Annotated in this window: 111 protein-coding genes and 1 pseudogene (2 of these 112 cut by a window edge); 48 read left to right on the forward strand and 64 right to left on the reverse strand. The window is 66.7% G+C overall.

The window, feature by feature from the left end:
- The 3 genes from ACQPXH_RS19440 to hemE form a co-directional block, all read right to left on the reverse strand.
- Positions 1-1134, reverse strand: partial view of a protoporphyrinogen oxidase gene (locus tag ACQPXH_RS19440; RefSeq protein WP_433597963.1) — the 5' portion only. 225 nt of this gene lie to the left of the window's left edge; 1134 of the gene's 1359 nt are visible here — the first part of the coding sequence; its start codon is at positions 1132-1134; its stop codon lies off the left edge, out of view.
- A gap of 467 nt (positions 1135-1601) precedes the next feature.
- Complete coding sequence (locus ACQPXH_RS19445) at positions 1602-2156, reverse strand: uridine kinase family protein (protein ID WP_433597964.1); 555 nt, start codon at positions 2154-2156, stop codon at positions 1602-1604.
- Positions 2157-2187: 31 nt separating this feature from the next.
- A complete protein-coding gene (hemE, locus tag ACQPXH_RS19450) occupies positions 2188-3243 on the reverse strand; it encodes a uroporphyrinogen decarboxylase (RefSeq protein ID WP_433597965.1) in 1056 nt (351 codons plus the stop codon).
- Between the two features lie 171 nt (positions 3244-3414).
- Between hemE and ACQPXH_RS19455 the strand changes: the two genes are divergently transcribed.
- Together ACQPXH_RS19455 and ACQPXH_RS19460 are read left to right on the forward strand one after the other, a co-directional pair.
- The gene (locus ACQPXH_RS19455) at positions 3415-3966 is read left to right on the forward strand and encodes a DUF3000 domain-containing protein (RefSeq protein ID WP_433603509.1); all 552 of its coding nucleotides are present in this window, start codon (positions 3415-3417) and stop codon (positions 3964-3966) included.
- A gap of 22 nt (positions 3967-3988) precedes the next feature.
- Positions 3989-5263, forward strand: a complete 1275-nt coding sequence (locus tag ACQPXH_RS19460; protein WP_433597966.1) for an HRDC domain-containing protein — start codon at positions 3989-3991, stop codon at positions 5261-5263.
- 14 nt (positions 5264-5277) lie between these two features.
- On the opposite strand, the gene ACQPXH_RS19465 is transcribed toward ACQPXH_RS19460, so the two are convergent.
- A complete protein-coding gene (locus ACQPXH_RS19465) occupies positions 5278-5418 on the reverse strand; it encodes a hypothetical protein (protein ID WP_433597967.1) in 141 nt (46 codons plus the stop codon).
- Between ACQPXH_RS19465 and ACQPXH_RS19470 the strand changes: the two genes are divergently transcribed.
- The gene (locus ACQPXH_RS19470; protein ID WP_433597968.1) at positions 5417-5545 is read left to right on the forward strand and encodes a CGNR zinc finger domain-containing protein; all 129 of its coding nucleotides are present in this window, start codon (positions 5417-5419) and stop codon (positions 5543-5545) included. The genes ACQPXH_RS19465 and ACQPXH_RS19470 overlap by 2 nt on opposite strands.
- Before the next feature lie 61 nt (positions 5546-5606).
- On the opposite strand, the gene dxs is transcribed toward ACQPXH_RS19470, so the two are convergent.
- The gene (gene dxs / locus ACQPXH_RS19475) at positions 5607-7505 is read right to left on the reverse strand and encodes a 1-deoxy-D-xylulose-5-phosphate synthase (protein WP_433597969.1); all 1899 of its coding nucleotides are present in this window, start codon (positions 7503-7505) and stop codon (positions 5607-5609) included.
- A gap of 407 nt (positions 7506-7912) precedes the next feature.
- Here dxs and ACQPXH_RS19480 point away from each other — a divergent pair, with 407 nt between their 5' ends.
- Positions 7913-8446: a hypothetical protein gene (locus tag ACQPXH_RS19480; RefSeq protein WP_433597970.1), complete on the forward strand. Its 534-nt coding sequence runs from the start codon at positions 7913-7915 to the stop codon at positions 8444-8446.
- Between the two features lie 24 nt (positions 8447-8470).
- A complete protein-coding gene (locus ACQPXH_RS19485) occupies positions 8471-9154 on the forward strand; it encodes an SIMPL domain-containing protein (RefSeq protein ID WP_433597971.1) in 684 nt (227 codons plus the stop codon).
- 357 nt (positions 9155-9511) lie between these two features.
- Here ACQPXH_RS19485 and ACQPXH_RS19490 read toward each other — a convergent pair whose 3' ends face one another.
- Together ACQPXH_RS19490 and ACQPXH_RS19495 are read right to left on the reverse strand one after the other, a co-directional pair.
- Positions 9512-11131, reverse strand: coding sequence for a class I SAM-dependent RNA methyltransferase (locus ACQPXH_RS19490; protein WP_433597972.1), 1620 nt, complete (start codon positions 11129-11131; stop codon positions 9512-9514).
- Positions 11128-13116 (reverse strand): APC family permease, encoded by a 1989-nt coding sequence (locus ACQPXH_RS19495; protein WP_433597973.1) that lies wholly within the window; start codon positions 13114-13116, stop codon positions 11128-11130. The genes ACQPXH_RS19490 and ACQPXH_RS19495 overlap by 4 nt, the downstream gene beginning before the upstream one ends.
- Positions 13117-13358: 242 nt before the next feature.
- Here ACQPXH_RS19495 and ACQPXH_RS19500 point away from each other — a divergent pair, with 242 nt between their 5' ends.
- The gene (locus ACQPXH_RS19500; protein WP_433597974.1) at positions 13359-14024 is read left to right on the forward strand and encodes a potassium channel family protein; all 666 of its coding nucleotides are present in this window, start codon (positions 13359-13361) and stop codon (positions 14022-14024) included.
- A 2-nt stretch (positions 14025-14026) separates the two neighbouring features.
- Positions 14027-14698: a potassium channel family protein gene (locus tag ACQPXH_RS19505; RefSeq protein WP_433597975.1), complete on the forward strand. Its 672-nt coding sequence runs from the start codon at positions 14027-14029 to the stop codon at positions 14696-14698.
- A gap of 40 nt (positions 14699-14738) precedes the next feature.
- Here the strand turns inward: ACQPXH_RS19505 and ACQPXH_RS19510 are convergent, their stop codons facing one another.
- The 3 genes from ACQPXH_RS19510 to ACQPXH_RS19520 all read right to left on the reverse strand — a co-directional run bounded on the left by ACQPXH_RS19510 (position 14739) and on the right by ACQPXH_RS19520 (position 16633).
- A complete protein-coding gene (locus ACQPXH_RS19510; RefSeq protein ID WP_084508808.1) occupies positions 14739-15374 on the reverse strand; it encodes a sigma-70 family RNA polymerase sigma factor in 636 nt (211 codons plus the stop codon).
- Between the two features lie 149 nt (positions 15375-15523).
- Complete coding sequence (locus ACQPXH_RS19515; protein ID WP_433597976.1) at positions 15524-16252, reverse strand: DUF3159 domain-containing protein; 729 nt, start codon at positions 16250-16252, stop codon at positions 15524-15526.
- 3 nt (positions 16253-16255) lie between these two features.
- Complete coding sequence (locus tag ACQPXH_RS19520) at positions 16256-16633, reverse strand: OB-fold nucleic acid binding domain-containing protein (RefSeq protein ID WP_433597977.1); 378 nt, start codon at positions 16631-16633, stop codon at positions 16256-16258.
- Positions 16634-16763: 130 nt separating this feature from the next.
- Here ACQPXH_RS19520 and ACQPXH_RS19525 point away from each other — a divergent pair, with 130 nt between their 5' ends.
- Positions 16764-17480, forward strand: coding sequence for an alpha/beta hydrolase (locus ACQPXH_RS19525; RefSeq protein WP_433597978.1), 717 nt, complete (start codon positions 16764-16766; stop codon positions 17478-17480).
- Here the strand turns inward: ACQPXH_RS19525 and ACQPXH_RS19530 are convergent.
- Together ACQPXH_RS19530 and dut are read right to left on the reverse strand one after the other, a co-directional pair.
- The gene (locus ACQPXH_RS19530; protein WP_433603510.1) at positions 17477-18280 is read right to left on the reverse strand and encodes a DUF3710 domain-containing protein; all 804 of its coding nucleotides are present in this window, start codon (positions 18278-18280) and stop codon (positions 17477-17479) included. The two genes, ACQPXH_RS19525 and ACQPXH_RS19530, sit on opposite strands and share 4 nt — an antisense overlap.
- Positions 18281-18549: 269 nt before the next feature.
- Positions 18550-19047 (reverse strand): dUTP diphosphatase, encoded by a 498-nt coding sequence (dut, locus tag ACQPXH_RS19535; RefSeq protein ID WP_433597979.1) that lies wholly within the window; start codon positions 19045-19047, stop codon positions 18550-18552.
- A gap of 79 nt (positions 19048-19126) precedes the next feature.
- Between dut and ACQPXH_RS19540 the strand changes: the two genes are divergently transcribed.
- On the forward strand, positions 19127-19606 hold the full coding sequence (locus ACQPXH_RS19540; protein ID WP_433597980.1) for a DUF3093 domain-containing protein: 480 nt from the start codon (positions 19127-19129) through the stop codon (positions 19604-19606).
- 66 nt (positions 19607-19672) lie between these two features.
- Here the strand turns inward: ACQPXH_RS19540 and ACQPXH_RS19545 are convergent, their stop codons facing one another.
- Positions 19673-19975 (reverse strand): DUF4193 domain-containing protein, encoded by a 303-nt coding sequence (locus ACQPXH_RS19545; RefSeq protein ID WP_040692543.1) that lies wholly within the window; start codon positions 19973-19975, stop codon positions 19673-19675.
- A 371-nt stretch (positions 19976-20346) separates the two neighbouring features.
- Here ACQPXH_RS19545 and cei point away from each other — a divergent pair, with 371 nt between their 5' ends.
- Positions 20347-21027, forward strand: a complete 681-nt coding sequence (cei, locus tag ACQPXH_RS19550; RefSeq protein ID WP_040692557.1) for an envelope integrity protein Cei — start codon at positions 20347-20349, stop codon at positions 21025-21027.
- Positions 21028-21089: 62 nt separating this feature from the next.
- On the opposite strand, the gene ACQPXH_RS19555 is transcribed toward cei, so the two are convergent.
- A complete protein-coding gene (locus tag ACQPXH_RS19555) occupies positions 21090-21995 on the reverse strand; it encodes an inositol monophosphatase family protein (RefSeq protein WP_433597981.1) in 906 nt (301 codons plus the stop codon).
- Positions 21996-22174: 179 nt separating this feature from the next.
- On the opposite strand from ACQPXH_RS19555, the gene ppgK reads away from it, so the two are divergent.
- The 5 genes from ppgK to ACQPXH_RS19580 all read left to right on the forward strand — a co-directional run bounded on the left by ppgK (position 22175) and on the right by ACQPXH_RS19580 (position 27108).
- Positions 22175-22933: a polyphosphate--glucose phosphotransferase gene (ppgK, locus tag ACQPXH_RS19560; protein WP_433597982.1), complete on the forward strand. Its 759-nt coding sequence runs from the start codon at positions 22175-22177 to the stop codon at positions 22931-22933.
- A 196-nt stretch (positions 22934-23129) separates the two neighbouring features.
- Positions 23130-24503, forward strand: a complete 1374-nt coding sequence (locus tag ACQPXH_RS19565) for an RNA polymerase sigma factor (protein WP_433597983.1) — start codon at positions 23130-23132, stop codon at positions 24501-24503.
- Between the two features lie 403 nt (positions 24504-24906).
- Positions 24907-25752 (forward strand): MHYT domain-containing protein, encoded by an 846-nt coding sequence (locus ACQPXH_RS19570; protein WP_433597984.1) that lies wholly within the window; start codon positions 24907-24909, stop codon positions 25750-25752.
- A gap of 48 nt (positions 25753-25800) precedes the next feature.
- The gene (locus ACQPXH_RS19575; RefSeq protein ID WP_433597985.1) at positions 25801-26100 is read left to right on the forward strand and encodes a hypothetical protein; all 300 of its coding nucleotides are present in this window, start codon (positions 25801-25803) and stop codon (positions 26098-26100) included.
- Positions 26101-26163: 63 nt separating this feature from the next.
- Positions 26164-27108 carry a rhomboid-like protein gene (locus ACQPXH_RS19580; RefSeq protein WP_433597986.1) on the forward strand — a complete coding sequence of 315 codons (945 nt, stop codon included), beginning with the start codon at positions 26164-26166 and terminating at the stop codon, positions 27106-27108.
- Here ACQPXH_RS19580 and ACQPXH_RS19585 read toward each other — a convergent pair.
- The gene (locus tag ACQPXH_RS19585) at positions 27010-28194 is read right to left on the reverse strand and encodes a cation:proton antiporter (RefSeq protein ID WP_433597987.1); all 1185 of its coding nucleotides are present in this window, start codon (positions 28192-28194) and stop codon (positions 27010-27012) included. The genes ACQPXH_RS19580 and ACQPXH_RS19585 overlap by 99 nt on opposite strands.
- Before the next feature lie 4 nt (positions 28195-28198).
- Positions 28199-28681, reverse strand: coding sequence for a cation:proton antiporter regulatory subunit (locus ACQPXH_RS19590; protein ID WP_387284840.1), 483 nt, complete (start codon positions 28679-28681; stop codon positions 28199-28201).
- Positions 28682-28837: 156 nt separating this feature from the next.
- On the opposite strand from ACQPXH_RS19590, the gene ACQPXH_RS19595 reads away from it, so the two are divergent.
- Both ACQPXH_RS19595 and ACQPXH_RS19600 read left to right on the forward strand, forming a co-directional pair.
- Entirely contained in the window at positions 28838-30034 is a 1197-nt protein-coding gene (locus tag ACQPXH_RS19595; RefSeq protein WP_433597988.1) for a sensor histidine kinase, read from the forward strand.
- The gene (locus ACQPXH_RS19600) at positions 30031-30675 is read left to right on the forward strand and encodes a response regulator (protein WP_433597989.1); all 645 of its coding nucleotides are present in this window, start codon (positions 30031-30033) and stop codon (positions 30673-30675) included. The genes ACQPXH_RS19595 and ACQPXH_RS19600 overlap by 4 nt, the downstream gene beginning before the upstream one ends.
- 16 nt (positions 30676-30691) lie before the next feature.
- Here ACQPXH_RS19600 and ACQPXH_RS19605 read toward each other — a convergent pair whose 3' ends face one another.
- Positions 30692-31066, reverse strand: a complete 375-nt coding sequence (locus tag ACQPXH_RS19605; RefSeq protein WP_433597990.1) for a DUF952 domain-containing protein — start codon at positions 31064-31066, stop codon at positions 30692-30694.
- A 273-nt stretch (positions 31067-31339) separates the two neighbouring features.
- Here ACQPXH_RS19605 and ACQPXH_RS19610 point away from each other — a divergent pair, with 273 nt between their 5' ends.
- A complete protein-coding gene (locus tag ACQPXH_RS19610) occupies positions 31340-31534 on the forward strand; it encodes a DUF7455 domain-containing protein (RefSeq protein ID WP_433597991.1) in 195 nt (64 codons plus the stop codon).
- A gap of 68 nt (positions 31535-31602) precedes the next feature.
- Here ACQPXH_RS19610 and ACQPXH_RS19615 read toward each other — a convergent pair whose 3' ends face one another.
- Positions 31603-32343: a TetR/AcrR family transcriptional regulator gene (locus ACQPXH_RS19615; RefSeq protein WP_433603511.1), complete on the reverse strand. Its 741-nt coding sequence runs from the start codon at positions 32341-32343 to the stop codon at positions 31603-31605.
- 143 nt (positions 32344-32486) lie between these two features.
- Between ACQPXH_RS19615 and ACQPXH_RS19620 the strand changes: the two genes are divergently transcribed.
- Complete coding sequence (locus ACQPXH_RS19620) at positions 32487-34232, forward strand: DEAD/DEAH box helicase (RefSeq protein ID WP_433597992.1); 1746 nt, start codon at positions 32487-32489, stop codon at positions 34230-34232.
- Positions 34232-34792, forward strand: coding sequence for a hypothetical protein (locus ACQPXH_RS19625; protein WP_433597993.1), 561 nt, complete (start codon positions 34232-34234; stop codon positions 34790-34792). The genes ACQPXH_RS19620 and ACQPXH_RS19625 overlap by 1 nt, the downstream gene beginning before the upstream one ends.
- A gap of 427 nt (positions 34793-35219) precedes the next feature.
- Here the strand turns inward: ACQPXH_RS19625 and ACQPXH_RS19630 are convergent, their stop codons facing one another.
- Positions 35220-36878 carry a DEAD/DEAH box helicase gene (locus ACQPXH_RS19630; RefSeq protein WP_433603512.1) on the reverse strand — a complete coding sequence of 553 codons (1659 nt, stop codon included), beginning with the start codon at positions 36876-36878 and terminating at the stop codon, positions 35220-35222.
- A gap of 288 nt (positions 36879-37166) precedes the next feature.
- On the opposite strand from ACQPXH_RS19630, the gene ACQPXH_RS19635 reads away from it, so the two are divergent.
- On the forward strand, positions 37167-38375 hold the full coding sequence (locus tag ACQPXH_RS19635; RefSeq protein WP_433597994.1) for a YihY/virulence factor BrkB family protein: 1209 nt from the start codon (positions 37167-37169) through the stop codon (positions 38373-38375).
- On the opposite strand, the gene ACQPXH_RS19640 is transcribed toward ACQPXH_RS19635, so the two are convergent.
- Complete coding sequence (locus ACQPXH_RS19640; RefSeq protein ID WP_433597995.1) at positions 38348-38584, reverse strand: DUF3039 domain-containing protein; 237 nt, start codon at positions 38582-38584, stop codon at positions 38348-38350. The genes ACQPXH_RS19635 and ACQPXH_RS19640 overlap by 28 nt on opposite strands.
- A gap of 106 nt (positions 38585-38690) precedes the next feature.
- Here ACQPXH_RS19640 and ACQPXH_RS19645 point away from each other — a divergent pair, with 106 nt between their 5' ends.
- Positions 38691-39110, forward strand: a complete 420-nt coding sequence (locus ACQPXH_RS19645) for a DUF3099 domain-containing protein (protein ID WP_433597996.1) — start codon at positions 38691-38693, stop codon at positions 39108-39110.
- Positions 39111-39360: 250 nt separating this feature from the next.
- Here the strand turns inward: ACQPXH_RS19645 and ACQPXH_RS19650 are convergent, their stop codons facing one another.
- Positions 39361-40638 (reverse strand): MFS transporter, encoded by a 1278-nt coding sequence (locus ACQPXH_RS19650; RefSeq protein ID WP_433597997.1) that lies wholly within the window; start codon positions 40636-40638, stop codon positions 39361-39363.
- Positions 40639-40912: 274 nt separating this feature from the next.
- Between ACQPXH_RS19650 and ACQPXH_RS19655 the strand changes: the two genes are divergently transcribed.
- From ACQPXH_RS19655 to ACQPXH_RS19665, 3 genes are all read left to right on the forward strand, one after another.
- Positions 40913-41653 carry a VOC family protein gene (locus ACQPXH_RS19655; protein ID WP_433597998.1) on the forward strand — a complete coding sequence of 247 codons (741 nt, stop codon included), beginning with the start codon at positions 40913-40915 and terminating at the stop codon, positions 41651-41653.
- 73 nt (positions 41654-41726) lie between these two features.
- Entirely contained in the window at positions 41727-43244 is a 1518-nt protein-coding gene (locus ACQPXH_RS19660) for a DUF7059 domain-containing protein (protein WP_433597999.1), read from the forward strand.
- A gap of 193 nt (positions 43245-43437) precedes the next feature.
- A complete protein-coding gene (locus ACQPXH_RS19665; protein WP_433598000.1) occupies positions 43438-44406 on the forward strand; it encodes a sigma-70 family RNA polymerase sigma factor in 969 nt (322 codons plus the stop codon).
- 171 nt (positions 44407-44577) lie between these two features.
- Here ACQPXH_RS19665 and ACQPXH_RS19670 read toward each other — a convergent pair whose 3' ends face one another.
- From ACQPXH_RS19670 to ACQPXH_RS19690, 5 genes and pseudogenes are all read right to left on the reverse strand, one after another.
- Positions 44578-44739, reverse strand: a complete 162-nt coding sequence (locus tag ACQPXH_RS19670; RefSeq protein ID WP_433598001.1) for a hypothetical protein — start codon at positions 44737-44739, stop codon at positions 44578-44580.
- Between the two features lie 12 nt (positions 44740-44751).
- Positions 44752-45027 (reverse strand): NAD-binding protein, encoded by a 276-nt coding sequence (locus ACQPXH_RS19675; RefSeq protein WP_433603513.1) that lies wholly within the window; start codon positions 45025-45027, stop codon positions 44752-44754.
- Positions 45021-45332: pseudogene (locus ACQPXH_RS19680) on the reverse strand (NAD(P)-binding domain-containing protein); the annotation flags it as partial. The gene ACQPXH_RS19675 and the pseudogene ACQPXH_RS19680, both read right to left, overlap by 7 nt.
- A gap of 33 nt (positions 45333-45365) precedes the next feature.
- Positions 45366-48134, reverse strand: coding sequence for a GNAT family N-acetyltransferase (locus ACQPXH_RS19685; protein WP_433598002.1), 2769 nt, complete (start codon positions 48132-48134; stop codon positions 45366-45368).
- Positions 48127-49404 carry an acetoin utilization protein AcuC gene (locus tag ACQPXH_RS19690; protein WP_433598003.1) on the reverse strand — a complete coding sequence of 426 codons (1278 nt, stop codon included), beginning with the start codon at positions 49402-49404 and terminating at the stop codon, positions 48127-48129. Before ACQPXH_RS19690 ends, ACQPXH_RS19685 begins: the two co-directional genes overlap by 8 nt.
- 195 nt (positions 49405-49599) lie before the next feature.
- On the opposite strand from ACQPXH_RS19690, the gene ACQPXH_RS19695 reads away from it, so the two are divergent.
- Complete coding sequence (locus tag ACQPXH_RS19695) at positions 49600-50286, forward strand: iron dependent repressor, metal binding and dimerization domain protein (RefSeq protein ID WP_433598004.1); 687 nt, start codon at positions 49600-49602, stop codon at positions 50284-50286.
- A 3-nt stretch (positions 50287-50289) separates the two neighbouring features.
- Complete coding sequence (gene galE, locus ACQPXH_RS19700) at positions 50290-51270, forward strand: UDP-glucose 4-epimerase GalE (RefSeq protein WP_433598005.1); 981 nt, start codon at positions 50290-50292, stop codon at positions 51268-51270.
- Between the two features lie 103 nt (positions 51271-51373).
- Here the strand turns inward: galE and ACQPXH_RS19705 are convergent, their stop codons facing one another.
- Positions 51374-52828, reverse strand: a complete 1455-nt coding sequence (locus ACQPXH_RS19705; protein ID WP_433598006.1) for a DUF4192 domain-containing protein — start codon at positions 52826-52828, stop codon at positions 51374-51376.
- 368 nt (positions 52829-53196) lie between these two features.
- On the reverse strand, positions 53197-53919 hold the full coding sequence (locus tag ACQPXH_RS19710; protein WP_433598007.1) for a sensor domain-containing protein: 723 nt from the start codon (positions 53917-53919) through the stop codon (positions 53197-53199).
- Between the two features lie 233 nt (positions 53920-54152).
- Between ACQPXH_RS19710 and ACQPXH_RS19715 the strand changes: the two genes are divergently transcribed.
- The 4 genes from ACQPXH_RS19715 to speD all read left to right on the forward strand — a co-directional run bounded on the left by ACQPXH_RS19715 (position 54153) and on the right by speD (position 60083).
- A complete protein-coding gene (locus ACQPXH_RS19715) occupies positions 54153-55097 on the forward strand; it encodes a PAC2 family protein (protein ID WP_433598008.1) in 945 nt (314 codons plus the stop codon).
- Positions 55098-55146: 49 nt separating this feature from the next.
- Positions 55147-57645 (forward strand): DEAD/DEAH box helicase, encoded by a 2499-nt coding sequence (locus tag ACQPXH_RS19720; RefSeq protein WP_433598009.1) that lies wholly within the window; start codon positions 55147-55149, stop codon positions 57643-57645.
- Between the two features lie 126 nt (positions 57646-57771).
- Positions 57772-58872, forward strand: a complete 1101-nt coding sequence (locus tag ACQPXH_RS19725) for a type III PLP-dependent enzyme (RefSeq protein ID WP_433603514.1) — start codon at positions 57772-57774, stop codon at positions 58870-58872.
- 8 nt (positions 58873-58880) lie between these two features.
- Positions 58881-60083, forward strand: coding sequence for an adenosylmethionine decarboxylase (gene speD / locus ACQPXH_RS19730; RefSeq protein WP_433598010.1), 1203 nt, complete (start codon positions 58881-58883; stop codon positions 60081-60083).
- On the opposite strand, the gene ACQPXH_RS19735 is transcribed toward speD, so the two are convergent.
- The 4 genes from ACQPXH_RS19735 to ACQPXH_RS19750 all read right to left on the reverse strand — a co-directional run bounded on the left by ACQPXH_RS19735 (position 60080) and on the right by ACQPXH_RS19750 (position 62833).
- Positions 60080-60463 carry an SDR family NAD(P)-dependent oxidoreductase gene (locus ACQPXH_RS19735; RefSeq protein ID WP_433598011.1) on the reverse strand — a complete coding sequence of 128 codons (384 nt, stop codon included), beginning with the start codon at positions 60461-60463 and terminating at the stop codon, positions 60080-60082. The genes speD and ACQPXH_RS19735 overlap by 4 nt on opposite strands.
- Positions 60464-60532: 69 nt before the next feature.
- Positions 60533-60991: a gamma-glutamylcyclotransferase family protein gene (locus ACQPXH_RS19740; RefSeq protein ID WP_433598012.1), complete on the reverse strand. Its 459-nt coding sequence runs from the start codon at positions 60989-60991 to the stop codon at positions 60533-60535.
- 453 nt (positions 60992-61444) lie between these two features.
- The gene (locus tag ACQPXH_RS19745; RefSeq protein ID WP_433598013.1) at positions 61445-61702 is read right to left on the reverse strand and encodes an SDR family oxidoreductase; all 258 of its coding nucleotides are present in this window, start codon (positions 61700-61702) and stop codon (positions 61445-61447) included.
- Between the two features lie 216 nt (positions 61703-61918).
- Positions 61919-62833: a hydrogen peroxide-inducible genes activator gene (locus ACQPXH_RS19750; RefSeq protein WP_433598014.1), complete on the reverse strand. Its 915-nt coding sequence runs from the start codon at positions 62831-62833 to the stop codon at positions 61919-61921.
- A gap of 114 nt (positions 62834-62947) precedes the next feature.
- Between ACQPXH_RS19750 and ACQPXH_RS19755 the strand changes: the two genes are divergently transcribed.
- From ACQPXH_RS19755 to ACQPXH_RS19775, 5 genes are all read left to right on the forward strand, one after another.
- Positions 62948-63535 carry a peroxiredoxin gene (locus ACQPXH_RS19755; protein WP_433598015.1) on the forward strand — a complete coding sequence of 196 codons (588 nt, stop codon included), beginning with the start codon at positions 62948-62950 and terminating at the stop codon, positions 63533-63535.
- 50 nt (positions 63536-63585) lie between these two features.
- Positions 63586-64125, forward strand: coding sequence for a carboxymuconolactone decarboxylase family protein (locus ACQPXH_RS19760; RefSeq protein WP_040692625.1), 540 nt, complete (start codon positions 63586-63588; stop codon positions 64123-64125).
- Positions 64126-64371: 246 nt separating this feature from the next.
- On the forward strand, positions 64372-64530 hold the full coding sequence (locus ACQPXH_RS19765; RefSeq protein WP_433598016.1) for a hypothetical protein: 159 nt from the start codon (positions 64372-64374) through the stop codon (positions 64528-64530).
- A 41-nt stretch (positions 64531-64571) separates the two neighbouring features.
- Positions 64572-65273 (forward strand): PhzF family phenazine biosynthesis protein, encoded by a 702-nt coding sequence (locus ACQPXH_RS19770; RefSeq protein WP_433598017.1) that lies wholly within the window; start codon positions 64572-64574, stop codon positions 65271-65273.
- A 93-nt stretch (positions 65274-65366) separates the two neighbouring features.
- Positions 65367-65798 carry a hypothetical protein gene (locus ACQPXH_RS19775; RefSeq protein ID WP_433598018.1) on the forward strand — a complete coding sequence of 144 codons (432 nt, stop codon included), beginning with the start codon at positions 65367-65369 and terminating at the stop codon, positions 65796-65798.
- Positions 65799-65816: 18 nt separating this feature from the next.
- Here the strand turns inward: ACQPXH_RS19775 and ACQPXH_RS19780 are convergent, their stop codons facing one another.
- Positions 65817-66524: a DUF5134 domain-containing protein gene (locus ACQPXH_RS19780; RefSeq protein WP_433598019.1), complete on the reverse strand. Its 708-nt coding sequence runs from the start codon at positions 66522-66524 to the stop codon at positions 65817-65819.
- A gap of 176 nt (positions 66525-66700) precedes the next feature.
- A complete protein-coding gene (locus ACQPXH_RS19785) occupies positions 66701-67738 on the reverse strand; it encodes an AraC family transcriptional regulator ligand-binding domain-containing protein (protein ID WP_433598020.1) in 1038 nt (345 codons plus the stop codon).
- A 188-nt stretch (positions 67739-67926) separates the two neighbouring features.
- On the opposite strand from ACQPXH_RS19785, the gene ACQPXH_RS19790 reads away from it, so the two are divergent.
- Positions 67927-68655 carry an SDR family NAD(P)-dependent oxidoreductase gene (locus ACQPXH_RS19790; protein WP_433598021.1) on the forward strand — a complete coding sequence of 243 codons (729 nt, stop codon included), beginning with the start codon at positions 67927-67929 and terminating at the stop codon, positions 68653-68655.
- A gap of 101 nt (positions 68656-68756) precedes the next feature.
- On the opposite strand, the gene ACQPXH_RS19795 is transcribed toward ACQPXH_RS19790, so the two are convergent.
- The 3 genes from ACQPXH_RS19795 to ACQPXH_RS19805 are packed head-to-tail and all read right to left on the reverse strand — an operon-like array spanning position 68757 to position 71339.
- Positions 68757-69743, reverse strand: coding sequence for a hypothetical protein (locus ACQPXH_RS19795; protein ID WP_433598022.1), 987 nt, complete (start codon positions 69741-69743; stop codon positions 68757-68759).
- Positions 69730-71019, reverse strand: coding sequence for a hypothetical protein (locus ACQPXH_RS19800; protein WP_433598023.1), 1290 nt, complete (start codon positions 71017-71019; stop codon positions 69730-69732). Before ACQPXH_RS19800 ends, ACQPXH_RS19795 begins: the two co-directional genes overlap by 14 nt.
- Complete coding sequence (locus ACQPXH_RS19805; RefSeq protein ID WP_433598024.1) at positions 71016-71339, reverse strand: hypothetical protein; 324 nt, start codon at positions 71337-71339, stop codon at positions 71016-71018. The genes ACQPXH_RS19800 and ACQPXH_RS19805 overlap by 4 nt, the downstream gene beginning before the upstream one ends.
- Positions 71340-71705: 366 nt before the next feature.
- Between ACQPXH_RS19805 and ACQPXH_RS19810 the strand changes: the two genes are divergently transcribed.
- The gene (locus tag ACQPXH_RS19810; protein WP_387284936.1) at positions 71706-72137 is read left to right on the forward strand and encodes a L,D-transpeptidase; all 432 of its coding nucleotides are present in this window, start codon (positions 71706-71708) and stop codon (positions 72135-72137) included.
- Positions 72138-72209: 72 nt separating this feature from the next.
- Here ACQPXH_RS19810 and ACQPXH_RS19815 read toward each other — a convergent pair whose 3' ends face one another.
- The 4 genes from ACQPXH_RS19815 to ACQPXH_RS19830 form a co-directional block, all read right to left on the reverse strand.
- Positions 72210-73805, reverse strand: coding sequence for an MDR family MFS transporter (locus ACQPXH_RS19815; protein ID WP_433598025.1), 1596 nt, complete (start codon positions 73803-73805; stop codon positions 72210-72212).
- The gene (locus ACQPXH_RS19820; protein ID WP_433598026.1) at positions 73802-74434 is read right to left on the reverse strand and encodes a TetR/AcrR family transcriptional regulator; all 633 of its coding nucleotides are present in this window, start codon (positions 74432-74434) and stop codon (positions 73802-73804) included. The genes ACQPXH_RS19815 and ACQPXH_RS19820 overlap by 4 nt, the downstream gene beginning before the upstream one ends.
- Before the next feature lie 312 nt (positions 74435-74746).
- Positions 74747-75970, reverse strand: a complete 1224-nt coding sequence (locus ACQPXH_RS19825; RefSeq protein WP_433598027.1) for an aspartate aminotransferase family protein — start codon at positions 75968-75970, stop codon at positions 74747-74749.
- 196 nt (positions 75971-76166) lie between these two features.
- Positions 76167-76457: a hypothetical protein gene (locus ACQPXH_RS19830; RefSeq protein ID WP_433598028.1), complete on the reverse strand. Its 291-nt coding sequence runs from the start codon at positions 76455-76457 to the stop codon at positions 76167-76169.
- Positions 76458-76606: 149 nt separating this feature from the next.
- Here ACQPXH_RS19830 and hrpA point away from each other — a divergent pair, with 149 nt between their 5' ends.
- The gene (gene hrpA / locus ACQPXH_RS19835) at positions 76607-80770 is read left to right on the forward strand and encodes an ATP-dependent RNA helicase HrpA (RefSeq protein WP_433598029.1); all 4164 of its coding nucleotides are present in this window, start codon (positions 76607-76609) and stop codon (positions 80768-80770) included.
- A 434-nt stretch (positions 80771-81204) separates the two neighbouring features.
- Here the strand turns inward: hrpA and nrdR are convergent, their stop codons facing one another.
- From nrdR to ACQPXH_RS19850, 3 genes are all read right to left on the reverse strand, one after another.
- Positions 81205-81681, reverse strand: a complete 477-nt coding sequence (nrdR, locus tag ACQPXH_RS19840; protein ID WP_433598030.1) for a transcriptional regulator NrdR — start codon at positions 81679-81681, stop codon at positions 81205-81207.
- A 175-nt stretch (positions 81682-81856) separates the two neighbouring features.
- Positions 81857-82096 carry a hypothetical protein gene (locus tag ACQPXH_RS19845; RefSeq protein ID WP_433598031.1) on the reverse strand — a complete coding sequence of 80 codons (240 nt, stop codon included), beginning with the start codon at positions 82094-82096 and terminating at the stop codon, positions 81857-81859.
- Positions 82097-82119: 23 nt separating this feature from the next.
- A complete protein-coding gene (locus ACQPXH_RS19850) occupies positions 82120-82560 on the reverse strand; it encodes a hypothetical protein (RefSeq protein WP_433598032.1) in 441 nt (146 codons plus the stop codon).
- A gap of 315 nt (positions 82561-82875) precedes the next feature.
- On the opposite strand from ACQPXH_RS19850, the gene lexA reads away from it, so the two are divergent.
- Entirely contained in the window at positions 82876-83586 is a 711-nt protein-coding gene (lexA, locus tag ACQPXH_RS19855) for a transcriptional repressor LexA (RefSeq protein WP_433598033.1), read from the forward strand.
- Between the two features lie 27 nt (positions 83587-83613).
- Here lexA and ACQPXH_RS19860 read toward each other — a convergent pair whose 3' ends face one another.
- Complete coding sequence (locus ACQPXH_RS19860) at positions 83614-85173, reverse strand: carboxylesterase/lipase family protein (protein ID WP_433598034.1); 1560 nt, start codon at positions 85171-85173, stop codon at positions 83614-83616.
- A 194-nt stretch (positions 85174-85367) separates the two neighbouring features.
- Here ACQPXH_RS19860 and ACQPXH_RS19865 point away from each other — a divergent pair, with 194 nt between their 5' ends.
- Together ACQPXH_RS19865 and ACQPXH_RS19870 are read left to right on the forward strand one after the other, a co-directional pair.
- Positions 85368-85889, forward strand: a complete 522-nt coding sequence (locus tag ACQPXH_RS19865) for a cytochrome P450 (protein WP_433598035.1) — start codon at positions 85368-85370, stop codon at positions 85887-85889.
- A gap of 10 nt (positions 85890-85899) precedes the next feature.
- Positions 85900-86529 (forward strand): TetR/AcrR family transcriptional regulator, encoded by a 630-nt coding sequence (locus tag ACQPXH_RS19870; RefSeq protein WP_433598036.1) that lies wholly within the window; start codon positions 85900-85902, stop codon positions 86527-86529.
- On the opposite strand, the gene ACQPXH_RS19875 is transcribed toward ACQPXH_RS19870, so the two are convergent.
- Positions 86526-87191: a class I SAM-dependent methyltransferase gene (locus ACQPXH_RS19875; protein ID WP_433598037.1), complete on the reverse strand. Its 666-nt coding sequence runs from the start codon at positions 87189-87191 to the stop codon at positions 86526-86528. The two genes, ACQPXH_RS19870 and ACQPXH_RS19875, sit on opposite strands and share 4 nt — an antisense overlap.
- Before the next feature lie 150 nt (positions 87192-87341).
- On the opposite strand from ACQPXH_RS19875, the gene ACQPXH_RS19880 reads away from it, so the two are divergent.
- Positions 87342-87986 (forward strand): formylglycine-generating enzyme family protein, encoded by a 645-nt coding sequence (locus ACQPXH_RS19880; protein ID WP_433603515.1) that lies wholly within the window; start codon positions 87342-87344, stop codon positions 87984-87986.
- Between the two features lie 385 nt (positions 87987-88371).
- On the opposite strand, the gene ACQPXH_RS19885 is transcribed toward ACQPXH_RS19880, so the two are convergent.
- The 4 genes from ACQPXH_RS19885 to ACQPXH_RS19900 form a co-directional block, all read right to left on the reverse strand.
- Complete coding sequence (locus ACQPXH_RS19885) at positions 88372-89151, reverse strand: MerR family transcriptional regulator (protein WP_433598038.1); 780 nt, start codon at positions 89149-89151, stop codon at positions 88372-88374.
- A 23-nt stretch (positions 89152-89174) separates the two neighbouring features.
- Positions 89175-89681, reverse strand: coding sequence for a VOC family protein (locus ACQPXH_RS19890; protein WP_433598039.1), 507 nt, complete (start codon positions 89679-89681; stop codon positions 89175-89177).
- Positions 89682-89768: 87 nt separating this feature from the next.
- Positions 89769-90425 carry a TetR/AcrR family transcriptional regulator gene (locus ACQPXH_RS19895; protein ID WP_433598040.1) on the reverse strand — a complete coding sequence of 219 codons (657 nt, stop codon included), beginning with the start codon at positions 90423-90425 and terminating at the stop codon, positions 89769-89771.
- A gap of 2 nt (positions 90426-90427) precedes the next feature.
- Positions 90428-91033, reverse strand: a complete 606-nt coding sequence (locus tag ACQPXH_RS19900) for a TetR/AcrR family transcriptional regulator (protein WP_433598041.1) — start codon at positions 91031-91033, stop codon at positions 90428-90430.
- A gap of 339 nt (positions 91034-91372) precedes the next feature.
- On the opposite strand from ACQPXH_RS19900, the gene ACQPXH_RS19905 reads away from it, so the two are divergent.
- The 3 genes from ACQPXH_RS19905 (at position 91373) to ACQPXH_RS19915 (ending at position 93937) form a co-directional block, all read left to right on the forward strand.
- Entirely contained in the window at positions 91373-92017 is a 645-nt protein-coding gene (locus ACQPXH_RS19905) for a class I SAM-dependent methyltransferase (protein ID WP_433598042.1), read from the forward strand.
- Between the two features lie 75 nt (positions 92018-92092).
- Positions 92093-92755 (forward strand): histone deacetylase, encoded by a 663-nt coding sequence (locus ACQPXH_RS19910; protein WP_433598043.1) that lies wholly within the window; start codon positions 92093-92095, stop codon positions 92753-92755.
- Between the two features lie 378 nt (positions 92756-93133).
- A complete protein-coding gene (locus tag ACQPXH_RS19915) occupies positions 93134-93937 on the forward strand; it encodes a response regulator (RefSeq protein WP_433598044.1) in 804 nt (267 codons plus the stop codon).
- Here ACQPXH_RS19915 and ACQPXH_RS19920 read toward each other — a convergent pair.
- The 12 genes from ACQPXH_RS19920 to ACQPXH_RS19975 all read right to left on the reverse strand — a co-directional run bounded on the left by ACQPXH_RS19920 (position 93877) and on the right by ACQPXH_RS19975 (position 110073).
- Positions 93877-94959 carry a ThiF family adenylyltransferase gene (locus ACQPXH_RS19920; protein ID WP_433598045.1) on the reverse strand — a complete coding sequence of 361 codons (1083 nt, stop codon included), beginning with the start codon at positions 94957-94959 and terminating at the stop codon, positions 93877-93879. The two genes, ACQPXH_RS19915 and ACQPXH_RS19920, sit on opposite strands and share 61 nt — an antisense overlap.
- Positions 94956-96389 (reverse strand): phenylacetate--CoA ligase family protein, encoded by a 1434-nt coding sequence (locus tag ACQPXH_RS19925; RefSeq protein WP_433598046.1) that lies wholly within the window; start codon positions 96387-96389, stop codon positions 94956-94958. Before ACQPXH_RS19925 ends, ACQPXH_RS19920 begins: the two co-directional genes overlap by 4 nt.
- 103 nt (positions 96390-96492) lie before the next feature.
- Entirely contained in the window at positions 96493-100287 is a 3795-nt protein-coding gene (locus ACQPXH_RS19930; RefSeq protein WP_433598047.1) for a WD40 repeat domain-containing protein, read from the reverse strand.
- A gap of 138 nt (positions 100288-100425) precedes the next feature.
- On the reverse strand, positions 100426-101295 hold the full coding sequence (locus ACQPXH_RS19935) for an alpha/beta fold hydrolase (RefSeq protein WP_433598048.1): 870 nt from the start codon (positions 101293-101295) through the stop codon (positions 100426-100428).
- 140 nt (positions 101296-101435) lie between these two features.
- Positions 101436-102581 (reverse strand): acyl-CoA dehydrogenase family protein, encoded by a 1146-nt coding sequence (locus ACQPXH_RS19940; RefSeq protein WP_433598049.1) that lies wholly within the window; start codon positions 102579-102581, stop codon positions 101436-101438.
- 203 nt (positions 102582-102784) lie between these two features.
- Entirely contained in the window at positions 102785-103831 is a 1047-nt protein-coding gene (locus ACQPXH_RS19945) for an alpha/beta hydrolase (protein ID WP_433598050.1), read from the reverse strand.
- A 66-nt stretch (positions 103832-103897) separates the two neighbouring features.
- Positions 103898-104797, reverse strand: a complete 900-nt coding sequence (locus ACQPXH_RS19950; RefSeq protein WP_433598051.1) for a lysophospholipid acyltransferase family protein — start codon at positions 104795-104797, stop codon at positions 103898-103900.
- A 133-nt stretch (positions 104798-104930) separates the two neighbouring features.
- The gene (gene hflX, locus ACQPXH_RS19955) at positions 104931-106397 is read right to left on the reverse strand and encodes a GTPase HflX (RefSeq protein ID WP_433603516.1); all 1467 of its coding nucleotides are present in this window, start codon (positions 106395-106397) and stop codon (positions 104931-104933) included.
- 222 nt (positions 106398-106619) lie between these two features.
- Positions 106620-107507: a diaminopimelate epimerase gene (dapF, locus tag ACQPXH_RS19960; RefSeq protein WP_433603517.1), complete on the reverse strand. Its 888-nt coding sequence runs from the start codon at positions 107505-107507 to the stop codon at positions 106620-106622.
- A gap of 27 nt (positions 107508-107534) precedes the next feature.
- Positions 107535-108380 (reverse strand): TrmH family RNA methyltransferase, encoded by an 846-nt coding sequence (locus ACQPXH_RS19965; RefSeq protein WP_433598052.1) that lies wholly within the window; start codon positions 108378-108380, stop codon positions 107535-107537.
- Positions 108377-109294: a tRNA (adenosine(37)-N6)-dimethylallyltransferase MiaA gene (gene miaA / locus ACQPXH_RS19970; RefSeq protein WP_433598053.1), complete on the reverse strand. Its 918-nt coding sequence runs from the start codon at positions 109292-109294 to the stop codon at positions 108377-108379. Before miaA ends, ACQPXH_RS19965 begins: the two co-directional genes overlap by 4 nt.
- The gene (locus ACQPXH_RS19975; protein ID WP_433598054.1) at positions 109291-110073 is read right to left on the reverse strand and encodes a hypothetical protein; all 783 of its coding nucleotides are present in this window, start codon (positions 110071-110073) and stop codon (positions 109291-109293) included. Before ACQPXH_RS19975 ends, miaA begins: the two co-directional genes overlap by 4 nt.
- A 263-nt stretch (positions 110074-110336) precedes the next feature.
- Between ACQPXH_RS19975 and ACQPXH_RS19980 the strand changes: the two genes are divergently transcribed.
- Positions 110337-111767 carry a DUF349 domain-containing protein gene (locus tag ACQPXH_RS19980; protein ID WP_433598055.1) on the forward strand — a complete coding sequence of 477 codons (1431 nt, stop codon included), beginning with the start codon at positions 110337-110339 and terminating at the stop codon, positions 111765-111767.
- Positions 111768-112024: 257 nt separating this feature from the next.
- On the opposite strand, the gene ACQPXH_RS19985 is transcribed toward ACQPXH_RS19980, so the two are convergent.
- Both ACQPXH_RS19985 and miaB read right to left on the reverse strand, forming a co-directional pair.
- Positions 112025-112606, reverse strand: coding sequence for an Rv2732c family membrane protein (locus tag ACQPXH_RS19985; RefSeq protein WP_433598056.1), 582 nt, complete (start codon positions 112604-112606; stop codon positions 112025-112027).
- A 908-nt stretch (positions 112607-113514) separates the two neighbouring features.
- Entirely contained in the window at positions 113515-115071 is a 1557-nt protein-coding gene (gene miaB, locus ACQPXH_RS19990; protein WP_433598057.1) for a tRNA (N6-isopentenyl adenosine(37)-C2)-methylthiotransferase MiaB, read from the reverse strand.
- A gap of 264 nt (positions 115072-115335) precedes the next feature.
- Between miaB and ACQPXH_RS19995 the strand changes: the two genes are divergently transcribed.
- Positions 115336-115343, forward strand: partial view of an amino acid ABC transporter ATP-binding protein gene (locus ACQPXH_RS19995; protein ID WP_433603518.1) — the beginning only. The gene runs 721 nt beyond the window's last position; 8 of the gene's 729 nt are visible here — the first part of the coding sequence; the start codon lies at positions 115336-115338; its stop codon lies beyond the right edge, outside the window.

The raw sequence follows: 115343 nt of genomic DNA on the forward strand, positions 1-115343 counted from the left end.
GCTGGCACCGGTGACGGTGGCGAGGTCTTCGGTGGCGGCATTGATGAGTTCGGCGTCGGACCAAGTCTGGGTGGAGTCGTCGCCGAATTTGCCGAATGAGGCTCGGACGGCGGCGGTTTCGCGTTGGGCGAGGTGCGTCCACTTGCGACTGGACAGGGTGAAGGCCTTGGCGCGCAAGGGTTCTCCGGTGGCGACCAGGATGCCGGAGTTGTGTGGCAGCGCGGTATCACGCGGAAGAGCCAGGGCCACAACGACAGACGAGGACAATTCGATGCCGCCGGCGGCCGATGCGGCGGCGGGTGCGAAGGGGCGCAGCAGGTTCGCGGTCACCGGCGCTGGGGTGGCAAGCACCACCGCGTCCACCGCGCCGATCGGCTCGAGTACCCAGCCGTGGGTCGCGCGGCTCAGGTGGGTGGCCGAGGTCGCGGTGACGAATTCCGCCTCGGAGTTGGCGGCCAATGCGTCGAGCAGCACCCGGTAACCGTCGCGAAGGCCGCCGAAAACCGGCGTGTTCGAGGGCGGCGGCATCGCGGCGGCGACCGCTTGGGTGAGGCTCGACGCGCCGTTGTCGAGTGCGGCGGCCAGCGTCGGCAGTGCGGCGCGCACCCCGATGGAGCGCGAACTGCCCGCATAGACGCCACCGAGCAGCGGGTCGACGCTGCGCTCGGCGACCTGTGCGCCGAACCGGTCGGCGACGAGGTTGTAGACGTCGAGGTCGGCGTCCGGATACCAGGCCAGCGGCCGTCGCGTCTCCGCATCGATCCGCTCGAGCGTCTCGGCATCGACCAACCCCCGCATCGACTCGGCATCCGACGGAATGCCCATCAACGTGCGTTCCGGTAGCGGATGCGCGCTGCCCTGCGCCCAGACCAGCGGCCGCAATCCGGCGGGCACCACCAACTCCGATTCCAGCCCGAGCTCACGCAGCAGCGCGGGTACCTCCGGCCGCCGCCCGACGAACGCCTCCGCCCCGAGATCCAAGGGCTCCCCGGCCAATTCGCCGGTATAGAGAATCCCGCCCAGCCGCGCGCCGCGATCGACGACCACGATCTCCGCCCGCGTCCCCAGCAGCCCCCGTAACCGGTACGCCGCGACAAGCCCGCTGATCCCGCCACCGACCACCGCGATTCTCATGTCGCGACCGTAGCCCGCCGACGGATCCGCACCGACCACACCCCTGACCTTCGTGACCGAGCACACGGTCGGCGCCCCGAGTCCGCGGACCGGGCGGGTGTTTCCACCGGTCGCCGCGCAGCCGCACACCCTCGCCGAGCTCGGCTGCGCCCGGACCAACTTGCGGGAGATCGCGAGGAGATGATCCGTAACGTCGTCGACCGCTTCGCCGAGTTCTCGGGTCGACTGTTCCTGGTCCCCTCCGCTATTCGACGGGCTATCCCGACAGGCGCTGCCGCGCGAACTCGCCGGACGCGGCGATGCCGTCGATACGCTAGCCATCGAAGCCGCCGCCCTGCTCGACGTGGTGACCGGACCGCGCAAGCCCTGGCCGACCTCCGAATTGCACTGTTGCACGGCCGTTTACGGCCGCGCATAAGGCGTGATCTGCGCGACGCGTCCGTCACGTCATCCGTTTATGGCGGGAGTCAAGGCGTACCGGGGATTATCAGGTCCACATGGTCGCGCGTGTTGTCGGTGGCGAAGTGCTCGTCTTCAGCGGCCATCCACTGCTCCCATAAGGGCAGGGTGTGAACACCGTCGCGTTCGAGCCCGCGTGCCAGACGCACCGTGCGCGGAGTGTCGATCCAGACCGCCAGCGACAGCCGATCGCGGACGGCGGCGCGGGCCGAGGAGACGCCTTCGAGGATGAGCACTCCGTCGGGCGCGACATCATGCCATTCGACCAAAGTCCGCTTATCCCAGTCGTATCGCTGATACCGACCGGGACGGCCCCGGGCGATCGGTTCGAGCACCTGCTCCTCGAGCCGTGGCCACCACGGAAGTTCGTTGTTTCCGTCCGCGAAGTCGTCGGTGTGCACTACCTGCGCAGCGCACAGCCCCGCCAAAGACGCCGCGAATGTCGACTTTCCGGCCCCGCCCGGTCCGTCCACCGCCACCAGGCGGGTCGAACCGAGTCGCGGCGAGCTGGTGGCGATCCGACCTGCGATCTCGTCGGTGGCCGGACTCCGCCCTGGCGACACAGGTCGAGTATCCGCACTCACGCCTACTCGGTCACAGTTCGTGGACGAGTTGCACCAGGGCGGTCAGCACACCCGGATCGGTATCGGGCAGCACCCCGTGCCCGAGGTTGAAGATATGACCGGCCGCACCCATGGTGATCGCCTCATCGGCCTCGTGTGCGATACGCCGCGCCTCGGCCTCGACGGCAGCGGATCCGGCGAACAGCACGGCCGGATCCAGGTTGCCCTGCAACGCTTTTCCGGGTCCGACCCGACGCACCGCCTCGGTCAGTGGCACCCGCCAATCGACGCCCACGACATCGGCGCCGACTTCCCCCATCACACCGAGCAACTCACCGGTACCGACCCCGAAGTGGATCCGCGGCACGCCGGCCGCGGCGACCTCCGCGAATACCCGCTCCGAATGCGGCAGCACGAATTCGCGATAGTCGGCCAGCGAGAGCGCACCGGCCCACGAATCGAACAACTGGACGGCGTCGACACCGGCGGCCAACTGTGCCTGCAGGAAGGCGATGGTGATATCGGTCAGGACACCGAGCAGCTCGTGCCAGGTCGTCGGGTCGGCGTGCATCATCGCCTTGGTGCGCTCGTGGTTCTTGCTCGGCCCACCCTCGACCAGATACGACGCGAGCGTGAACGGCGCACCGGCGAATCCGATCAGCGGCGTATCGCCGAGTGCGTCGGTCAGCAGCTTCACCCCGTCGGTCACCGCGCCCACCTCTTCGGGCCGCAGCCGCGGCAGTGCGCGCACGTCCGCGATGGTGCGCACCGGCGAAGCGATCACCGGCCCGACGCCGGCCACGATATCGAGATCGATACCGGCGGCCTTCAGCGGAACGACGATGTCGGAGAACAAGATCGCCGCATCGACACCGTGGCGCCGGATCGGCTGCATGGTGATCTCACACACCAGCTCCGGGTCGAAGCACGACTCCAGCATGCCGATGCCCTTGCGCAGTTCGCGGTATTCGGGCAGCGACCGTCCGGCCTGCCGCATGAACCACACCGGACGACGGCTCGGTGCGGCGCCGGTGGCGGCGGCCAGGAACGGGGCATCGGTCAACCGGCGACGGGTTTGAGTGCTCATCACCGCCTATCGTATGCGGCCCGCAAGGCCCTCTAGCGGCGCGCCTCCGACTGCGCCGGGCACGCAAGGTCTACCGTCGCTTCCGTGACACCGCTCGACTTCCGCGACGGAGCCGCACCGACCGAAGGACCCAACGGCGAGCCAGCTCAGTTTCGCGCCGCGGTCGATGCGATGGGCACCGCAACCGTGCACCCTCGAATCGAGCTGGCACCGATCCGGCCCCCTCAACGCCTGGCACCCTTTTCGTACGCACTAGGCGCGGAAGTCGAACACCCCGAAACCAATGTGGTGCCGGTCGATTCCGAGGGTGATGCCTTCGGCAGGCTGATCCTGCTGCACGATCCCGAGGGCGGCGAGGCCTGGCACGGTGTCTTTCGCTTGGTTGCCTACATCCAGGCAGATATCGATGCGGCACTGGCCACCGACGCGCTGCTTCCCGAGGTCGCCTGGAGCTGGCTGGTCGACGCGCTCGAAACCCGCGGCGAAGCGTTTACCGCGCTCGGCGGCACGGTTACCTCCACCAGTTCGGTGCGCTACGGCGATATCGCCGGACCGCCGCGCGCACACCAATTGGAGCTGCGCGCCTCCTGGACCGCGATGACCACCGATATGCGCCCGCACGTGGAAGGCTTCTGCGAAGTGCTGGCCTACGCGGCCGGTTTGCCGCCCGCCGGAATCACCCATCTGCGACCGGAGTCGTATACCAGCAACGACCACACCTGATCGCCACGTAAAGTTCAAGTTTATGTCGGTAGCAGACGAGTCCGAGCAAAGCAACACGCCACCAGAAAGCACGGCGGAGCCGCTGCTCGTCCCTGCCGACGGTGTGCCCCCCGTGCTCGTTACCGCAGCAGAGGTCGCCGACGCCGCTGCTCGGCTCGCGGCGGGCACCGGTCCACTGGCCGTCGATGCCGAGCGCGCCTCCGGTTTCCGGTATTCGGCGCGCGCCTACCTGATCCAGTTGCGGCGCGCGGGTTCGGGCAGTTTCCTGATCGATCCGATTCCGGTCGCCGAAGCGCTCGAACCGCTGGCCGCCTCGATCAACGATCTCGAGTGGGTGCTGCATTCGGCGGATCAGGATCTACCCGGACTCGCCGAACTCGGCCTGCGCCCCGCGCGACTGTTCGACACCGAATTGGGCGGCAGGCTGGCCGGTTTCGAGCGCGTCGGATTGGCAGCCATGGTCGAGCGGCTGCTCGGCCGTGCGCTGCGCAAGGGTCACGGTGCTGCCGACTGGTCGACCCGGCCGCTGCCCGACGATTGGCTGAACTACGCGGCACTCGATGTCGAATTACTGCTCGAACTGCGCGACGAGGTGGCCGTCTCGCTCGACGCCCAGCACAAGACCGATTGGGCCGCACAGGAATTCGAGCATGTCCGGATCACCGAACCCGGCACGCCGAAGGCCGACCGCTGGCGGCGTACCTCCGGCATCCACACCCTGCGCCGCACCCGCCAGCTGGCCATCGTGCGCGAACTGTGGACCACCAGGGATACCCTGGCGCGCACCCGCGATGTCGCCCCGGCCCGCATCCTCCCGGATGCCGCGATCATCGCCGCCGCGAATGCCGAACCGCGCACCATCGCCCAACTGCGCACCCTGCCGGTGTTCGGCGGGCCACGCCAGCGCCGCTACTCCCGCGACTGGCTCGCCGCCGTCGACCGCGGCCGCGCCCTCCCCGACACCGACCTACCACCCCTGACCCAACCGTTCGAGGGACCGCCCCCGGTGAACCGCTGGGAGCGCCGCGACCCGGCTGCCGCCGCCCGACTGGTTCGAGCGCGCGCGGCGATGGGTGAACTGTCCGTCGAGTACACGATTCCGGTGGAGAATCTGCTCTCCCCCGACCTGGTGCGCCGCTTGTGCTGGGACGGACTCCCCGATTACGACCGAGTAGGCGGGCTCGACGACCTATCCGCCGCGATCGACGGATTCCTCAAGTCGGGCGGCGCTCGACCTTGGCAGCGCGAACTCGCGGTCCCCCGACTCGCCGCCGCCCTGACCCCAACCCCCGAGTAGACCGAACGCGGCGTTCAGGACGAGGTCGCGACGGACTGCTCGAAGACCTGCAGGCCGTGCTCCATGGCGGCACCGAACGCGTCCGCGAGGTCGTACGGCAGGGCGTCGTGGATCCAGACGAAGCGGCTGCCGTCGGCATGCGGGAAAACCTGCATGGACGAGCTGTCGTGCTCCGGGGTGACGCATCATTCCCGCAACCGCGGCCGCACCTGGTGCTCGATGGACGTCTGCGGCAATCGCGTGAAAGTCCGTGCCTCCCACCGGCGTAACGCAACACGGTAGGCGAGAGCACCAATGATGGTGCCGCCCAGCGCCAGTCGGCACCGGAGCGACAACCCCTTACTCAGCGTGCGTCGAGCCAGCCCGAGACGCGGCGGGCGATATCGGTAGCGGTCAATCCGAGCTCTTCGTGCATTTCGTTGCGAGACGCATGGTCCAGGAAGTGTTGCGGCACACCGAGATCGCGGGTCGGCACATCCAAGCCCGCACCGCGCAAGCGCGCGGATACGGTGGATCCGATGCCGCCGTGCAGACCGCCGTCTTCCAAAGTCACTACGAGACGGTAGTTTTCGGCGAGTTTGACGACAGTATCGGAAACCGGCAGCACCCACCGCGGATCGATCACGGTGACCGAAATACCTTCCGGCTCCAGCAGATCCGCGACCGCGACCGCGGTCGATGCGAATGGTCCGACCGTGACCAGCAGTACATCACCGCGCTGGGCTCGCGCAGAGCCGCCTTCACGCTCGGGCAGCCGCAGCACATCGACCCCATCGAGCCGCTCGACGGCCGAAATATCCTCGGCCACACTGCCCTTCGGGAAGCGGATGGCGGTCGGTCCGTCACTCACCGCGAGCGCCTCGGCCAACTCCTCACGCAATGTCGCCGCATCGCGCGGGGCCGCAACGCGCATGCCCGGAATGATGCCGAGTACCGACAGATCCCACATGCCATTGTGCGAGGCGCCGTCCGGACCGGTGATCCCGGCGCGATCCAGCACCACCGTCACCGGCTGCTTCAGCAGCGCGACATCCATCAGCAACTGGTCGAAGGCGCGGTTGAGGAATGTGGAGTAGATCGCCACCACCGGATGCATGCCGCCGAGAGCGAGTCCGGCCGCCGAGGCCATCGCGTGCTGTTCGGCGATGCCGACGTCGAACATCCGCTCCGGGAATCGCTCCCCGAACGCCGCCAGCCCGGTCGGTCCTGGCATGGCCGCGGTGATCGCGACGATGTCGTCGCGCTGCTCCGCATGCGCGATCAGCTCCTGGGAGAACACCGAGGTCCAGCCGAGCGCCTTGGGGCCGCCGAGCGGGCGGCCGGTGAGCGGGTCGATCGGATCACAGGCGTGCATCTGGTCGGCGACGTGGTTCTCGGCGTGCGAGTAGCCGCGGCCCTTCTGCGTCACCACGTGCACGACCACCGGCCCGCCGAAATCCTTCGCGCGACGCAGCGCCGCTTCCAACGCGACGGTGTCGTGGCCGTCCACCGGCCCGACATACTTCAACCCGAGATCGCTGAAGAGCTCCTGCGGACTGACCGCATCCTTGATTCCGGCCTTCACCGCGTGCACCATCGAGTACGCGGATTCACCGACGCGCGGAATGCTCTTGAGGATCCGCTTCCCCGCATCCAGCGCATGCTCGTAGGCGGGCTGAGTGCGCAGTGCGGTCAACCGGTCGGCGAGGCCGCCGATGGTCGGTGCATACGAGCGGCCGTTGTCGTTGACCACCACGACGACGGGCCGGTCCGGCGCGGCGGCGATATTGTTCAGCGCCTCCCAGCACATGCCACCGGTGAGCGCGCCGTCGCCGACCACCGCGACCACATGCCGGTTCCGCCCGGTCAGTGCGAAGGCCTTCGCCAGACCGTCGGCATAGGACAGCGAGGCCGAGGCGTGCGAGGACTCGACCCAGTCGTGGGCGCTCTCGGATCGGCTCGGGTAGCCGGACAATCCACCCTGCTTGCGCAGCGTGTCGAACTGATCCTTGCGACCGGTGAGGATCTTGTGCACGTAGGCCTGATGCCCCGTGTCGAAGATCAACGGATCGGCCGGCGAGTCGAAGATCCGGTGAAGTGCGATGGTCAGCTCGACCACGCCGAGATTGGGGCCGAGGTGCCCGCCGGTGACGGCGACCTTCTGCACCAGGAACTCGCGAATCTCCTCCGCCAGTTCACCCAATTCGGCAACGGTCAGCCGTCGCAGGTCTTCGGGCGTATCGACCCGGGAAAGCACTCCCACCTGAACTCGCTCCCTCCGGATAGCGCATCTGATCCGATCAGTCTACGGAGCCGCGCCAGCGGCTCCGCACGACAATGCCCCGCTACCAGCCGACTTCGCGTGGAAGTGTGAGCCTCCACACGAATCGCCGCCCATCCGAAAACACGCTCGTGCGGACGAGTTCGCAGGTCCACCTAACGTTACCCAGCTTAGAGTGGACCGGTGGCCCTGCCCGAGCAGAAGGTTCCGCAAACGGTCGACCCCGGCGTCGTGGCACGCATCGTCACCGATGGTGTGTACGAACTGTGCCGCGCCGACGATTTCTGGGAACTCGCCGACGAGTTGGACGTCCTCGCCGAATTCAGGCACCGCGCCCGCGTCTACGAACTGCACGGCGACCTGCTGTTCACCGGTGCGGAGCGGGCGGTGTGCGCGCGATCGAGGAGCAGGCCCGCGAGTTGGCGGCATCGGCGGTGGACCTGCGGCGGGGCGGTGAGGTCAGCGGGCTCGCGGTTCCGATGCTCGATGCCTTGCAGATCGAACTCGCCGCCACGGGCTGCCACGTCGCCATTGTCGACCCGGACAGCGAACTGGGGCATCTGGTCTCCAGCCTGGATCCGGTCGACCCGCGCGGGCGAGTATTCATCGATCGCGATACCGCGACCCAATGGTTCGAGGACATCGTCCTCGATCACTATCGGCCCGCGGATGAACCGGCGTGCACGTCCCTGGCGATCGAGGACCATCCCGCACTCGCGGCGCTCGCTCCGGATGATCGCAGCCGGCTGGCCAAGGATTTGAGGTGCCCACCATTGCCCGCAGCAAGGTCATCGCCGAGCGCGGCAGGACCCGCTCCGGGCTATATCTGCGGCGGTGCGCGCGATCGCCGTGCGCGGCGCCGACTATTGACCGGTTTTGCCCGGGTCGAGGGACATTTCCGAAGCATCGACCGTTGCGTCTGAAACCGATGAAGTCAGGAGAGCGCCGTGAGCAAGAAGAAGTCCCACGACACCGTCGGCACGGTCACCACTCTCGGGTCCGGCAGCGCCCGCGCCACCCCGGATCTGATGCGCGTCACCATTTCCATCGAAACCCGGGCCGGCAAGGTCGCGATCGCCTACGGCCAGGCCGGTGAGCGCGTCGCCGCTGTGACCGAATCACTGCGCTCCGATGGCGTTCCCGGCACCGATATCGCCACCAGCGGACTGTCGGTGCGCACCGAAACCGTCTGGCTCGAAGGCGGTGGCTCCAAGATCACCGGTTACGTCGCGACCACCGACCTCACCGTCGTGCTGCGCGATATCGGCGAAACTGCGGATCCGGGCCCCGCCACGATCATCGCCAACTGTGTCGACGCCGGTGGTGACGATGTCCGCCTCGGCGGCCTCGATCTCGGTTTCGCCGATCAGGAGAGCCTGCTGATCCGCGCCCGCGATGCCGCTTGGGACAACGCGCTCGCAAAGGCTGAGCAGTATGCGGACCGTGCTCGGCGGACCCTCGGCCCGGTTCTCGAAATCACCGAGAACACCACCTCCACTCCGACCGCCACGCCCCGGCTCATGGCCATGTCGGCCCCGATGAACGAGTCCTACGGTGGCGCTCCAGTTCCGGTCGAACTCGGCGAATCCGAAATCTCGGCGGCCATCCGCGCGACCTGGCAGCTCGACTGATTCCATCTGACCTAACGCTTGCTTGGGTATAGTAGGGGCCTCATGGCGTCTGACGGGGTCGGCCCTCGAAACGGTCAGTGCCGATACCGAAGTGCGGGTCGGGGTGCTCACGGGCGCGGGCGACGACATACACGGTCATGGTTCGTCTGTAAGCCGCTCTGCCACAACAGCGATCGAGGCACCGGACAGTTCACCGGGCCGGCCTGGGTGACCGGTTCAGCACCGTGGATCGATGGACAGGGGCTGAAGTCCGGCCGGTAGCTGCATACCGAGGCGCCGCTGATGATGCCGACTCCGACACCCGGGGGGGGCTGGCGGGATCGCGGCCGTCCTGCTCTGCGCCAGGCGTTACAGGTCTCAACGCTCCAGTAGAGCGAGGCATTCGACGTGGTGGGTGGCTGGGAAGGCGTCGAAGGCGCGTAGCTCAGCGAGGTGGTAGCCCACCGATCGGTAGAGGCCGAGGTCGCGGGCGAATGAGGCCGGATCGCAACCGATATGGATGATGCGGGACGGGCCGCTGGTGGTCACGGCGGTGACCACCTCCTTGCCCGCGCCCGCGCGGGGTGGATCCAGGACGACCACATCCGGGGCGGCGCTGCTGGCGTGTTCGGCCAGCCAGTGTTCGACACGCTGGGCGCGCAGGTCCAGCCAGGGCAGATCGCGCAGCGCGGCACTCCCGTCGGCGACCGCGGACCGCATCGATTCCACCGCGAGCACCGAACCGGTCTGGCCGACCTGTCCGGCCAGTCGGGCCGCGAAAACCCCTACGCCGCTGTACAGGTCCCATGCCCGCTCCCCGTGACCGAGCCCAGCCCACCCCGCGACCACATCCGAATAACATTGCGCCGCACCATGATGCGCCTGCCAGAACCCGGTTGCCGCGAGCTCCCACCGCCGTCCGGCAACATACTCGACCGTCCGACCACTACCGCCCATCACCCACTCGTCCCGAGCCGCGTGCGTCGCAGCCCGCCGCGCCGCCGCCCGCCGCCGAACTCCCTCTCTCCCAACCGATCCGGACCGATCGCTGCCTCGCGAGCCTGCGCCACCGATCTCGTCACGACGAGACCGATCCCGACGCCTGGCCCGGTCCCACTCGCCATCGTGCCCCGGTTCGGCATGACGGCCGCGACCATCCGCATCGCCGGGCAGGGCCTCAGGCCCGTCACCTTCATCGGTACGCCGCCATTCCGATCCGCCCGGACGGCCTTCGTCGCCGGGTCCACGTGCACCGGTCCGTGGCGACTCGCTGCCGGGCCCCCGCTCAGCGGCGCGACGCTTTCCGGAACGCCGGTCTGTGTCCCGCCTGCCACGCCGATCCGCACCTCGCCTCGAAGGCCGTTCGGACTCAGCACGTCCCGCAACCGCCGACGGAGCCAACTCGACGATGTGCCGCATCCCATCGCCGTCGACCGCGACTACCAGATCCGCGCCGGGAGTCCATATGCGGTCCGCGATGCCCGCCATCGCACCTGGAACCGGTTGGGGGCAGCGCAGATCGGTGATCACCTCGGTGCTGCGGTACCCGTGCACTCCGGCTCGGCCCTCGGCGTCAACGGCCAAGCGGACACGAGTACGCCAGCCGCCGGTGGCGTCGGCCGGATATCCGGCGATCGGCTCCACGGTGATATCTCGTTCGATTCCGGCGATGCGATGCAGTTGCTCCGCCACAATCGCGGCCTTCAGCGCCCGCTGCGCGGCGGGGGTGGCGAAGGAGAAATCGCAGCAGCCTGCGCCACCGGGACCGGAGACGGGACAGGTGGCGGGAACGCGATCCCGGGATGCTTCCAGGATTTCGATCGCATCGGCACGGCAGAACGAACCCCCGCGATCCTCGGTGACCCGCACTCGAACCAGTTCATCGGGCAGCCCATGCCGCACGAAGACGACCCGGCCCTCGTGCCGTGCGACACAGAACCCCCCGTGCCCGGGCGGCCCGAGCCGCACCTGGAAGGTGTTCGCGCGCCAGTCGGTCACCCTCGGTCCTCGTACCCGCGCCGCACCGCACCGGGCGCATTCACCACACCGGCCTGCCTGGCCTTCGCGGACGACGTCAACTGCCACGGCACACTCGTCACCATGACACCCGGTTCGAACAGCAACCTGCCCTTGAGCCGCAACGCGCTCTGGTTGTGCAGAATCTGCTCCCACCAGTGTCCGACAACGTATTCCGGAATGAATACGGTCACCACATCGCGCGGCGAATCGCGCCGCACCCGCTTGACGTAATCCAGTACCGGCTTGGTGATTTCGCGATAGGGCGATTCGATCACCTTGAGCGGCACCGTGATATCGCTGCGCTCCCACTCCCGCACCAGCGCCCTGGTGTCGGCCTCGTCGACGTTCACCGTCACCGCCTCCAAAGTATCGGGGCGGGTCGCGCGCGCGTAGGCCAGCGCCCGGCGCGTCGGCAGATGCAGTTTGGACACCAGCACGATCGAATGCGACCGACTCGGCAACACACCGTCCCATTCGTGCTCATCGAGTTCGCGGGAAACCGAATCGTAGTGCCGCCGAATGAGTTTCATCACAACGAAGATCGACACCATGGTGCAGATCGCGATCCAGGCACCGGCGAAGAACTTGGTGATCAACACGATGACCAGCACCGTCCCGGTGGCACTGAGCCCGATCGCGTTGATCACCCGCGAACGCTTCATCCGCGCCCGCTGCGACGGATCGGTTTCGGTGCGCAACAACCGGGTCCAGTGCCGCAGCATGCCGGTCTGGCTGAGCACGAACGAGACGAACACCCCGACGATGTACAGCTGGATGAGTTTGGTCACCTCGGCGCCGAACACCACGACGAATGCGACGGCCGCACCCGAGAGGAACAGAATGCCGTTGCTGAACGCCAGTCGGTCGCCACGGGTGTGCAACTGCCGTGGCAGGTAACGGTCCTGCGCCAGAATCGAACCCAGCACCGGGAAGCCGTTGAACGCGGTATTCGCGGCGAGCACCAGGATCAGCGCGGTCACTGTGGTAATGAAAAAGAAGCCGATCGGGAAGCCGTGGAAGACGGTCTCGGCCAGCTGGGCGATGAGCGTCTTCTGGTGGTAGTCCGCGGGTGCGCCGATCAACTCGGATTCATTGTGCGCGTAGACGATCCCGATCTTCTGGGCCAGGATGATGATGCCCATCAGCAGTGCGATCGCGATGCTGCCGAGCATCAACAACGTGGTCGCGGCATTGCGCGACTTGGGTTTCCGGAAGGCGGGCACACCATTGCTGATCGCCTCGACACCGGTGAGCGCGGCACAGCCGGACGAGAACGCCCGCGCGATCAGGAAGGTGAACGCGAGTCCGTATAGGTGCTCCTCCTCGGCATTGAGCTGGAAGCCCGCCGATTCGGCGCGCAGGTCGTCGCCGAGTATGAAGATGCGGAACAGCCCCCACCCCAGCATCGCGAACATGCCGAAAATGAAGGCGTAGGTCGGAATCGCGAAGGCGACACCCGATTCCCGGATGCCGCGCAGATTGATCGATGTCAGCACAACGATGGCGACGACCGCGAACAACACCTTGTGCGTGGCCACGAACGGAATCGCGGACCCGATATTCGACGCCGCCGAAGAGATGGATACCGCCACCGTGAGCACATAGTCGACGAGCAGCGCACTGCCGACGGTGAGCCCGGCGTTGGGCCCGAGATTCGTGGTGGCGACCTCGTAGTCACCGCCTCCAGAGGGGTAGGCGTGCACATTCTGCCGATAGCTGGCGACCACCACGGCCATCACGAATGAGACGGCCAGACCAACCCAGGGCGCATAGACGTAGGCAGAAATGCCTGCCACCGAAAGAACGAGGAAGATTTCCTCCGGGGCGTAGGCCACCGAGGACATGGCATCGGAGGCGAACACCGGAAGCGCGATTCGCTTCGGCAGCAGGGTGTGGCCCAGCGCATCGCTACGGAAAGGCCTGCCCAGCAGCAAACGTTTGGCTGCCGTCGTCAACTTGGACACTGGAGCGAGCATAGATCCCCGCAGGATGCAGCGCTCCTTCGGCCGGTTCACGTCGTATGTTTGGTTGACCGGCGGAGGGGAAATTGGGCCATGGAAACATCTGGCGGGTACGGTTCGATGCCGAGGTGAGCAAACCGAACGCCCCGCGGCGCGAGTTCACGGCCCGGAGGCGGTAGCTTGCGTAACCACATAGGGCCTGCGAGTGCCGCCAATTGAACACAGTTTCCAGGAACGAGGTTGCGGTGTACGTAGTGATCATGGGTTGCGGACGGGTCGGCTCATCGCTGGCACGCGCCCTGGTCCGGGTCGGCCATGAGGTCACCGTGATCGACCGGGACCACACCGCCTTCCTGCGCCTCGGCGAGGACTTTCCGGGCGAGCGGGTGGTCGGTGTCGGCTTCGACCGGGATGTGCTGACCCGCGCGGGAATCGAGCGGGCCGACGCCTTCGCCGCAGTCTCCTCCGGCGACAACTCCAACATCATCTCCGCGCGGGTGGCCCGGGAAATGTTCGGTGTGCAGCGCGTGGTCGCGCGCATCTACGACGCCAAACGCGCCGCCGTCTACGAGCGCCTCGGCATTCCGACCATCGCCACCGTGCCGTGGACCACCGACCGCTTCCTCACCACGCTGATCGGGGACGGCGGCACCACCACCTGGCGGGATCCGACGGGCACCGTTGCGGTAGCCCAGTTGACACTGCACGAGGAGTGGTACGGACGCACCGTGCGCGATCTGGAGCGCAGCGTGGGCGCAAGGGTCGCCTTCATCATCCGGTTCGGTCAGGGCCTGCTCCCCGAGAGCAAGACCGTGGTCCAGGCCGACGACGTCGTCTATGTCGCAGCCACCTCCGGCTCCGTCGGCGAGGCCGTCGCCTTGGCCGGTAAGCCCCCAGCAAGCGAGGACTGAACATGAAAGTGGCGATCGCCGGAGCCGGCGCCGTCGGCCGATCGATAGCCAGGGAGCTATTGCGCGGCGGCCATCGGGTGATGCTGCTCGAGCGCCAGCTCGACCACATCGACCCCGCCGCCATCCCGGATGCCATCTGGGTCCATGCCGACGCGTGCGAACTCGCACTGCTGGAGAACGCGGGCCTGCAGACCTACGAGGTCGTCATCGCCGCCACCGGTGACGATAAGACAAATCTGGTGCACAGCCTGCTCGCCAAGACCGAATTCGGCGTGCGCCGGGTGGTGGCGCGGGTCAACGACCCACGCAATGAATGGCTCTTCGACGGGTCCTGGGGCGTCGATGTCGCGGTGTCGACGCCACGGCTGCTGGCCTCGCTGGTGGAAGAGGCGGTCTCGGTCGGCGATCTGGTCCGGTTGATGACGCTGCGGCAGGGTCAGGCCAATCTGGTGGAGATCACCCTGCCCAGCGATACCGCCTTGGCGGGCAAGCCGGTCCGCACGCTCACCCTGCCGCGCGATGCCGCCCTTGTGACGATTCTGCGCGGCGGCCGCGTGATCGTGCCACAGCCCGACGACCCCTTCGAGGGCGATGACGAGCTGTTGTTCGTGACCTCCGTGGAGGCCGAGGAAGACCTGCGGGTGGCGCTGGCCACGCACGGTATCAAACCCTGACTCCCCGACAAGGCTGATCTGGATCAGCGCCTGTCCGACCTCAGGATGCGGCCGCGAGCTGCGCGCGCAGCTTGTTCAGCGCGCGATGCTGCATGACCCGAACCACGCCGGGACTGGTGCCGATGGCCTCGGCGGTCTGCGCTGCGGTCCAGCCGAGCACGATCCGCATCACCAGCACCTCGCGGTGTGCGGGGGCCAGGATCTTCATCAATTCCCGGGTGGCCTCGCGCCGTTCGGACGCGATCGCCCACTCCTCCGGGCCCGCGGCGGTCGATGCCGTATCGGGCACCTCGTCGACCGGGTACATCGGGTGCAGCTGCGAACGCCGGAACGCGTCGGCAACCTTATTGGCCGCGATGCCGTAGACGAACGCCAGGAACGACTTGCCCTGATCGCGGTAGCGCGGAATGGCGTTGACGGTGGCCAGCAGGATCTCCTGCACCACATCGTCGGCCGTCACGTGCAGATGTGCGGTATTGCCAAGGCGCGCACCGCAATACCGGCGCACGAGCGGGTGGACCAGCCGGATGATCTCGGTGACCGCCGCACGGTCGCCCGCTGCCGCCGGACCGATCAACTTATCCAGTTCGGCAGATACCCGGCGGCTCTCCGACAATGCCGGGTTGTGGTGGGCCTGGTTTTTCGACAGTGTCGCAATGTTGTGCTCGGTAGCCAACTTCCGAGTCCTTCCTCGCCGATCGTGCTTTTTTGCTTGCACTGATCGTCTGATGAACTCGGTCGCCCAACCAGGCACCCCAGGGTGGGTACTCCCCCACCTCCGGCGGCGATTCGTTAACACCCCAGCGGAATTCGGGGTGGGAATTCCTAGGCCGTTTCGGCGGCCGTATCCCGGCGCACCGGCAGATGTCCGGCCCGGCGCACCGCCCACACGGTGACTGCCAGCGCGACGCCGGTCAGCGGCCAGCCCATCGCGATGCGCGCGAAGGCCAGCCAGCCGGTGCGATCGGTGTCGTAGAGCTGCGACTGCACCAGATAACGCGCGCCGAAAACGATCACCCAGGTGGTAGTCGCCAGGTCGTAGAGGCGCACGACGCGGCGGTCGGACCGCCATTCGGTGCCGTGGCCGTTGAGCACACCCCAGATCACGCCGACCAGCGGCCAGCGCACCAGCATCGACACCAGGAAAACCCCGGCGTAGACCAGGCTGGTGTAGATGCCGAACAGGAAGAAGCCTTTCGCCTCACCCATGCGGTAGGCGATGAACGCGCAGATGCCCACCCCGACGAAGCCCGAGATCGCGGGCTGGATGGGGCTGCGCCGCACCAGCCGCCACACCAGAATCGCGGCAGCCACGCCGAGTGCCGACCAGATCGCCGCGGTGAGCCCGGCAAAGGTGTTCACGGGCACGAAGACCAGCACCGGCAGCGTCGAGTAGATCAGGCCGCTGAAGCCGCCCAACTGCTCCAGGAGGGTTTGTTCGGCCTCTTCGGTTTCGGCGTCTACAGAGCGATCTACGACGTCGGACGGGCCCGCGTCGATCGGCTCACGACCTCGGGTGTGGATCTCCGCGGCGTTCTCGTTGCTCGATGGCATACGTCAGCTGTTCTCACGCAATTCGTAGTAGGGGTTGTAGATCACCTTACGACCATCCCGGTCACCCACACGACCGCGGACAAGGATCTTGCGTCCCGGTTCGATACCGGGAATACGGCGGCGACCGATCCACACCAGACTGATGGCGTCGGTGCCGTCGAAGAATTCTGCCTGAACACTGGCGCCGACGGACTTCGGACACGCCTCGACACTGCGTAGTCGGCCGAGCATGGTCGCCTCCTCACCGCGCTGACAGTCCGAAGCCCGACAGGCACCCGACGCATCGGCCGATTCGGCGAGTTCCTCGGCGTCCAACTGATCGAGATCCTCGGTCAGCCTGCGGCTCAGTCGGCGAAAATAACCTGAGGCGGCGGATGACATTTGACGCTCTCCTGCGTGGAGCAAGACGACGTGGGTCCCACGCCATCATGGTTGTTCCGGTAACGACCGGCTTAAGGCCGTATACCCGCCACTGTAGATGGGCAACCCTCACCCCGCTACGCTCGGACCGGTGTTCGACTCCCCACATTTCGCGCCGGACCGCAGCGGCCGCGCCCCGATCGCTGTGGCGTTGCCGGGAACCGGTTCGGATGCCGACTTCGCCCGCCGCGCCTTCGGAGCGGCTTGTGCGGCACGCGGAATCGAATTCATCGCCGTCGAACCAGACCCGCGCGGAGTGGTTGCCGGGTACCGGGCGGCGCTCGATGGGGCCGCGAGGCGCGGGCCGGTCCTGGCCACCGGGATCTCCCTCGGCGCGGCGGTCGCACTCGAATGGGCGGCTGAACATCCTGGGGCAGCAACCGGCGTAGTGGCGGCGCTACCGGCCTGGACCGGTCCCGATACCGCCGCGTGCCCGGCCGCGCTCAGCGCTGCCGCCACCGCTGCCCAGTTACGTGCGGACGGGCTCGACGCGGTGGTCGAACGCATGCGCGCGAGCAGCCCGCGCTGGCTCGCCGATGCGCTCACCCAGTCCTGGCATTCGCAGTGGCCGCGGCTGCCCGAGGCGCTACAGGAGGCCGCCGACTACAAGTGGCCCGATGCGGAACGACTCGGCACCGTCGAGGTGCCCGTCACCATCGTCACCGCCGTCGACGATCCGGTTCACCCGCTGTCGGTCGCCGAGGAATGGGCCGAGCTGATCCCGCGCGCCGAGCTGATCCGGATCACCCTCGATGAGCTCGGCGCGGATCCCGCGATTCTCGGAAACGCGGGACTCGCGGCGTTCTAGTTGAGCCCGAGCTGCTGCATGGCGGAGCCGTCGGCACCGCGGCGCGGTTCATTCGGCATGCGCCGCGGGACCAGCGGCTGGGGTGTGGGCTGGACCGCGGCCTGCTGTGCGGCCATTGCCTGCTGCTGTGCGTCCACCTGCGCCTGATGCGCGGCGGCCAGCTGCTCGGCCAGCTCCGGTGGCAGCACGACGGCCAGCGGCTCGCGCACCGGCATCGGATCGTCGCCGCGTCGAATCACGGTCTCGGTCAAGATCGCTCGCGCGGCCCGCACCAGCGGCCCACCGTCATCGGCGGCGCCCTCCGGACCCGCGGCCACCAGCCGCACCATCCATCGCGGACCATCCACCCCGATGAAGCGCAGGTCCGCGCCCTCGGTGATGGCGAGCAGTTCCCGGCCCCACGGTCCGGTCTCCACCGCGACCCTGGCGCCGTCCTTGCGTAGCGATTCGGCCAGATCCGCTGCCACCGAACGCCATTGGCCCGCCGACTTGGGCGCGGCATAGGCCGCGACCGTGATCCGACCGTGTTCGGTAGCCAGGTGCACCGCCTGCGGCGTGCCGTCCGGGGTCATCTCGACCTGCAATTGGCCGCCCGGCGGCACCGGCAGGATCACCGAACCCAGATCGAGGCGCTGATCGGACACATTGTCCAGCAGTTCGGCCACCTCGTCGTAGTCGTACGGGCCGGATTTCGGCACATCCACGTCATCGTCATCGTCGTACTCGTGCTCGTCGTACTCGGGTTCGTCGAACTCGGGTTCGTCGTCGTAGTGCGCGGCGACGTAAGCGGCTGGGACGATCGGATTCTCGTCGGTGATCGGATCGATGATGGGGTTCTCGTCGGTGATCGGATCGATGATGGGACTCTCGTCCGTGATCGGCTCATCGTCGTAACCCGCGTCGTCGTAACCCGCGTCGTCGTAACCCGCGTCGTCGTAACCCGCGTCGCCGTAACCCGCGTCGCCGTAACCCGCGTCGCCGTAAGCGGCGTACTCGCCGTATTCGTCGTACCGATCCTCGGCGTATTCCTCACGTCCGCTGGACTTGCGTCTCTTCCCGAACATGCCGGTCATGCCTCCTTGCCGAGAGTGGCCACCTCGGCGGTCGACGCGGCCAGACTGGCGTGGCCACCGCTCGACCCGTAACCGCCCGCTCCCCGCGTGGTGTCGTCGAGTACGTCGACCTCCACGAAATCGACCAGTTCCACCCGCTGCACCAGCAGCTGCGCGATCCGATCGCCGCGACGCAATTCGATCGGGGTGCGCGGATCGTGATTGATCAGGCACACCTTGATTTCGCCCCGATAGCCCGCATCGACGGTGCCCGGCGTATTCACCACGGACAGACCGGTTTTCGCGGCGAGTCCAGACCTGGGATGGATCAGGCCGACCGTGCCGACCGGCAGTGCGACCGCGACACCGGTGCCGACCAGCACGCGCTCCCCCGGTTCGATGATGACGTCCTCTGTGGTGCACAAGTCCACGCCCGCGTCTCCGTGGTGGGCACGCGTTGGCACGGGGATGCCGGGATCAAGCCTCAGCAAAGGTATGGGTGAAAGGGCGCTCACATTGTCCGAGCCTACGCGTACGCCCTCGACCTCGGTGAATTAGTGTTGAGTCGTGTCGGACCAGCCCAACCCAGTGACTATGGACGATCAACAGCGAAGCTTCGAGCCTTACCGCGAGCGCCTGTGGGTGCCGCTGTGGTGGTGGCCGATCGCGTTCGCCGTCGCCGGCTTGCTGGCCGCCGAAATACATATGGGCGCACCTGGTCTGCGCGCCTGGTTGCCCTACGCGTTGCTGTTTCCGGTACCGGTGTGGGTGCTGTTGTGGCTGAGCCGTCATCGGGTGGAGGTCGCCCAGGACGGTTCCGGCGTCCGCGAACTCCGCGCCGATCGCGCGCATTTGCCGGTGAACTTCGTTGCCAGATCGGCCACGGTGGCCCCCACCGCCAAGAGTGCGGCGCTGGGCCGCCAGCTCGACCCCGCCGCCTATGTCCAACATCGGCCATGGGTGGGGCCGATGGTGCTACTTGTACTCGACGACCCGGACGATCCGACGCCGTACTGGTTGATCAGTACGCGACGGCCGGGCCGGGTCTTGGCCGCGCTTGGCATACCTGGCTGAGGCCGGGCGTGCCGAGCGCGGGCTGACCATTGATCTCGGGCTGGAGATCAGATCTCGCGCCGGAAATCAGGCTGCACAGTCCATGCAGATCAGCTGACCGCCACTCTCACTGGCCAGCCTGCTCCGGTGATGGACCAGGAAACAGCTGGAACAGGTGAACTCGTCGGCCTGCTTCGGGATCACCCGAACTGTCAGGACTTCCTCGGACAAGTCCGCGCCGGGAAGCTCGAACGACTCCGCGGTATCGGATTCGTCGATATCCACGACGGCGGACTGTGCCTCGTTGCGACGAGCCTTCAGCTCCTCCAGCGAATCTTCCGACACCTCGTCGGATTCAGTGCGCCTCGGTGCGTCATAGTCGGTTGCCATGTCGTCTTCCCCTCGTCCTTACTCCGTATATCCCGGACCGGGCCACTCACACCGATTCCTCGGAATCGGAATGACCAGCTCCGCCCCGCCGGTGGTGCACGTCACACGTACACCGGTCCCCTATCACTGCGGATCATGCGGACCCACCTTTGATAGCGCTCGGTAAACGCAGGACATGCCCTTCTTGTTCCCGCGACCGACCACCGTTTGGGCTGCGATGTTTCGATCTGGGCCGCCAGACAATAGCGGACGCCACAGCAAAAGTCGCAATCAAAACACAGATGATTCGAAACTGAGCGGTAATCGACACCAACCGTGAACTCGCCGAGACCTTACGCACTGGCGCGGACACATTTTCGTAGAGTATGCACGTGGTTTCACTCATCACCGAAGGCAGCGCAACGGATCGAACGGGTCAACCCTTCCTCCGGCGACGCAACCAGCCATGGTTGATCTTGGTCGGCGTCCTACTCCTGATCTGCACTGTGGTGTGGATCAAGGCCCTGACCACCGAGGACAGCAGCGGAACCGCGATGGCGTGCAATTCGCCGAGCCCGGCCACCGACGCGAAATCGCCTCAACCGGCCCCGATGGGTCAGCGGGTAGGGCAATCGCGGCTGACCGACGTCGAACCGGCGGCGCTGGCCTCGTCGAAGGTCCGCGTGCTGAACGCGAACAATAAGAGCGGTCAGGCCTCGCACATCGCCTCGGCGCTCGGTGATCTGGGCTTCGCGAGCGCGCCGGGACAGCAATTCGGTAACGATCCGGTTTATGTCAACGGCGACCTGAACTGCACCGGCCAGATCCGCTTCGGCGTGAACGGCCGGCCGGCCGCCGCCTCGGTCCAGTTGGTCGCGCCCTGTGCCGAGCTGATCGAGGATCAGCGCAACGACGATACCGTGGACCTGGTGCTCGGTTCGGTATTCGGCGAATCGCTGCGGCCCAGCCCCGATGCCGAGGAAGTGCTGAAATCGCTGAAGAATCCGGCACCGGGCGGATCCACGTCGATCGATCCCAAACTGCTTTCCGCGGCGCGCACGGCACGCTGCTGATCTTTCCTGAACCGACCTAATCGCCCCGGTCTGCCGCTTCGGCAGACCGGGGCGATCCGTTTTCAGGCGTCCGGGATCGCGGTGGTCGCGCCGACACGCTCGAACAGTTCGGTCAATTCGTTCGCGACGCCCGGTGCGGCGGCAACGACCAGTTCACCTGCCGCCCCCGGGCTGGTCGCCGCGGGCAAGCGCAGCGCCGCACCCGCCTCCGCGGCGACCAAAGCACCCGCCGCCCAGTCCCACGCGTTGAGTCCGTGTTCGTAGTACGCGTCGACGCGGCCCTCGGCGACGAAGCACAGATCCAGTGCCGCCGCGCCGAGACGGCGGATATCGCGGATCTCCGGCAGGATCTGCGCGATCAACTCCGCCTGCCTGGCCCTGCGGTGTTTGCCGTACGCGAATCCGGTGGCCACCAAGGCCATCGCCGCCGATCGCACCGGCGTGCAGCGCAGGTGTTCCACGGCGCCGTCACCGGTCACCTTCGTTGCTCCCATCCGCAGTCCGGCGCTGTAGGTGGCCGCTCGCGCGACATCGACCACCGCCCCGGCGAGGGGGCGTCCGTCGCGCATCGCGGCCACCGAAATCGCATAGCCGGGAATGCCGTACAGGAAGTTCACCGTGCCGTCGATCGGGTCCACGACCCAGTGCACGGTGTCCGCGTCACCGTTGGCCAGGCTACCGCCGCCCTCCTCACCGAGGATCGGATCGCCGGGGCGCACTTCGTCGAGCAGGCGGCGGATCAGATCCTCGGTTTCGGTATCGACGATCGTCACCGGATCGGTGGGGTGGCCCTTGGCCTGCACGACCCCGTCGCGCGCACCCTCCGGGCCGAATACCTCGGTCCGGCGCGAGCGCACATGCGCGGCCGCGGTTTCGGCGAGTTGCACCGCGATCCGGCGCAATTCGGCAACATCCTCGGATGGCATCGCGGTCGGGCGGGCGGTAACTGACGCTGTGGTCTCCGGCATGCCCCCATGCCATCACACATCCTCGGCAAACGGGAACCGATGCCCGCCATTACTCTTGTCGTGCACGACACAACGCCGTCGTCGGGCACATCACCGCATGCTCCGCGACCAGCCGGTGGTGCGTTCCTGTGCGGCGACGTGTTCTTCACATCGGCCAGCACAGGGAACGAGGGAACGTCATGTCCGCTCGGGGGCACGCATTCGGTATCGATATCGGTGGCAGCGGCGTCAAGGGCGCCGCAGTGGATCTGGCCACCGGAGCATTGGTCCATGAGCGGATAAAGATCCTGACACCGCATCCCTCGACACCAAAGGCGGTCGCCGACGCGGTCGCCGAATTGGTCGCCCGGGCCGATTGGGACGGCCCGGTCGGCATCACGCTGCCCTCGGTCGTGCTGCAAGGCGTCGCGCAGACGGCCGCCAATATCGACAAGGCGTGGATCGGCACCGACGCACGGGCGCTGTTCTCCGCGGCACTCGACGGCCGCGCGGTCACCGTGCTCAACGACGCCGACGCGGCCGGTCTGGCCGAAGATCGCTTTGGCGCGGCAAAGGAATTCGACGGTCTGGTGGTGCTGCTGACCTTCGGCACCGGCATCGGCTCGGCGCTGCTGTTCCACGGCACGCTGGTGCCCAATACCGAACTCGGCCATCTCGAGATCGGCGGCATGGAGACCGAACACCGCGCCGCCGCCTCGATCAAGGATCGCGACGGCCTGACCTACGAGCAATGGGCCGCTCAGGTCAGCATTGTGCTCGGCGGCCTGGAGAATTTGTTCTGGCCGAAGGTCTTCGTCGCAGGTGGCGGCATCAGCCGCGATGCCGAGCAATGGATTCCATTGCTCACCAACCGAACCCCGGTGATTCCCGCCCGACTGGAGAACACCGCGGGCATCGTGGGTGCGGCCATGGCCATCGATGCCGGCATCGCACCGTAGACGCGCGGAGGGTGCGGCATTAGCCGTTGCCGGGATCGTGCCGTAGGTACCCTGGTTCGATCGTTACAATGGAACGTACTCCGGCCGCGAGCCGGAAACCCCAGACCCGGCGTTCAGCCGGTGAAACCCGACAGACCGCTCCGCCGGAACACCACTCTGGCGTGACGCCGCACGAGACCGTCACGAAAGGGCGTACGTGGTAGCCACGACCCGTCAGACCGCCGAATCGGCCGATGCCGACTCCGCAGATATAACCGAAGCACGGCCGGTCCGCAAGGCTGCCGCGAAGAAGGCCCCGGCCAAGAAGGCCGCCGCCAAGAAGGCTCCGGCCAAGAAGGCCGCCGCCGCGAAGCCGACGAAGGGCCCGGCCAAGAAGGCCGGACCGAAGAAGGCCGGACCCGACGGCGAATCCGGCGGCGACGAGAACCTCGAGTCCGAGGATCTCGACATCGAGGATCTCGGCGATCTCGAGGTCTCCGAGGACGATCTCGCCGACGAGGCGGAGGAACTGGTCGAGGACGTCGCCGAGGAAGTCGAGGAGGGCGAGACCGACGAACCGTCCGCCGCGGACAAGGCCTCCGGTGACTTCGTCTGGGACGAGGAGGAATCCGAGGCGCTGCGCCAGGCCCGCAAGGATGCCGAACTCACCGCATCGGCCGACTCGGTGCGCGCCTACCTCAAGCAGATCGGCAAGGTCGCTCTGCTCAACGCCGAGGAGGAGGTCGAACTCGCCAAGCGGATCGAGGCCGGTCTCTACGCGGCGGAGAAGGTGCGCGACTTCGCGGAACAGGGCGAGAAGCTGCCGGTCGCGATGCGCCGCGACTACACCTGGATCGTGCGCGACGGCAACCGCGCCAAGAACCACCTGTTGGAAGCCAACCTGCGTCTGGTGGTCTCGCTTGCCAAGCGCTACACCGGCCGCGGCATGGCATTCCTGGACCTGATCCAGGAGGGCAACCTCGGTCTGATCCGCGCGGTGGAGAAGTTCGACTACACCAAGGGCTACAAGTTCTCCACGTACGCCACCTGGTGGATCCGGCAGGCCATCACCCGCGCCATGGCCGATCAGGCCCGCACCATCCGCATTCCGGTGCATATGGTCGAGGTCATCAACAAGCTCGGCCGCATCCAGCGCGAGCTGCTCCAGGATCTGGGCCGCGAGCCCACTCCGGAGGAGCTGGCCAAGGAAATGGACATCACGCCGGAGAAGGTCCTCGAGATCCAGCAGTACGCGCGTGAGCCCATCTCGCTGGACCAGACCATCGGCGATGAGGGCGACAGCCAACTCGGCGACTTCATCGAGGACTCCGAGGCCGTCGTCGCGGTGGACGCGGTGAGCTTCACGCTGCTGCAGGATCAGCTGCAGTCGGTGCTGGAGACGCTGTCCGAGCGCGAGGCGGGCGTGGTCCGGCTGCGCTTCGGCCTGACCGACGGCCAGCCGCGCACCCTCGATGAGATCGGCCAGGTCTACGGGGTCACCCGTGAGCGCATCCGCCAGATCGAGTCGAAGACCATGAGCAAGCTGCGCCACCCGAGCCGCTCGCAGGTCCTGCGCGACTACCTCGACTAGTTCGTTCTGCTCGATTTTTCCGAAGCGCCCGCGCCTGACAGCGCGGGCGCTTCGTTTTTCGCAACCGGCCTTCTCGTCGTCCGATCGACCGGCAACTCTGCCCGCATTCGCTCCGCCACGGGCCGCTATTGTCGAATCCGGCTGCACCCATCGGGGTTTCCATCGCATTGAGCCGAATCGCTTCTACAACAGTCACTTTCGGCGTTATGTGGCGCAACCGATCAGCCACAGGGCGGCAACCGAGACAGCGTCCCGCGCGTAACCAATTCAGGTTTCAATCAAACCTGAATGTGACCGAAACCACTTATATTCCGATAGATTTCGGCTCCCATCGGGCACTCGGCTGTCGTATCGTTTGACCCGCTGTTGTTTCAATCGTCGATTTTCGGCAGTGGGGGCGTGCGTGCTCGACATCTACCATTTCAGCTACGGTCTGCTGACCCCGCTGCTGGCCTACACCATGTCGGTCACCGGGTGCCTGCTCGGCTTGCAATGCGCCGCGCGCGCCCGCAGCGGCAAGGATCGAATCGGCTGGCTGCTCAGCGCGGCCGTCGCCATCGGCGGCACCGGCATCTGGGTCATGCATTTCATTGCGATGCTGGGCTTTTCGATCCGCGGCACCGAGATCCGGTACGACATTCCGCTCACTCTGCTCAGTGCGATCACCGCGATAGCCGTGGTCGGCATCGGGCTGTTCATCGTGGTCAAACCCGAACCGTCGCTGCGCGGCCTGCTGGCCGGGGGAACGATCACCGGCCTCGGCGTCGGGGCCATGCATTACATGGGCATGTTTGCGATGAAGTCGAATGCGATGATCAGCTATGACGCGAGGCGAGTCGGGCTGTCGATCGTCATCGCGGTGGTGGCGGCGACGGTTGCGCTCTGGTTCACGTTGCGGGTCAAGGGATTTTTCGCAACCACCGGTGCCGGACTGATCATGGGTGTGGCCGTATGCGGCATGCATTACACCGGGATGTCTGCGATGCATGCGCACACCGGAGAAATGCACAGCCCCGAAGGGACCGGTGCTATGGAGCTGATCGCGCCGATCATCGTCGTGATCAGCGTGGTGACGATGCTGCTGCTCATCAGCGTCAGCCTGACCGAGATCGATCGCAGTGCAGAGCTGCCGCCGCTGCGCACCGCACCGCGTGCCAAAACCGATCCGCTGCCGCCGCTGCCACCGGTGGAACCGCAGATACCGCCGACCGCGCACTGGCCGACGCGGACCGAGGTACCGCGCCACTGAACCCTTCGAAATCGCCTGTGCGACAAGCTTCCGGGCGATCTCAGGGCGATGCGGCTCAGTCCCTGGTCGGCCAGTAGCGCGCCGGGCGCGGTCCACGCGCACCCCGTCATCCTCGACATCGGTGATGCCGATATGCAGCAGCAGCATCATGGTGACCATGCCGACGCCGACCGTCAGCGGAGTCAGCAGTTGGGTCGCGCCCGCGCCCGCGGGTGGGTGCATGTGATGGCCGTTCTGCTCATGCATCGCGAACATACCGGTGCAGTGCATGCCGCAGACCGCGACGCCCATCACCAGCGCCGCACCGATGGTGGCCCGGGTGTCAGGGCGGAAAGACCAGCTCAGTGAGCCAGGACACAGACCGGCCGGGTCTGCGCGCAGAAGCACCTCGGAACCGGCAGACTTGTCCATGTGGTTGCCCCCACTTTGCGCCGAATCCACTCCCCCTGGACGCAGACCGTCGACCTCGGTGACGAGTTGCGCGCGGTCTGGTCGTGGGCACGTCGGCCCCGATTGGTGCGCCGACTACTGCCCGAACTGCGCCAGCACCTGTCCGGCGCACCGGCCAGCACGGCCTACGCGTTCACCCTGTTCGTCACCTGGTGGACGCTGCGCGGGGTCGGTGATTCGGTGGAGCGCAGGCTGATCTTCTCGGCCTCCACCAACCTCTACAACATGCAGCACAACCCGATCCAGGTGCTGGTGGCCTCGGCGTTCTGGACCCAGGGGCAATTTCCGTGGGTCACCATCGCGGAGATTCTGGTGGTCATGGGCTTCGTCGAACGCTGGCTCGGCACCAGTCGCTGGATTCTGCTGTTCGCGACCGGACATATCGGCGCGACGCTGCTCACCGTCACCGCGATCGACCACGCTATCGACCACCACGTCATCCCGGTGCGGGTGCAGTATGCGGCGGATGTCGGCACCAGCTACGGGTTCACCGCGGTTCTGGCCGCCATGGCGTTCCACTTCCGCGGTGTGGTCCGCGCACTGTGGGCGGGTGTCATCGTCGTGTTCCTCGGTTCGGGGCTGCTGATCGGACCGACCTTCACCGACTACGGGCATATGTGCGCGGCTCTGATCGGTTTGGCGGTCGGATTCGTCGCGTCGACCTTCTGGCGGCGCATCGAACGCCTGCGTACCGAACGCGAGTCAACTTCCGCGGCGTCGGCACCAGTGTCGACGAATCCGCTTGCGGCGCCCCGGATTTCCGCGGCTGCCGCCGATACCGGGACGAGTTCCATGGCGGCGCAGCCGCTATCCGGTGCTGACGGCGGGGTTGAAGCGGCGCTGCACCATGCCGATGACCGGTTCGACGACGCGGGCCGCGATCGGGCCGAGCACCGCCATCAGTAGCACATAGGCCGAGGCCAGCGCGGCGAGTTGGACGTCGACCGCGCCCATGCCCACCGCCAAACCCGCGATGACAATGGAGAATTCGCCGTGCGCGACCAGTGCCGCGCCCGCACGCGCCCGGCCCATCCGGCGGATACCCTGCCGACTCGCCGCCCACCAGCCGGTGGCGACCTTGGTGAGCACGGTCACCACCGCGAGCAGGATCGCCCAGCCGAGTACCGGCGGAATGGCCCGCGGATCGGTGCTGAATCCGAAGGCCACGAAAAAGATGGCCGCGAACAGATCCCGGATCGGTTCCAGCAATTTGGTCGCCTCGTGTGCGGTGGACCCGGAGATCGCGATGCCGAGCAGGAATGCGCCGACCGCCGCCGAAACATTCAGCGTCGATGCCAGCCCGGCGACCAGCAGCGCCGCGCCGAGCAGCTTCAGCAGGAATACCTCCCGGTCGGCGCTGTCCACGATTGCCGAGACGTACCGGCCGTAGCGCAGCGCAACGACCAAGACGACAGTGACAGTGGCCAGGGCCAGACCGAGCACCGTCAACCCGCTCAGCAAGCTCGTGCCGGCCAGGATCGCGGTGAGGATCGGCAGATACATCGCCATCGCGAGATCCTCGAAGACCAGGATCGACAGAATCACCGGGGTTTCCCGGTTACCGAGGCGACCGAGGTCGTTCAGTACTTTGGCGACAATGCCCGATGACGAGATATAGGTGACCCCGGCCATGGTGATCGCTCCGGTCATCCCCCAGCCGAGTATCAGGGCGACCACCACGCCGGGCGTCGCGTTCGCGACGAGATCGACCAGGCCTGCGGCCCAGGAGCGGCGCAATCCGGTCACCAATTCTGCCGCGGTGTATTCGAGGCCGAGCAGTAGCAACAGCAGTACGACGCCGATTTCGCCTGCGATATGGCCGAATTCGTTCGCGGCACCCAGTTCTACCAAGCCACCCTGGCCGAAGGCCAGCCCGCCGAGCAGATACAGCGGAATCGGGGACATGCCGAAGCGTGCCGCCACTCTCCCGAGCATGCCGAGGGTGAATAACACCGCCCCGAGCTCGATGAGGGCGAGCGCGGTTTCGTTCACGCTCTCACCCGTGCGTCAGGATCTTCGCGGCCGTGTCCAGACCGTCGGGGGTACCGACGACCACGAGTATGTCATCGGCGGTGAAAGTGAAATCCGGTCCCGGCGAGGGATGCAGCTGCCCCGCGCGCATTACCGCGACGATGGAAGCCTTGGTGCGCGTGCGCATTCCGGTCTCGCCGAGGGTGCGGCCCTCGTATGGCGAATCCTCGGCGATGGGTAGCTGGCGGGTAGTGATCCCAGGTAGGTCGCGGTGATCCTCGCGTAGCTTCGCCACCAGCTGCGGCGAGCCGAGTAGGTTGGCGAGCACCGCGGCCTCGTCGGGAGTCAGCGGTACTTGCGCGGCGCAGGAGTCCGGGTCATCGGGTTTGGAGACGATCAGATCGATGCCGCCGTCGCGGTGATCGACCACACCGATCCGGCGGCCCGACCGCAGCTGGAAGTCTTTGCGTACCCCGATCCCGGGCAGGGCGGTGACATCGACGTTCACACCTCCACCCTAACCGGCGAAAGCGGCTGATCGCCCAACAGGCCCGCGACCGCAGCACGCAACGCCCGCGATCACCTGGGCCCGGGTCATCGAACCGACCCGGGCTCATTCTTTCGGCGGACCCGGGGGCGCGGGGGCATGTGCTGTGATGGGGCGATGCGACGGCAGTGGGATGCTTTGTCGGCGACCGCGCAGGACGCGCTGGTCGCCGCCTTCGCGCTCGTCCTCGGCGCCGCGCTCTATCTCACCGGACTGGCCGAGATGGCCAGTGACCTGAGCCGCCATCCGTCGCTGCCGGTGCGGTTCGGGGTGCTCGCGCTGATCTGTGTGGCGAGCTTCCTGCGGCGGCGCATGCCGATGTCGGCACTCGGTATCGGGCTGATCCCGTTCGCCATCGATTTCGCACTCGGTCCGACGGTGCCGGTCTGGCTTATCTATTCGGATCTGATCTATGCGGGTGTGCTGTATGCCGCGCCCACGCGATCACGCTCGCTGGTCACGATTTGCGGGGTGGCCTCGGCCGTACTGACCGTGCTGGCGCTCGTGCTCGGCGACTGGCGGGTCGCGGTGATCACCATCGCCGCGCTGTTCGCGTTCGTCGCGACGCCGCTGTGGTGGGCGCTGTCGGTGCGCGGGCACAAGGAGATCGCCGAGGCCGAACGCAAACGCGCGCAGGCGATGACACTGGTCGCCGAATTGGATCGGCGCGCCGCCATCGCCGACGAACGCAAGACGATGGCGCGCGATCTGCACGATGTGATCGCCGGACATCTGTCGGCCATCGCCATCCAGTCCGAAGCGGCGCTCGGGGTGCTGGCCCGGCGGGAAACCGATCCCGCTGTGGCCGGGATCATTTCGTCGATCCGGTCCAACAGTGTCAGCGCGCTGCAGGAGATGCGCACCATGATCGGTCTGCTGCGCCGCGACGACGGCGCCGAGGACGATGCGGCCGCGCCGCGCAAACTGGCTCAGCTGCCGATTCTCGTCGATGCGGCCCGCGCCGCCGGAATCACCGTGCGCGTGCGGGATTCGCTGAACGGGACGGCGTTGCCGAGCGCGGTCGACCAGGCGGCCTACCGAATCGTCCAGGAAGCACTGACGAATGCCATGAAACACGCACCGGGTCAGGTGGTCGATATCGATGTGCGCACGGAGGCAACGGATCTGGCCCTTTCGGTGCGCAATCCAACGGTCCCGGTGCGCAATCGACCACCCGACGACGCGCGCCACAGTGGTCTGATGAATATGCGGGAACGAGCCGCGGCGCTCGGCGGCACCTTCACCGCCGGGCCGGGCGCAGGTGGCTGGGAAGTCCTTGCGCGACTGCCGATCTCGACGACGGAGATGTCATGATCCGGGTACTGATCGCCGATGACCACGGCGCGATCCGGGCCGGACTGCGGATGATCCTGGAGACCGCTGGGGGCATCGAAGTCGTCGGTGAGGCCGCCGACGGCGATATCGCGGTGGCACAGGCGAAGGTACTGCGCCCGGATGTGGTGCTGATGGATGTGCGCATGCCGGGCGTCGACGGCATCACCGCAACCGGCCGGATCACCGACGGCGGCCTGGCCAGGGTGCTCATCCTGACGACCTTCGACCTGGACGAGTACGTCTTCCGTACGTTGCGCGCCGGCGCGTCCGGGTTCGTGCTGAAATCCGCTTCGGGACAAGCACTTGTCGATGCGGTGCGCGCGGTGGCCGCCGGTGACGGTGTGCTCGCGCCCGAGGTGACCGCCGCGGTGATCAATGCGTTCGCCTCGACCGATGGCGAGCCGAGCCGGCCCGCGCCGGACGGCCTGGACGAGCTGACCGAACGCGAACGCGAGGTGCTCGACTGTCTCGGCGACGGTCTGTCGAATGCGCAGATCGCCGCGCGGCTGTTCATCGGTGAGACAACAGTCAAAACACATGTCTCGCGCGTGCTCACCAAACTCGGTGTGCGCTCTCGCGTTCAGGCCGCCATCGTGGCGCGCGAGGTCAGGGAGCGGTAGGTCAGGGAGCGGTAGGTCAGGACGCCGGGAAGTTCGGGTCGAGCGCTGCGAAGGTGCCGTCCGCCCCGGGCTGGTACTCGACCACTGCGCTGACCGCGCCCACCGGCAACGGACCGTACAGATGTGGGAACAGCATCGATTCCGGATCGGTGGGCACGCCCGGTTCCCATTTCACCGGCGCGCCGAGGCGGGCCGGATCGATACGCAGTAGCACCATATCCCGCCGTCCGGCGAACAGTCGGTTGGCGGGCAGATGCGCCTGCTGTGGCGTGGAGAGATGGATGAACCCGATCTCCTCGAACGACTCGGGGCGGTACTCGCCGGTTTGCCGGGCGGTCAGCCAATCGGTGAGTGTGCAAATGTGAACGAGCGTGTGAGTGTCATGGATCACGGGTAATCTCCCGGTAGACAACTGGATAGGCCTGTTCGTGATCGTGGTCGAGTGGAGTTCGATACGTAACCGGTGATGTTCGCCAGTAGCGAAATCCCAGGTGGTGTTATCGAAAACACACAGAATCACTTCCGGGAACAAAGCCCCCGTCCCGAACGTCTGACAGAGTAGTCATACCCCTGCTGGGAAGTAGCGGTAGCGAGCCCGCGGAGTGACCACGGGCCCCACACCAGGTGAACGGACTGTAGTGCCGGGAGCCAGGACGGAGGAGTCATGCCAGGAACCCTGACAAGCACCCCACTGACCGCGGTCGATCGTTGCGACCGCTGCGGTGCTGCCGCACGAGTTCGTGCCGTATTGCCCGCAGGTGGCGAGTTGCTCTTCTGCCAGCACCACGCGAATGAACACATGGATCGCTTGCGTGAGCTCGAAGCCGTGATCGACGCGGAATCGGCTCCCACGCTCTGACCAGTCCTCGCGTCCCGACACAACAGCATCGAACAACAGAACATCGCTGATAGACGACAGCGGGCGACCTACAGGTCGCCCGCTGTCGGCGTTTGCGGTCCCACTACTCCGGACAGGATGCCGTCGAGCAGTTTCCCGAGACCGAAGGCGAAGTCGCCCGGCGGGTCCGACGGCGCTTGATAGCGTTCGCCTACCGCCGCACCGACCCGCGAGGCGATCGGGAACTCCTCGACCGACATGACCTCGGTCAGCAGCGGGCCGTGCTGCTCCCACCACTGCGCGTCGGTCAGCTCCGCGGTACTGCGGATTCCGGCGATCGCCATCCGCGCATTGCCGGTCGCGAATTCCGACAGCACCGCGATCACCCGATCCATAGCCAGATCGGATAACCCGACCCCCTCGATCGCAGCCAGCTGCCGTTCGTATCGGCGCATCCGGCCCGGACCGAGCACGAGCCGCCAAGGTGGCACCTCGAGCAGCCACGGATGCGCGATCAGTTCCGCACGGACCTGTTCGGCGATCGCGGACATTCGGTCACGGACCGGGAGATCGGCCGGGATGGGTACATCCTCCAGTGCGACTGTGTCGACCATCAACACGGTCAATGCCTCCTTGCTCGGCACATAGGTATAGAGGCTCATCGGGCGCAGACCGAGGTCGGCGGCGACCGCGCGGATCGACACCTTCTCGTACCCCTTCCGATCGGCGAGGGCGATCGCGGCGACGACGACCTCATCGACACTCACCGTCGGCTTCGGGCCGCGCCCACCGGATCGCGGCGGCACAGCATGTCGCCAGAGCAGGCTCATCAACTGTTTCGCCTGGTCGGTCACGTTGTCCTCTCGGAATTAATTCGGCACGCTGTACGTTGTTATAATACTCCGTACACCATACGACGAACTAGGGGACCGCTCTGCCCAGCACACAGGCCACCTACCTACCCGACCGCCATATGTTCGCGCTGTGGACTTGGAACGGATCCGCGCCCGGCCGCGCACCCGATGGCGATCGGGAAGCGCTCTCCCTAGCAGTGCCGACGGGTCCGGACGGCGCCATCGAGGTCACGGATGTCGATTGCGCACTCGTTGATCCGGACGAGCTGTTGAATCTGGACTTCCGTGACGCGGGCCCGTCCGTACATGCTTGGCGCGCAGTACTGCGGGACGGCTTGGAACCGTGCGATGCGCAGACGGTGCCGCTGCCCGTTGCGGCGCATGCCGTCGCTGACGCGGCCGGAACATCGATCGTGTCCGCCGAGCGTGCGATGCGGGTGTTGCGCGAAACACGGTGCATAGGGGCGGAATTGCGAGCAGGACTGAAAGCGGAGTTGCGGCCGTATCAGCTGCGCGGGGCGGGTTGGTTGCACGAGACGATCGCTGCGCACGGCGGGGCGGTCTTGGCCGATGAGATGGGGCTCGGGAAAACGGTGCAGACCATCGGGTTCCTGCTCGGGCGCGCCGAGAGCGGAGCGCAGCTCGTGGTTTGTCCGACGTCGTTGGTCGGGAACTGGGCACATGAGATCACGCGGTTCGCGCCGGGGCTGCGGGCGGTGGCGTGGCGTGGGGGTCAGATCGCGGATGAGGCCGGGACCATTGTGGTGACGGGGTATCCGATACTGCGGTTGTACGGTGGTGCGTTGACCGATCGGTCCTGGGCGACAGTAGTTTTCGATGAGGCGCAGGCGTTGAAGAATCCGCGCACCCAGGTGTCCAAGGCGGCGCGGGCATTGACGGCTGAGGCGAAGGTCGCGCTGACGGGCACGCCGGTGGAGAACCATCTCGAGGAGCTGTGGGCGCTGCTGAATCTGGTGGCGCCGCGGCTGTTCGGGCATCGCGCCCAGTTCCGCCGTCGATTCGTCCGGCCGATCCACGATGGTTCGGCGGCCGCGGCGGGCCGACTGCGGGATGCGCTCGAACCGGTGCTGTTGGCCCGCAAGAAGGCTCAGGTCGCCGCATCGCTGCCCGCGAAGATCCACAGCGATCTGCTCTGCGATCTGACCACCGAACAAGAACGGCTCTACGACCAACTGCTCGACAAGGCGATCGATGACGGCTTCGGCCACGGCGCGCGACGGCAGAGCCGAGTGCTCGCGGCGCTCACCGCTCTCCGGCAGGTCTGCAACCATCCGGGACTGATCACCGGTGAGCTCGGTGAATTGGCGGGCCGGTCCGGAAAGCTGGATCTGTGCGCCGATATCGTGGCCAACAATCTCGAAACCGGCGACCCGACACTGATATTCACCCAGTATCGCGCCACCGGCGACCTGCTGGTCCGCCACCTGCACGAGCAATTCGGGGTGCGGGCGCCGTTCTTCCACGGCGGACTGAATCAGGCCGAGCGGGCCGAGATCGTTTCGGGCTTCCAGGCCGAAGACGGTGCGCCCGTGTTGATCCTGAGTCTGCGCGCCGCGGGCACCGGTCTCACCCTGACGCGTGCCGCCGATGTCATCCATTTCGACCGCTGGTGGAATCCGGCCGTCGAAGCCCAGGCCTCCGACCGGGTGCATCGCATCGGCCAGACTCGCACTGTCACCATTACCACCCTGACCTCGGGCACCACCGTCGAGGAACACATCGCGGGCATGCACGACCGCAAATCCGCCCTCGCGGACCTCAACGATTCCGCTGGGATCGCCGCGCTGGCCCGCCTCGACGACGACCGGCTCATCGAAATCCTGCGCCGCAAGAGGGAGAACTGATGGCGGACAACGAATTCGGATACACGGCATGGGGCATGGACTGGGTCCGGCTCGCCGAACCACTGCGCCAGACCCGACCCGACTCGCTGCTCCCCCGCGCCCGCAGCATTGCCCGCAACAGTGGTATCCAAACGACCATCGAAGGGCGCATCGTGCGCGCCGCCATCCACCGCGGTGGGCAGGCCTCGGTAACCCACCTCGAAGTCGCGCCACTTTCCCGTTCGGCCATCACCGCGATCGCCGAAATCATTCCGGATACAACAGTTCTCACCGACGAGATGCACCGAGCGCTGGTCGACGCCTGCATCAGCCCGGCACCTGACCCGGCCGGGACGGACTGCTCCTGTTCGGCTCGCACCGCCCGCTGCTTGCACGTCCTCGCGGTGTTCTACGACATGGCCCGCCGCGTGGACGAGAACCCCCGCCTGGCGCTGGAGATCCAGGGCTACTTCCAAGCGGCACCGCAGGATTCGACAGTACCGATCGAGTCTTCCCGCTGGACCCCGATCAATGCACTCGATCCTGCGGACTACTTCGAGGCCGCAATAGCGGTGCACTGAAAGGATTCACTCGGGGCGGCGGGCACGGAAGCGGAAACCGCGCTCGCCGGTTTCGATCTCGACATCGGTGACGCCGGCGCGGGTGAGCCGCGGCGGCGTGCTCCGGCGGTACCGGCAGGTAGGTCGCCCACATCGGTGTCGGTGGAACCCGGCTGCACCACCCGCAGCGAAACCATCCGCGACTTCCTGGTCGAAAAGCGGCGCGAGACAACCGAAGACATCCGCGAGCGCTTGGATCGCGGTGTCGCGGAAGGTGAGCTACCTCCGGACACCGATACCTGGGGCCTTGGCCGGCTTCTACACCACGGTGCTGTACGGTCTGTCGATCCGCGCCCGCGACGGCGCTTCGCACACCGAACTCACCCGATCCATCGACTGTGCCATGGCCGCGTGGCCCGTATCGGCCATCGCACACCGATCGCCGCGGTTACTTACGGCGCAGGGCGGCGATGCGCTCACCGAGTTGATCCGCGGTGGCCAATGCCGTTGGTGGACCACCGCATTCGCGGCGCAACTCACCGTGGATCACACCGTGCGGCTTGCCGGTGCGATGGTGGTGCATGGCGACCAGGCTGTTGAGCTCGCGACGCAGCTCACCGAGTTTATCCGCGGTCGCGACCCGCTCGGCGGCCGAGGCGACCTGCGGGCCGGGATCGGGCATCGCGGCCTCACCGCGTTCGGCGAGTTGCTTGGACTGACGTTCACGCAGCAGCGCCCGCATCTGCTCCGCGTCCAACAGCCCGGGAATCCCCAGGTAGTCCGCCTCCTCCGCACTGCCCGCGAAAGTGGCTGTGCCGAAGGAGGATCCATCGTAGATCACCTGGTCGAGTTCGGCGTCCGCGGCGAGTGCGACGAAGGGCTTCTCGTCCTCGCCCGGCTCGTCCTTCTGTTTGTTCGCGTCGATCAGGAGTTCGTCTTCGAGACCGTTCTGCTCGCGGTGCGGCTTACCGATGACGTGATCGCGCTGCAGTTCCAGCTGCGCGGCCAGATCGAGCAGCACCGGCACCGACGGCAGGAACACGCTGGCAGTTTCACCTGGCTTGCGCGCACGCACGAACCGGCCGATAGCCTGGGCGAAGTACAGCGGTGTCGAGGCACTGGTCGCATAGACGCCCACCGCGAGCCGCGGCACGTCGACGCCCTCGGACACCATGCGCACCGCGACCATCCACGGCTGGGTGTTCTTGCTGAATTCGGCGATCCGGTTCGAGGAGGACGGATCATCCGAGAGCACCACGGCAGGCCGCTCGCCCGAGATGTGTTCCAGCAGTTCGGCGTAATCGCGGGCCCGCTCCTGATCGGTGGCGATCACCAGACCACCGGCATCGGGCATACCGGTCGCACGCAGCTGGCGCAGCCGGGTATCGGCAGCCACGAGCACCTTGGACATCCAGTCACCTGCCGGATCCAAGGCGGTGCGCCACGCACGGGCGGTGTGTTCGGCGCTCAGCGGCTCACCGAGGCGGGCCGAATACTCCTCACCCGCGCTGTCGCGCCAGTGCGCCTCGCCGGAATACGCCAGGAAGACGACGGGCCGGACCACGCCGTCGGCCAATGCCTCCGCATAGCCGTAGGCGTGGTCGGCGCGCGAGCGCGGGAAACCGGCCTCATCGGGTTCGTAGCTGACGAACGGGATCTGGCTGTCATCGCTGCGGAACGGGGTACCGGTCAGCGCGAGCCGGCGGGTGGCGTCACCGAATGCCTCGGCGGTCGCCTCACCCCAGGACTTCGCATCGCCCGCATGGTGGATCTCGTCGAGAATCACCAGTGTTCTGCGTCTTTCGGTGCGGACACGGTGCCGCGCGGGATGCGAGGCGATCTGCGCATAGGTGACCACGACGCCGTGATAATCGCCGGAGGTCGCACCGGTCGCGTTGGAGAAGCGCGAATCCAGCTGAATGCCCACGCGGGCCGCGGATTGGGCCCACTGATGTTTGAGGTGTTCGGTCGGAGCGACGACGGTGATCTGGTCGACGGTGCGGTCGGCCAGCAGTTCGGCCGCGACCCGCAGTGCGAATGTGGTCTTACCAGCACCCGGCGTCGCCACCGCGAGGAAGTCCCTTGGCTTGGTCGACAAGTACTTCATCAGGGCCCGGCGCTGCCAGGCGCGCAGCGAACCACCTGTGGAACCCGCGGCGCTCGATTTTTGCGAATCGCCCGGTGTTTCCGCTTCTCCCGCCACAGCGGCGCCACCCGACACAGTCACGAAGACGACCCTAGCTGTCCCCCATGGCGTGTCGCCAAACCGACGCGGCGTGGGCGACGGGCGTCACACGCCGAACCCTGCGCCACGCCGTGTTCATCTGCTCCCCATCGACTCGATGCCACGGCAAACCGGAACAATATGCTCGGATGCGCGATGCTGTTAAGCATCATGACCGACGAAAGCGCTCTACCGCGCCATACCCCGGGGGTCGGCGACCAGCCGATCCACAGCGGCGGAGGCGGCGCGGAACCCACGGTGGCGACCTATGCCCGCAACGCCGCAACGCGGGCTGCGCATGCCGCGCGACATGGTGGCAAACTCGTCGTGCGGGTGGCGGTGAAGTCATGGAACGATTCGATTTTCGCCAAATCCGCGGCCGCGGCGTTCTGGCAGACAATGTCGCTGGCGCCGCTGCTGCTCGGGGTGCTCGGCAGCCTCGGTTACGTCGGGGAATGGTTCGGACCCGATACCGTGGAGATCGTCCGGCAGAAGATCATCGCGTTCAGCCGGGACCTGTTCAGCACCAGTGTGGTGAGCGATCTGATCGAACCGACCGTCACCGACGTGCTCAGTCGCGGACGCGCCGCGTTCGTCTCGGTGGGTTTCGTAATGTCGCTGTGGGCGGGATCCTCGGCCATGTCGACCTTCGTGGATTCGATCGTCGAGGCGCACGGCCAGAAGGATGCCCGGCATCCGGTGTGGCAGCGCATCTTCGCGTTGCTGCTATATGTGCTGTTCCTGGTGGTCGCGGTATTCCTGCTGCCGCTGATCGCGCTGGGTCCGACATTGATCGGACGGGTGCTGCCGGATTCGTGGCGGGAACCCGGGTTGCGGCTGATCGACTCGTTCTATTACCCGGGCGTCGGCCTGGTGCTGATCATCGGGCTCACCACCCTGTACAAGCTCGCACTGCACAAATCGCTGCCGTGGCATCGCTTGTTCGGCGGGGCGCTGGTCGCAGGAGTGTTCTTCATGGCCGCCAGCGAGGGACTGCGCCGCTATCTGTCGTGGGTCACCAGAACAGGTGTCAGCTACGGCGCGCTCGCAACGCCGATCGCGTTCCTGCTGTTCACGTTCTTCTTGGGCTTCGCGGTCATCCTCGGCGCGGAGTTCAATGCCGCGGTGCAGGAATTCTGGCCCGCCCGCAGCACCCGCATCGATCAGGTGAAGGAATGGTTGTCCAATCAGTTGGGCGGGGACGACTCCGGCACCGAACAGGATGATCCGGGCACAGCTGAACCCCCGAACCCACAGGAGGTTCGGGGGCCGATCGAGCGGACAGACGACAACGGCGCCGATGCCGACCGGGCACGACTCAGCGCGCGCGGCGATACATCACCGGTGTCGGCTCAGTCGCCCTTGCGCAAGCCGTCGTAGACCTTCTTGCAGTCCGGGCAGACCGGCGAGCCGGGCTTCGCCGAACGCGTCACTGGGAAGACCTCACCGCAGAGGGCGACCACGTGGGTGCCCATGACGGCGCTCTCGGCGATCTTGTCCTTCTTCACGTAGTGGAAGAACTTGGGGGTGTCGTCGCCCGTCGTCTCGTCGGTGGTCGTATCCGGGCGAACCAGAGTGTCGGTACTCACGGATTCCATGATGCCGCATACTCGGGAGTTCGGCCGATATCGGTCGGTGTTCGTCGAGCTGACCAGGCCATGTGCGGTGCGCCCTCGACAGTGGAAGACTCAGGGTATGCAGCAGTACGGCGACACCCCCGACGCCGACGACATCGGCAGCGGTGATCGCCCGGACGTCGCAGTGCCGACGCCACCGCGCAAGTCCAACGGTTACTTCCCCGGCAATGACGAGAAGCACCCGGTGCTGATCACCGAGGCCGCGCCGTCACTGGAGGATCAGCACCGCGCCAGGGTTCGCCGCTACACCATCATCATGGCGTTCCGCATCCCCTGCCTGATCCTGGCCGCGGTCGCCTACAGCGTCTTCAGCAACGCCCTGCTCTCGATCCTGATCATCACCGCTTCGATCCCTCTCCCCTGGATCGCCGTTCTCATCGCCAACGACCGCCCGCCGCGCCGCAAGGACGAACCCAGCCGTTGGGACCGCCCGCGCACCGCCATCGAATCCCGGCCACACCGCGCCATCGATTCCTGAACCTGGAGTCGGCTGAGGTCCAGAGGCGGGCAAGGTCAGGTCCTGGCTCCGTAGGGAGGTCCAGGCCGAGGGGCAGGGGCAGGGGCAGGGGCAGGGGCAGGGGCAGGGGCAGGGGCAGGGGCAGGGGCAGGATGCCATCGCACGCCACCACGCGGGCGCCGACACGCCGACGATCAAGCTGGACGGGTGATCACCGTGCAACGGTGGAGGCGAACATCGAGAATGGCCCGCCACCAGCGCATTCTCGGGGTCAGGGGTGGCGGCGGATGGTGGCGGACATGAGGGCTGCGGCGGCGCAGAGGGCGCCGGCGATGTACCAGGCGAGGTTGTAGGAGCCCTGGACGTCGCGGATGATGCCGGCGCCGGTGGCGGCTATGGCGGAGCCGATCTGGTGGGAGGCGAAGACCCAGCCGAACGCGACGGGGCCGTCGGCGCCGAAGAGTTCGCGGCAGAGCATGACCGTGGGTGGGACGGTGGCGATCCAGTCCAGGCCGTAGAAGATGATGAACACCCACATGCTCGGCTGGGTATCCGGCGCGAACAGCGACGGCAGGATCAGCAGCGACAGTCCGCGCAGGGTGTAGTAGCCGACCAGCAGATAGCGCGGGTCGGCGCGGTCGGTGAGCCAGCCGGAGAAGACAGTGCCCGCGACATCGAAGATGCCGACCAGTGCCAGCAGACCGGCGGCGGTGGTCGGCGGCATGCCGTGATCGTGTGCGGCACTGACGAAGTGAGTGCCGACCAGCCCGTTGGTCGATGCGCCGCAGATCGCGAATCCGCCTGCGAGCAGCCAGAATCCGGGACTGCGCGCGATCGTGGTCAAGACCGTCAGTGCGCGGGTGGCACCGCCGGTCGCCTGCACCCGCAGTCCAACTGTGCTGCCGGGTTCGGCGCCGTACGCGTAAACGCCTGCGTCACTGGGGAAGTCGCGGATGAACAGCAGGACCAGCGGCACCACCGCCAGTGCGATACCCGCGACGATCAGCGAGGGCACTCGCCAGCCGTGCTCATGCGCGACAGCAGACACCACCGGCAGGAAGATCAGTTGCCCGGTCGCGCCCGCCGCAGTGAGCACGCCGGTCACCAATCCGCGCTGGCGCACGAACCAGCGACCGGTGATCGTCGCCACGAACGGCATCGACATCGATCCGACGCCGACCCCGACCAACAGCCCCCAGGTCGCCACCAAATGCCAAGGCTGGGTCATGAATACGGTGAGGCCGCTACCCGCCGCGACGAGCACCAGTGCGCACGCCACCACCCGGCGGATGCCGAATCGGTCCATCAGGGCCGCCGCGAACGGCGAAATCAGCCCGTACAGCAGCAGATTCAGCGAGACCGCGGCACCGATGGTGCCGTGCGACCAACCGAACTCCTCGTGCAGCGGATCCAGCAGCACACTCGGCACCGACCGGAACGCCGCCGCGCCCAAGAGTGCGATGAATCCCACACCGGCGACGATCCAGGCGGGGTGCAGCCGCCTCGGCACGGAATCGACAGGTACCCGAGGCGTCTGCAGTTCAGTCACCCGCTGAGCCTGCCGGAATTTCGCACATCGAACGAGTGGCCGGAATGCCATAAACCGCCAAGATCGTGCCAGTCGCGGCCGAGCCGAAACCGGCTCGACAGCATCGCGGACGACACCTACTGTGTGGCGGGGGTAAGCGACGGACCTCCCTCAGCGCCAGTGATGTGCGACACATCCGCGTCAACCAGGCGCGGGCGCCGCCGAATCGCCGGAAGATGCGACAACTGCATGCCGGCTGCGGCGCGGGACCTCCCGCCAGGAAACAGGAGAAAGCATGATTCGGTGGGTCTGGGCCTTCCTCGACCGCCCGACGCAACGTTTCGACGAATGCGCGACATTCTGGTCGACGATCACCGACACCCAACTCTCGCCGCGACGCGGCGAGAACGACGAATTCCTCACGCTCCTACCGGATCCCGCACTATTCGCCGATGCCGGCGTCAAGATGCAGGCGGTGACCGGACTCGGGCGGGTACACCTCGATTTCGACGTCGACGATGTCACCGCCGCGGTCCGCATCGCACTCGACCTCGACGCCGAACTGGTCGCCAACCACAAGAGCTACGCCGTGCTGCGCTCACCAGGCGGTCAGATCTTCTGCTTCACCCCCAGCGGCCGCGCGAAGGGCACACCCGCCCCGGCCGTGCGCGCCCCGGACGGCACCCTTACCCGCCTCGACCAGGTCTGCCTCGATATCGGCCCGACCGACCACGCCGCCGAATCCCGCTTCTGGACCACGCTCACCAATTGGGACCTGACGCAGGGCCGCCTGCCCGAATTCGCCCGGCTGCGCGCGAAACAGCCGATGCCGGTGCAGCTTCTGCTGCAGCGCCTCGGCGAGGATCGACCCGCCGGCGCGCACATCGACCTGGCCTCCGCGGATATCGACGCCACCGCCGCCTGGCACGAGTCCCTCGGCGCGACATCGGTCGAGCGCAATGACCACTGGATCGTGATGCTCGATCCGGCCGACGCGCCTTACTGCATTACCGGCCGCGACCCGAACGGCGTCTGATATCGCACGCTGTCCCAAGTGACACGACGAGCACGTTTCTGTTGCTGGCGTGTCGCGGTGGCAGAGTACCGGTGTGCCTACCAACCAGACGACCACCGGATCGCTGCTCACCGCGCTGTGCCCCGATCTGCGGGCCGCGCTGACCCGCGTCGGCTACGACGCCGACATGCTGCTGGAAGTGCTCGGCGCCGATGCGCATGCCGCACTAGGCCGGTCCGAACCGGTGCCGGTGCGCCGCGCCGCGCGCCGAGCGGGCGCACTCGGAACTCTGATCCGCCTGTGGCTGCTCGGTGACGCAATGCCCGAACGGGAGGTCGCGGCCGCACTGGCACCGGTGGAGATCGACCGCGCGGTAGCCGCCGGCCTGCTCGCCCGCGACGGTGACGATGTGCGCGCGGCCCTGGACCTGCGTCCGTTCGACGCGGGCGACGGCACCCGCTGGATCCTGTCCGACCTCGACGATTCGATGTTCCGGCGCACCCTGACCGAGGATCACGTGCTCGGCGTCGGCCACGCCTCCCTGTCACTGTTGCGCGCCACCCCCACCCGCCGCGTTGGTTCGGTGCTGGACCTGGGCACCGGCTGCGGCGTCCAGGCCGTCCACGCCGCCGCGTACGCGGACCGGGTAACCGCGACCGACGTGAACCCGCGCGCCCTGTGGCTGGCCGAGGCGACGGCCGCACTCAACGGGCTCGATATCGAACTTCTGGCCGGTTCCTGGTTCGCGCCGGTGGCCGGTCGCCGCTTCGACCAGGTGGTGGCCAATCCGCCGTTCGTCGTCGGCCCTGCCCGCATCGAACACACCTACCGCGACTCCGGCCTCGCCCTCGATGGCGCAAGCGAATTGGTGATCTCGCGAGCCCCCGCCCTGCTCGCTCCCGATGGCACCGCAGCGATGCTGGCGGCATGGGTGCATGTGGACGGCGAGGACTGGCGCCAACGCGTCTCGTCCTGGCTGCCCGCACACGGCGTCGATGCCTGGGTGGTCCAACGCGATGTCGCCGATCCGGCACTCTATGTCGGAACATGGCTGCGTGATGCGGGGTTGGATCCGCGCGACCCGGCCGCGCAGCAGCGCGCCGAACGGTGGCTCGACGCCTTCACCGCCGCGGGCGTCGAGGGCATCGGCTTCGGCTTCGTCTACCTGCACGCCATCGACGGTCCGACCGAACTGCTCGCCGAGGATCTGACGCACGGCTTCGACGATCCGCTCGGCGCCGAGGCCACCGCGTATTTCGCACGCTCAGCATGGTTGCGCCGCGCCGCCGCCGAGGAAAACCTCGCGTGGTCAACACGTTTCGTGGTTGATCCGGCAACCGCGCTGGAACGGGTCTACCTGCACCGCGAATTCGGTTGGGAGCAGCAGGTCGCGCGGCTGCACCGCGGCGACGGTCCGCGCTGGCAGCACGAAGTGGACGAGTCCACCATCGCACTCGTCGCGGGAATGCGCGCCGAGGGTTTGCCGTTACACGAGCTGCTGGAACTGCTCGCGCTCGCCGACGGATCGGGCGAAGTGACCGAGGAGTTCGCGGCCGACGCATTATCCGTGGTGGCCGGATTGGTTCGCCACGGTTTGGTGCGGCCCGTGTAACGAAGCGGCAACCGCTCGCATCCCTCCGGACCTTTCGTGCACGGGCTGTTCCGACAGGGTGGGTTCTCAGGAACTTCTCAGACGCGAGTGATGGAAACCGCAGTTCAGAGCGGTTTATCGGAGCAGTAGCGGGGAACTTTCTACCTGTCGGGTCCGTTGTTCGGAGTGAGACACCACCGACAGGAGGCAAGTCATGACAAGCCCCGCCGCCACTCGTGTGCGCACCAGCGATTCGGACCTCGACGCCCAGAGCCCTGCCGCCGACCTGGTACGCGTGTACCTGAACGGGATCGGCCGTACCGCACTGCTCACGGCAGCCGACGAGGTCGAGCTGGCCAAGCGCATCGAGGCGGGCCTCTATGCGCAGCATCTGCTGGAGACCGGCAAGCGACTGTCGGCCACCCGCAAACGCGATCTGGCCGCCGTCGTTCGCGAAGGCCAAGCGGCGCGCTCGCATCTGCTCGAAGCCAACCTCCGGCTCGTGGTCTCCCTCGCCAAGCGCTACACCGGCCGCGGCATGCCGCTGCTGGACCTGATCCAGGAGGGCAACCTCGGGCTGATCAGGGCAATGGAAAAGTTCGACTACGCCAAGGGATTCAAGTTCTCCACCTATGCCACCTGGTGGATTCGGCAGGCCATCACCCGCGGTATGGCTGATCAGAGCCGCACCATCCGCCTCCCCGTGCATCTGGTCGAGCAGGTCAACAAGCTGGCCAGGATCAAGCGGGAATTGCATCAGCAGCTCGGCCGCGAGGCCACCGATGCCGAACTCGCCAACGAGTCCGGCATTCCGGTCGACAAGATCTCCGATCTGCTCGACCACAGCCGTGACCCGGTAAGCCTGGATATGCCGGTCGGCAATGACGAAGAGGCCCCGCTGGGCGATTTCATCGAGGACTCCGAGGCCACCTCGGCCGAATCCGCCGTGATCGCCGGGCTCCTGCACCACGATGTGCGCAGCGTGCTCGCCACCCTGGACGAGCGCGAACAGCAGGTCATCCGGCTGCGCTTCGGCCTGGACGACGGCCAGCCGCGCACCCTCGATCAGATCGGCAAGCTCTTCGGGCTCTCCCGAGAGCGTGTTCGTCAGATCGAGCGTGAGGTCATGTCGAAGCTGCGCAAGGGAGAGCGGGCCGACCGCCTGCGCGCCTACGCCAGCTGATTCCCGCAATAGCTCGTGCCGGTGATCTCGGCACGTGCCCACGACGCCGGACTACTCCGAGGCAAGTTCGGCGTTCGGCTTGGTGACCCTCGACGGTCACCTCGAAACGCCGACCGGTGACCGCGCGTCCCGCCCCCTCCGGGTTCGCGCGAGCCGGTCGGCGAACCCCATTCAATCCCCGCCGAGTCCGTTGTCGACCGCGACGTTGTCTGGTTTCAGTTCGAGTGCGGAGTTCTCGGCCTGCAGATCGAGCAGGATCGTGAAATCCTCGTGCACTCGACCGCTGCCAACACTGGCCTGGACCAGTTGTGCGGTGGCCTCCGCGAGCGGCATCGGTACGTCGCTTCAACGGGCCGCGTCGAGACCGAGATCGAAATCCTCGCGCAGCAGGATCGGGGTGAAAGTCGGTGTGTAGTTGAGGTTTACGAAGGCCGGGGTCTTGTAGCGAGTGAAGACCGAACCCATGACGCTGTTGTCGAGGAAGTCCAGGAAGGCCGCGCGGGATACTCTGCCCTTCTCCGCGAGGACGGTGACCTCGGCCATCGACTGGGTGACCACACCGAGGAACAGGTTGTGGCAGATCTTGACCAGCCGCGTACATCGCCCGCACAGGTGACGGATTTACCGATGGTGCGCAGTAGCGGTGCCACGCGTTCGTAGACATCCAGCGGACCCGAGGCCGCGATCGAAAGCCCGCCCGCGGCGACCACCTTCGCATTGCCGCTGACCGGTGCGGCCAGGAAACCCACACCACGCAGTTCGCCGGCCGCGCGAATGGCCGCGGAGGATCCCGTCGAGACTGTCGAGCAGTCCACCACTACGCGGGTACAGATTTCGTTGGCGAGCAGGCCGTCGGCGCCGAATAGGACCTCTGCCAGGTCGGCTCGGGTGGAGACCATGGTGAACACCACGTCGATGGCTCGGAGTCGTGCGGCCGGGTGGCGGCGAGTTGCGGGATTTCAGCCGAGGCGGCGGGGGCCGTTGTCGAAGCCGCTTGGTTGGGGGCCGAAGCGGGCTCGGGCGTAGAGGATTGCGGCGGCGTTGGGGGAGGCGAGGACGGGGTCGAAGGATAGTTCGCGGATTTCGGGGAGGTCGTCGAATAGGGCCGAGACGCGTTGAACGAGTTCGACAAGGGCGGGTTTGTCGACGCGGGGACTGGCAGGGGTGCCGGAGAGGAGTGGGGCGGCGCGAGGGGCGTCGATGAGGGCGGTCGCTTCGTCGGCGGTGAGTGGGAGGGCGCGGTAGGCGCGGTCGCCGAGGAGTTCGATGATCATGCCGGAGAGCCCGAATTCGATGACCGAGCCGAAGGACGGGTCGTCCTGCACCCGCAGCACACAGCCGACGCCGGGGCTGGCCATCTTCTGAATGTGCACGGCGGGATCACCACATAGTTCCACCAGGTGCGAGTAGGCCTGGCGCACGGCTTCAGGCCGCCACAGGTCCAGCCGAACCCCACTGAGGTCCGGTCGGCGCCGCCACATTTCGCCGGTTGCCTTGGCCGCGACCGGATAGCCGAGTTCTTCGGCCGCCGCCACCGCATCGTCGGCGCCGCGGACCTCGCGGAATTCGACGACGCGAATTCCGTAGCAATCCAACAGGTCCACGGCCTCCAGGTCGGTGAGCCAACGTCCGTGGGATTCGCGCATCCAGCCCGCGACCAGACGCCCGGCCCGTTCCTCGTCGATGCCCGCCGGACGAACCACGGTCGACACCGGTTTCGTGCGCCATTGCGCATATCGGTGCGCCCTGGCCAGTGCCCGTGCGGCCCGCTCGGGGTCCGGATAGGACGGTATCGAGCCGCGGACCGCCGTACCGCCCGAACCGCGCCTGGCCAGGAGGTTCGGAATCCCTTGCTCGGCAACGAAAGTGGTGAGAATGGGTTTCGCCGCATCGGGCACGGCTGCTGCGGCCTCGCGGATGGCATCGGCGAATCCGGCCATCCGCAGCGGCACCGGCGGCGCGAAAACCACGATAACCGCGTCGATCTCGTCCGAGCGCAGCGCGGCGACCACCGCGTCCAGATATGCACCCGGTGTCGCGTCGGGACCCAAGTTGACCGGATCGCCGATCGACTCCTCATCCACCACACGCTCGGTCGGGCGCGGTCGGCGAATATTGTCGAACGGCACCGCAGCTGGACGTCGGACCTCGAGCCCCTCACCGCGTGCGGCATCGACGGCCAGCCAGTTCAGCGCCGCGCTGTTGCCGATCACGGCGACCCGAGGACCCGCGGGCAGCGACTGATAGCCCAGCAGCGCCGCACAATCGAACAGCTCCGAAATCGAGTCGACCTGAACGATTCCCGACTGCGCGAACAGGTCCCGCACGATCGATCGGTCCATATCGCCGGTCGGCTGGGCCCGCGCGGCCAATCGCCCACTGCTTACCGCGACGATCGGTTTGCTCCGCGCGACCCGACGCGCGATCCGGGAAAATTTGCGCGGATTACCGAAACTCTCCAGATAAAGCAGGATCACATCGGTGGCGGAGTCGGTGTCCCAGTATTGCAGCAGGTCGTTGCCGGACACATCCGCGCGATTACCCGCCGAGACGAAGGTCGACAACCCGAGGTTGCGGGCAGCGGCCTCACCGAGGATGGCCGCACCCAACGGCCCGGACTGACAGAAGAACCCGATGCGCCCCGGCCCAGGCAGTACCGAAGCCAAGGTCGCGTTCAACGAAACCGAGGCATCGGTATTGGCAATGCCGAGCGCGCTCGGCCCGACCACCCGCATCCCGTGTCCACGTGCCGCGGCAACCAACTCGCGTTGAGCAACCACACCGCCATCACCGGTCTCCCCGAAGCCCGCGGTGAGTACGACCAATCCCTTGACGCCCTTGGCCATACAGTCGTCCAGAACAGAGCTGATCGCCTCCGGAGGCACGGCGACCACCGCGAGATCAACCTCATCGGGAATGTCGCGCACCGTCGGGTAAGCCCGCACGCCGCGCACCGATCGCCGGTTCGGATTGACCGGGAACACCGGACCTTGGAAAATTCCGGAAAGCAGATTGGCCAAGATCACTCCGCCGACCCGGGCCGGGCCAACGGTGGCGCCGATCACCGCGACCGAACGCGGCGCGAGCAGATTGCCGACACTCCGCGCCTCGGAGGCGCGTTCGCGCGAATCCCGCACCGAGAGAAGGGCTTCGGTGGGATCGATGGCGAATTCCAGATGCAGCACCGAACCGTCCCTTGCGCGCTCGACCTGATAGCCCGCATCACGGAATACTGTGACCATCACAGTGTTCTCGGCGAGCACCTCCGCGACGAACGTCTCGATCTTGTTCTCGGCGGCCGCACCCGCCAGATGTTCGAGCAGGATGGAACCGAGCCCGCGTCCCTGATGCTCGTCGGCCACCACGAATGCGACTTCGGCGGCGCGGGGTCCGGTGCGGTCGGTCAGTAGTTCGTAGCGGCCGACCGCGATGATCGCCTCGCCCAGTACCAACAGCAGTCCGACCCGGTCGTGGTGGTCGACGTGGGTGGAGCGGTACAGATCCTTGGGCGAAATACGCGGGTACGGACCGAAGTAGCGGAGGTACCGGGAGCGATCCGACAGAGCCGTGTGGAACTCCTGCAGCCGCTCGGCGTCATCGGGTGTGATCGGGCGCAGTCGCACCACGCCACCGTCCGAGGCGAGTACATCGGCGAACCAGTCCTGCGGCGGCGGAGGCGGTATCGCGGGAGTACGCGGGGAATCCGGGACGGGCGGGTTCTCAGTCACGGGGGTCCTCCGGATCGAGGCCGAGCAACCCGAAGGTGGCTCGGCGCGTAGCCAATACGGCCGTATCGATAGCGCGTTGCGCGCGGTCGGTGCGCGCGTCCCCAGTTTCCCCCGTGCCGCCGGGACCGTCCCACCGGCGGTAGGCAGTGTCACCACCGTCACCCATGGCGCGCGGCGGATCGACAGTCGGCGCCGCGGACTGGATCATATCGATCCAGTCCTGCGGCACCGCGGTTTCCGGCGCGATGGTGCGATCCAGCGCCGTCGCCAGCAGATGGGTCCAGGCACGTGGCACCACCCGCACCAGGCCGTAGCCGCCGCCTCCGACGGCGAGCCAACGGCCTTCGGCGTATTCGTCGGCCAGATCGCGCATGGCGATGAAGGCGGCGCGTTGACCGTCGACGGTCAGTTCCATATCGGCGAGTGGGTCCTCGCGGTGGGTGTCGACACCGCATTGACTGACCACGATCTGCGGCCGGAACGCCGCCAGCGCACCGGGCACGATCGCGTGAAAGCCGCGCAGCCACTGCGGATCCCGGGTGCCCGGCAGGACCGCCAGATTGATCGCGGTGCCGTCGGCGGCGCCGTGGCCGGTCTCCTCCGGCCAGCCGGTATTGGGCCACAATGTGGCCGGATGCTGATGAATCGAGATCGTCAGCACTCGGGGGTCGCCGTAGAAGGCGCGCTGCACACCGTCGCCGTGATGTACGTCGACATCGATGTAGGCGATGCGATCGAATCCGTTTTCCAGCAGCCAGGAGATGGCCACGGCCGCATCGTTGTAGATGCAGAATCCGGCCGCCGAATCCGGCATCGCGTGGTGCATGCCGCCGCCGATGCTCACTGCCCGCCGGGTGCGCCCCTGGGCGATCTCGCGTGCCGCGGCCAACGTGCCGCCGACGATCACCGAGGCTGCCTGATGCATCCGCGGGAACACCGGATTGTCCGGTGAGCCGAGACCGTACGGCGGTGCGAGCGGCGCACCCGCGGGAGGTGTGGCTTGTTCGACGGCCTCGATGTAGTCCGCGGTATGGATGCGCAGCAAATCGGACACTTCGGCCCGCTCGGGCACCAATCGCTCGACACCGTCGAGTATTCCGAGACTTTCCGCCAGGGCCATGGTGAACTGGAGGCGCGCCGGTTTCATGGGGTGCTCCGGCGTCCATGCGTAGTCGAGGAAGCGGTCGGTCCAGACGACCGTCCCGGATCGCGCCTCGAGATCATCTTGGTCGAGCGACGCGGACTGTTCGTCGTGCGGTGCAGTGGCCATGCTCGCAACGCTACGCGGGAAGGTAACGGCCCCGGACGTTCGTATGCAGTAGAAATACACGCAAGAGCGAATACGGTGACAGGCCGTGCGCCGACAGAATTCCCACAGCGCAGTCACGGGTGTGGCGCGAGACCACGCGGCACACGGGGGTGCCGACGTGCGTGGGTAGAATTCGTGCCGACGAAGGGGTAACAGGTGAAGGATCTGGTCGACACCACGGAGATGTACCTCCGTACCATCTACGACCTCGAGGAAGAGGGCGTGGTGCCCCTGCGTGCGCGCATCGCCGAGCGCCTCGAGCAGAGTGGCCCGACGGTCAGCCAGACCGTCGCGCGGATGGAACGCGATGGTCTGCTGTTGGTCGCCGGTGACCGCCATCTCGAACTGACCGACAAGGGCCGCGGCATGGCGGTCGCGGTCATGCGCAAACATCGCCTCGCCGAGCGGCTGCTCGTGGACGTCATCGGGCTCGACTGGCAGAACGTGCACGCCGAGGCGTGCCGCTGGGAACACGTCATGAGCGAGGATGTCGAGCGGCGGCTGGTCGAGGTGCTCAACCACCCGACCACCTCCCCCTACGGCAACCCGATTCCGGGTCTGGACGAGCTCGGCCTCGCCACGCGGTGCGGCGCCGACGAGACCCTGGTGCGGCTGTCGGATCTGCCACACGGCCAGGTGCACGCGGTCGTGGTGCGTCGCCTCGCCGAGCACATCCAGACCGATCCCGAGGTCATCGGCCAACTGCGCGAGGCGGGCGTGGTGCCCGACGCCCGCGTGACGGTCGAGACCAAGCCCGGTTCGGTGGTCATCACCGTGCCCGGCCACGCGGGTTTCGAGCTCTCGGATGAGATGGCCCACGCCGTCCAGGTGAAGTTGGTCTGAGGCGTGAAACTTCTGGTCACAGGTGGCGCAGGCTATGTAGGTGGCGTCTGCGCGCAGGTTCTGCTCGAATCGGGGCACGAGGTCGTGGTGGTCGACGATCTGTCGACCGGCAATGCCGAGGGCGTGCCGACCGAGGCGCGATTCATCGAGGGTGATGTCGGGGTCGCGGCGCCCGCCCTGCTCGAGGCCGAATCCTTCGACGGTGTCCTGCATTTCGCGGCCCAATCGCTGGTCGGTGAGTCGGTGCAGCAGCCGGAGAAGTACTGGCACGGCAATGTGGTGAAGACGCTCGAGCTGCTGGAGGCGATGCGCCGCACCGAAACGCCGCGGCTGGTCTTCTCCTCGACCGCGGCCGTGTACGGCGAACCCGAACGGGTGCCGATCACCGAGGACGCGCCGACCCGGCCGACCAACCCCTACGGCGCCTCCAAACTGGCCATCGACCACGCCATCACCTCCTATGCGATCGCGCACGGTCTCGCCGCGACCAGCCTGCGCTACTTCAACGTCGCCGGTGCCTACGGCGGTCTCGGCGAAAACCGGGTGGTGGAAACCCATCTCATCCCCCTCGTGCTCCAGGTCGCCCTCGGTCATCGCAAGGCGATCTCGGTCTTCGGCACCGACTGGCCCACACCCGACGGCACCGCGGTCCGCGATTACATCCACATTCGCGACCTCGCCGACGCCCACCTGCTGGCTCTCGGCTCCGCCGAATCCGGCACACATCGCATCTTCAATCTCGGCAGCGGCACCGGTTTCTCGGTCCGCGAGGTGATTTCGGCCTGCGAGCGCGTCACCGGCCTGCCGATCGCCGCCCTGGACGCACCGCGTCGTGCCGGCGACCCCGCCACGCTGATCGCGTCCAGCGACCGCGCCATCACCGATCTCGGTTGGCAGCCCAAGCACAACGATCTCGACGAAATCGTCGCCGATGCTTGGGAATTCCTGCGTGACCTCGGACCGCTGGCACACAGCGCGAAGTAAGCCGGCGCGGCATCGAACGCGGTGACATGGGTGGTGCCGCATTTGCCACAACCACCATGTGACTCGCCACCTCACCTCTGACCACCCGAGAACGCGATCGGGCTCACCGGACAGCTGGCCCGAAGTCGATACCGAGGTCCGCGGCAATGCCGAGCCCGCAGTAGGCGAGCCGGCGCAGCGTATCCGGACGCATCCCGGTGCGCAGTGAGATCTCGAGCAGACTCGCCATGGAATGGGCGGGATCGGCTTCCAAGGCCGCCTGCAGTGCGACACCGGCGAGCGGACCGTCACCGCGGATGTAGGCGCTGTAGCCGAGAAGTGTTGCCGCATCGGCACGGTCGCTGCCCGACAGTGCATGCGTCAGCGCCACCCAGAGGGTTTCCGCAGGGGCGGCGTGGTCTCCGACGGCCAGCCCGAACAGCGAGTCGCGTACCGTCCGATCGCGCAGTGCCGCGGCCAGTTCCGCGTATTCCTGGGCGGTCAGGACTGCACCGGAGTCGATATTGGCGATCTGCGAGAGCATATGTTCGAGTGCCCGCCGGTGGTATCCGTCGGGATCCCCGCGCCGGACGGCCGCCGCGTACCGCTCGTGCGCGAACGCGCGAGCGCGGTCCAGATGTACCGCGACCTGGTGCGCCAGGTCCTCATCCGGTGCGACCAGAGCGGTCAGCTCCGAACGGGTGCCTCGGATCGGCCGCCCTTCGAGCACATGCGCCACCGTGACCATCGATGTGGCCGGATCCGGCAGCGTCCCATGATGATTCGCATCGAGCAGACTCCACCACCGCTGATCCGCCTCGATAGCGCGCACCGCCCAGGCACCCTGGAGGTACGCCTCGGCCCGCGCCAGTCGGCGCGCGAACGCCGCGATGAGTGCGCCCCACGGTGCCGTAGTCCCCCCACCGTTTCGGCGCGTACGCCGCGGTTCGCGCAACCGGTCATCGACGATCACCGCGAGTACTTCCGTCGCCCCCTCTGCGGCACAGATTTGCGAAACACACTCCGCATATGCGGCCGCGAGCCCCCGCCGACTTCCGCCTTCCTGATCCAAATCGAACCGCACCACCGCATCGATGATCGGACTCTGCTCCATATCTGTCGCGCCCCGCAGCACCGCCACCACCAGCGACCGCTCCGGCACGAATCCGACCATGGCGGGCACAGCCACAATCAATTCACCCGGATCGTCGACATGCAGTGAGTCCCCTGGAATCCGCTCCCCGAATTCCGGCGGCGGTTCCGCACAGATTCCCGGGCGCAACTCTTTCCCGAAACCTCGTGTGCATTCCAACAATTCGTCGTCGATATCGGGGTCGAAGAAGGACACCGAATCGATTCGGGCCGAGACCGTGTCCACCGGCCACGTGCGATATGTATGCGCCCCAGCGCTATCGCGCGCTGGTTCATCGAACCGCGGCGCAGGGACAATGCCGCTCGAATACGCGATGGCGTGCGAGCCCTCTGTTTCGTCGCCGACATGCACCCCGCGATCCGCTGACCCCGCGGTAGCACCCAGATGCCCGGCGGCTCGATAGTCCGCCGGCTCGGCGGTACCCATCCCGGCGCCGTCACACGAATCCTCGACATCCCGGCAACCCGAGTCGCCGACACCGGACGAGTGAGCGGATTTGCGGGGGTGAACGGCGGGGCTTGTGCAAAAACCGGTGCGCGGCGATGCGCCGTCGCCTGGATCTCCGAGGGCGGGAGTGGGATTCGTGGAAGTCGTCATGCATCGAGGGTGCGCCCACCCACTTCGAAGCCCGGAACACCGACCTGGGGATATCGCGGGACCGAATTGCCCTGTGGAAAACATTTGGGCTGTGGATGAATCGGGAATCGGACACGAATACGGCGACGACTATGTCGGTGCCACCTGCTACTGTTCGGCCGCAAGCTCCAGCCAACATGCGGCGGAGGCCGCCGCATTCACCCCTGCTTCACTTTCCGCACCGCCGTTGTGAACAGCTCGTCCAATGCCGCCGTATCCGGCTTGGCATCGCCGAATGTCATGTATGTCACCGTGATACGCACATCGGCGATCTGCCCGGTGAGCGTCTGCATCGACTGCGTCAGGCCGGCCGCGCTCACCTGCGGTGCCACCGTGCGGCGCAGCGCGAGCGTGTCGTCGGCGTCGATCGTCGGGGGCGCTTGCAGTTCGGTGGTCACAATCGTCGTCGCACCCGCTCGGTTCACATGCACCTGCTGACACCGCTTCAACTGGTCACGCAATACCGACAACGGCTGTCCGGTCCTGGTCAACTCCGCGGTCATCGTGGCGCGCGTCTCGTTGTCGGTGCCCACCGCAACGGCCGTCTGATTCGGACCGAATTGCTGAGCAGGCGGGACACATCCGTCGGGCTGCACCTTCGCCCCGCGCCCGACCCCGGTCAGGTCCGCCGCCGCCTGCGCGGCCGCCTCCGGTGGCAGCACGACCGCCTCATATCCGGCCGGGAACCGCGCGGGATCGGGCAGCAGCGTCGAAAGCTGTGCCGTCACATGCCGGGTCCCCACGCTCGGACCGGACGCGACCGGATGCCCGGTCACCGTCGACGCGCAGCCGGCGAGCAGCGCCGCACTCGCGGCGAGGGGCACCAAACCAGATACCCCGAATCCGCGTGGCCCCTTGCGCGTCGAATTCGGCACAGTCACCGGTCCACTGTGCCAAACTCCCCCAGCCCGCCCACGATGCCACGCCGGTTCTTCGAGTGACCGGGAATGTGCGGGGTACTACTGACGTTGCCCTGCTCATGGGTCGGTGTCGCCCGTGGCAACGTGTGTCGGTGCCATGGGGGACAATGGACAGTGGTTGACCGCCGCGAATTGCCCAACACGCCTGTGAGCCTGGAAGCTCGCGCCGGTAAACCGCGCAGGAAGGAGACGCGATGGACCACGAGTCGCGAATGTACGAGTTGGAGTTCCCAGCTCCGCAGCTGTCGAACGACGATGGCTTGGGTCCGGTCCTGGTACACGGACTGGAGGGCTTCACCGATGCCGGGCATGCGGTACGGCTGGCCACGGCGCATCTGCGCGAGAGTCTCGAGAGCGAGCTGGTCGCCTCGTTCGATGTCGACGAGTTGCTGGACTATCGCTCGCGTCGTCCGCTGATGACGTTCAAGACCGACCACTTCTCGGATTACGCCGAGCCCGAGCTGAATCTCTGGGCGCTGCGCGATACCGCGGGCACCCCGTTCCTGCTGCTATCCGGCCTGGAACCGGATCTGCGCTGGGAGAAATTCACCACCGCGGTGCGTCTGCTCGCCGAACAGCTCGGTGTGCGGCGCAGCATCGGACTTGGTGCCATCCCGATGGCGATCCCGCATACCCGCCCGCTCGGTATCACCGCGCACTCCTCAGACCGCGACCTCATCGCCGACCATCAGCGCTGGCCGGGCGAACTACAGGTGCCGGGCAGCGCGTCCTCACTGCTGGAGTACCGGATGGCCCAGCACGGCCACGAATCCGTCGGATTCTCGGTGCATGTGCCGCATTACCTCGCGCAGACCGCCTACCCGGAGGCCGCGCAGACCCTGCTCGAGCACGTCGCCGACAACGCGGGCCTGGAATTCCCACTGGCCGCCCTCGGTGAGGCCGCCGCGCGGGTGCGCGAGCAGGTCAACGAGCACATCGCGGGGAATTCCGAGGTCGAGACCGTGGTGCACGCGCTCGAGCGCCAGTACGACAGCTTCGTCTCCGCGCAGGAACGCCAGTCGAGCCTGCTGGTCGGCGATGGTGAATTGCCCAGCGGCGACGAATTGGGCGCTGAATTCGAGCGCTTCCTGGCCGAGCAGGGCGGCTACGACGGCGACGAGAACGAACAGTCCAACTGACCCGGTCACCCTGACGGGACCGTAGGCGGCTGCCCGTAGGGTGGTCGGAGTGGATCTGACCGAACTGCTGGAGATACCGGGAACCGACGCCGACGCACTCTATGAGTCCTTCGGGGAGTGGGCGGCCGAGCAAGGGACACCGCTGTATCCGGCGCAGGACGAGGCGCTGCTGGAATTGGCGTCCGGATCCAATGTCATCCTGGCCACCCCCACCGGATCCGGTAAGTCCCTTGTCGCCGTCGGCGCGCATCTGTTCGCGTTGACCCGCGGCCTGCGCACCTACTACACCGCCCCGATCAAAGCGCTGGTCAGCGAGAAGTTCTTCGCCCTGTGCGAGGTTTTCGGCGCGGACCGGGTCGGCATGGTGACCGGTGACGCGGCGGTGAATCCGGAGGCGCCGATCATCTGCGCCACTGCCGAGATCCTGGCGAATATGGCGCTGCGCGAGGGGGCGGCCGCCGATGTCGGCCAGGTCGTGATGGACGAATTCCACTTCTACGCCGATCCGGACCGCGGCTGGGCCTGGCAGGTACCGCTGCTGGAACTCCCGCGCGCCCAATTCCTGCTGATGTCGGCAACTCTCGGCGAGGTCGATTTCTTCGCCGCCGACCTCGAGCGCCGCACCGGTAATCCGACCGCCATCGTCGCGGGCACCGAACGTCCTGTCCCGCTGAGCTTTTCCTACGCGCGCACCCCGATCACCGAAACCCTGGAAGATCTCGTCACGACCAACCAGTCACCGGTATACGTCGTGCATTTCACCCAGGCCGCCGCATTGGAACGCGCGCAGGCGCTCACCAGCGTCAACTTCGCCACGCGCGCCGAAAAGGACGCCATCGCAACAGCACTGGGTGATTTCCGCTTCTCCTCCGGCTTCGGCAAGACCCTGTCCCGGCTGATCCGCCACGGTATCGGCGTACATCACGCGGGCATGCTGCCCAAGTACCGCCGCCTGGTGGAGCGCCTGGCCCAGGACGGTCTGCTGACGGTGGTGTGCGGCACCGACACTCTCGGCGTCGGGATCAACGTGCCGATCCGCACGGTACTGCTCACCGGTCTCACCAAATTCGACGGTGTGCGCACCCGCAGGCTCAAGGCCCGCGAATTCCATCAGATCGCCGGCCGCGCGGGCCGGGCGGGCTACGACACGATGGGCACCGTGGTCGTGCAGGCGCCCGACCACGAAGTGGAGAACACCCGGCTGCTGGCCAAGGCGGGTGACGATCCGAAGAAGCAGCGCAAGGTGGTGCGCCGCAAACCGCCGGAGGGCTTCGTCTCCTGGAGCGAGGAGACCTTCGACCGGCTCGTCGCCGCCAGCCCCGAACCGATGGTGTCGCGCTTCAACGTGACGAACTCCATGCTGCTCAATGTGATCGCCCGCCCGGGCAATTGCTTCGACGCCATGCGCCATCTGCTGGAGGACAATCACGAGCCCCGCCCAGCGCAACGCCGGCACATCCTGCGCGCCATCCGCCTGTATCGCGCTCTGCGCGATGCCGGTGTGGTGCAACAGCTTCCCGAACCCGACGCACAGGGCCGCCGCGCCAGGCTCACCGTCGATCTGCAGCGCGATTTCGCCCTCGACCAGCCCCTGTCCCCCTTCGCCCTCGCTGCGCTCGACCTGCTCGACAACGACGCCCCCGGCTACACCCTCGACGTCATCTCCCTCATCGAGTCGACGCTGGAGGATCCGCGCCAGCTGCTGATGGCCCAGCAGCACAAGGCCCGCGGCCAGGCGATCAACGAGATGAAGGCCGACGGCATCGAATACGACGAACGCATGGAGCTGCTGGAAGAGGTCACCTGGCCCAAACCGCTGGCCGAGCTGATCGAACCCGCCTTCGAGACCTACCGGGCCGGGCATCCCTGGATGTCGGAATTCGCTCCGTCCCCCAAATCGGTCGTCCGCGACATGATCGAACGCTCGATGACCTTCGCCGAGCTGATCTCGCATTACGAGTTGGCCCGATCCGAGGGGGTGGTGCTGCGCTATCTCGCCGATGCCTACCGCGCGCTGCGGCGCACCGTCCCGGAATCCGCGCGCACCGAGGATCTCGACGATATGACCGAATGGCTGGGTGAGCTTGTGCGCCAAGTGGATTCGAGTCTGCTCGACGAATGGGAGCAACTCACCAATCCGGGTGCGGAGACCGATGCCGATCAGCTCGCCTTCGGCGCGGAAACGGTGCGGCCGATCTCGGCCAACGAACGCGCGTTCAAGGTGATGATCCGCAATGCCATGTTCCGTCGCGTCGAACTCGCCGCGCTGCGCCGCTGGGAGGCCCTCGCCGAGCTCGGCACCGGCCCGGACTGGGCCGCCGAGTTGAACCCCTACTTCGACGAGTACGAAAGCATCGGCACCGGCCCCGACGCTCGCGGTCCGCAACTGTTCCAGGTGGAACAACGCCCCGGTTTCTGGCAGGTGCGCCAAGTGCTCGACGATCCCGCCGGTGATCACGGCTGGGCGCTCGCGGCAGTGGTCGATCTCGCCGAGTCCGATGCCGCGGGCGAGGTCGTCTTCGACGAGGTCACGATAGTCGCAGGGTGATCATGATCAGGGTGTCGTCAACGAGTTGGTTACCAGGGGCATCGCGCTGATACTCTCTCGCGCGGTGCCCGAACGACGGCCGCCCCCCAAACGACGGAGAGTTCCCTTAGATTGACCGGTTCAAACCTGCCCGAATCGCCCTATCTGGCCATCCACCCAGAGCGGGTGCGCGACAACTACCGCGCACTCCAGGCCGCGGTACCCGGAGCCCGAATACGCTTCGCGGTCAAGGCAAGTCCGGTCCCGGAACTCATCCGGCTGCTCGACCGTCACGGAGCGGAGTTCGATGTCGCCAGCGTCGGTGAGATCGAACTGTGCCTGCACGAGGGCGTCGCCCCGGCGCGCATGTGCTACGGGAACCCGATCAAGAAGGCCGCCCACATCGCGGCCGCCTACGCCGCGGGTGTGCGCCGCTACGCCTTCGACACCGAGGACGATCTGCTGCGCATCGTCGAGCACGCGCCGGGTTCGGAAGTCGAGTGCCGGTTCCTGTCCTCGGCGCCGCAGTCGACGACGCCCTTCGGCACCAAATTCGGCTGCTCCCCCAACGAGGCGCTGCGGCTGCTGGTGCGGGCCCGCGATCTCGGACTGATCGTCGGGGGCCCGTACTTCCACGTCGGCTCCCAGCAGACCGACCCGCGAGCCTGGCGCATCGGTATCGAACAGGCGGGCCGCATCGTGGCGGCGCTGGCGGACAAAGATATTCCGGTACGCTCGGTGAATATCGGTGGCGGCCTGCCCATTTCGTACGTCGATGCGGCGCCCGCACTCGACGATATCGGCGCCGTCATTGCGGCCGCAACCGCCGAATTCCTGCCCGCGACCGCCGGACTCGTCATCGAGCCCGGCCGCGCGCTCGTAGGTTCGGCGGGCACCATTCACGCCGAGGTCATCGGCGTGCGCATCGCGCCGGACGGACGGCGCTGGGTGTATCTCGACATCGGCCGTTACAACGGCATGGCCGAGACCGAGAACGAGTACATCGCATACCGCTTCGTCACCGAGCGTGACGGAGATCCCGTGGATGAGGCGGTGGTGGCCGGACCGACCTGCGATGGCGACGATGTACTGTATCAACGCACGAAGGTCCTTCTTCCGACCTCGTTGCGAGCCGGTGATCGCATCCAGATCCTCGATACCGGCGCCTATACCGCGAGCTATTCGTCGGTGTCCTTCAATGGTTTTCCGCCCTTGACCGTTCATGTCTCGGGCGCTGAGCGAGAGTGAGTTTGCCTATGACGGCGGAATTCACCGGCTGGCATGTGCTGGCCGAGTTCGGTGGTGTCGACGCAGATCTCTGCGACGATCTCGAACGACTCGAATCGGCGTTGCGTGAGTCTCTGATCGCGGCGGGCGTCACCATCTGCGATGTCGTACACAAGAAGTTCGATCCGCAGGGGGTGACCGTCCTCGCGCTGTTGTCGGAGTCCCACGCCTCGATTCACACTTATCCGGAGTCCGGCGACATCTTTGTCGACGTATTCACCTGCGGAAGTATCGGCGCCGGCGCGTCGAAGGCCGTCGAAATACTGCGAGATAAGTTGTCTCCCAGGGATGTTCGCATGCAGGTCATCCAGCGCGGGCACGGTTCGACGCGGATCGAAGAGCCGGTGGGCAATGGCCTGACCCGCATCTGGGATCTGCACGAGGTCATCGTCGACACCCATACTCCGTTCCAGCACATGGTGATCGCGCGCACCGAACAGGGCATCAGCCTGTTCTCCGACGACGATCGCCAGTCCACGGAGTTCTCCCAGCTGACCTATCACGAGGCGATGATGGTCCCGGCCTTCGCGCTGGCCGCGAAGCTGGACAAGGTGCTGATCATCGGGTCGGGTGAGGGTGTGGCCAGCCAGATGTCGGTCGCCGCGGGTGCGACGCTGGTGGATCACGTCGATATCGACCAGCGCGAGGTCGAGTTGTGCGCCGAGTACCTGCCCTACGGCTACACCAGCGACGAGCTGGCCGCCGCCGTCAAGGGTGCGGGCCCGGTCGAAGTGCACTACGCCGACGGCTGGGACTTCCTTGCCAACGCGAACGAGGCGGGCACCCGCTACGACGTGATAGTCATCGATCTGCCCGATGAGCGGGTCGAGGACGCGCAGCACAACCGGCTCTACGAGTCGGAGTTCCTGTCGCGATGTCGGGCGCTGCTCGCACCCGGCGGCGTGCTCAGCGCACAGGCCGGATGCGCGACGATGTGGCGCAACGAGACGCTGAAGCGGTCCTGGAAGCGCTTCCACCAGCAGTTCGCAACCGTGGTGCAGTACGGCAGCGATGAGCACGAGTGGACATTCCTTTTCGGGTTGAACGAGCGAATCGATGACCCGGTGCAGGCGATGACCGATCGGCTGGGCACGCTGCCCTACCGCGCCGAGACGATCGATGCGCGGGCGCTTTTGCGCGGCGCGATCGAACCGCACGCGCTGCGCGTCTAGCGGCACTCTCGAATCGCACCGGCTCCCAAGGGTTTTCCCGTCGAGCCGGTGCGATTCGGCGTTCGGCCGGATGACCGCTCCTGGCCGATAACCGGATGGTTATAGCGTGAAACTCCGACGATTCCGGCATTGTTCACCAGCACGTCGACTCGACGGAAACGTTCCACCGCGAGGCGTACGAGTTCGGAACCCGTTGTGGGCGTGCCGATGTCACCGGCGAATACCGCCAACTGTGAGGGTGCACCCAACGAGTCCGCCACCGCTGCGAGCTTGTCCGCGTCCCGCCCGTTGAGCACGACATTGTCACCACGCGCCACGAAGCCGAGCGATATCGCGCCAGATCCACCGGAGGATCCGGTGACGATCACCGTCTTGACCATATCTTTCTCTCTTCTCGTGATCCCCGCTGAAACGACCGGTCGTCTCGGAATGGCAAATCCGACCTTCGATCACAGCAGTCGTCGCCATTCTGCGCACCGAGCCACGAACGTAGCGAGATGCTCGGCGGCAAAGCGCTCGGCTAACCAATCATCCTGCGCGACAACCGAAGTCCACACATACGTCCACGCCGATATGGCCGAACCGAGTCGAACCCGCCGCAACTCGTACTCGTCATCCTCGAACGCATCCAGCACCGCCCACTCCCCCGCGTCGAGCCCCGACAACACCACACCGCGCGCAATCCCACCCATGGCGGGTACCAACCCGGGATACGCCCGCCCCGGCAGTGCCGCCACCCGCCACCCGGTCAGCTTCGCCGCCACCAATTCCGGACACCGCCCGATCAACTGGACCAGCACCTCCGGAAACTGCAGTGTTCCGTAGGCGAACAGCTGATCACCGTTCGCGATCGAGCGACCGAGCCGCCGTCCCGGCTCGGTCGACACATTGGCACCCGACTCGTCCACAGTGCACCTTCCAACTGCCTACCAGCGGACATTACGCCCAAACGATCCGATAGACCGGCGTTGAAACTGGGGGCTGCCGGTCCGACGAACAACTCACCGGAAGCATCGAGGTGGCCGGACGCTCCGACCGAGCCAGAGCATTACCTCACCCGAATGCGTCTTCACACGAACGCATCGGCGATGCGGACGCACCAGTCGGCGAACCTACGCGGACTTCTGCCGAGCAGCTCACTCACCGTGTCGGTGCGGAACCCCACTGTATCGGCACGCAATCAACTCGAACCCCTCGATGATCGCCGCCGCCAGCGCCGGTGATGCACCGCCTGGGTAGCCGGTCCAAAGCCTCCTGCGGCGTGGCCGCCTCGTGCACCTCGATGGCGCGACCGATTGTGCGGGCGATGGTCGCGACTTGTTCTGCGACAGTGTCGGTTTCCGTGCCGGTGAGGGTGTATGTCATGCCGTGGTGCCCCTCGGGGGTGAGAACCTCGGCCGCCACGCGACGATATCGACAGGGTCGATCGGGGCATAGCGACCGGGTCCGGTGGGGTCGAGGACCACACCGCCGGAGCGGATCGTCTCCGCCCACGCCAGCGCATTCGTCATGAATCCACCGGGTCGCAGCACGGTCACCGGTATGCCGGATTCGGCGACGATCCGCTCGCGCTCGAGATGCCAACGGCCCCATGGCCGGTACCGGATCGCCCATCGCATTGAACGACGACAACTGCATGATATGCCGCACTCCGGCCGCTCGCGCCACGTTCACCGCGTCGACGGCGTGCCCCAGTCCGATGCTGGGCATCAGCAGGAAACAGTGTGTCGACACCGTCGAATGCGGGCACGAGGGTCGCCGGATCGTCCAGCTCGCCGACGATCAGCTCACCCCTGCCCGGATCCTCGGCGCCGCCGCACCCTGATCCCGCGGACTCAATTGACTCCGGGCCGCTGCGACCGAATGATCTCCGCCAGCCGTTCGTAATCGTCCGCGCGCGCCGTCGATGCGCGAAACGCCAGACCGAGCGTGCGCCCCGGAGCGGGGGCTGCGAAATGCGCGGTTTCCAGTGTGCCGCGCGCGGTTTCGGCCGCCACCGCCATTTCCGGAATCAACGTCACCCCGAGACCGCCTGCGACACACTGGACCACGGTCGCTAGCGACGCCGCACGAGTATCGCCGACCGTGCCAGGATGGGCGTCGGCGGAGCGGCAGAATTCCAGGGTCTGATCACGCAGACAGTGGCCCTCGTCGAGCAGCAGCAGCGGCAGCGCGTCCAAGGTGGCGGGTGCGATATCGGTGCGGCCGGCCAGCGCGTGACCGCGCGGAGTCACCAGAACGAATTCCTCGGTGTACAACGGGATCTCGACGAGTCCGGGCGCTTCGGTCGGCAGTGCGAGCAGCGCGACATCCAGGACGCCGGTGCGCAATCCCTCCAGAAGCCGGGCGGTTTGGTCCTCGACCACCCGAGGATTCAAAGCGGGCAATACCTTGCGCAATTCGGGCAGCAGATCCGGCAGCACATACGGGGCAACCGTCGGGATGATGCCGATCCGCAGGGTGCCGCCGAGGCTGTCACCTGTCGCCGAAGCGACGAATCGATCGGCCGCCTCGAGGGTCGCCGTCGCCTGCGGCAACAACCGCATACCCGCGGCGGTGACGAGCACCCGCCGGGTGCTGCGCTCGATCAGCTGCAGCCCGAGCCCGTGTTCCAATGCGGCAAGTGCCTGCGATAACGTGGGCTGGCTCACACTGAGCCGCGCGGCCGCGGTACCGAAGTGGCGGTACTCCGCGACCGCTACGAACGCACGCAGCTGCGACAGGGTCGGCTGATAAGTCTGATCGGTCATGCCTATCAGTGTAGTGCGACTGATCACGTTTACCTTTCACCGAACTTTGGGCAAGATCACCAGTGAGCTTTTCGATCCACCCGCTCTTGCAAACCGACTGACGAGGAGACCAGCATGGCTTTGCTGACCATCGGCGACCAGTTCCCGGCATACAACCTCACCGCGGTGATCGGCGGTGACCTGTCGAAGGTCGACGCTCAGCAGCCTGACGACTACTTCACCCGCATCACCTCGGACGACCACGCCGGCAAGTGGCGCATCGTCTTCTTCTGGCCCAAGGACTTCACCTTCGTGTGCCCGACCGAGATCGCCGCCTTCGGCAAGCTCAACGACGAATTCGAGGACCGCGACGCGCAGGTGCTCGGTGCCTCGGTCGACAACGAGTTCGTGCATTTCCAGTGGCGCGCCCAGCACGAGGATCTCAAGACCCTCCCGTTCCCGATGCTGAGCGACCTCAAGCGTGAATTGGCCTCCGCCACCGGCGTTCTCAACGCCGACGGCGTCGCCGACCGCGCCACCTTCATCATCGACCCGAACAACGAGATCCAGTTCGTCTCGGTGACCGCCGGTTCGGTCGGCCGCAATGTCGACGAGGTGCTGCGTGTGCTGGACGCGCTGCAGTCCGACGAGCTGTGCGCCTGCAACTGGAAAAAGGGCGACCCGACCATCAATGCGGGCGAACTGCTCGCCGCGAGCGTCTGAGCAATATCCGAACCACCTGAAAACCCCTGAACAAGAAGAGGATTGACCGAATGAGCATTGAGACCCTGAAGAACTCCCTTCCCGAGTACGCAAAGGACCTCAAGCTCAATCTGTCGTCCATCGCACGCACCACCGTGCTGAACGAACAGCAGCTGTGGGGCACGCTGCTCGCGTCGGCGGCCGCGACCCGGTCGGCGACGACGCTGCGGGAAATCGCCGAGGAAGCCGCGGACAATCTATCCGCGGAGGCCTACAACGCCGCACTCGGCGCCGCCTCGATCATGGGCATGAACAATGTGTTCTACCGGGGCAAAGCGTTTCTGGAGGGCCGCTACGACGATCTGCGTGCCGGTCTGCGGATGAACATCATCGGCAACCCGGGTGTCGACAAGGCCGATTTCGAACTGTGGTCGTTCGCGGTCTCTTCGATCAACGGCTGTGCGCATTGCCTGGAGGCGCACGAGAAGACCCTGCGCGAGGCGGGCGTCTCGCGTGAGGTGATCTTCGAATCGCTGCGCGCGGCCGCGATCGTCGCCGGAGTCGGCCAGGCCGTGCAATCCACGGAGACGCTGGCCACCGCCGCGGTCTGATATCTCGCCGGAAACACGCAACGACCCCGTTCGAGCTTGGACGGGGTCGTTGCCGTTTCCGCGCCGACCGGCACGTGTCGGAGCGCCTCGCCAGCCTGTCCGCGCTACGCACCTCGTGAACAAGGGAGCAGGGCCGATGGCTGTCCGCACGCCGCCGACCGATGAGGATATCTGGGTGGTAACCGCGCCGCTTGGTGGTCGAAAACCGATGCCTTCCGCGGCAGATGGCCCGCACGCAACGGTGCCGTGAATGCGGCTGCGGCACAGACCGTCTCCGACAAGTTGGCGCAGTCCGCAGGTCGAACCCGCGCCATCCTGAGCCATTCCGGCTCGCACAAGGTGCTCGCCGAGCGGGGTGCGTCGGAAATCCTGCGTGACCTCCCCTGGCTCTGCGGCCCGCGTTGACAGCACTCCTGGACCTTTTGGGTGCCGGTAGGCTCGCGAACATGGGCACACAGGGTGAACTGGAGGCCATCGGTACGCGGGTCGAGGTCGTGCGCGTTTTCACGGACCCGACCGGTCGAGGCGGCAACGAGCTCGGCATCGCTCGCGCCGCCGATGTCGCCGAGGTCGACCACCAGGCGCTGGCGGCGAAGGCGGGGTACAGCGAGACCGTCGTTGTCGAGGATCCCGTCGACGAGGTCGCCAAGGTGCGGATCTACACCCCCGCGGTGGAGCTGCCCTTCGCCGGGCATCCGTCGGTGGGCACCGCGTGGTGGTTCGCCGAGCAGGGCCGGCCGGTGCGGATTCTGCAGGTGTCGGCGGGTCCAGTCGCCGTCGAACTCTCCGACGGCATGGTCTGGATCAGGGCACGCGGCGAATGGGCCCCGGACTTCACCTTTCACCAGGTCGACGACGTCGACGAGCTGGCGAATCTGCGCCCCGACGATTTCGACAGCGGCTCGCACTACCTCTGGACCTGGACCGATGAGCACCGCGGTGCCCTGCGCTCGCGCATGTTCGCCCCCGCCATGGGCGTACCCGAGGACGAAGCCACCGGAGCCGCCGCCGTCGCCCTCACCGCCCTGCTGCGCCGCGGCCTGATCATCACCCAGGGCAAGGGCTCGCAGATCTTCACCGAATGGGATTCCGACGGTTGGGTCCGACTCGGCGGCCGCGTGGTCGCCGACTCGGTCGTCAACCTGTAGACCGCGAGTATCCGACGACAGATTCCGGCGGCCGCGGATGGCGGTCGGAGACGAGTTCGACGAGGCGGCGCAGCAGCCTGACGACTGGTGGGCATGCCGAGTTCCCTGCTGGACTTCCCGTTCGACACCACCCGCACCGCCGTCCATATGACGCTCAACGGCGTGATGAGCCGGCACACCCGGATGAAGGTGATCCTCTCGCACGCGGGCGGCTTCCTGCCTGACGCCGCATGGCGGTTCACCGGAGGCACCCAGTTCAACCCCGACACAACGCCCATGGGTATTCCTGACGGACCTGCGGCGCTTCTACTTCGACACCGCACTGTCCACCACGCCGTCCGCCTTCCCTCCCCGCTGGGCTTGGCCGCGCCCGGACACATCTGCGACTTTCCCTTAGCCCCGGAGGGAAGCGGTGATCTCCTCGACTCTCTACTGGAGAGCTACGAGAGCTTCCAACCCGGCCAGCTCGACGCGATCAATCGCGGTAGCGTCGAGGCCCTATTCCCTCGTCTCGCAGCCGCCTGATCAGGCATCGGGTCGGCCCTACCCGGAGACGGCGGCGATCAGCATGTAGGCCGTGCCGAGGTCCATGACGATATGCGGCACGATCGCGGATGTCAGTGCGCGGGTGACGAAGGAAGCCGACTGCTGCGGGCCGGTTCGGATGTCGATCGGGTGGCCGAGCCAACGCCGGCAACGGCCGGTACTCGCCGCGACGAGCAAGGCGAGCGCATCGGCGGCGAAGAGCGCGGTCAGTGTCAGCGCCGGTCCGGGCGCCGGCCCGTCGGCGTACATGCCCGCACTGTGTCCCGCGATCGAGTACAGCATGGCGGCCGCGACGGTGATGTGATATCCGACGGCGACGATGCGATCATCGGGTAGCACGCGAATCGTATTGCGCCACTGCATAATTCGAACTACCAGTAAGGCCGCGAAGACGATGATGAGCGCGATCAGCACACCGCGCAGCACGACCGGATCCGCTCCCATCGGAAAGATCAACATCGCAAGCATGACCATGCACATGATCAGATGGGCGGCATCGGACTCGTGACATTCCGCCGCATTCATACCAGGCGAATCTGCTTGCAGGCGAACGGGTTCGGCCCTACCGACGCCGTCCGGCGCCGCCAATCGCCCGAGCACCACCGCGGCCGCGAAAACAAACGCCACCACCACCGACCACCGCAACGCGGGATACTCCTGCGCGAACTCCACCACACCCACCTCCCAACCCACGTCCTCCCCCATGCTCGCACCCCAACCCCCCACCCGCCGCCCTTTCCCCAAGCCACCCCCACAACGCAAAACCCCAGACACCCGCTGGGCGGATGTTCACGTGGAAACCATGGCGGCAAAGCCACCAGTTCCACCTGATCTTGATCGCCCGTTCTGAAATGGCGTGGCGGCCAAGGGATGTGCGGGGATCAGCGCGCGACGCTGGGGCGGAGGCCCTCGGTGGCCGCGCGGGCGAAGCGGCCCGGTGAGATGCCGCGCCATTGTTTGAAGGCGTTGGAGAAGCTCGGGGCGCCGGAATAGCCCATGCGGTAGGCGACATCCTCGACGGTGAGACCGGTGGTGAGCAGTTCCTCGGCGAGGGTGCCGTAGGTTTCGACGCACAGTCGGCGGTAGGAGGTGCCCTCATCGGCTAGTCGGCGTCGCATTGTGCGCAGGCTCATGTGCAGGCGTTCGGCCACATCCTCCTGGGTGATGCGCCCGTTCATCTGATGCAGCAGCACCTCGCGCACCGAACCAGCGAGGCCCTGTTGCAAACCTCGGCGCTGCAGCAGATCGGCGCACTGTTCCTCGAACATCAGCGCGGTGAGCGGGCTCGCATTGGGCATCGGTCGATCAATATCGGTGGCATCGAAAACCGCGAGCTGGAGCTCCGGGGATTCGACGCTGGGAATCTCGAATTGCTCCAGTATCGGCCGCATTCGGGACAGCAGCCCACCGGCGACCTCGGCCCGTACCACCGGCGGTGGCACCCCGAACACCAGATACCAGTTGTAGAGCATGGCCGCCACATCTCGTTCGGCCAGGAAGGCGCGCACATTTGCGGGCAGATCCCGGTCGTCGCCGTAGAGCCAGATCTCGTCGCCCTGATAAACATGCCAGGCCCGCGCGAACGAGGTCATCATGCTGAAGTAGCGCATCGCGACATCGATGGCCGAACGCATGGTCGGACTGCTCAGCACCGCCATACCGAGTACGCCGTGGGTGGTGATGCGCGTGCGCATACCCGCCTCGAAGCCCAGTCCCGGTTGGTCGTCGAGCAAAGTGACGAGATTGCGGACGAGTAGAAGTTCCTGTGCCGCAGCGATCTCCGCGCCAGGGGTTTTCAACACCACCGGATCGATGCCGGTGCCACACAGGAGGTCCGCGCGCGTCAGATTGTGATCATCGGCGAGCTCGGCCAGGATCGCCGCATTCGACACCGACCGCCGCCACTCCCATGAGGCCACCAATACATCGTGAGCGCTGCTGGCCGATACTCGCAAGGTTTTGGCCGAACATCGTATACACCAAGCGAGTTCGACTCGAGCTGACCGGTATGCGCAATCTCATGACCCGATATCGCATGGCGACCGCACTATCGCATACCTACCGTCATAGCTATCGTCGAGCGAAGACCAAGGTAGGCGAGAACAACATGCCGAGAAAGACCCTCGTCGGCACGCGCGTCGCGATTACGGGCGGCACCTACGGTATCGGCAAGGAGGCCGCACTGGCCTTCCTGTCCGTCGGTGCCGATGTGGCGATCGGTGACGCGGACATCGGCAAAGTGCGTGCCTTCACCGCCCAGCTCAACCGGATTCATGGGGCCGACGCCGTCGGCATTTCTGTCGAGGTCACCGACGGCCTGCGTTTCGCCGAATTCCTGGCGACCGCCGAGCGCAGGCTGGGCGGTCTCGATGTCGTCGTGAATGCCGCCGATGTCGAACCCACCGGTTCGTTTCTAGCCGAATCCGATCACGAAACGGATCGGCAGATCGATATCAATCTCCGTGCGGTGATCACCGGATCCCGGCTCGCCGGAATGCGTTTCGTCGAACAGGGCCACGGACACATCGTCAATATCGGTTCCGCCATCGGCGTCACGGCCGCACTCGGCGCCGCGGTGTACTGCGCGACAAAGCACGCGGTGGTCGGACTCGGCACCGCACTACATCGCGGACTAGCCGAACAGGGCGTATTGGTCAGCACCATCGCGCCCGGTTACGCACCCGATCCGGAGGCGGTGGCGGACGCGATCGTCGACTGTGTCGAGCACCGGCGCGGCGGACTGGTGGTGGTGCCGCCGACAGGGTGGTTCCGTACCGCGATGCCGGATCCGGCGCAGTTGCGCCATACGATGCGACGGATGCTCGGCAGTATGTGAGCCGTCAGGCCAGGAGTTCCCGCAGGATGACGCGCACCCTCTGATTCCACGCGTCGAAGAGCAGACCTCTAGCACCCGTCGAAGCCTGGTGGATCGGACCGTCAGCCCGCGTTGATCGCGGTGATCAGGGTGCGATTGCCCGCCGTTCGCGTCGTGATGATCTGCGTGAAGGTCTGCGGCTGCTCGCCCGGACGCTGCTGGGTCAGCTGGACCTCCCAGTGCGCATCCCCCGCATCGCTGCCAGCGCGGGTGATCTGCACGCAGTAGAGGGTGCCGATCGGCACCTGATTGATTCCGCGCTGAATCTGGTCGGCGGCGGGCACATTCGCATCATTGGCGACGACGCCGCGCGCGGCGAATCCGGAACGCTGCACATAGTAGGCACGTTCGAATGCGAGGATCGCCGACGGCCCATCGCCGGTGCCGCCGGGATCGGTGCCGGAGATGACGTCACCGGTGCGCCGCTGTTCGCAGCCCGGGGTGGCGACCGCGGACGGTTGGTCACCGGGTGCCGTGGTCGCCGGGGCGCGCCCACCTGTTCCCTGGGCGGCCGCCCGTGTTGTCGCCGCGGCCGGTCGCTTGTGATCGCCCGAGCCGCCGAAGACGAACATCAGCACCGAGACCACGGCCAACACGACGCCGAGCACGATCAGCACCGCGACGACTCGGTTGCCGCCACCGTTCGATTGCGGATCGCGACGGCGCGGCGGATGCCGCAGTGCCGGACCGGGATTGCCACCGGACCGATCGATGATGGTCGGTACGACGGAACTCGTCTCCGCCGGTAGCTCGGACTCGGCTTCGACCGCGCGCGTCGGCGGCCGACTGCGATTCGCCTCCGGTGGCGCCGCCGCGGGGCGCTGCGGTTCGAGCCACTCCTGCCAATCCCCGGCCGGCCGAGGACGGCGCGGCCGCTCGGGTGGATCGAGCGCATCGGCCAGCGGTGTCCGGGGCCGGCCCGAACCGCGACGTGCGTTGGAACGGCGGCGCCGCTTCGGGGCCGCAGCGGCGGGCCGGACCATGGGCAGCCCGGTGTCGAACGGATTGCCCTGGTTCTGGCTCGAGGAGCCGGAATCAGAGCTCGTCATCGTCGAATTCGCCGATCACCGCAGGCGGGACGGTCGCCAATACGGTGGGCACGGTGACACCGAGTTGACCGTCGCGCGGTCGGCGGTCATCATCCGACTGCGACGACGGCGGCATCGCCAGACCACCGGTGGTGCCGGGTTGATTCGTCGGTTCCGGCCCGGAAGGGCGCGACGGCGGCGCATCCGCGCTCGCGGCCGGTGCCTGCGGCGCGGGTGTGGGCGCGGGTTTCGTCGCGGTCGGGCCGTCCAGGCTCGGCGGGATCACCGAGTTGGTTCCAATATTCGGCGCGGGCTTGGACGACTGCCCCGATCCACCACCGAAGTCGATGACATTCGTCGGCTTGCTCGCGCTGTCACCGCCTGTGGGCGAATTCGTGGTGCTACCCGGATGGATGAGTTCGGGAATCGCCTTATCGATGACCTTGTCCGCGGACGCGGCCACGGTGTCCATGGCGTGCGTGCCGACCTCGGCGATCTTATCGATCAGGTGGGTGCCGATATTGACCCCGGCATCGATGGCGGCGGTGCCGACCGAAACGCCCGCGTTGATCAGGTACTGCTGCAACTGCAGTTGGGCCGCCTGCACCGGATCCAGTGGCGTCGTCGTGGTCACGCCCGCGGTGGTCACACCGTTCGTCGTACCTGGCACGACCGTCTGCTGGGTGGTGCCGACACCCTGCGGTGTGGTCACCGTGAGCGGTCCCATCGCATCCAACCGCGCAGTGTGGTCATCCATTTCCGACTGCGCCGTGCTGACCGCGGTGACCGCGTCGCGCAGCGCCTGGGTCGCTCGCGCGATGACCGCGTCGGAATCCGAGGACGCGCTCGCGGTGCTCATGATCTGTTTGGCGTCACGACGGAAGTCCGCGATGATCTGATCCACCTTCTGCGCGGCACGGGCGCTGGTGGCATGGGCGTCGCCGAGCACCGACAGGTACTCGGGTCCGCGATCGGTGATATCACCGATCTGAGTTTGCGTGGTGCGCAATGCCGGAACGGCATCGTCGGCCGCGCGGGAAGTCCATGTCGATTCGAGGGCGTGCAGGCCCTCGCGGTGCGGGCCCTCGGCATCGGCGGCCTGGGTGGACGCGGTGGACAGCGCGTTGACGACGGATTGGTCCGGAGTCGCGACGCCGCTGCCGAGCGACGCGCGCAATTGCAGCAGCGGCTCTACCAATGCCGCAACGATCGGCGGATCCACATTCGGGTCGATGGGCGTGCTGGCAGGAGTATCGGCCGCGTTGTTCGTGGGCCGCCGTCGAAGCAGTCGTCTCATGGCAGCGCCTCTCCTTGCCGGGCAAGGGCGCCCGCGGAATCGACATCGCTACCCTGCATGTCCGCGCTGTAGTCGCGCAACACCTGCCCGTAGGCGGCGACCAGTTGCCCTGCGGTCGAGAGCGCCTGCACGTGTTCGTTCACCTTCTCGGTGAACCGGGCCACGAATCCGGCACCGACCTGACCGAGGTCGGCCACCAGCCGCTCGGGATTCACCGCGCCACCCGCGACCGCCGACGCGGAGGCCAGCTGTTGCGACACCGTATTCGCGATCGTGGTGTAGGCGGCCATCGCCGCCGGGTCGAGCTTCAGCGCGTCCACTGTTCCCCCTTAGTACGGAAACCAATCTGTCGCGTCACATTTCGACACTCCGAGCGTACTTGGGACCCGGGCGATGCGCGCGCGGTTCCTTTCGTTCCGCTGGAGTCTATGCCGCCGGATCCGTCGCTTATGCCGACACCGGTCCGCTTCCGCCGAGACCGAGGTCGAATGCGGAATTGATCACTTTCACCTCGCGCCGGTTCTATGCTTGTGCGACGGAGTTGGTCCCATCATCACCCTGGCGATCCCCGCGCAGGGTGCCGGCAAGGGTTAGAGGGGGTCAGAAGCGTGAAGAACAGCAAACGTTTTCGAAACTGGTCGGTCAGATCCGCTTTACTCGTCGGTGCCGTTTCCGCAGGTCTCCTGATGGCGGGGACGGCACAGGCCGAACCGTTGTGGCCCGGTGGACCGGATATCGGCTCACCGGCGATCATCCCGCCGGTTCCGATCGTCGCACCGTGTGGCACCACCGCACGCATGTGCATGCGGCTGTCGACGAACGAGGCCTGGCTGATGGACAACGGCAAGGTCACCTACGGTCCGACCCCGATCTCGCACGGTCGGCCCGGGTATGAGACGCCGCCCGGCGTCTTCAAGGTCGCGTTCAAGCGGGAAGACTTCTGGAGCACTATGCACAACGCTCCGATGAAGTGGGCGGTCTTCTTCAACGGCGATATCGCCACCCATATCGGACCCATCGAGGAGCAGTCGCACGGCTGCATCCGGATGACTCCCGAGGGCGCCGAAGCGACATATCGCTATCTCAACCCCGGCGACGTGGTCGAGGTCGTGCCGTGACAAACGGATTGCGTATCGAAGGCCCGGGCGGATTCCGCGCCCGGACCTTCTCTCATGTCCTGCTCGCCTGCGTCAGTGTTCGCCGACGAGCTGCGGATCCGCGTCTTCTTCCATGACGGCCTCGCCGCGGGCGACCATGCCCGCTTCATCGGATAGCTTCATATGGGGAATGAACAGCGCGAGCACGAAGGCGATTGCCGCGCCCGGGATCAGGTACCAGAAGCCGGGGACCAAGGCATCCACGTAGGCGCCGACGATAGCGTCGTGTAGGCCTTCGGGAAGATGCTTGACCACCGAGGGCACCAGCGCGCCCGGATCCAGCTTCGCCGCCGCGGCTTCGGGCCCGTGGGAGACGAATACATCGGTGAGGCCCTCGGTCAAACGGTCGGTGAAGATGGAGCCGAAAATCGCCACGCCCAGTGCGCCGCCCATTTCGCGGAAATAGTTGTTGGCGCTGGTGGCGGTGCCGATTTGGTCGGGGGCCACGGCGTTCTGCACCACCAGAACGATGATCTGCATGATCAGGCCGAGGCCCGCGCCCATGACGAACAGCATGGCGGACACGACCCACATCGCGGTGTCCGCGTCCAGGCGGGTCAACCAGAGCATGTCCGCGAAGATCAAAACCGCGCCGAGGGGCGGATAGAGCTTGTAGCGGCCGGTTTTGGTGATCATCGCCATCGAGGCGATCAATGCGATCATCAGACCGACCATCATCGGAATCAGCAGCAGACCGGATACCGAAGCCGAAGCGCCCGTTGCCATTTGGAGATAGGTAGGGATGAAGGCGAGGGCGGCGAACATCATCAGGCCGACCACGAAGCCGATCGCGGAGGTCAGCACGAAGGTGCGATTGCGGAACAACCACAGCGGCAGCATCGGCTCCTCCGCGCGCGCCTCCGCGAGCACGAAGGCAGCGACCACCGCGACGAACGCCGCGATCATGGTGACCATAACCGTTGAGCCCCAAGCGTATTGCTTGCCGCCCCAGTCGGTGATCAGGATCAGCAACGTGGTCGCGGCCGACATCAGTACCACACCGAGATAATCGGGCCGGGTCTTGGGCCGGTGGCTGGGGATGCTCAGGTAGCGGAAGGCGATGAACAGTGCGACGATTCCGATCGGTACATTGATCCAGAAGCACCAGCGCCAGCCGAGATGGTCGGCGAAGAAGCCGCCGAGCAAGGGGCCCGCGACCGAGGTGATGCCGAAGACCGCGCCCATCGGGGCCATGTATTTGCCGCGATCCTTGGCGGGCACCACATCGGCGATGATGGCCTGCGCCAGAATCATCAGACCACCGCCGCCGACGCCCTGCAGGCCGCGGAAGGTGATGAACTCCCAGAAGCTCGTCGACGCGGCGGCACCGATGGAGGCAACGGTGAAAATCGTGATGGCGAACAGGAACGGCCAGCGCCGCCCGAACAGATCGCCGAATTTGCCGTAGATCGGCATCATGATGGTGGTCGCGAGCAGATACGACGTTGCGGTCCAAGCCATATGGGAGATGCCGCCCAGATCGCCGACGATGGTCGGCATCGCGGTGCCGACAATTGTCTGGTCCAGGCTGGCCAGGAACATCCCCGCGATCAGTGCGCCGAAGATGAGCCAGATCCGCTTCTGGGTCAGGATAATCGGCTCGGGCGGCGATTCAGCCGTGATGGTCATCTCTTGCGTCTCTCCTTCTTCCCGTCATGCTGTTCGAACATCCGCGCGGCCATTGCGCAGTGTTCGCGTACTGCCGCCGCGAGCGATACCGTCGGATCCCCGACCGTGGTCATCGCTGCCCGGCTGGTGATGTTCGTCATGAATCCCGCTGCCAGGCCGGCGAATTCGGGAGATACGGCACTGCCCAGCCGAGCCGAGAGCAGGTCGGTCATCACGCTCTGCAGGCGGGCGCCCGAGGCGACGAAGGCCGCGAGCACCCGAGGCTCGGTCTTGATGATCTCGGTAACCAGCGCGATGCCCTCGCGCAACTCGGTTTCGGATTCGAAGCCGTGCATGAACAACCAGGTGAGATCGTCCATCAGCACGCCACTCGGGCCGCCCGCGATGAACTGCTCGCGCAACTCCGGTGTGCCGATCTCGCCGACCGGCCCGACTACCGCGTCCATTTTCGTCTCGTAGTAGTTGAAGAACGTGCGGGGCGAGACCCCGACCGCTCCCGCAATGTCCTCGACGGTCGTCGCGTCCAGCCCGCGCTCGACCGCGAACCGACGCGCGGCGAGGCACAGATCGAGCTCGGTCTGGCGTTTCTTCTGCTCCCGCAACCCGATCGGGCGCTCGACCTTGGACATGCCCGCCAAAGTAGCACAAACTGCAATTTTTCAGAAACTGCAAGTTCAGCGGGCGCGCTGTGGCGCCGCGCGGCCGGACGACCCTGGCCCGACCAGCCGTGAGTGACCCACTCCCATCCGAGGCGAATAACCTGCTGCGCGCAACCCGAGCGAGCGCAGTCTCACATGAGCTCGTACCTGAATTGCCCGGAAAACCCGAGAAGTGGCGGGCTGCTCCGGCATGATCGGCTGAGCCGGCACGAGATCTTCGGCCCGGTGATCACCGTGCAGGCGTTCACAGACGAAGACGACGCGGTCCATAGTCGCTGGAGCTCAGCCCAGCGCGCGGGTGAATCCCTCGACGAGTTCGTCGACCTGGTCGTCGGTCATCACGAACGACGGCGAGATCTGCATTGCGCCCTGGCCCGCCGCACGCCCTGAGATGCCGTGCTCCCGTAGGGTTTTCACGAAGGGTAGGCCCTCGGAGGGATCGGCGAGCTGGATCGCGGCGACCGCGCCGAGACCGCTGCGGACCTCGGCGACGCGAGGGTGATCCGCGAGGGGCGCGAGCTTTTCGTGGAGGGTGGATTCCAGGCGCTTCGCGTCGGCGAGGAGGTTTTCGCGTTCGACGATGGCGAGGTTGGCGAGGGCTGCCGCGGCGGCACCGGCGTGGCCGCCGTAGGTGTAGCCGTGGCGCCACCAGACGCCGCCACGGAAGAAGGGGTCGGCGATATGGGGTGCGATGAAGACCGCGCCCATGGGGACGTAGCCGGAGGTGAGGCCCTTGGCGGTGGTCATGAGGTCGGGTTCGAGCTCGAAACGGGTTGCGGCGAACCAGGATCCGCCGATGCGGCCGAAGCCGGTGACGACCTCGTCGACGACGAAGAGGATGTCGTGATCGCGGCAGATGCGGCGGACCTCGGTGAGGTAGCCGTGCGGCGGCAGGTAGATCCCGCCTGCGCCGATGACGGGTTCGCAGAAGAAGGCCGCGATGCGCTCCGCGCCGATCTCCTCGATGAGCGCGAGCAGCGCCTTCGCATCGTCCCATTCGACGGTGCGGGCATCGGCCATCAGCTCGCCGTAGCCCTCACGGTTGACCGGGATCCCCGCCAAAGCCGTTCCCGCGACATGCATTCCGTGATACGCGCGCTGTCTGCCGACCACAATGGTCTTGTCCGGCCGCCCCAGCTCGTGCCAGTAGCGGCGGGCGAGCTTGGCCGCGGTGTCCACCGAATCCGAGCCGCCGGAGGTGAAGAAGATCTTGCTGCCTGGCACCGGTGCGATGCTCGCCAACTTCTCCGCCAACTCCTGGGTGGCGGGTTCAGCGAAATCACCGAAGTTCGAATAGTGCGCGACCGTGCGCAACTGTGCGGCGACCGCATCCGCGATCTCGGCGCGGCCGTGCCCGACGTTGGTGAACCACAGCCCGGCCGTCGCGTCCAGATACCTGGTGCCCGCCTGGTCGTAGATGTAGGCGCCCTCACCACGTGCAACGACGAACGCACCATCGCGTTCGACAGCACCCATATCGGCGAAGCCATGCCATAGCGCGCCCATATCAACCACCTCTGCTCGACAACCACGTCACTTCGTCGCTCCCTCCGGCTCGTCCGCGCCACGCCCACGCCACACAGCGCACCGAGCACGGCCACCGCGAGGCACGAATGAGCGTCTACGCGCTGTAGCCGAGCCGGTAGACCAGCCGGCCCGCGATCAGCCGCCCAGAAATACCGAGCGCGACCGGTGCCGACATTCAGTCCACGATCATCACCATAGGCATGCTGCGCTGCAGCACGTCATCGACCCACCCTTGTTCATCTCCCACGCAGATATGCGACAGCAACATCGCGTACACGATGCCGGTGACGCGCAGATACAGCCTGGCCGCACCGGGCACCCACTGCCGGCGTCGATCACGCGGATCGAACGCGCTCCGACCGGCAGCGGCGGACGCGGAAGCCGCACGACTCCCGCCGGCCGCCGAGCAGTGACGTCCACGGTCACCCGGGACCAGGATCCCGTGCGGCACGGCACCGGCTGCCATCGCCGGATCCTCCCACATCAGGACCGTTCCGAGCGGCGAGTCGAGCCGTGCGACAGCACAGTCTCGCCGACCGTACCGCCGGTCTGCTCACCGGATGCCCACGCCCGACTCGGATCAGACGCGCCGGTTTCGCTACCCTGGTGAACGCAATGACCAGGACAGCCGACGCGAATCTCCGCGAGCTTCGGACCCGCCTGGCCGCCGTAACCCTCCGCGATGAACACCGGTTGCGCCGCAACCTGGACCGGGCCCGCGGCGGCGATCTCACCGGCATCACGGCCGAGATCGCGGCAGCCGAGCAGCGCGTCGAGGCCCGCCGCGCCGCGGTACCCCAAATCCGATACCCGGAGCAGCTACCGGTCTCGGCACGCCGCGACGATATCGCCAAGGCGATCCTGGACAACCAGGTCGTCATTGTCGCCGGTGAGACCGGATCGGGTAAGACCACCCAGATTCCGAAGATCTGCCTGGAACTCGGCCGTGGCATCCGCGGCACCGTCGGCCACACCCAGCCGCGCCGTCTGGCCGCGCGCACGGTCGCCGAGCGCATCGCCGAGGAGTTGGGCACCGAACTGGGCGATGTCGTCGGCTACACCGTACGTTTCACCGACCAGGCCTCGGATCGCACACTCGTCAAACTGATGACCGACGGCATCCTGCTCGCCGAAATCCAGCGCGACCGGCTGCTGCGCCGCTACGACACGATCATCATCGACGAGGCGCACGAACGCAGCCTCAATATCGACTTCCTGCTCGGCTACCTGAAGCAATTGCTGCCGCGCCGACCGGATCTCAAGGTGATCATCACCTCGGCGACCATCGATCCGGAATTGTTCGCCAGGCACTTCGCGGACGAATCCGGTACTCCCGCACCGATTGTCGAAGTATCCGGCCGTTCCTACCCGGTCGAGATCCGGTACCGGCCGCTATCGCTGGAGCTACCCGTCGCCACCGATGACGACGACGAGGACACCCGGATCGTGGACCGCGACCCGGTCGACGCCATCGGTGACGCGGTGCGCGAACTCTTCGCCGACGGCGACGGTGACGTGCTGGTCTTCCTATCCGGCGAACGTGAGATCCGCGACGCCGCGGATGCTTTGCGCGACTTACAGATTCCGCGCACCGAGATTCTGCCGCTCTACGCGCGCCTGTCCACGGCCGAACAGCATCGCGTCTTCGCACCGCATCCTGGGCGACGAGTTGTGCTGGCCACCAATGTCGCCGAGACCTCGCTCACCGTCCCCGGCATCCGCTACGTCGTCGATCCCGGCACCGCGCGTATCTCGCGCTATTCGATGCGCACCAAGGTGCAGCGCCTGCCTATCGAAGAGGTCTCGCAGGCCTCGGCACGCCAGCGCGCGGGACGCTGCGGCCGCGTCGCCGACGGCATCTGCATCCGCCTGTACTCCGAGGAAGATTTCGAATCCCGGCCCGCCTTCACCGAACCGGAGATCCTGCGGACCAATCTTGCCGCCGTCATCCTGCAGATGACCGCGCTCGGACTCGGCGATATCGAGAAGTTCCCGTTCGTGGAGGCGCCGGACCGCAGGGCTATTCGCGACGGTATCGCGCTGCTGGCGGAATTGGGCGCGCTCGCACCGCGCGTCACCGCGAAACCCACTCGGCAGCAGGCTGATTCGACGGCCCAGGAAGTTGCCGCCACCGAGGGGCAAGCGGACCAGATGTCCGACACGACACTGACGCTTACGCCTACCGGCCGCGAAATGGCACAGATACCAGTCGATCCGCGAATGGCGCGGATGCTGGTCGAAGCCCACCGCGATGGCGTGCTCGCCGATGTACTGGTCATCGTTGCCGCGCTGTCCATTCAGGATGTGCGCGAACGTCCCGCGGACCATCAGCAGGCCGCCGACGCCAAACATGCCCGCTTCGTGGTCGAGGGCTCGGACTTCCTGGCCTACCTTCGGTTGTGGGAGTACCTGACCGAACAGCGGAAGTCGCTGTCGTCAAATCAGTTCCGGCGCATGTGCCGGGACGAGTTCCTGCACTATCTGCGGATCCGGGAGTGGCAGGATCTGCACGGGCAACTGCGGACCATCACTCGAGGGCTCGGGTGGTCGGCCAACGGCGACGGTTCGGACGGCCGAAGCGGTTCGCGCCGTGGGCGATCCGCTTCGAATGGTCGCGATTCGGAACGTGGACAGCGCAAGTCCGATTCATCTCGCGCGAAAGCGAACCGCGGCCGCGACAACACCGCCGCTTCGAAACCACAGGCTGCCGAAGACGATGGCACACCATGGGATTCGACCGCGATCCACCAGGCCCTGCTGGCGGGCATGCTATCCCACGTCGGCGTCCGCGAGGCCGAGACCCGCGAATTCCTGGGTGCCCGCAATGCGAAATTCATGATTTTCCCCGGATCCTCGCTGGCGAAGAAGCCGCCCCGCTGGGTGATGGCGGCCGAACTCGTCGAGACCTCCCGGCTCTGGGGTCGGATGGCGGCCCGGGTGGAGCCGGAGTGGGCCGAGCGGCTGGCCGGGGATCTGGTGAAACGCACCTACTCAGAACCGCATTGGTCATCCAAGCGCGGTGCAGCGCGCGCATACGAGCGAGTCACGCTGTACGGCATACCGCTGGTGGTCAGCCGTGCCGTCGATTACGGCCGGATCGATCCGGAACTGTCGCGCGAGCTGTTCATCCGGCATGCCCTCGTACAGGGTGAGTGGCAGACGCGGCACGAATTCTTCCACCGCAACCGCGAACTCCTGGACGATGTCGCCGATTTGGAGCACCGCGCCCGTCGCCGCGACATCCTCGTCGACGATGAGGTGCTGTTCGAGTTCTACGACAAGCGCGTCCCGGCGGATATCGTTTCGGTGCGCCACTTCGACAGCTGGTGGCGCACCGCGAAGCGCAAAGATCCTGCGCTGTTGGACTTCTCGACCGAGACCGTGGTCAATGACGCCGCCGTGCCGCTCGACCCGACCGACTTCCCGGACGCCTGGCGTCAGGGTGAGTTGAGCTTCCCGCTCACCTATCAATTCGAGCCCGGTAATGACGACGACGGTGTCACCGTGCGTATCCCGGTCGAGCAGCTGGCGCATGTGCGTGCCGTCGGCTTCGACTGGCTGGTGCCCGGTATGCGCGACGAGTTGGCCACCGCGCTGATCAAGACACTTCCGAAGGCTCTGCGCCGCACCGTCGTTCCCGCACCGGACTTCGCCGCGGCGGCGCTGGCCAGGCTCACCCCGCGTGCCGAACCCCTGCGCATCGGCCTGGCCAGGGAGCTGTCGCGGCTCGGTTCGGTCACCATCGCACCGGGCGATCTCGACCCCGCCGCGCTTACGGACCATCTGCGCATGACGTTCGCCGCGATCGCTGCCGACGGTCAGGTGCTGGCGCGCGGGAAAGACCTCGCTCAATTGAAAACCCGACTGTCCGAGCAGGTTTCGGCTTCGGTCGCCCGTGCGACCGCGGGCGCGGAACGAGCCGCCGCGACCGTGTGGACGTCGGAATCACTCGGGACGGTCGAGCCGACGGTGCGCAGCGAAGTGGCCGGACAGACGGTCACCGGTTACCCGGCGCTGGTCCCCGAGGGCGAGGGCGTCGCGGTGCGCGTCCTGAGCTCCCCCGCCGAGCAGGCCGCCGCCATGCGGGCGGGCACGCGCACACTGGTATTGAGCGCCATTCCCACCTCGGTTCGTACCGTCACGGCCAGTCTGCCGCCGCGGGATCGGCTTGCGCTGAGCCAGAATCCGTACGGCTCGCTCGACGCGCTCATCGACGACTGCCGCGCCACCGCGGCGGACGAACTGATCGCCGCCGCCGGTGGGCCGGTGCGCAGTCCGAAGCAGTTCGACGCGCTGGTCGCGAAGATCCGCCCCGACTTCGTCTCCGCCGTGGCCCGCATCGTGCGCTTGGTGGTGCCGGTGCTGGCTGGGGCGCACCAGGTTTCGTCCGCCATCGCCGATACCACCGAACGCGATATCGCCGACGATGTCCGCCACCAACTCGACGACCTGATTTTCCCCGGTTTCATCTCGGAGTGGGGCACCGCTCGGCTGCGCGAACTGCCCCGCTACCTGGCGGCCGCCCGGACCCGCCTGGAGGCACTACCCGGCTCCGCGGTCCGCGACCGACAGGGCATGGTCGAAATCGACCGCGCACTCGCCGCCTACGACCGCCTCGTCGATGCACTGCCCGAGACCCGCAAGAACGCCCCGGATGTCACCGAAATCTGGTGGATGCTCGAAGAATTCCGCGTCAGCCTCTTCGCCCAGAAACTCGGCACGCCGTACCCGGTCTCCACCAAACGCATCGAAAAAGCCATCGCCGCCATCCGCCGCTGACCCATCAGCCGTGCGGCTGCCGCCAGCGCGGCCGCCCCAGGACAACCGAAGCGCCGACCGAGCTCGCAGCGGTAGTTCTGGGGCGCGACCGGAGCCGCGGTACGGCGATACAGTCGCCGAAGCATGGTGGCGCGCAAGAGTATTGCGAGCGCTCACAGTATCCGCACCGCGCGTTGTTCAGCAGTTCGGCGCGAATTCTCGAAAGAGGTACTGGCTATGCGGAAATCCCTCACGCCGATTCTCGCCGCCTGCGCCGTCGCACTTGCCCCGATGGCAACCGCTTCAGCAACCACGCCACGACAGCCGCGCCGGTGCGCACCGACACCGATGTGGTTCGGCTGCTCGATACCGGATCGATCATCGTCTGCCCCGGGCAGGCGATGGGCAGCTTCGGCTGCTCGTGCCCGCCTGGGATCGGTCTCTGACCGCCGGGATCAGTCGGCAGAGGCGGCGACCGTCGCTTCCTCGCGGTGCTTGCGCAGGTCGGCGATTTCGCGTTCGAAATCGGCGGCGGAGGTGAAGGAGCGGTAGACCGAGGCGAACCGCAGGTAGGCCACCTCGTCCAGATCGCGCAGCGGGCCGAGAATGGCCAGGCCGACCTCGTGGCTGGGCACCTCCGGCGAACCCTTGGCGCGCACCGCGTCCTCCACCTGCTGAGCCAGCAGGTTCAGGGCGTCTTCGGCGACCTCGCGGCCCTGGCAGGCGCGACGAACACCGCGGATCACCTTCTCCCGGGAGAACGGTTCGGTGACGCCGCTGCGCTTGACCACGGATAGGATCGCGGTCTCGACGGTGGTGAATCGTCTCCCACACTGCGGGCAGGAACGCCGGCGGCGGATGGCCGCGCCTTCCTCGGCCTCACGCGAGTCGACGACCCGCGAGTCGGGGTGTCGGCAGTAGGGGCAATGCATCCGAGAGATCCTTCGTCGATGCGCGCGCCCGCGTCCGAATCGGCTCCGGTTCGCCAGTCCCGATCCGGCGAGCACGTGTACAGGGGTCTAGACCGATACGTCCATATCGGGTCCAGGATACCCGGGAGGGGTCACCAACCGTCTCACACGTCCCAACTACCCCGTCGAGCGACGCTCAGCCGAGTCGCCACTGGGTGGTCAGATCGGCGATCATATCCGGAATGCGGGCGATCATCCGGCCGTGCGCGAGCTTGCTCCAGAACGATTCACCGAGCACCACCTCGGCGAATGGCCGGTTGCTCGCCATATCGATGTGGCGCAGCACCAGATCGCCGGTGATGTAGGCCCAGCGGGTATCGCGGTCCCCCAGTTGAAGTCCGGCAGCGGGCTTCGTGGCGGATCGACCGGTCGCCATCCGCCACACCGGGTCTCGACGAGCTACCTCGGCACACCGGCCTCCATACCGTCCGGAACCGACTGCTGCTCGACCACGGCGGGGACCGTTGTCGGGGTCTCGCCGCCGAAAGTTCCTGCGCGCCAATGCGCCACCCCGATCAAAGCCGTCACCGCCAGCGCGCTCAGCAGCGCGGACACCGCGAGCACCGCGAAACCGACCTGCGCCTGTTCGACCCGCTCCATAGGATGCGGCCCCCGTGCCTGACGTAGTGCGGGCTTTCGAGCCGGACCGCGGCCGTACAGCAGCATCGCACCGCCGGGCCGACTGTCGCTCGGACGCCGATCCTTCCCGACGCGCGCGGACTCCAGGGCGCGCACACCACCTCGATGCGGGCGCTGCACGCGCGGAACGGATTCGAAGCCGAGATCGACGTCGGCCTCTTCCTCGAGGTCGGCGCTCAGGGCGCTGATCGATGTGCTCATCGGACAAACCTCCGTGAAGGGGTGTTGGTGGGTGCTCAGGTATGTCGCGAGACGATGGGGATGCTGTTCGATCAAGTGTTCGAAGAACTTGTGTTCGATTTCTACCACGCCCCACCGACAAAGTCAGCAGAAAACGCCGACATGCCTCGAACAGATGTTTGATACATAGGCGATACCGGACTAGATTCGTTAAACGAAATCAATGGACAGGCGGCGAGAGCGACGGGCACGGTGGCGGCAGCATGCATAACCACGGAGCCCCGCGAACGGCGCAAGTTGGACACGGCGCAAGTTGGACACAGAAGGGCGGTTGCGGTGAGCCACACAGACGACACGGGCGACGAGAGCGGAGTTGGCACCGACCCGCCCAGTACCGGGACGGATCTCACCGTGCGTCAGCGCAAAGTCCTGGAGGTCATCCGCACCTCGGTGAGCGAGCGCGGCTACCCGCCGAGCATCCGCGAGATCGGCGATGCGGTGGGACTGACCTCCACCTCGTCGGTCGCCCATCAGCTGCGCACCCTCGAGCGCAAGGGCTATCTGCGCCGCGACCCGAATCGCCCACGCGCCGTTGACGTTCGTGGTCTCGACGAGGCGGTGCGCGCGGTGACCAGCCTGCCCACCACCGAGGATGTCGAGGCAGGCAGGCCGGTCCCGATCTTCGTGCCCGTCCTGGGCCGGATCGCCGCCGGTGGCCCGATCCTGGCCGAGCAGGCGGTGGAGGATATCTTTCCGCTGCCGCGCGAGCTGGTCGGCGACGGTTCGCTGTTCCTGCTCAAGGTCGTCGGTGAATCGATGGTCGATGCCGCCATCTGCGATGGCGACTGGGTGGTCGTGCGCCAGCAGAATGTCGCCGACAACGGCGATATCGTGGCCGCGATGATCGAGGGCGAGGCGACGGTGAAGACGTTCAAGCGCACCGGTAAGGATGTCTGGCTCATGCCGCACAATCCGCTGTTCGAACCGATTCCGGGTAATGACGCGCAGATCCTCGGCAAGGTCGTCACGGTCATCCGCAAGATCTGACCCCAGTTCGGCGCGAGATGACCCAGCTCAGCGCGGAAGCATAGGTTTCCAGAAGTCGGCTCGGTGGTCGGCGGCATAGGAGTCGACGAGCCGGTTTCCGCTGGGCCGGAAGGACATGACCAGCGGTGCTGCCGGGTCGTAGGCCGGGATCGGTTCGAGACCGGCCGGATCCGGGCGGGCTTCGATGATGAATCGGGTCCAGTACCTTCGCATTTCGGCGGCGAGGCGCTGCTGGTCTGGTGTCTGGACGGCGCCGTACAGCCAGCCGAGGTCGCGCAGGCTCCATAGCGACGCCAATTCGCTGGCGTGGTAGGCGCCCAGCGGGAAGGTATTCGGTGGGCCGAGCGGCGCCGGGTCGTCGAAGGAGTAGGTGTAGGTGGGCGTGCGCGGGCCGAGCCCGTCGTATTCGACAACCAGCATGGCGAGGATGCGATCGGTCCAGGCGCGCGACAGTGCGAGTGCGGGCTGTGGGTAGGCGTCGACCGGATAAGTCTGTTCGACGCGGTCGAGTTGCTCCGGTGTCAGGTCGGGCATGGCGGCGGCCAGTGCGTCGCGGTATCCGGCGGCGGTCAGCGGCCTGCCAAGGGGCACACCGTATTTCATATACACCCACAACGACATCTCGTCGTTGTTCGCACCGACGAGCGTGGACACATCGGCGAAGGCGCCGTTGCGCACGGCCGCCTGTGGCCCGGACGGCAGGAATCGGCCCCCGAATACCGTTGGGGTGATGGGATCGTTCACCAGCGCATCGACCGGCAGCGCGCGCAGGCACGCCGCTGTATCGGGTCCGGTGCACCCGAGACGTGCGGCGTACGCGTCACTATCGGCCACCGCCGTGGCGGCGGGCACACCCGGACTGCACGGTCCGCTCTGCATGATCGCGGCCCGGAACAACCCACGCGAGCTCGGCGCGACCATCTGAGTGCATACCGACGTCGCACCTGCCGACTCGCCCGCCAGCGTCACGCGCTCCGGGTCACCACCGAATGCCGCGATATTGCGCTGCACCCAGCGCAATGCGGCCTGCTGATCCAGGTAGCCGTAATTACCGGGGCCGGAGCCGTCGTCGAGCGCCGAGGCGGCGAGGTAGCCGAGCGTGCCGAGCCGGTAATTGATGGTGACCACGATCAGGTCGCCGTCACCGTGCGCGATCAGCGGCTCGGCGCCGTAGATATCGCCGGAGCCGGTGACGAAACTGCCGCCGTGGATCCAGACCAGCACCGGTAGCCCAACGCCGTCGGCGTGCAGGTTGCGCGGCGTCGAAACATTCAGATATAGACAGTCTTCCGACTTCGTCGGGTTCGCGGCGAATACCCCGTAGAAGTCGTTTTCCTGCGGGCAGCTCGGCCCGGCCACCGTGGCATCCCGAATATCGGGCCAAGGTGCGGCCGGAGCAGGTGGCCGCCACCGCAATTCGCCGACCGGCGGGGCCGCGTACGGAATGCCGGCGAACAGTCGATGCTCCGCAGCTACGATGCCGTGCAATTGACCGGTCTCGACGCTGACGAGATCGCCGGCGACCGGCTCGGCGGGCGCTGGCACGGCCACACCGACCAGCACGATGACGGCCACGAGGATGGCCAACCAACCCCGAGCCGTCCGACCCCGAGCCGTCCAACCCCGAGGCGTCCAACCCAGAGCCGTGCCGCGAAACCAGCCTCCCGTTGTCACCCAATGATGCTTGCGCACGGGCCCACGCTAACTACCTGCGCCGCCGCAGCGGGTGGCTATTCCGAAAGTGACCCTCGCCACACGCGGTACGTGAGCGTACCGTGCTGATGGTACACACATGTACCGCGCTCGAGGTGCCGCATGACCACGGTGAAATTGCCCGACGGGCCAACGAGTCCGGCCTCTTACAGGCCATCGAGGTGATGGCGAGCCGCACCCGCGCATGGCGCAGATTGCACCGGCGATACGGCTCGGCATTCACGGTCTACCTACCGCGGTTCGGGCGGATCGTGGTGCTGTCCGAGCCGGCCGAGGTGAAGGCACTGTTCACCGCGAACTCGGATGTGGCCGATAACGTCGACGTCGATCTCGGTCAGTTCCTCGGTCCCGGCTCACTGTTCTCGCTGCGCGGCGCCGAACATCGTAAGCAGCGAAAATTGCTCACTCCGCCGTTCCACGGTCGTCGTCTCGCCCAATTGCTCTCGCGCCGTGGGTCGGCCGTGGCGATCGCCGATATCGACGAGGTCGGTTCGATGCAGACGGCCGCCACCCTGGCCGGTCCGGTGCTGATGCGTGTACTCGACGTTCGCGATGCCGCCGACCAACTCGCCTTCGCCGCCGAAAGCTAACCTGAATCTTGTGACCCGTGCCGAGCCCGCCGCCAGCATCGCCACCAAGGGGACGCCGGAATCCGCATTCCGGCGTCGGCTGCTCGATGCGATGGCCGAGGCCGTGCGCGATCGCGGTTATCGCGAAACGACCGTGGCCGATGTGGTCCGCAACGCGCGCACGTCCCGTCGTACCTTCTACGAACATTTCGACAGCAAACAGGACTGTTTCATCGCGCTGCTCGCCGAGCGCAACAACGACACGATCCAGCAGATCTACGACGCCGTCGATCCGGCCGCGCCCTGGCGCACCCAGGTCCGGCAGGCCATCGAGGCCTGGATCCACGCATCCGATCAGGACACGTCGATCGCCCTCGCCTGGATCCGGGACATCCCCGCGCTGGGCGACGCCGCCCGCCAGGTCCAGCACGACGCGGGCGAGGCCTTCATCAACCTGATCCAAAGCCTCACCGCCACACCTGGATTCGAGGCTCCCGGACTGCACCCGCCGACACGTCAGATGGCGACCATCCTCTACGGCGGTTACCGCGAGCTCATCGCCTCCACAGTCGAGGCGGGCAAGGACATTCGTGACATCGTCGACGTCGCGGTCGATACGGCCATCGCCCTGGTCGGCCCGCGCTACGAGCCGCCAGGCTAGTCCTTGACGGCCGTGAACTGCGCCAGCGCGCCGTTGCACACAAGCTCGACCTCGCGCAGGCCCGCCGCGGCGATCCAGCCCGACAGCTCGGCCGCGGTACCGGACGGACCGAATACGCCCATCGTCCGCATCACCCGCATGTGCAAGTCGAAGCGCGGCCGGACCCCGCGCACCACACAACTGCCGATCATCCGTCCCCCCGGCGCGAGCACCTGGGCAAGGGAGGCGACCGCGGCGGCCGGATCCGGCATGCAGTGCAGGCCCGCGAAACTCACCACCAGATCGAATTCGCCCGTGGCGAAGGGCAGGTCGACCACATCCGCGCGTACATAGTCGATATCGGAGAGCCCGGCGCGCTCGGCCGCGCGACGCGCCGCCGCCAACTGGTCTTCGGAAATATCCGCGGCCACATAGCGGAGTTTGCGATCGGGTGCGAGTCGACGCAGGGTCACGCCGCCGCCGACCGGCAGATCGAGCACTGCGGAGCCCTCCGGCAGTTGATTGACGACATCCATCGCCGCATACATCCGGCGGGTGTCGCAGCCCCACATCACCTGTCCGGCGGGTCGGGCCACCTGCGGATGATCGAGCACGAAGTCGTAAACCGGAGCGCCGAGATTTCCCCAGACTCGGCTCTGCCACAGTTCACGGACGTCGGGCACTGTCGTCTCCTCTTCGCGCGGTGGAAGTACAGGCTAGGCCGGAGATCATCGGCGCGCCAAGGCTTTCGCCGACACCCGCCCTGGTTGTCGCGACGCCGCAAAACGATACGCGTGCATTACCATCGGCAAGCTGTGCGTACGGAAATCGAGATGGTCGCGCTGCCCGCGGGGCGGGTGACGCTGTCGGATCGGCGGACCCAGCGGAGTTGGGCGGTCGAGGTGGCAGAGTTTCGGCTCGCGGCGTTTTCGATTACCCAGTCGCAGTATGAGCAGGTCACCGGTGAGGTACCGAGTGCGGCTCGGGGTGATCGGCTGCCGGTCGAGGGTGTCTCGTGGTTCGACGCGGTCAGGTTCTGCAATGGCTTGTCATCGGCGGCGGGATTGCCGCCCGCGTATCGCGTGCACGACGACGCGGTCGAGTGGGATGCCGACAGCGACGGGTATCGGCTGCCGACCGAGGCCGAGTGGGAGTATGCCTGCCGGGCGGGCACTTCGGGGCCACGATATGGCGAACTCGACGAAATCGCCTGGTATCGGGGGAATTCCGCAGAGCAGGTGCACGAGGTAGGGGGTAAGCTGCCCAACGCCTGGGGGCTGTACGACATGCTCGGCAATGTATGGGATTGGTGCTGGGACATTTACGACGCCGAGGTGTACGACTCGTATCGGGTGCTGCGCGGCGGCGGCTGGTCCGACGAGAAGTGGAGTTGCCGGGCCTCGGTGCGACGGCGCAGCCATCCGACCTACCGGATCGACGATGTCGGATTCCGGGTCGCGCGGTCGATATTCGCCTGATCCCGGCGTCTTATCGCCTGCCGCCCAAGAACTTCGGCAGCTTTCGCCTGCCGCGCCCGTCGAGCGCGCGCATCAAATCCTGCCACCACGCATGCGCCCATGCGAGGCCGGATACCACGACAGCTCGCGCTTCATCGCCGGTATGCGCGGCACCGTAATCGCTTGCTGGCGACAGTATTTCCGGATTCCAGCGGCCCCGCCCCACCGCGCGCCGATCCCGGAGGCCCCACCCTCCAGCGTGGCATTTCCGCCGGAGCGGCACCAGGTGTTCCGACATCCGCGCCTTCCGTCGCTGGCCAGGCTGTCCGCCACAGGAAGTCCGAGCCCGCGGGACGCTCGTCGCAACCAGGTGAATCCTCGACGCACAAACGTCGAGCGGACGCTTTCAATCCATTCTCGACCAACTCGCGTTGGCGTGAATGATGGCGGATAGCCAAGGGGTCAGGACGGGAGCGAGGCTGTCGAAGAAGATGCTGTAGTTCGGGTCGGTGAGGTAGGTGCGGGCGATGCAGATGTGCATGGCGGGGGTGCAGTCGAAGTAGGTGTCGATGGAGGCACGGTGGCGTTCGGCCAGGGCGTTGGCTTCGTCACTGCCGGGGAGTACTCCGGCGCGATAGGCGGTGGCAAGGTCGGCGTTGAGTGCGTCGACGGAGTCGGCGATCTGTTGCCAATCCTCGGCGGTTCGGTCCGCCGCGCGTTCGGCGTACTGGGCCCACTGCGCGGTGTCACCCCAGCGCTCGTGGGCCTGGGTGGTCCAGACGGGTTGCCAGTGCTCGCCGAAGATCTCGATCTGCTCGTCGGCGGAGAGCAGGATTCCGGATTCTCTGGCCTCGATCAAACGGTCCATGCCATCGGCCATCTGTTGCAGACGAACGGCGCGCTCGCGGAGTTCGTCGCGCTGCCGACGCAGCGACGACGTCGCATCGGCGGCAGGCGCATCCAGGACCGTCTTGATCTCATCGAGGGGTACGCCCAGCCCACGGTAGATGAGCACTCGATGGACGCGGGCGAGGTCCGCACTCGTGTAGATCCGGTACCCGGCGTCGGTGCGCTCGGTCGGGCACACGAGCCCTATCGCATCCCAATGGTGCAGCGTCCGGATCGTGACGCCCGTGGACGCGGCGGCCGCACCGATGGTGCGACCGGCGTCGGCCTGATCAGTCACACCGCCCAGTCTGACAGGCGCGCTCATGCCGGCGGCTCCCCGATCCCGATGGACCGCAACACCTCGGCTTCGGCGCTGTTCGCAACGTAGGGTCGCGCCGCGGTCATGATCACCCGCGTGTTGTCCGGCGTTCGAATCTCGAGATCCACCGTATTCCACGGCATCGGCCGCGGACCGGATGTGCAACCGGGCAGCAGTTGCTCGCACGCGACCGCGATCTCGTCGAGCTGGCTCAGCACGCAGGCGAAGCTCACGCTCAGTTCGGTTGCCGCCGCGGCCTGGTCGGCGGATACCAGCAGGACATCCTGAAATGCCCAGCGCCGCAGGTGGGTGAGTCGGCCGGGAATGGAGAACAGGTCGAAGAAGCCGAGTCCGCGCGTCCAGAAGTCCACCGATGCGACCAGATCGACCGTCGGCACCGTGACGAACATCGGCATCCCGTAGAGGCCGCGGAAAAGTTCCGGCGCCACGGCGTCGAGTGCGGGTACGGGAACCGGACTGATATCGAATGCTGGATAAGTTTCGCTCACCACCACATCGTCCAGCCTGACGTGACGTCAGGGTCAAATCACGGCACGCTGGACCGAGATGGGCGAACCGGTCGGCGGCGAGAGTCGCTATGCCGCACCGAAGAACAGGTAGTCGAACAGCGCCAGAATTCGGTCGATGCCGAATTTGTCGGGACGGTCGAGCACCAGGCCCGCCGCGGTTTGGATAATGCCCTGTACGACCTGGGCCAATACAACCGGATCGACGCCATCGGCATCGGGCTGGTCCGCCAGCCACAGTCCGAGTGCTTGCCGTAGTGGTGTGCGCAATTCGTCGCGAGCCGCGGCGAGCCGTTCCCGCAGTACCGACGGCACACCGTCGATCGGGAAGTACACCAGTCGCCAGGTGTCGGGCATCGAGCAGACCTCGGTCAGAAAGTAGCCGAGCATCGCGGGCAGCTGTTCCGATGCGGCGGTGCCGAATTCGGGTGTGGTGGCGGTCTCGGCGACCGAGCGGGCCACTGCCGCCGCCATGCGGGCGGTCTCGCGTTCGATGAGTGCCTCGAGCAGTTCGTCACGGCTGCCGAAGGAGTCGTAGACGACCGGCCTGGTCACCCCGCCCCGCTCGGCGACCGCGGCAATGCTCACGCTGGTGAATCCCGCCTCCGCTACAATGCGCAACGCCGCGTCGAGCAGTTGCTCACGCCGGTCCGCCGGCTGAAGACGCTTGGCGTACTTGCGTTTAGGCGATTGCTCATGGGGCGCTGCTTGTTTCGCGTCGGCCATCGCTAGTTCTCTCCGATTCCGGCGGCGGCGACCGCCCGGCGCGCCACCCAGCGCAATGTCTCGGATACCGCCTCGCGCCGTTGCGCGCCGTCCTCGGCGAGCACCAGCCTCGCACCGGTCTCGCTCGCGCTGATCACCGCGTGACTCAACAACTCTTCATCCATATCTCGCTCGGTGAGCGCGGCGATCAGCGCGAGTACCGCTCGACTGCGCTCCCGCAGCGCCTCGCGGCCGCGATCCACCCGTTCGTGCGCGGCTTCCGGTAGGCCGTCGCCGCGCATGAGGACGAATCGCCAGCTCTGCGGCGCGGCCGCGACGAGGTCGAGAAAGATATCGACGGCATCGGCCGAGACGTCCGCCGCGATCGCGGCCAGATCGGCGCCCTCCCGCAATACCGGAGTCGCCTCTGCCGCCATGGCCAGCAGCCGTTCTTCCTCGCGATCGAGCAGTGCCTCGAAAAGTTCATCCCTGTCACCGAATTCGGCGTACAGCGCGGGGCGGGTAACACCCGTCGCGCGCGCGATCGCATGCATACTGGCGCCGGCGTAACCCTCGCGCACGATCAGGTCCCGTGCTGCGTCGAGAATGTCGTCGCGTCGTGTTGACAATTACCCTCCAACGTCGGCTGACGGACACATGTTTCAGATTTGCTCCGGCTGGGTCAGTGTACGCATTTCGCTCGCACTCGCGGATTCGACTTCCCAGCGCGCGAATAGCGCACCGGCGCAATGGGTGTGGCGCTCAATGCCCCCTGTCGGCACGCTGAATTACCAGATCGCCGTCGAACAGTCTCCTGAGACAGCAAGGCGTGGCGGGCTGATACATCACTCTTTGCGGAAATCTGCATCGCCACGAGTCAGCCATACACCGCCAGCAGCGCACAGACCAGGAGTACCGATTCCGTCCCAGACAACTTAGGCTGTGGTGACATCGTCGAAGGGACAGCGATGTCTGCCATATCGGAATCGCCGACGCGCGCACTCAACGGATTGGTGACCCACGGCTGGAACCGGGCCGCGCGGCTCTACAACTTCCCGATGCTGCAGCGGGTGGCCTATCGCCCACCACAAGACGAGATCATCGCGCAATTGCGGATCGGCCGGCCGCGGCGGATCGCCGATATCGGCTGCGGCACCGGCATTCTCGCCGCCCGCATAGAACGCGAGCTGCGACCGGATGTGGTGTACGGCTGCGATGCGTCGGTGCGGATGTTGCGGCAGGCGCGGTCGCGGTCGGATCGGGTGAAGTGGCGCAATCGTCGAGCCGAGGATCTCGGCCTGCCCGACGCTGCGGTGGAGGCGGTGGTGTCCACACACGCCTTCCATTTCTTCGATCATGCGGCGGCACTCGCGGAGTTCCATCGGGTGCTCGCGCCCGGCGGGTGGCTCGCGATCGTGATCAATAATCCGCGCAGCCGGTGGGCGATGGCGCTACAGCCGCCTGCGGTTCGGGGGCTCGCCTACTTTCCGCCGCCGGAGGTGATGCGTTCGCTGGTCCAGGCGGCCGGATTCACTGTTCTCGAACAGCGGCCGGTGCATCGCCCACTGCCGAACTCGCTGGTACCGGACGTGCTCACGGTCGCACGGCGCTGATACCGCCACCCGTGGCATGCTCGTGTCATAGGTGATTTCCGACCGGAAGGCGGGTGCGATGCCCGAATCAGCGCCATGACCGAGACCGTGTGGTACGCGTCGTACGGCTCGAATATGCATCTGAGCCGCCTGCGCTGCTACCTCGCCGGCGGCACACCCGACGGTGGCGCGATCACGCTCCCCGGCTGCCGCCACGGGGCCGAACCGCTGCGCTCGGTACCGCTGACGCTGCCCGGCCTGCAATATTTCGCCACCGAATCCTTGACCTGGACCGGCGGCCGAGCCTTCTACGATCCCGACGCCCCCGGTGAAACCGCCGCCCGCGCGCATCTGGTCACCATCGACCAGTTCTGCGATATCGCCGCCCAGGAGATGTACCGAACCCCCGGAACGGACCTGGACCTGCGCGAAGCGATGACCCACGGCCGCTCGACACTCGGTCCCGGACGCTACGAAACCCTGGTCTGCACCGGCATTTTCGAGGGACATCCGGTGCTCACCATCACCGCCCCGTGGCGCTACACCGACCTGCCCGGCAACCCGCCGTCGGCGGCCTACATACGCCACCTCGCCGCGGGCCTGATCGAATCCCACGCCTGGACGGTCGAAGAGATCGCCGACTACATCGCGACCCGCCCCGGTGCGGAACTCGGATGGACGGCTGCGACGATCGCCACCCTGCTGGGTCGGGCCACGCGAATGGATGCGGAGACGATCGCGCCGTTTCGAACCACGTAGTAGCGCCGCCAGACCACGTGTTCGGCCACCGCGACCAGATCGACGCCGGGTGAACGAGCGACCGATCGCAGCGGTTGCTCGACCACCTCGGTGGCGAGCACACTGTCCAAATGGACAGCCGCGCAAAGATACCGGTGGCCTCGTCACGACGCAGCGGACCGGGTCCGGTCGGCTGCGTCCTCCCCTCCGCAGGATCCACTCGGCGCGAGGGCGGCCCCACAGTTCCCGCAGAACGCGTGGTCTTCGGGGTTCGCATGGTCACACTCTTGGCATTGCACACCGGTAGCCAAACATTTCGCCGGATCGATTCGGCGGAAATTCACTGTGCTGTACCGCAATTCGCCTGCACCCGACCACGGCGGGTGTAAGAATCACCCGATGAGCCTGGGTGCGAGCAATATGTTGCTCGAACGGGATATGGGGCACCTGCGAATACTGGTGGCCTCGCCGCTGGGACGGGTCATCGAGCCGGTACTGCAGCAAGCATTCGCTGGTTCTACCGTCGCGGTGGCGCTGGACCGGCATGCCGTGCGCCGCGAGGTCGTGCACCAGGTCCGCTTCGATGTGGTGATCACCGACCTGATCTGGAACGATCCGGCGCTGGAGTACGGTTTCGACGGCTTGGACGTGCTGGATATGCTGGGTTCGGCGCAGCGCGAGGCCGCGGTGCTCATGGCGGCGCAGGGGCACAGCATGGAGCGCGACCATCTGGACGAAGCACTGCTCAGGTCTTCGGAATTGGCCGGCTTCTATTCGAAATCCTCTGGTGTCCCGGCATTGTTGGAGGCGATTCCCCCGGCGGCGACCGGACGACGGCCACACCTCGAGCCGCCGCCTGCCACGCCACCCCCGCTGTATCGGCTGTTCCAGGGGCAGCGCGGTGAGACGGCCGCGCGGCTGGCCGGAGCCATTGCCGCGGGCCGCGCCACCGACGCGGTTTCACTGGCCAAGGCCGCGCGGGTCGGTCTCAATACTGCCAATAAGGTGGCCAGCGTCTATATCGGGCCGATCGTGCTCGAACGCGGCGAGCACGATCCCGAATTGCCGCTGACCGCCAATGCGATCTATCGGTGGTGCGGCGTGCACGCGCATTACCTGCTCAGCTGGTGCCGCCGCAACGGTCACGACGACGTACTCACCGCTGACACACCGAGCAGCAGTTCGTCGAGATCCACCCGATAGCGTCCGGAGCGGAGCCCGCCACCGCATGCGATCAAACGCGCGGCCAGTGCCCCGACGGCGCCGGCCATGGTCGCCGCGGTGCCGAGCTGCGGCCAGGTCGGCAGCGTATGGCCGACCTGGGTCAGCGAATAGCGCAGCCGCGAGGTGAGTCCGCCACCGACTATGGCACCGACCAGCCGCGACCGCCGAGCCGGATCGCCGAGTTCGGCGAGTGACCACTGCGCCGCGAATTCGACACGGCCGTGCAGGATCGGATAGGCCGGGTCGAGGTCGTAGCGTTCGATATCGAGCAGCACATTGTCGCCGTTGTCGGTGACCATGACGACCGGAATTCCGGCTGCCTTCGCGCGTCGTCGAATATCGAATTTCATCGGCAGATCGTCCATTTCCTCGAGTAGCACGGCCAACCGCTCGGTGCCTTGCCCGCCGAGGAAGTCGTCCGCGAACTCGGGCACATACCCGTGCGGGAAGGCATCGATCCGGGTGTAGGGGTCGACCTCCAGCGTGCGGCGTTGCGCGAGTGTCAGTTTCGGGGCGCCCAGATCGCAGACCGAGGCGGCCAAGCGGTTGAGGTTCGTCGCGCCGAGGGTGTCGCGTTCGGCGAGACGGAAGCGTCGCGCGCCGGTCAGCGAGCAGACCGAAAGTGCCGCCGCGCCGACACTGAGCCCGGCGATGCCGATCAAGGCCCCCGACCAGGTCCGCTGCTCGTGGGTTTCGATCAGGAATCGGTTGCGGGCCGTGCGCAGTCGCCAGAAGTGTTCGGCATCGGGCAGTTTCACCACGGTTCGACGCCAAGGAAAGACGACATACCGCGCGGCTGGTCCGCTACGGCGCAGTGACGCAATGTGATTCGCCATATCCGCTCGGGCTTGCGGCGTGGCGACAACGAGCCGGGGATGGTCGAGGGCGACCAGTTCGGGTAGGCAGCCGTCCCATGCATCGACATAGCGGAACCCAGAGCCGGGTGCGAGCAATTCCGCGATCCGTGCGGAATCGTTTTCCGGATGCAGTATCTCGATCATGCCGCACGCTCCGTCCAGCGATGTTTGATATCGGCTTCGAATCCGGCCGATGCGAAGGGCCGCAGGCTGATCACGGGCTCGGCGGCCGTGCCGAGCGCCCGGTGCAGGCGGCGGTATTCGGTGTTGGTACGTACCAGCGCGTCCACTACCGCGCGCCGCAGCCGCACCTCGAACCCCTCGATCGGGTGCGTGCCCGCGCGCAATTCGACCCGCAGGGTGAGGGTCTGCTCGAACTGCCTGCCGGTGCTGGTGGCGAGTACGAACTTTCCGGTCACCGTCGGGGCTATATCCGGATGTTCCAAGGCCATTCGCACGCTGTCCGGGTAGATCTTCAGCGCGTAGAACGACGTGGCGATGTCGGTGCGCCGGTGTAGAGCCAGGAATCCGCACGAATCCGTCGAGGTGGTAATCGGAATATCGTTGTCGCCGATCAGATCCGCGAGTTCGGTGGCCGAGAACAGCGCACCCTGATCGTTGATGCGGTAGCGCACCAACGGGATCGCGGAGTCGATGGTGAACAGGAAGCGCTGCTCGGCATCGAGTTCGGCGAAACGGTAGTCGGTATCGTATTCGACCAGCGTGGGCTGGATCTCGTCCGCACCGAACAGCTCCGCGCCGACGACACGCTGCCGCGCGGCCAGCCGGCGCACGGCGATGGTGGTCGCGGTCTCGTGCCCCATGATGCCCGCATCAGCGGTGCCGTACATCAGACAGGTTGCGGTGGGGTCACCGGATTTGCCGATCCGCCGCAGCGCCCAGTCACGCCAGTTCTCGCTGATCGCCTCCCCCGCCAACAGGATTCGCAGATCCTGACCCAGCACCTCTTCGGGCGCGCGGTCCAGCACATCCTTGATGAACGGCGGATAGCCCGCGAGCACCACTTGGTCATAGCGCGGGCCGAGCGTCGCGATATTGTCCAGGATCGCTTCGGCGTCGATGCCGGGGGCGATGACCGAGAGTCGATGACCACGGTGGCGCAGCATCAGCGCACCGGTGTAGGTGTAGGTGCCGCCGATCCAGTTGCCCATGGCGAAGCCGATCACCAGCAGCGTCGAACGGCGCTGGGATCCGAAGCACTGCTGAAAAATCCGCGCGTAAAGTTCGGTGCTCTCGTCCAGGGACGCGATATCGCGCGGCCAATAGGTCGGGCGGCCGGTGGATCCGGAACTCGTGGACCACGTTCCGGCCCTGGTGATATCGCCGCGCCAGACGAGCGCCTCGAGCGGATATCGGTGCAGATAGTTCTCCTTCGTCATAGCCGGCACATTGGCGAAATCGGCGAGGGTGTGGATATCGGCGGGGTAGACGCCGTGCGCGGCGAGGAAGTCCGCATAGGCGGGAACCTGCCGAGCAGCACGGTGGAAAACACCGAGCGCACGTAGGAATCCCGGTGTCGGATCCGGTTTCACGGTTGGCAGAGGTATCGACATGATGGTTGTCCCTGTGTCGGAAGTAGTGCTCCGCAATCGTCCGACCTGCGATAACTCCATGCGGAACAGTCCATACAAGGTCCATACAGGCGCTGCGCGGCGGTCAGCGTGTCGAACAGAGCGGTCGGGATGGCACGCCGGGCAGGTAGCGCTGCCACTCGGCCGAACTCAGTCCGGTACTGCCGCTATTGCACAGCGCATCGGCGACACGATCCGGATCGGTCGCCCACAGCCGCACGACTTTATCGGGACCGGCGCCGATGAGCAGTTGGCCGCCCAGTGCGTAGCCCGCGTCGTTGACCCGGCCGGAATATGCGGTCAGCACGGCGACGCGACGTGGCCGATCCGGATCGATGACATCCCAGATCCAGATATCGCTGCCCTCACCGCCACCGACGATGTAGCGGCCGTCGGGACTGAAGTTCACCGTGATGATCGGGTCGGGTGGTCCGTCGAGCGTGCCGAGGTTGCGCGGATTCTCGGGATCGGACAGGTCGTAGAGTCGGGCGGTGTGGTCGGTACTGCCCGCGACGATCGTCGGGCCCTGCGGGCTGAAGGCCACCGAGGCCACGTCGTTGTCGAAACCTTTGAGCGACGGCAGTTCTCGAGACGGTCGGCCGCGATCGCTGATGTCCCATATGCGCACGACGTCATCGGTGGTGGCTATGGCGAGCAGGGTGCCGGTCGAGTCGATGGCGACCAGATTCGGCAACGCCTCTTTCAGATCGAGGGCAGCGATGGGCTGTGGGGTGTTCGGGTCCGTGAGGTTCCACACCGTTGCGATCGGATTGTCCTGTCCGACGACCGCAAGTACCGATCCGTCGGGGCTGAAGGCGATCGCGGCCACTATCCCCTCGACCGCTTCGATCGGCTGTCCCAGCAGATGCGGCTGACGGGGATCACGGACGTCCCAGAGATAGATCCGGCCGGTGCGCGTGCCGATGGCGGCACGGGTGCCGTCGGCGGAGAACGCGACGGCACCGCAGGTCTTTTCGTCATGGCCAACCCCGAGCGCCGGGTAGTCGATCGGTGTGGCCGGGTCGGTGATGTCCCAGAGGCGGGGACGACTATCACCCGCGCCGGTCCCGGTGAGGAATTTGGTGCCGGTGCGCTCGATCGGTGTCTGATAGATGGTGCTCTGCGCGCCGCGCAAGACCGGGCCGGGCAGTGGCCACAGGTGTATGACGCCGGTCTCGTCACCGGTGACGACCATGCGCCCACCGAGCGCGTAGCGAACCGAGGCCACGATCGCGAGATTCGGCAGAATCAGCTCGGGCTCGGTCGATTCGGTGGTGATATTCCAGATGCGGGTGCTGTGATCGGAACTGCCCGCGGCGAGTCGGGATCCGTCGGGGCTGAAGGTCAGATCGTTGATGTAGCTGTCGAATCCGCGCAATCTCGGCAACTCGGTCGGTGCGCCCGGCTCGTCGAGGCGCCAGCGCAGCACTTCGCGCGATCGGCCGCCCGCGACAAGGGTCTTGCTGTCGGGGCTGAACCGCAACGCCAACGTCTGTGCGGTGGAACCGTCTCGAGCGCGGTCGAAGACCTGCTCTGCATTGGTTCCGCTCAGACGCCAGATCCGCACCGACGCTTCGGGCCCCGCCGCGGCCAGCATTGTGCCGTCCGGGCTGAATGCCACCACCGGGGAACCGGCGGGCAGGACGAGCCTGGGCAAGGCGATCGGGTGAGCGCGATCGACGATATCCCATCTGGCCAGGCCGGTATCGGTGGTGCCCGCGGCGAGTTGGCGTCGGTCCGGGCTGAATGCCACACCGGTGTAGGTGACTCCGGAACTCGCCACGGTCGAAAGCAGATGCGGTGCACGCGGATCCGCGATATCCCACAGCTCGATCCGACCGGCGGTGATCCTGACGAGGACATCGTCGCCCGGACCGATCTCCAACACCATCGGCTGCGGCCCCGGCGGTCCCACGGGTGCCGGGATCTGACCGACCTCGGTCGCCGGGGTAGTGCCGCCACTCACCTGATACAGACCGACCGTCGCATCCACGGCACCGATGGCCAGCAGCGTGCCGCGAGAATCGGTGGCGACGACCGTGCGCCCCGGGTGTTCCCCGACGAACCGCACCGGCGTGTGCACGGCGCTCGAATCCAATAGTGCCGAGCGTGCTTCCAATGTCGGCTCGACCCGATAGGCCGCCAAGGCCAGTTGCGCCGACAGTGCGGGGTCCTTGTCCCGCAATCGAACCGCCTGCAATGCGATCTGCCGGGACATCGCGTCATCGCGCGCCCGCGCAGCACTCTGCTGCTGGGTGTAGGCCGCCAGCGCAAGCACGAGGGCAACCACCGAGGCCATCGCCAATGCCGCGACCAGCCGCTGCAGAATGCGGGTGCGGCGGCGCTGGGCGAGGATCGCGGCTTGCTGTTCGGCGGAACTGGCGGCGAGATAGGCGCGTTCGCGCTGATTCAGGTCGCGGTGGTGACCGCCGGTGCTCACCCACTCCTGCACCAGCGGCAGCCTTGCCGGGCCGAGCAATTCGCCCGGATCACAACCACTGTCGTGCCAGACCTGGGCGGCGTGGGTGAGTCTGCGGTGCACGATGAGTCCGCCGCGATCGCTGTCCACCCAGTCCGACAATCGGTTCCACGCGCCGATGATCGCCTCGTGGGTGATCTCGACGGTCTCCTCCTCGCAGGTGAACAGGCGCTGGGCGCAGAAGCGATCGATCACGGTATTGACGTCGGCGGCGGTGTCGTCGTCGAAGAACAGTTCCGAACGATGCACCCGCCGCCGGGTCACGCTGTCCTCGTCGATGGTCACCAACCGCAGGAAGGTGCGGCGCGCGATCTGACGTTGCGGGGTGGTGAGATCGGAATAGACGGCGTCGGCGCTGCGCTGGATCGCTCCCCCGATCCGGCCCACCGCGTTGTAATCGAGGACGGTCATCCGCCGCCGGGCGCCGCGTTGCCAAGTCTGCAGCAGCGCGTGCGAGAGCAATGGCAGGGCACCCGCATCGTGCGCCGCGCGGGAACCGTGCGGTGCGAGTTCGAGCAGCAGCAACTGCACCAGGTCTTCGTCCACGGTCCAGCCCGCTTTGCGCGCCGGTTCGACGATGATCTCGCGGACGCCGTCACTGCTCAGCGGCCGGACCAGCACCGCATTCGCGGCCAGCGCATCGTGCAGTACCGATTCCTCGGCGGCGTGCCGGTAGAAGTCCGCGCGCAGGCCGAGCACGAAAACCGTTCGGGTGCGCTGGTGGTCGGCGATCACCTCCAGGAACGCGGCCCGCTGCACCTCGTCCTCACATTGGGTCCAGGTCTCCTCGAACTGATCGAGTACGACGACCTCGGTCTCTTCGAGTTCGCGCAGTGCGTCCAGCGGATGTGAGCCCGGCAGCGCGACACCGGCGGTGAGCCCCTCCTCCTGCAGTGCGGGCAGCAGACCCGCCGACAACAAGGAGGATTTACCGGATCCCGACGCTCCGATGACGAACAGAATGCGTGGTCGTCCCCGCGCGCGCAGCAGTACATCGACCTTGCCCACCAATTCCGCGGTGAGTTCGACGCGTCCGAAAAACCAACCGGCATCATCGAATCGGAACGCCTCCAGCCCCCGATACGGACTCTCGTCATCTCGGCGGCGACGCCCGGTGGTACCGCGCACCCGACGCACCGCGGTCAGCCAGGGCTCCTGCTCCGCCCGCGTGTCGATGCCACAGACGGTGAGCACCGCGCGAAACATCTTCTCATTGCCGTCGGTCGGAACATGTTGTCCCGCAAACCATCCGCTGAGCGTGCCCTGCGGACATCCCGAAAGTTCCACGGTCTGACGGACAGTCAGCTTCGCCGCGACGCGCAAGGCCGTCAGCGCAGCGGCGAATTCTTCGCGAGTTCGAATTTCCGCGGGATCGAGCCCCCCGGCCCACCCTCCTACCACGCTATGACCATAGGGTTTTCGCGCGCAGAACCGAAAGGGCCGTAGGGACCTTGTATTGACTACCACCGACCCTGACCCGGCCGGCCACCCATACTGCTCGGACAGCGCATATTCCGTTGCCGCCCTTGGGACCCGACCCTAGGCGTGGTCCGCGATGCGGAGGATTTCGTCGACGATCAGGTCGGGTTCGGTGAACATGATGAGGTGACCCGAGCGCTCGGCCTCGACCAGTCGGCCGTTGCGGACGGCGGCGGCGGTGCGGCGGTGGGCGGCGGTCAGTGCGATTCGGGTGGTCTTGTCGGTTCGCGGAAGTTTCGTGCCGGTGATGACACTGACACGCACCGCGCCGAGTTCGCGCGGTTGGTCACGGAGGTTTCGCAGACCTGCGCTGAATTGGTCCTGTTCGGCGAGCATGGTGCGCGCGGCGCGCGGGGTGAAATCCTCGGCGCGGTGATCGGCGGCGATATCGGCGGGCTGTTTACTACCGATCCGGCTGCCGAGCAGGCGGTAGAGGCCGAAGCGGGCGAGTTCGGGTAACAGGGCCCTGGTCATCGCGTACCGCTTCTCGGCCGAGGGGAGGAAATACAGTTCGCAGTTCTCGTCGCTCTGATCGACCAGCACGATTCCCTGGATGCGGGTCGGATCCGCGGTCGCGGCGACCCGGACGATGGGACCGCCCCAGCTGTGTCCGACGAGAATGAAGGGCCCCTCCCCCAGTTCCGTCAATACCGCGGCGAGGTCGTCGGCCATCCGGGTGAGGGTACGTGGGTTCGGATCGTCATCGCTGCGACCGCTCCCGGCGCGGTCGTAGACAACGGCGCGCACGCGCTCGGCCACCACCGGCTGCACCAACCCCCATATCGACCGCGAAAAGCCCATACCCGATTCGAAAACCACGGTCGGCCCGCCGGTTCCGCGCACCATGTAGTGCAGTCGACGGCCGTCGGATGTGGTCGCGAATGCGCTCGCACCGAAGGTGTGCTCGTGCCCGAGGCCCTGCTCCGTCACTGTGCCCAACCTACCTTCTCCCTCGCCCTTCGGGCCGCGGTGGCCCGATAACAGGACTAGACAACTTCGGCCGGTGGCGCAACAGCTCGTTGCCCAGCCGCAGACCGGAGCCTGCGGCTGGAACGCGAAATCGGTTGGTATCAGCTCAGTTTCAGCGAACGACCGATAATTTCCTTCATGATTTCGGTAGTGCCGCCATAGATGGTCTGGACGCGGGCGTCCATGTAGGCCTTGGCGATCGGGTATTCCTTCATGTAGCCGTACCCGCCGTGCAACTGCAGGCAGCGGTCGATGAGGTAGAGCTGCTCCTCGGTGCTCCACCACTTGGCCATGGCGGCGTCCTCGACCGACAGCTTGCCCGCATTCAGGTCCTCGATGAAGCGGTCCACCAGAACGCGGACGGCGGTGGTCTTGGTAGCCAGTTCGGCCAGTACGAAGCGGGTGTTCTGCAGGGCGCCGATCGGCTTGCCGAAGGCCTTGCGGTCGCGCACGTACTGGATCGTCATCTCCAGGCAGGCTTCCATGGCCGCGGCCGCCATGACGGCGATCGACATGCGTTCCTGCGGCAGATTGTTCATCAGGTGGATGAAGCCCATGCCCTCGGTGCCGAGCAGGTTCTTACCCGGTACACGGACATCGGTGAAGCTCAACTCGGCGGTGTCCTGCGCCTTGAGACCGAGCTTGTCGAGGTTGCGGCCACGTTCGAAACCGGGCATGCCGCGTTCCACGACGAGCAGGCTGAAGCCCATCGCGCCCTTCTCCGGATCGGTCTGGGCGACCACGATGACGATATCGGAGTTGATGCCGTTGGTGATAAAGGTCTTGGCGCCGTTGAGGATCCAGTCGTCGCCGTCGCGGACCGCGCGGGTCTTGATGCCCTGGAGGTCGGAGCCGGTGCCCGGTTCGGTCATCGCGATGGCGGTGATGATCTCGCCGGAACAGAAGCCGGGCAGCCAGCGCTGCTTCTGCTCATCGTCGGCGAGTTCGAGCAGATAAGGCGCGATCACATCGTTGTGCAGAGCGAAGCCGAGGCCGGAGTACTGGCCGCGCACCGACTCCTCGGCGACGATCGCGTTGTAGCGGAAATCCTTGACCCCGCCGCCGCCGTACTCCTCCGGCATGGCCATGCCGAGGAATCCTTGTTTACCGGCCTCGAGCCAGACCGCACGGTCGACAATGCCCTGCTCTTCCCACTTCACGTGATTCGGCGCGACATGCTGATCGAGAAACTTGCGGAACGACTCCCGGAACAGCTCGTGTTCGGGTTCGAACAGTGTGCGCTCCACGCCAACCTCCTAGTGACCCCACGGCCGGTCCACACCGACCCGTCGTTCCCTCACACGTTACCCGCAACAAGAACCCCCGTTCACTTCCCACCCCGAAATCCCACCCTCACCTGCCACCCCAGTTGCCCGCCGCAGCGAGAATGCGCTCATGGAGATTCGCTCTCGACGTTCGCCCGCACCATCGCACGGCGACCCTCGTCCGGTCAGGCGGGCAGGCCGAGCCCTTGGGCGAGGACGGGCCAGGAGGCCTTCAGGGCGTCTTCCCAGTAGCCCCAGGAGTGGGTGCCGGTGGACTGGAAGTCGTAGGTGGCGGGGATGCCGAGTTGGTTCAGGCGGGACTGCAGGTTGTGTGAGCAGTAGTTGGTGGCGGCTTCGAGTGCGCCGCCGAGGCCGACCTGGTTCGCAAGACCGCCCATGCCCGACAGGGCGTGCTCGCCGTTGAGGGTGTCCCATTGTCCGGGGATGCCGCTGCCGTCGGAGATGAAGAGGTCAAGGCCGCGCAGTCGGTCGGCGTGCACGTACGGATCATTGGCGGCCCACATCGGATCACCTTGCGGCCCATACATATTCGCCGAATCACCACCGCCCACGGCGACCACGGCGTTGACGAAGTTGTAGCCGACCGGGTCGGAAATCTGCGCGCAACCGCTGTAGGCGGCCACGGACTTGTAGAGGCCCGGTGCGGCGATGGGGAGTTGCAGTACCGAAGTACCCGACATCGACAGGCCCGCAATGGCATTGGTGCCGTTGGTGCCGAGTCCGCTATCGATGAGCGGGGGCAGTTCCTCGGTGAGGAAGGTCTTCCACATGTTCACGCCGAGCTCCGGATCGGGGGCGCGCCAGTCGGTGTAGTAGCTCCAATGGCCGCCGACCGGTGTGACGACATTCACATCCTTGTCGTCGAAGAATTGCGCTGCATCGGTACGCGCCTGCCAGGTCGCCGAATCCTCGCCGCCGCCCGCGCCATTGAGCAGATACAGGGTCGGGCGCGGTACGGATGTGTCGGCGGGGCGCTGTACCTGGATCTCGATACTCTTGGCCATGGCGGCCGAGTACACCTGCAGCGTCAGATTGCGGTCGTTCTCGACCGCGACCTCGGCGACATACGAGCCATCGGACGAGCGCGACGAGGTAAGCATCTTGCCGGATGCGACGACCGGATCGGCGCCCGTGGCCGCGGACGCGAAAAAGCCACCCGATGCGGCTGGAAATCCCACCAGAACTGCCGCTACACCCGCTACCGCCGCCATACGTACTCTCGTTCCAGCCATTCGGCCAAAATATGGAGAGTTACTGACAAATAACTGAGAGCAGACTCAGAACAGACTGCGCAGTCGGCCGAACAGGGTGCGACCTGGATCACGATCGCGCTCACTGAACAGGAACTTCAGTTCCTCCTCCAGCTCCTTGCGCACCACGTCACGCAGTTCCACCGCCGCGGCATGCTTATCCGGCGCGTCACGCCACGGTGTCGGGTCGATCGGCGCGCCGGCGGAGAAGTAGAAGCGCTCCGGACGCGGGATGCCGGTCGGACCGACGCCGCGGATCAGCGGCGGGGTCAGGTCCCGGTTCAGGCCGAGCGCCTCGACGGCCCAGCGCAGTGGTCGCATGACTGGATGGTCGCCGTCGAAAACGATGTCGTAGGCATCGTCGACACCGATCATCGCCACCGGCACGATCGGCGCGCCCGCCTCGATCGCCATATGCGCGAAGCCGGAGCGGCCCTCCCACTTGAGGACGTACTTCTCGTTCTTGCGACGCACCGCTTCGCGACCACCGCCCGGAAACACGATGACGGCCTCGCCGCGGGCCAGCAACGCCAGGCAGTTGCGACGGTTGCCGCGCACCGAGCCGAAGTGGTGCAGCAGCTGACGGATGCCGGGCACATTGATGAGCACATTCTCGGCCAGCCCGCGAATCAGCCGACCGCGCCTGCGCAACACCTCGGGCAGCAACAGCGGCGCATCGATGCCGCCCATCAGGTTGTGGTTGCCGACCAGCAGCACCGGCCCCTCGGCCGGAATGTTCTCCAGGCCGTAGAACCGCGGACTCGTCCACGCGCGCAGCGGCGCCAGCAGCGTGTCGAGCACCCGCATATCGGTATCGGTGAGCGAAACCGACAGTGGCGCACCGTCGCTCAGCACTGCCGCGGCGAGCGACGAATCACCGGAGCGCCGATCACCCGAATCGGCCGCACCGGAGTGGTCATGCGACATTTAACCCTCCTGATGTCGATTCGATGACGATAGCCCAACGAATTCGCCTGTGTCGCACCGGATGTGCCGGGCACTCGCTACCGACCGGCCGGTTCGCGAGCAAACCCGGCCGACTCCGCCCTCGTTCAACGACTCAGTGCGCGGAACCATCGGCTTCCGACGAACCCGTGCCGCTCGACTCGGACGCCCCACCCGCATGCGCGTACTGCGACAGCGCCGCCGCCAGTGCGTGCGGGACTCGGGCGCGCACCCGGGTGCCGCCCTCCTCGTGCTCGGAGGTGGTGATGCGACCGTCCGCGTGGATGCGGGCCAGCAGATCGCCGCGCGTGTAGGGCAGCAGCACACTGATTTCGACGTCGAGGCCGCCGAGCACCTCGGCGAGGCGCTCACGCAGTTCGGTGATGCCGGACCCCTTGTGCGCCGAAACGTAGGACGCGCCGGGCAGCATCGCACGCAGCCGAGTGAGCTCGACCGGGTCGACCGCATCGATCTTGTTGACCACCAACAGCTCCGGCGGCGCCGGTGATCCCGACTGCTTGATCACATCGGTGATCACCTCGCGGACCGCCTTGATCTGTTCGGCGGGCAGCGGGTCGGAACCGTCGACCACGTGCAGCAGCAGATCCGCCCCGGTGACCTCCTCCAGGGTGGACCGGAACGCCTCGACCAATTGGGTCGGCAGATGCCGCACGAATCCGACGGTATCGGTGAAGACGACCTCGCGGCCGTCGTCCAGTTCGGCACGGCGGGTGGTCGGATCCAGGGTGGCGAACAGCGCGTCCTGGACCAGCAGGCCCGCGCCGGTCAGCGCGTTCATCAGGCTGGATTTGCCAGCGTTGGTGTAGCCGACGATGGCGACCGACGGGATACCGCTGGAGGTGCGGCGGGCCCGCTTGGTATCGCGCGCTGTCTTCATTTCGCGAATCTCGCGGCGCAACTTGGCCATTCGCTCGCGAATGCGGCGACGGTCGGTTTCGATCTTGGTCTCACCGGGACCACGCAGACCCACACCGCCGCCGTTGCCGCCCGCGCGACCACCGGCCTGCCGGGACATGGACTCACCCCAACCGCGCAGTCGCGGCAGCATGTATTCCATCTGGGCCAGCGATACCTGCGCCTTGCCCTCGCTGGAGGTGGCGTGCTGGGCGAAGATGTCCAGGATCAGTGCGGTCCGGTCGATCACTTTGACCTTGACGACCTTCTCCAGCGCGGTCAGCTGCGCCGGGGTCAGTTCACCGTCGCAGATCACGGTATCGGCGCCGGTTTCGAGTACCACGGCGCGTAGTTCGTCGGCCTTGCCGGAACCGATATAGGTGGCCGGGTCCGGCTTGTCGCGACGCTGGATCAGTCCTTCGAGCACCTCCGAACCCGCGGTTTCGGCGAGTGCGGCTAGTTCGGCCATGCTCGCCTCTGCCTGCGTGGCGGTGCCCGTGGTCCACACCCCGACCAGCACGACCCGCTCCAGTCGCAGCTGCCGGTACTCGACCTCGGTGATATCGGTGAGCTCGGTCGACAGACCCGCGACACGCCGCAGCGAGGAGCGCTCGTCGAGCTGCATCTCGCCGACCGTCGGATCGGCGGTCCACCCGGACCGCTGCATCCGCGCGGCGTGCTCGGCGACTACATCGCCGGTGTCTTCCGTCGTGTCCTCGACAGCCTCGACGTGGTCGTTGTCGTCAGCGGCCGGAGTGAATTCAAAAGTCTTCGATTTCGTCATACATCATCCATGCTGCCACGAGTTCTGACCGATGCGCATTCGGTTATTCCTGGACACGCGTGCGGTCGGTTCCCGCCTTTGCGTATGCGAGAAGTATCAGCGAACTCAGCTGGGCGAATGCGACGACCACCAGTCTTCGGCAATCCGACCCGTCGCCACCAGCACAGACGGTCCGCGCAACCAGGCCGCACCCTCGGCGATGCGGACAGTGACCTGGCCGCCGAGCACCCGGACGCGGACCTCTCCGGTGTCGGCGGCGATGCGGAAACCGTCGGCGGCCAGAGCGGCCGCCGCAGCGGCGACGGTTCCGGTTCCGCAGGAGCGGGTTTCGCCGACACCGCGTTCGTAGACGCGCATGTCGACCGCGCCGTCGACCAGTCCGGTCAGGATCTCGACATTCACGCCCTGCGGGAACAGGTCCGGGTCGAAGCCGGGTGCGACGGTGAGATCGAGTTTGGCGAGAGCGTCCACGGACAGGCTCGCATCGACGCAGGCCAGGTGCGGATTGCCGACGTCGATGCCGATGCCGGGCAACGCCCAACCACCGATGGTCGCGTTCGAGGAACCGAGCTCGCGAACGATCCCCATCCCCACGGTTACCTCGCCGTCGGCGGGCCCACCGGAATGCACCGTGACCGGACGCGCCCCCGCGCGACTACCAACGACGTACTCCGTACGTGATTCGAGTCCCTTCGCCGCCAGGTAGTGCGCGAATACGCGCACCCCGTTGCCGCACATCTCGGCGATCGAGCCGTCGGCATTGCGGTAGTCCATGAACCAGTCGGCATCGGCGATGCCCTCGGGAATTTCGGCGAGGACATCCGCGTCGCGTAGCGCACCCGCGCGCGCCACCCGCAGCACACCGTCGGCGCCGAGGCCGCGGCGGCGATCGCACAGCGCGGCGACCCGGTCCGGCGTCAGGTCCAGCCGGACCTCCGGATCGGGCAGCACCACGAAATCGTTCTCGGTGCCGTGGCCCTTGGTGAACTCGATATCCGACACGTCGCGCATTCTCCCTGCCTATCGTCCTCGAACCAACGTACGGCGCTGCCGCGAAATTTCGTACAGCGCGACCGCGGCGGCCGAGGGCGCACCGAGCGAGCTGGCGGTGCCGCCCATCGGGATATAGACCATATCGTCACAGGCCTGCTGCCAGGCCGCGCTCATGCCGCTGGTCTCATTGCCGACGACCAGGATCGTCGCCTCGGCGAAGTCGTAGTCGAAGACCGCGTCCGCGCCGTGCTCATCGGTGCCGACAATGCGGGTCGGGATGCCGCGCTGGATCTGCCGGTCGCGGAATTCGAGCACCTGCGTGGGTCCGGCGGCACGGAAGATCGGCATGGCGAACAGCGAACCGGTGGATGCGCGGACCGCCTGCGGATCGTATTGGTCGGCACCGTGCCCGGTCACGATGATGCCGCCGGCACCGAACGCGTCGGCCGAGCGGATCAGCGTGCCGAGGTTGCCGGGCGAGTTGGGGCGATCGAAAACCACGACGACAGGTGGCGCGGCATCACCGGGGTCGCCGGGCTCGAAGGTGTCGAGCTCGGGTTGCCTGGATATCGCGACAGCCACCAATTCCGGTATGCCGGTGGACTTTTCGCCGAGTTCAGCCATCAGCTCCGGCACCAGGCCGACCTGCTGCACGCCACTGGTCTCCAGTAGTTCACGGGCCCAGCTCGACAGCTCCGGCGCGCCGAGGCGGTAGAGCATCGTCTCCAGCGGCCAGTCGCTGGCGATCGCTCGAGTGATCGGGCGCACGCCCTGCACCAGGAAGCGGCCGTCGCGGTGGCGCTTGGTCCGGTTGTTCAGATACGCCTGCCACACCTGGACCGAGGCATTTCGGGTACTAACACGACGTGTCACTGCGGGGTCCGTTCCTTCTCGAGCAGGGTCAACGCCGTCGCGACCAGATCGGGATCGGCGCCGTCCACCCACCGCACCCTGGGATCGCGGCGGAACCACGAGCGCTGCCGCCGGACATAGCGCCGGGTGCCGATCAGGGTGCGTTCCTGCGCGTGGTTCAGGTCGTATTCGTTGGCCAGGTACGACAGGACTTGTGCGTAGCCGATCGCCCGGCGGGCCGTGACGCCCTCCCGCAGACCTTTATCGATCAGTCCGCGGACCTCGTCGACCAGACCGGCCTCGAACATCAGCGCGGTGCGCCGTTCGATGCGCTCGTCGAGTTCGGCGGTGTCGCGGTCCACTCCGATGATCACAGTGTCCCAGCGCGGTTTTCCGATCACCGGCGCCGAGGCCGCGAAGGGACGCCCGGTGAGTTCGACGACCTCGAGCGCACGCACCATGCGGCGCCCGTCGGTGGGCAGAATGGTGGCCGCGGCCGCCGGATCGGCCGCTTTCAACGCCTCGTGCACCGCATCGACGCCACGCTCGGCCAGCAGTGTCTCCCAGCGTGCGCGGACCGTCGGATCGGTGGCCGGAAATTCCCAATCATCCAGCAGCGCTTGGACATACATCATCGATCCGCCGACGATGATCGGCGTGCGGCCGCGCGCCATGATCTCGCGCACGTCCACGCTGGCCGCGGCCTGATAGGCGGCGACGGTTGCGGTTGCGGTGACCTCGAGGACATCGAGTTGGTGATGCGGGATCCCCCGGCGTTCGGCGGGCAGGAGTTTCGCGGTGCCGACATCCATGCCGCGATAGAGCTGCATCGCATCGATATTCACGATTTCGCCGCCCAGCCGTTCGGCGAGATCGAGGCCGAGATCGGATTTGCCGGTGGCGGTGGGACCGACGACGGCGATCGGCGTAGTCACCGATCACCTCCCGATGTACGCCAGATGCTCACCTGATAGCCCACGCCGAACGGGGCATCGCTGTACAGGGTTTCGACGGATGGGGCGACCGAATCGGCGGCGAAGAGTCCGGCGAGTACCTGATAGGCCGCGCGGCCGGACAACACGAGTTCGGCACACAAGCCTGGATCCAGGGCGAGCAGTGCGGCGGTATCGCCATCGGCCAGGGCGCGATCCAGTTCGCGCTGCACGTCGGCGGCGCGCTCGTCGAGGTAGCCCGGCGCCCCGAGGGTCAGGGTCGCCGCGCCGTCCGCGACGATGAGAACGCCCGCCTCCTCGGGTGAATCGTCCAGGGTGGTACGCAGCTGCGCGCCGATCCGGGCGCATTCGTCGGCGGGTGTGTCGACGGCGACGAGAGTCGTCGCAGCCACCGCATCCGGTGCGACCTGACCACGCAACCACCCGGCGATCAGGGCGGGCAGCGGCTGCTGCGGATCCGCCGCGCCGGGCGTTTGCCGCGATCGCGACAGCGCGGCCGCCGAAAGCCCGACCTGCACGTCCGCACCGAAACCGCGGAAGGTACCGACCGCATCCGGTGCGACGACCTGCGCGGCCGCGCCCACACCCACGACGGTCCAGTTCCGAGTCGTCGCGGCCAATGCGCCGACCGCGGCGAGCGCGGCCGCGCGCAACACCGCGGGCGCATCATCGGAATCCGACCCGGCCGCGCGCGCGAGACCGCCGCAGAGCTCGGGCACCAGGATCGGCGGCGACGGGACCAGGGCCGCAATGGAGAACACGCCGTAACCGTATCGTTCGCCGAATGTGCGATCCACAGCACCGCTGCGGTGTCCGCAACCTCCGGGTTCGAGTGTCTCTGCCGCAAACTCGGCCGAGATTGATAGTGTTCGAGGTGCTACAACCCAGGTCATCACGGGTTGATTTCCCTGGGAATCATCAGTCGGAGGGCTTTGATCGATGGTTTACAGGGCCCGGACCGGGTTCAATGGAGTGAGCTAGGGCGTAACCAGGCAGCCGTGACGCGCGGCAGGGACGAGGAGCAATGAGCGAGAGCAACGGAACGGCGAAAGCGACCCCCGGCAGCACGTCGCACCCCTCGGATTCCCCGAAGGCCGCCGTGCCCAAACCTTCCGCCGCGCCGAAACCAGCCGCAGCCCCCAAACCGGGCGGGTCGGCGGCCCATCCCAAGCCGCATGCGGTCAAACCGGCCCCAGGGCCGGCCGCACAGCAGCATCCGCATCCGGTCGTCGTGCCGACCGTCAGCGATCCCAGTGCATGGGGTCGCGTCGACGACGACGGCACCGCATGGGTGAAAACCGCCGAGGGCGAGCGCGTCGTCGGATCCTGGCAGGCCGGTGACGCCGCCGAGGGTTTGGCGCACTTCGGCCGCCGATTCGACGATCTGGCCACCGAGGTGGCGCTGCTCGAGGCACGACTGGCCGCAGGCGCGGATGCCCGCAAGACCAAGGCGGCCGCGGTCACTATCGCCGAATCGTTGCCCACCGCGGCGGTCATCGGCGATGTCGAGGGACTCGCCCAGCGACTGCAGGCCATTGCCGAACACTCCGAAGAGGCGGCGGCGCACGCCAAGGAGGAGAAGGAAAAGGCCAGGCACGAGCACACCGAGCGCAAGGAAGCACTGTGCGCCGAGGCCGAGAAGATCGCAACCGAATCCACCCAGTGGAAGGCCGCGGGCGATCGGCTGCGCGAAATCCTGGACGAGTGGAAGTCCATCCGCGGTGTGGACCGCAAGGTCGACGACGCATTGTGGAAGCGCTACTCCAAGGCGCGTGAGGCGTTCAACCGCCGCCGTGGCGCGCACTTCGCCGAACTCGACCGCGAACGCGCGGCCGCGAAGTCGCGCAAGGAAGAACTCTGCGTGCGCGCCGAGGAACTTTCCGGCTCCACCGACTGGGTCGGCACGGCGGGTGTCTTCCGCGATCTACTCGCCGAATGGAAGGCCGCGGGCCGGGCGCCACGTGAGGCCGACGAGGCGCTGTGGCGGCGTTTCAAGAGCGCCCAGGACGTCTTCTTCGCCGCACGCAATGCCGCCGTCTCCGAGCGCGACGCCGAATTCGAGCAGAACGCCGCCGCCAAGGAAGAACTGCTGCACGCCTACGCGCACATCGATCCCTCGACCGGTCTGGACGCCGCTCGCGCCGGCCTGCGCGAACTCCAGGACAAATGGGACGCGATCGGCAAGGTCCCGCGCGAACGCATCCAGGAACTCGAAGGCAAACTCCGCACCATCGAAAAGCGCGTCCGCGACGCGGCCGATGCCCAATGGCGCCGCACCGATCCCGAGGCCATGGCCCGAGCCGCTCAATTCCGCGAACGCGTCGCCCAATTCGAGGAACAGGCCGCCAAGGCAACCGCCGCAGGCAACAAGCGCGACGCGGAGAAGGCACTCGAGCAAGCCAAACAGTGGCGCGAGTGGGCCGAGGCGGCAGAAGGAGCAGTCAGCAACCGCTGATGCCTTTGTCGCCATGCGCTGGAACCGATCGCCCGGTCGGCCGCGCGATCGGTTGACGAGTTCGGGTGCGGATCGGCACCCGGCCGTCGATGCGACCCTCTCGGAGGCCAGCCAAGAGCCATCCAGGCACGTTGCTGTGTGTCCTTCCGCGCGGCCCGCTCTCGGAGTATGGGTCTGAGCATGCTCTCACACGAACTCGGCGTTCTCGTTCGCGCGATAGTGGCGCGGCTCAGGGTAGTCCCGGTATCGGGGGTGGGTCAGGAGTCGCCGGTGAGCCGGTGGCGATCGCGTTCCTCGGCGGCGGCTGCGGCGTTGCGCCGCTGTTCTTCTGCGGCTAGTTGCAGTGCGGTGCGGCTCCAGACGACGCGGATCCAGTGGAAGGTCAGCACGATGATGGCGATGGTGCCGAGGATGAGGCCGACGCCGGGGCCCGCGCCGTGGTAGTTGCCGAGGCCGGGGGTCTGGCGGTGCCAGATCGAGAAGATGCCGAAGACGCTGCCGATCGCGGAACCGGCGACCGCGATCCAGGCGAGCACCCAGCGGCGAGTCATCAGCGCGAGCAGTGAGAAGCCGATGCCGAAGAGGGCGGCGAACCAGACGAAGATCCGCGACGGCAGACCGATGTGCTCAGCGTGCGCGGCGTCGGTGCCGAGCAGCACATCGAACCCGCGGGCACCGCCCGCATGCGACAACACGAGCGAAAACAGCAGCAGGAAGACCGCGCCCGCGACCACCATCGCGCGCACCCCGGGGTCGATCTCCCCCGCGATGCGCCGCTCGACGGCATCGAGATCGTCCTTGAACTGCTCGAAGCCATTACTGCTCTCGACGGAGTTCACCGCGCCCTCGTCTCCTTCGGCTGATCCCTGCCCCGCTGCCTTATCCGGATCCACTGTGCCATCACCGCCCCGATCCCCCGCAGCCACCCCACTACGTTCGGTAGTACTCGCATCCCCCAGACCCGATCGCGAGTCCGCCCCACTCTGGCCAGCGCCGGAATACGGCGCGCCACTCGCGCCCGCAGTCGAATCCACGCCGATCTCGCCGGATCCTGAATCCGCGCCACCCTTGCCTTTACGCGAGTCCGAAGCGCTCTCGCCCGGTCCTGAGTCCTCCCCAGCACCCGAATCCACGCTGCCTTCGCCCCGATTCGGGACACCGCCGAGGTCACCCGCACGCAATTCCCCGCTTGATTCCGAATCCGCGTCGCCCTTGCTTCCACGCAAGTCCGAAGCGCTCTCGCCCGGTCCTGAGTCCTCCCCGACACCCGAATCCACGCTGCCTTCGCCCCCATTCGGGACACCGCCGGGGTCACCCGCACGCAATTCCCCGCCTGATTCCGAATCCGCGTCGCCCTTGCCTCCACGCGAGTCCGAAGCGCTCTCGCGCGGTCCTGAGTCCTCCCCGACACCCGAATCCACGCTGCCTTCGCCCCCATTCGAGGCACCGCCGAGGTCACCCGCACGCGATCCCGCGCCACCCCCACCTGATTCCGAATCCGCGTCGCCCTTGCCTCCACGCGAGTCCGAAGCGCCTACGCGCGGCCCCGAGTCCTCACCTGACCGCGAGCCCACGCCGTGTTCGCCCACATTCGAGACGACCTCGCGGTGTCGACCGTTCAACGCGGCACTCTCACTCGCACGCTCCTCGCGGTCAGCCTGCGCACCACGCGAATCCGACCTGGACGCACCCGGTGTGGGATCCGCTCCCCCGGCACGCGTCAGGTCCTCGTCATCGGACGGAGTGTTCATGCGCCGCAGCCGGTTGAGCAGCCTGAGGCGACGGGTGCGGGGGTGGGGGCACCGATGCGGGGGAGACCGAGGCCGACGCCGATGGGGTCGGTTTTGGGGGTGATGCCGCGTTCGTGGGCGTCGCCTGCGCGGGTGCGACGGTGGGTTTTGATGGTGGCGTCGGCGATCAGGTGGTGCGGGGCCGCGTCGGTGATGTCGACGGTGATGATGTCGCCTGGTCGGATCGTTTCCGCAGCGCCTTCAGGGCGGAAGTGCACGAGTCGGCCGTCGCGGGCACGGCCGCTCATGCGGGCGGTCGCGGCGTTCTTCTTGCCCGCGCCGTCGGCTACGAGCAGTTCGACCTCGGTGCCGACGAGCGCCTGGTTCGCGTTGAGGGAGATCTGCTCCTGCAGCGCGATCAGGCGCTCGTAGCGCTCCTGCACCACGGCCTTGGGCAGCTGGTCGGGCATATCCGCAGCGGGTGTGCCAGGACGCTTGGAGTACTGGAAGGTGTAGGCACTGGTGAACCGCGCCTGCCGGACGACATCCAGGGTCTCCTGGAAATCTTCCTCGGTCTCGCCCGGGAAGCCGACGATGATGTCGGTGGTGATCGCGGCATGCGGCATCGCGGCCCGCACCTTCTCGATGATGCCGAGGTAGCGCGCCCTGCGGTAGGACCGGCGCATCGCCTTCAGCACCCGATCCGATCCGGACTGCAGCGGCATATGCAGCTGCGGGCAGACATTCGGCGTCTGCGCCATCGCCTCGATCACGTCATCGGTGAATTCGGCCGGATGTGGCGAAGTGAAGCGCACCCGCTCTAGCCCATCGATGCGCCCGGCCGCGCGCAGCAGTTTGGCGAAGGCACCGCGATCGCGCGCCTCGTCGGGGTCGGCGAAGGACGCACCGTAGGAGTTCACGTTCTGCCCGAGCAGCGTGACTTCCAGGACGCCCTGATCGACCAGCGCCTGCACCTCGGCGAGCACATCGCCCGGACGGCGGTCGACCTCCTTGCCGCGCAGCGACGGCACGATGCAGAACGTGCAGGTGTTATTGCAGCCGACCGAGATCGAAACCCAACCGGCATAGGCGGATTCACGCTTGGCGGGCAGGCTCGAAGGGAACGCCTCCAGCGATTCCAGGATCTCCACCTGCGCCTCGGCATTGTGCCGCGCGCGTTCCAGCAGCACCGGCAGCGATCCGATGTTGTGTGTGCCGAACACCACATCCACCCACGGCGCTTTGCGCACGACGGTGTCGCGGTCCTTCTGCGCCAGGCAGCCGCCGACAGCGATCTGCATGCCCGGCCGGTCGGCCTTGATCGGGGCGAGGTGGCCGAGTGTGCCGTACAGCTTGTTGTCGGCGTTCTCGCGCACCGCGCAGGTATTGAAGACGACGAGGTCGGCCGTCGCACCCGGCGCGGCCTTCACATAGCCCGCATCCTCGAGCAGGCCCGACAAGCGTTCGGAATCGTGCACGTTCATCTGGCAACCGAAGGTGCGGACCTCGTAACTGCGTGCGCCGTCCGCGGCCGCAGGGGCGGGAGACAACACTGCCTGACCGATCGAATCCACTCGTCCAGGGTACGGGGGTGCGCAACGCGGGTTTTCAGCGCATCGGCGCAGGCTCCGGGCCCCGGCCCAGTCGCGTCGGAAGGGTTGCGGCGCTGTGTCGTATCGGCGCGGCGTAACGGTGTGTCGCAGAAACCCGGGCAAATCACCGTTTTCCGCTTAAGGTCTTGGACCATGACCGACGACGCCACCGCACCCGACACAATCGGGTTGGCCAAAACCGGGGCAGCGAGTTCTGATGAGGGCAGTACCGCCACAAGCGCGCCGATGATTTC

Source organism: Nocardia sp. CA-135953, from assembly GCF_050955735.1.
Taxonomy (GTDB): Bacteria; Actinomycetota; Actinomycetes; order Mycobacteriales; family Mycobacteriaceae; genus Nocardia.

Bases quoted from the DNA above. Each gene is read 5' to 3' on its own strand.
- nrdR (WP_433598030.1), bottom strand. From the start codon at position 81,681: ATGCATTGCCCCTACTGCCGACACCCCGACTCGCGGGTCGTCGACTCG.
- ACQPXH_RS19850 (WP_433598032.1), bottom strand. From the start codon at position 82,560: ATGAGCACATCGATCAGCGCCCTGAGCGCCGACCTCGAGGAAGAGGCC.
- ACQPXH_RS19655 (WP_433597998.1), top strand. From the start codon at position 40,913: ATGATTCGGTGGGTCTGGGCCTTCCTCGACCGCCCGACGCAACGTTTC.
- ACQPXH_RS19540 (WP_433597980.1), top strand. From the start codon at position 19,127: ATGGACGATCAACAGCGAAGCTTCGAGCCTTACCGCGAGCGCCTGTGG.
- ACQPXH_RS19895 (WP_433598040.1), bottom strand. From the start codon at position 90,425: ATGGCCGACGCGAAACAAGCAGCGCCCCATGAGCAATCGCCTAAACGC.
- ACQPXH_RS19920 (WP_433598045.1), bottom strand. From the start codon at position 94,959: ATGATCGAGATACTGCATCCGGAAAACGATTCCGCACGGATCGCGGAA.
- ACQPXH_RS19610 (WP_433597991.1), top strand. From the start codon at position 31,340: ATGCCAGGAACCCTGACAAGCACCCCACTGACCGCGGTCGATCGTTGC.
- ACQPXH_RS19925 (WP_433598046.1), bottom strand. From the start codon at position 96,389: ATGTCGATACCTCTGCCAACCGTGAAACCGGATCCGACACCGGGATTC.
- ACQPXH_RS19820 (WP_433598026.1), bottom strand. From the start codon at position 74,434: ATGTCCAAGGTCGAGCGCCCGATCGGGTTGCGGGAGCAGAAGAAACGC.
- ACQPXH_RS19910 (WP_433598043.1), top strand. From the start codon at position 92,093: ATGACCGAGACCGTGTGGTACGCGTCGTACGGCTCGAATATGCATCTG.
- ACQPXH_RS19950 (WP_433598051.1), bottom strand. From the start codon at position 104,797: ATGTCGCATGACCACTCCGGTGCGGCCGATTCGGGTGATCGGCGCTCC.
- ACQPXH_RS19705 (WP_433598006.1), bottom strand. From the start codon at position 52,828: ATGGGTACCGCCGAGCCGGCGGACTATCGAGCCGCCGGGCATCTGGGT.
- ACQPXH_RS19670 (WP_433598001.1), bottom strand. From the start codon at position 44,739: ATGCCGCTCGCGGAGGCCACCGCACAACTGGTCCAGGCCAGTGTTGGC.
- ACQPXH_RS19830 (WP_433598028.1), bottom strand. From the start codon at position 76,457: ATGGCAGCCGGTGCCGTGCCGCACGGGATCCTGGTCCCGGGTGACCGT.
- ACQPXH_RS19735 (WP_433598011.1), bottom strand. From the start codon at position 60,463: ATGGTCAAGACGGTGATCGTCACCGGATCCTCCGGTGGATCTGGCGCG.
- ACQPXH_RS19520 (WP_433597977.1), bottom strand. From the start codon at position 16,633: ATGTCATCCGCCGCCTCAGGTTATTTTCGCCGACTGAGCCGCAGGCTG.
- ACQPXH_RS19715 (WP_433598008.1), top strand. From the start codon at position 54,153: ATGGACCACGAGTCGCGAATGTACGAGTTGGAGTTCCCAGCTCCGCAG.
- ACQPXH_RS19775 (WP_433598018.1), top strand. From the start codon at position 65,367: ATGCCGAGTTCCCTGCTGGACTTCCCGTTCGACACCACCCGCACCGCC.
- ACQPXH_RS19455 (WP_433603509.1), top strand. From the start codon at position 3,415: ATGGGCACCGCAACCGTGCACCCTCGAATCGAGCTGGCACCGATCCGG.
- ACQPXH_RS19760 (WP_040692625.1), top strand. From the start codon at position 63,586: ATGAGCATTGAGACCCTGAAGAACTCCCTTCCCGAGTACGCAAAGGAC.
- ACQPXH_RS19745 (WP_433598013.1), bottom strand. From the start codon at position 61,702: ATGCGATGGGCGATCCGGTACCGGCCATGGGGCCGTTGGCATCTCGAG.
- hemE (WP_433597965.1), bottom strand. From the start codon at position 3,243: ATGAGCACTCAAACCCGTCGCCGGTTGACCGATGCCCCGTTCCTGGCC.
- ACQPXH_RS19690 (WP_433598003.1), bottom strand. From the start codon at position 49,404: ATGGCCACTGCACCGCACGACGAACAGTCCGCGTCGCTCGACCAAGAT.
- ACQPXH_RS19770 (WP_433598017.1), top strand. From the start codon at position 64,572: ATGGGCACACAGGGTGAACTGGAGGCCATCGGTACGCGGGTCGAGGTC.
- ACQPXH_RS19645 (WP_433597996.1), top strand. From the start codon at position 38,691: ATGCAGCAGTACGGCGACACCCCCGACGCCGACGACATCGGCAGCGGT.
- ACQPXH_RS19865 (WP_433598035.1), top strand. From the start codon at position 85,368: ATGGTACACACATGTACCGCGCTCGAGGTGCCGCATGACCACGGTGAA.
- ACQPXH_RS19470 (WP_433597968.1), top strand. From the start codon at position 5,417: ATGGACGAGCTGTCGTGCTCCGGGGTGACGCATCATTCCCGCAACCGC.
- ACQPXH_RS19545 (WP_040692543.1), bottom strand. From the start codon at position 19,975: ATGGCAACCGACTATGACGCACCGAGGCGCACTGAATCCGACGAGGTG.
- ACQPXH_RS19505 (WP_433597975.1), top strand. From the start codon at position 14,027: ATGAAAGTGGCGATCGCCGGAGCCGGCGCCGTCGGCCGATCGATAGCC.
- ACQPXH_RS19575 (WP_433597985.1), top strand. From the start codon at position 25,801: ATGCGGCTCAGTCCCTGGTCGGCCAGTAGCGCGCCGGGCGCGGTCCAC.
- hrpA (WP_433598029.1), top strand. From the start codon at position 76,607: ATGACCAGGACAGCCGACGCGAATCTCCGCGAGCTTCGGACCCGCCTG.
- ACQPXH_RS19460 (WP_433597966.1), top strand. From the start codon at position 3,989: ATGTCGGTAGCAGACGAGTCCGAGCAAAGCAACACGCCACCAGAAAGC.
- ACQPXH_RS19790 (WP_433598021.1), top strand. From the start codon at position 67,927: ATGCCGAGAAAGACCCTCGTCGGCACGCGCGTCGCGATTACGGGCGGC.
- ACQPXH_RS19845 (WP_433598031.1), bottom strand. From the start codon at position 82,096: ATGGCGACCGGTCGATCCGCCACGAAGCCCGCTGCCGGACTTCAACTG.
- ACQPXH_RS19945 (WP_433598050.1), bottom strand. From the start codon at position 103,831: ATGGCGGCGGTAGCGGGTGTAGCGGCAGTTCTGGTGGGATTTCCAGCC.
- ACQPXH_RS19825 (WP_433598027.1), bottom strand. From the start codon at position 75,970: ATGGGCGCGCTATGGCATGGCTTCGCCGATATGGGTGCTGTCGAACGC.
- ACQPXH_RS19555 (WP_433597981.1), bottom strand. From the start codon at position 21,995: ATGCCGGAGACCACAGCGTCAGTTACCGCCCGCCCGACCGCGATGCCA.
- ACQPXH_RS19750 (WP_433598014.1), bottom strand. From the start codon at position 62,833: ATGACCGATCAGACTTATCAGCCGACCCTGTCGCAGCTGCGTGCGTTC.
- ACQPXH_RS19810 (WP_387284936.1), top strand. From the start codon at position 71,706: ATGGCGGGGACGGCACAGGCCGAACCGTTGTGGCCCGGTGGACCGGAT.
- ACQPXH_RS19635 (WP_433597994.1), top strand. From the start codon at position 37,167: ATGACCGACGAAAGCGCTCTACCGCGCCATACCCCGGGGGTCGGCGAC.
- ppgK (WP_433597982.1), top strand. From the start codon at position 22,175: ATGTCCGCTCGGGGGCACGCATTCGGTATCGATATCGGTGGCAGCGGC.
- ACQPXH_RS19465 (WP_433597967.1), bottom strand. From the start codon at position 5,418: ATGCAGGTTTTCCCGCATGCCGACGGCAGCCGCTTCGTCTGGATCCAC.
- ACQPXH_RS19620 (WP_433597992.1), top strand. From the start codon at position 32,487: ATGTTCGCGCTGTGGACTTGGAACGGATCCGCGCCCGGCCGCGCACCC.
- ACQPXH_RS19600 (WP_433597989.1), top strand. From the start codon at position 30,031: ATGATCCGGGTACTGATCGCCGATGACCACGGCGCGATCCGGGCCGGA.
- ACQPXH_RS19665 (WP_433598000.1), top strand. From the start codon at position 43,438: ATGACAAGCCCCGCCGCCACTCGTGTGCGCACCAGCGATTCGGACCTC.
- ACQPXH_RS19915 (WP_433598044.1), top strand. From the start codon at position 93,134: ATGAGCCTGGGTGCGAGCAATATGTTGCTCGAACGGGATATGGGGCAC.
- ACQPXH_RS19625 (WP_433597993.1), top strand. From the start codon at position 34,232: ATGGCGGACAACGAATTCGGATACACGGCATGGGGCATGGACTGGGTC.
- ACQPXH_RS19980 (WP_433598055.1), top strand. From the start codon at position 110,337: ATGAGCGAGAGCAACGGAACGGCGAAAGCGACCCCCGGCAGCACGTCG.
- ACQPXH_RS19795 (WP_433598022.1), bottom strand. From the start codon at position 69,743: ATGACGAGCTCTGATTCCGGCTCCTCGAGCCAGAACCAGGGCAATCCG.
- ACQPXH_RS19905 (WP_433598042.1), top strand. From the start codon at position 91,373: ATGTCTGCCATATCGGAATCGCCGACGCGCGCACTCAACGGATTGGTG.
- ACQPXH_RS19515 (WP_433597976.1), bottom strand. From the start codon at position 16,252: ATGCCATCGAGCAACGAGAACGCCGCGGAGATCCACACCCGAGGTCGT.
- ACQPXH_RS19880 (WP_433603515.1), top strand. From the start codon at position 87,342: ATGGTCGCGCTGCCCGCGGGGCGGGTGACGCTGTCGGATCGGCGGACC.
- ACQPXH_RS19615 (WP_433603511.1), bottom strand. From the start codon at position 32,343: ATGAGCCTGCTCTGGCGACATGCTGTGCCGCCGCGATCCGGTGGGCGC.
- ACQPXH_RS19630 (WP_433603512.1), bottom strand. From the start codon at position 36,878: ATGAAGTACTTGTCGACCAAGCCAAGGGACTTCCTCGCGGTGGCGACG.
- ACQPXH_RS19755 (WP_433598015.1), top strand. From the start codon at position 62,948: ATGGCTTTGCTGACCATCGGCGACCAGTTCCCGGCATACAACCTCACC.
- hflX (WP_433603516.1), bottom strand. From the start codon at position 106,397: ATGCAGCGGTCCGGGTGGACCGCCGATCCGACGGTCGGCGAGATGCAG.
- ACQPXH_RS19800 (WP_433598023.1), bottom strand. From the start codon at position 71,019: ATGAGACGACTGCTTCGACGGCGGCCCACGAACAACGCGGCCGATACT.
- speD (WP_433598010.1), top strand. From the start codon at position 58,881: ATGACGGCGGAATTCACCGGCTGGCATGTGCTGGCCGAGTTCGGTGGT.
- ACQPXH_RS19595 (WP_433597988.1), top strand. From the start codon at position 28,838: ATGCGACGGCAGTGGGATGCTTTGTCGGCGACCGCGCAGGACGCGCTG.
- ACQPXH_RS19780 (WP_433598019.1), bottom strand. From the start codon at position 66,524: ATGGGGGAGGACGTGGGTTGGGAGGTGGGTGTGGTGGAGTTCGCGCAG.
- ACQPXH_RS19815 (WP_433598025.1), bottom strand. From the start codon at position 73,805: ATGACCATCACGGCTGAATCGCCGCCCGAGCCGATTATCCTGACCCAG.